Annotated in this window: 86 protein-coding genes (2 of these 86 cut by a window edge); 23 read left to right on the top strand and 63 right to left on the bottom strand. The window is 67.3% G+C overall.

Annotated features, from left to right (window positions below):
* A protein-coding gene (locus K7711_RS40490; protein WP_222977133.1) for a zinc-binding dehydrogenase crosses the window boundary here: on the bottom strand, positions 1 to 454 show its start. Its footprint begins 617 nt before the window's first position; 454 of the gene's 1,071 nt are visible here — the first part of the coding sequence; the start codon lies at positions 452 to 454; its stop codon lies beyond the left edge, outside the window.
* 45 nt (positions 455 to 499) lie between these two features.
* Entirely contained in the window at positions 500 to 2,002 is a 1,503-nt protein-coding gene (locus K7711_RS40485) for an MFS transporter (RefSeq protein WP_222977131.1), read from the bottom strand.
* 195 nt (positions 2,003 to 2,197) lie between these two features.
* Between K7711_RS40485 and K7711_RS40480 the strand changes: the two genes are divergently transcribed.
* Positions 2,198 to 2,920, top strand: a complete 723-nt coding sequence (locus tag K7711_RS40480; RefSeq protein ID WP_222977124.1) for a GntR family transcriptional regulator — start codon at positions 2,198 to 2,200, stop codon at positions 2,918 to 2,920.
* 32 nt (positions 2,921 to 2,952) lie between these two features.
* On the opposite strand, the gene K7711_RS48690 is transcribed toward K7711_RS40480, so the two are convergent.
* From K7711_RS48690 to K7711_RS40465, 3 genes are all read right to left on the bottom strand, one after another.
* Positions 2,953 to 3,582, bottom strand: a complete 630-nt coding sequence (locus tag K7711_RS48690) for a TetR/AcrR family transcriptional regulator (RefSeq protein WP_222977122.1) — start codon at positions 3,580 to 3,582, stop codon at positions 2,953 to 2,955.
* A 58-nt stretch (positions 3,583 to 3,640) separates the two neighbouring features.
* The gene (locus K7711_RS40470) at positions 3,641 to 5,029 is read right to left on the bottom strand and encodes a lipase family protein (RefSeq protein ID WP_308015173.1); all 1,389 of its coding nucleotides are present in this window, start codon (positions 5,027 to 5,029) and stop codon (positions 3,641 to 3,643) included.
* A gap of 224 nt (positions 5,030 to 5,253) precedes the next feature.
* Entirely contained in the window at positions 5,254 to 5,970 is a 717-nt protein-coding gene (locus tag K7711_RS40465; protein ID WP_222977120.1) for a GNAT family N-acetyltransferase, read from the bottom strand.
* A gap of 133 nt (positions 5,971 to 6,103) precedes the next feature.
* Between K7711_RS40465 and K7711_RS40460 the strand changes: the two genes are divergently transcribed.
* The 3 genes from K7711_RS40460 to K7711_RS40450 all read left to right on the top strand — a co-directional run bounded on the left by K7711_RS40460 (position 6,104) and on the right by K7711_RS40450 (position 9,589).
* Positions 6,104 to 7,309: an LLM class flavin-dependent oxidoreductase gene (locus K7711_RS40460; RefSeq protein WP_222977118.1), complete on the top strand. Its 1,206-nt coding sequence runs from the start codon at positions 6,104 to 6,106 to the stop codon at positions 7,307 to 7,309.
* Positions 7,310 to 7,324: 15 nt separating this feature from the next.
* Positions 7,325 to 8,692 carry an NtaA/DmoA family FMN-dependent monooxygenase gene (locus K7711_RS40455; RefSeq protein WP_222977116.1) on the top strand — a complete coding sequence of 456 codons (1,368 nt, stop codon included), beginning with the start codon at positions 7,325 to 7,327 and terminating at the stop codon, positions 8,690 to 8,692.
* 90 nt (positions 8,693 to 8,782) lie between these two features.
* Positions 8,783 to 9,589 (top strand): hypothetical protein, encoded by an 807-nt coding sequence (locus K7711_RS40450; RefSeq protein WP_222977114.1) that lies wholly within the window; start codon positions 8,783 to 8,785, stop codon positions 9,587 to 9,589.
* A 43-nt stretch (positions 9,590 to 9,632) separates the two neighbouring features.
* Here K7711_RS40450 and K7711_RS40445 read toward each other — a convergent pair whose 3' ends face one another.
* Positions 9,633 to 10,295 carry a hypothetical protein gene (locus K7711_RS40445; protein ID WP_222977112.1) on the bottom strand — a complete coding sequence of 221 codons (663 nt, stop codon included), beginning with the start codon at positions 10,293 to 10,295 and terminating at the stop codon, positions 9,633 to 9,635.
* Positions 10,296 to 10,363: 68 nt separating this feature from the next.
* Positions 10,364 to 11,545, bottom strand: coding sequence for an ROK family transcriptional regulator (locus K7711_RS40440; protein ID WP_308015172.1), 1,182 nt, complete (start codon positions 11,543 to 11,545; stop codon positions 10,364 to 10,366).
* A 232-nt stretch (positions 11,546 to 11,777) separates the two neighbouring features.
* Between K7711_RS40440 and edd the strand changes: the two genes are divergently transcribed.
* From edd to K7711_RS40420, 4 genes are all read left to right on the top strand, one after another.
* On the top strand, positions 11,778 to 13,616 hold the full coding sequence (edd, locus tag K7711_RS40435) for a phosphogluconate dehydratase (protein WP_222977110.1): 1,839 nt from the start codon (positions 11,778 to 11,780) through the stop codon (positions 13,614 to 13,616).
* Between the two features lie 95 nt (positions 13,617 to 13,711).
* The gene (gene glk, locus K7711_RS40430; protein WP_222977108.1) at positions 13,712 to 14,707 is read left to right on the top strand and encodes a glucokinase; all 996 of its coding nucleotides are present in this window, start codon (positions 13,712 to 13,714) and stop codon (positions 14,705 to 14,707) included.
* A complete protein-coding gene (gene eda / locus K7711_RS40425) occupies positions 14,704 to 15,318 on the top strand; it encodes a bifunctional 4-hydroxy-2-oxoglutarate aldolase/2-dehydro-3-deoxy-phosphogluconate aldolase (protein ID WP_222977106.1) in 615 nt (204 codons plus the stop codon). Before glk ends, eda begins: the two co-directional genes overlap by 4 nt.
* 108 nt (positions 15,319 to 15,426) lie before the next feature.
* Positions 15,427 to 17,232 carry a sensor histidine kinase gene (locus K7711_RS40420; protein WP_308015171.1) on the top strand — a complete coding sequence of 602 codons (1,806 nt, stop codon included), beginning with the start codon at positions 15,427 to 15,429 and terminating at the stop codon, positions 17,230 to 17,232.
* Here the strand turns inward: K7711_RS40420 and K7711_RS40415 are convergent.
* Positions 17,229 to 18,188, bottom strand: coding sequence for an acyl-ACP desaturase (locus K7711_RS40415; protein ID WP_222977104.1), 960 nt, complete (start codon positions 18,186 to 18,188; stop codon positions 17,229 to 17,231). The two genes, K7711_RS40420 and K7711_RS40415, sit on opposite strands and share 4 nt — an antisense overlap.
* Before the next feature lie 181 nt (positions 18,189 to 18,369).
* Positions 18,370 to 18,900 (bottom strand): hypothetical protein, encoded by a 531-nt coding sequence (locus K7711_RS40410; RefSeq protein ID WP_222977102.1) that lies wholly within the window; start codon positions 18,898 to 18,900, stop codon positions 18,370 to 18,372.
* 266 nt (positions 18,901 to 19,166) lie between these two features.
* Here K7711_RS40410 and K7711_RS40405 point away from each other — a divergent pair, with 266 nt between their 5' ends.
* Positions 19,167 to 22,058, top strand: a complete 2,892-nt coding sequence (locus tag K7711_RS40405) for an ATP-binding protein (protein ID WP_222977100.1) — start codon at positions 19,167 to 19,169, stop codon at positions 22,056 to 22,058.
* Here the strand turns inward: K7711_RS40405 and K7711_RS40400 are convergent.
* The 9 genes from K7711_RS40400 to K7711_RS40360 form a co-directional block, all read right to left on the bottom strand.
* A complete protein-coding gene (locus tag K7711_RS40400; RefSeq protein WP_222977098.1) occupies positions 22,022 to 22,387 on the bottom strand; it encodes a WhiB family transcriptional regulator in 366 nt (121 codons plus the stop codon). The genes K7711_RS40405 and K7711_RS40400 overlap by 37 nt on opposite strands.
* 108 nt (positions 22,388 to 22,495) lie before the next feature.
* The gene (locus K7711_RS40395; protein WP_222977096.1) at positions 22,496 to 22,963 is read right to left on the bottom strand and encodes a winged helix DNA-binding protein; all 468 of its coding nucleotides are present in this window, start codon (positions 22,961 to 22,963) and stop codon (positions 22,496 to 22,498) included.
* Positions 22,964 to 23,032: 69 nt separating this feature from the next.
* Positions 23,033 to 24,172, bottom strand: a complete 1,140-nt coding sequence (locus tag K7711_RS40390) for a GAF domain-containing protein (protein ID WP_235748530.1) — start codon at positions 24,170 to 24,172, stop codon at positions 23,033 to 23,035.
* Between the two features lie 259 nt (positions 24,173 to 24,431).
* Positions 24,432 to 25,085: a hypothetical protein gene (locus tag K7711_RS40385; protein ID WP_222977088.1), complete on the bottom strand. Its 654-nt coding sequence runs from the start codon at positions 25,083 to 25,085 to the stop codon at positions 24,432 to 24,434.
* 219 nt (positions 25,086 to 25,304) lie between these two features.
* Positions 25,305 to 26,036, bottom strand: a complete 732-nt coding sequence (locus tag K7711_RS40380) for a MerR family transcriptional regulator (protein ID WP_222977086.1) — start codon at positions 26,034 to 26,036, stop codon at positions 25,305 to 25,307.
* Positions 26,037 to 26,103: 67 nt separating this feature from the next.
* The gene (locus K7711_RS40375; protein WP_222977084.1) at positions 26,104 to 28,530 is read right to left on the bottom strand and encodes a serine/threonine-protein kinase; all 2,427 of its coding nucleotides are present in this window, start codon (positions 28,528 to 28,530) and stop codon (positions 26,104 to 26,106) included.
* Positions 28,531 to 28,655: 125 nt separating this feature from the next.
* Positions 28,656 to 30,194 carry an amino acid permease gene (locus K7711_RS40370; RefSeq protein WP_222977069.1) on the bottom strand — a complete coding sequence of 513 codons (1,539 nt, stop codon included), beginning with the start codon at positions 30,192 to 30,194 and terminating at the stop codon, positions 28,656 to 28,658.
* 138 nt (positions 30,195 to 30,332) lie between these two features.
* The gene (locus K7711_RS40365; protein WP_222977066.1) at positions 30,333 to 31,778 is read right to left on the bottom strand and encodes an MFS transporter; all 1,446 of its coding nucleotides are present in this window, start codon (positions 31,776 to 31,778) and stop codon (positions 30,333 to 30,335) included.
* A 138-nt stretch (positions 31,779 to 31,916) separates the two neighbouring features.
* Positions 31,917 to 32,381 (bottom strand): hypothetical protein, encoded by a 465-nt coding sequence (locus K7711_RS40360; RefSeq protein WP_222977064.1) that lies wholly within the window; start codon positions 32,379 to 32,381, stop codon positions 31,917 to 31,919.
* Positions 32,382 to 32,640: 259 nt separating this feature from the next.
* Between K7711_RS40360 and K7711_RS40355 the strand changes: the two genes are divergently transcribed.
* The gene (locus tag K7711_RS40355; RefSeq protein ID WP_308015170.1) at positions 32,641 to 33,303 is read left to right on the top strand and encodes a MerR family transcriptional regulator; all 663 of its coding nucleotides are present in this window, start codon (positions 32,641 to 32,643) and stop codon (positions 33,301 to 33,303) included.
* A 7-nt stretch (positions 33,304 to 33,310) separates the two neighbouring features.
* Here the strand turns inward: K7711_RS40355 and K7711_RS40350 are convergent, their stop codons facing one another.
* Positions 33,311 to 35,032, bottom strand: a complete 1,722-nt coding sequence (locus tag K7711_RS40350) for a helix-turn-helix transcriptional regulator (RefSeq protein WP_222977062.1) — start codon at positions 35,030 to 35,032, stop codon at positions 33,311 to 33,313.
* Positions 35,033 to 35,538: 506 nt separating this feature from the next.
* Here K7711_RS40350 and K7711_RS40345 point away from each other — a divergent pair.
* The 4 genes from K7711_RS40345 (at position 35,539) to K7711_RS40330 (ending at position 40,067) form a co-directional block, all read left to right on the top strand.
* Positions 35,539 to 36,084, top strand: a complete 546-nt coding sequence (locus K7711_RS40345) for a TerD family protein (protein ID WP_222977055.1) — start codon at positions 35,539 to 35,541, stop codon at positions 36,082 to 36,084.
* 468 nt (positions 36,085 to 36,552) lie between these two features.
* Entirely contained in the window at positions 36,553 to 36,870 is a 318-nt protein-coding gene (locus tag K7711_RS40340; RefSeq protein ID WP_222977053.1) for an aggregation-promoting factor C-terminal-like domain-containing protein, read from the top strand.
* A 73-nt stretch (positions 36,871 to 36,943) separates the two neighbouring features.
* Positions 36,944 to 38,557, top strand: coding sequence for a DUF885 domain-containing protein (locus tag K7711_RS40335; protein ID WP_222977051.1), 1,614 nt, complete (start codon positions 36,944 to 36,946; stop codon positions 38,555 to 38,557).
* A 253-nt stretch (positions 38,558 to 38,810) separates the two neighbouring features.
* A complete protein-coding gene (locus tag K7711_RS40330; RefSeq protein ID WP_222977049.1) occupies positions 38,811 to 40,067 on the top strand; it encodes a DUF475 domain-containing protein in 1,257 nt (418 codons plus the stop codon).
* On the opposite strand, the gene K7711_RS40325 is transcribed toward K7711_RS40330, so the two are convergent.
* Complete coding sequence (locus K7711_RS40325; RefSeq protein WP_222977047.1) at positions 40,048 to 40,560, bottom strand: mycothiol transferase; 513 nt, start codon at positions 40,558 to 40,560, stop codon at positions 40,048 to 40,050. The genes K7711_RS40330 and K7711_RS40325 overlap by 20 nt on opposite strands.
* A gap of 243 nt (positions 40,561 to 40,803) precedes the next feature.
* Between K7711_RS40325 and K7711_RS40320 the strand changes: the two genes are divergently transcribed.
* The 4 genes from K7711_RS40320 to K7711_RS40305 all read left to right on the top strand — a co-directional run bounded on the left by K7711_RS40320 (position 40,804) and on the right by K7711_RS40305 (position 43,351).
* Positions 40,804 to 41,154 (top strand): DoxX family protein, encoded by a 351-nt coding sequence (locus tag K7711_RS40320; protein WP_222977045.1) that lies wholly within the window; start codon positions 40,804 to 40,806, stop codon positions 41,152 to 41,154.
* 35 nt (positions 41,155 to 41,189) lie between these two features.
* Complete coding sequence (gene lipB, locus K7711_RS40315) at positions 41,190 to 41,828, top strand: lipoyl(octanoyl) transferase LipB (protein WP_235748529.1); 639 nt, start codon at positions 41,190 to 41,192, stop codon at positions 41,826 to 41,828.
* 93 nt (positions 41,829 to 41,921) lie between these two features.
* On the top strand, positions 41,922 to 42,284 hold the full coding sequence (locus K7711_RS40310; RefSeq protein ID WP_235748556.1) for a DUF1707 SHOCT-like domain-containing protein: 363 nt from the start codon (positions 41,922 to 41,924) through the stop codon (positions 42,282 to 42,284).
* A 20-nt stretch (positions 42,285 to 42,304) separates the two neighbouring features.
* A complete protein-coding gene (locus K7711_RS40305) occupies positions 42,305 to 43,351 on the top strand; it encodes an SPFH domain-containing protein (RefSeq protein WP_222977041.1) in 1,047 nt (348 codons plus the stop codon).
* A 110-nt stretch (positions 43,352 to 43,461) separates the two neighbouring features.
* On the opposite strand, the gene K7711_RS40300 is transcribed toward K7711_RS40305, so the two are convergent.
* The 17 genes from K7711_RS40300 to K7711_RS40220 form a co-directional block, all read right to left on the bottom strand.
* Entirely contained in the window at positions 43,462 to 48,375 is a 4,914-nt protein-coding gene (locus tag K7711_RS40300) for an NAD-glutamate dehydrogenase (protein ID WP_222977039.1), read from the bottom strand.
* A 141-nt stretch (positions 48,376 to 48,516) separates the two neighbouring features.
* Positions 48,517 to 49,242: a hypothetical protein gene (locus K7711_RS40295; RefSeq protein WP_222977031.1), complete on the bottom strand. Its 726-nt coding sequence runs from the start codon at positions 49,240 to 49,242 to the stop codon at positions 48,517 to 48,519.
* Complete coding sequence (locus tag K7711_RS40290; protein ID WP_222977030.1) at positions 49,239 to 50,330, bottom strand: discoidin domain-containing protein; 1,092 nt, start codon at positions 50,328 to 50,330, stop codon at positions 49,239 to 49,241. Before K7711_RS40290 ends, K7711_RS40295 begins: the two co-directional genes overlap by 4 nt.
* Before the next feature lie 77 nt (positions 50,331 to 50,407).
* On the bottom strand, positions 50,408 to 50,776 hold the full coding sequence (locus K7711_RS40285) for a helix-turn-helix domain-containing protein (protein ID WP_235748528.1): 369 nt from the start codon (positions 50,774 to 50,776) through the stop codon (positions 50,408 to 50,410).
* 16 nt (positions 50,777 to 50,792) lie between these two features.
* A complete protein-coding gene (gene eccE / locus K7711_RS40280; protein WP_308015169.1) occupies positions 50,793 to 52,490 on the bottom strand; it encodes a type VII secretion protein EccE in 1,698 nt (565 codons plus the stop codon).
* Positions 52,487 to 53,842 carry a type VII secretion-associated serine protease mycosin gene (gene mycP, locus K7711_RS40275; RefSeq protein ID WP_222977028.1) on the bottom strand — a complete coding sequence of 452 codons (1,356 nt, stop codon included), beginning with the start codon at positions 53,840 to 53,842 and terminating at the stop codon, positions 52,487 to 52,489. The genes eccE and mycP overlap by 4 nt, the downstream gene beginning before the upstream one ends.
* Positions 53,842 to 55,374: a type VII secretion integral membrane protein EccD gene (gene eccD, locus K7711_RS40270; RefSeq protein WP_222977026.1), complete on the bottom strand. Its 1,533-nt coding sequence runs from the start codon at positions 55,372 to 55,374 to the stop codon at positions 53,842 to 53,844. Before eccD ends, mycP begins: the two co-directional genes overlap by 1 nt.
* Positions 55,371 to 56,873, bottom strand: a complete 1,503-nt coding sequence (locus tag K7711_RS48110) for a MinD/ParA family ATP-binding protein (RefSeq protein ID WP_235748527.1) — start codon at positions 56,871 to 56,873, stop codon at positions 55,371 to 55,373. The genes eccD and K7711_RS48110 overlap by 4 nt, the downstream gene beginning before the upstream one ends.
* Before the next feature lie 36 nt (positions 56,874 to 56,909).
* Positions 56,910 to 57,800: an ESX secretion-associated protein EspG gene (locus K7711_RS40260; RefSeq protein WP_222977012.1), complete on the bottom strand. Its 891-nt coding sequence runs from the start codon at positions 57,798 to 57,800 to the stop codon at positions 56,910 to 56,912.
* 28 nt (positions 57,801 to 57,828) lie between these two features.
* Positions 57,829 to 58,143 (bottom strand): WXG100 family type VII secretion target, encoded by a 315-nt coding sequence (locus tag K7711_RS40255; RefSeq protein WP_222977010.1) that lies wholly within the window; start codon positions 58,141 to 58,143, stop codon positions 57,829 to 57,831.
* Between the two features lie 51 nt (positions 58,144 to 58,194).
* The gene (locus tag K7711_RS40250) at positions 58,195 to 58,569 is read right to left on the bottom strand and encodes a hypothetical protein (RefSeq protein WP_222977001.1); all 375 of its coding nucleotides are present in this window, start codon (positions 58,567 to 58,569) and stop codon (positions 58,195 to 58,197) included.
* Between the two features lie 89 nt (positions 58,570 to 58,658).
* Entirely contained in the window at positions 58,659 to 59,909 is a 1,251-nt protein-coding gene (locus tag K7711_RS40245) for a PPE domain-containing protein (protein ID WP_222976999.1), read from the bottom strand.
* 35 nt (positions 59,910 to 59,944) lie between these two features.
* The gene (locus K7711_RS40240; RefSeq protein WP_222976996.1) at positions 59,945 to 60,259 is read right to left on the bottom strand and encodes a PE domain-containing protein; all 315 of its coding nucleotides are present in this window, start codon (positions 60,257 to 60,259) and stop codon (positions 59,945 to 59,947) included.
* 105 nt (positions 60,260 to 60,364) lie between these two features.
* Positions 60,365 to 64,372, bottom strand: coding sequence for a type VII secretion protein EccCa (gene eccCa, locus K7711_RS40235; RefSeq protein WP_222976994.1), 4,008 nt, complete (start codon positions 64,370 to 64,372; stop codon positions 60,365 to 60,367).
* A gap of 4 nt (positions 64,373 to 64,376) precedes the next feature.
* Positions 64,377 to 65,930, bottom strand: coding sequence for a type VII secretion protein EccB (gene eccB / locus K7711_RS40230; RefSeq protein WP_222976992.1), 1,554 nt, complete (start codon positions 65,928 to 65,930; stop codon positions 64,377 to 64,379).
* A gap of 4 nt (positions 65,931 to 65,934) precedes the next feature.
* Entirely contained in the window at positions 65,935 to 67,695 is a 1,761-nt protein-coding gene (eccA, locus tag K7711_RS40225) for a type VII secretion AAA-ATPase EccA (RefSeq protein ID WP_222976990.1), read from the bottom strand.
* 393 nt (positions 67,696 to 68,088) lie between these two features.
* Complete coding sequence (locus tag K7711_RS40220) at positions 68,089 to 69,036, bottom strand: C40 family peptidase (protein ID WP_222976988.1); 948 nt, start codon at positions 69,034 to 69,036, stop codon at positions 68,089 to 68,091.
* Between the two features lie 202 nt (positions 69,037 to 69,238).
* On the opposite strand from K7711_RS40220, the gene K7711_RS40215 reads away from it, so the two are divergent.
* On the top strand, positions 69,239 to 70,462 hold the full coding sequence (locus K7711_RS40215; RefSeq protein ID WP_222976986.1) for a RodZ family helix-turn-helix domain-containing protein: 1,224 nt from the start codon (positions 69,239 to 69,241) through the stop codon (positions 70,460 to 70,462).
* 43 nt (positions 70,463 to 70,505) lie between these two features.
* On the opposite strand, the gene K7711_RS40210 is transcribed toward K7711_RS40215, so the two are convergent.
* Together K7711_RS40210 and K7711_RS40205 are read right to left on the bottom strand one after the other, a co-directional pair.
* The gene (locus K7711_RS40210; RefSeq protein ID WP_222976984.1) at positions 70,506 to 72,494 is read right to left on the bottom strand and encodes a hypothetical protein; all 1,989 of its coding nucleotides are present in this window, start codon (positions 72,492 to 72,494) and stop codon (positions 70,506 to 70,508) included.
* Positions 72,495 to 72,595: 101 nt separating this feature from the next.
* A complete protein-coding gene (locus K7711_RS40205; protein WP_268929680.1) occupies positions 72,596 to 74,494 on the bottom strand; it encodes a type VII secretion target in 1,899 nt (632 codons plus the stop codon).
* Positions 74,495 to 74,629: 135 nt separating this feature from the next.
* On the opposite strand from K7711_RS40205, the gene K7711_RS40200 reads away from it, so the two are divergent.
* The 4 genes from K7711_RS40200 to K7711_RS49140 all read left to right on the top strand — a co-directional run bounded on the left by K7711_RS40200 (position 74,630) and on the right by K7711_RS49140 (position 88,536).
* Positions 74,630 to 76,018 (top strand): hypothetical protein, encoded by a 1,389-nt coding sequence (locus K7711_RS40200; RefSeq protein ID WP_222976980.1) that lies wholly within the window; start codon positions 74,630 to 74,632, stop codon positions 76,016 to 76,018.
* Positions 76,019 to 76,048: 30 nt separating this feature from the next.
* Positions 76,049 to 76,459 carry a YbaB/EbfC family nucleoid-associated protein gene (locus K7711_RS40195; protein WP_222976978.1) on the top strand — a complete coding sequence of 137 codons (411 nt, stop codon included), beginning with the start codon at positions 76,049 to 76,051 and terminating at the stop codon, positions 76,457 to 76,459.
* Between the two features lie 120 nt (positions 76,460 to 76,579).
* Positions 76,580 to 78,220, top strand: coding sequence for a hypothetical protein (locus tag K7711_RS40190; RefSeq protein WP_222976970.1), 1,641 nt, complete (start codon positions 76,580 to 76,582; stop codon positions 78,218 to 78,220).
* The gene (locus K7711_RS49140) at positions 78,217 to 88,536 is read left to right on the top strand and encodes a zeta toxin family protein (protein WP_222976968.1); all 10,320 of its coding nucleotides are present in this window, start codon (positions 78,217 to 78,219) and stop codon (positions 88,534 to 88,536) included. The genes K7711_RS40190 and K7711_RS49140 overlap by 4 nt, the downstream gene beginning before the upstream one ends.
* Before the next feature lie 14 nt (positions 88,537 to 88,550).
* On the opposite strand, the gene K7711_RS40180 is transcribed toward K7711_RS49140, so the two are convergent.
* From K7711_RS40180 to K7711_RS40065, 24 genes are all read right to left on the bottom strand, one after another.
* Positions 88,551 to 89,624, bottom strand: a complete 1,074-nt coding sequence (locus tag K7711_RS40180) for a transglycosylase SLT domain-containing protein (protein WP_308015168.1) — start codon at positions 89,622 to 89,624, stop codon at positions 88,551 to 88,553.
* A 146-nt stretch (positions 89,625 to 89,770) separates the two neighbouring features.
* Entirely contained in the window at positions 89,771 to 92,302 is a 2,532-nt protein-coding gene (locus K7711_RS40175) for a hypothetical protein (protein WP_222976963.1), read from the bottom strand.
* Positions 92,303 to 92,315: 13 nt separating this feature from the next.
* Positions 92,316 to 92,618, bottom strand: coding sequence for a hypothetical protein (locus tag K7711_RS40170; RefSeq protein WP_222976961.1), 303 nt, complete (start codon positions 92,616 to 92,618; stop codon positions 92,316 to 92,318).
* Between the two features lie 25 nt (positions 92,619 to 92,643).
* On the bottom strand, positions 92,644 to 93,003 hold the full coding sequence (locus tag K7711_RS40165; protein WP_222976959.1) for a hypothetical protein: 360 nt from the start codon (positions 93,001 to 93,003) through the stop codon (positions 92,644 to 92,646).
* Between the two features lie 9 nt (positions 93,004 to 93,012).
* A complete protein-coding gene (locus tag K7711_RS40160) occupies positions 93,013 to 93,732 on the bottom strand; it encodes a hypothetical protein (protein ID WP_222976957.1) in 720 nt (239 codons plus the stop codon).
* A complete protein-coding gene (locus K7711_RS40155) occupies positions 93,729 to 94,079 on the bottom strand; it encodes a YbaB/EbfC family nucleoid-associated protein (RefSeq protein ID WP_222976955.1) in 351 nt (116 codons plus the stop codon). The genes K7711_RS40160 and K7711_RS40155 overlap by 4 nt, the downstream gene beginning before the upstream one ends.
* Positions 94,076 to 95,530 carry a PPE domain-containing protein gene (locus K7711_RS40150; protein WP_222976953.1) on the bottom strand — a complete coding sequence of 485 codons (1,455 nt, stop codon included), beginning with the start codon at positions 95,528 to 95,530 and terminating at the stop codon, positions 94,076 to 94,078. The genes K7711_RS40155 and K7711_RS40150 overlap by 4 nt, the downstream gene beginning before the upstream one ends.
* 29 nt (positions 95,531 to 95,559) lie before the next feature.
* Positions 95,560 to 97,272: a hypothetical protein gene (locus K7711_RS40145; protein ID WP_222976951.1), complete on the bottom strand. Its 1,713-nt coding sequence runs from the start codon at positions 97,270 to 97,272 to the stop codon at positions 95,560 to 95,562.
* A complete protein-coding gene (locus K7711_RS40140) occupies positions 97,269 to 97,859 on the bottom strand; it encodes a hypothetical protein (protein ID WP_222976949.1) in 591 nt (196 codons plus the stop codon). Before K7711_RS40140 ends, K7711_RS40145 begins: the two co-directional genes overlap by 4 nt.
* Before the next feature lie 306 nt (positions 97,860 to 98,165).
* Complete coding sequence (locus K7711_RS40135) at positions 98,166 to 99,254, bottom strand: C40 family peptidase (RefSeq protein WP_222976947.1); 1,089 nt, start codon at positions 99,252 to 99,254, stop codon at positions 98,166 to 98,168.
* A 443-nt stretch (positions 99,255 to 99,697) separates the two neighbouring features.
* The gene (locus tag K7711_RS40130; protein WP_222976945.1) at positions 99,698 to 100,663 is read right to left on the bottom strand and encodes an NlpC/P60 family protein; all 966 of its coding nucleotides are present in this window, start codon (positions 100,661 to 100,663) and stop codon (positions 99,698 to 99,700) included.
* Between the two features lie 5 nt (positions 100,664 to 100,668).
* Positions 100,669 to 103,380 (bottom strand): hypothetical protein, encoded by a 2,712-nt coding sequence (locus K7711_RS40125; RefSeq protein WP_222976943.1) that lies wholly within the window; start codon positions 103,378 to 103,380, stop codon positions 100,669 to 100,671.
* Entirely contained in the window at positions 103,377 to 105,911 is a 2,535-nt protein-coding gene (locus tag K7711_RS40120) for an ATP-binding protein (RefSeq protein WP_222976941.1), read from the bottom strand. Before K7711_RS40120 ends, K7711_RS40125 begins: the two co-directional genes overlap by 4 nt.
* Positions 105,911 to 106,411 (bottom strand): hypothetical protein, encoded by a 501-nt coding sequence (locus K7711_RS40115; RefSeq protein WP_222976938.1) that lies wholly within the window; start codon positions 106,409 to 106,411, stop codon positions 105,911 to 105,913. Before K7711_RS40115 ends, K7711_RS40120 begins: the two co-directional genes overlap by 1 nt.
* Positions 106,408 to 106,671: a hypothetical protein gene (locus K7711_RS40110; RefSeq protein ID WP_222976936.1), complete on the bottom strand. Its 264-nt coding sequence runs from the start codon at positions 106,669 to 106,671 to the stop codon at positions 106,408 to 106,410. The genes K7711_RS40115 and K7711_RS40110 overlap by 4 nt, the downstream gene beginning before the upstream one ends.
* Positions 106,672 to 106,689: 18 nt before the next feature.
* Positions 106,690 to 107,736 carry a conjugal transfer protein gene (locus tag K7711_RS40105; RefSeq protein ID WP_222976934.1) on the bottom strand — a complete coding sequence of 349 codons (1,047 nt, stop codon included), beginning with the start codon at positions 107,734 to 107,736 and terminating at the stop codon, positions 106,690 to 106,692.
* 125 nt (positions 107,737 to 107,861) lie between these two features.
* The gene (locus K7711_RS40100) at positions 107,862 to 108,980 is read right to left on the bottom strand and encodes a GAF domain-containing protein (RefSeq protein ID WP_222976932.1); all 1,119 of its coding nucleotides are present in this window, start codon (positions 108,978 to 108,980) and stop codon (positions 107,862 to 107,864) included.
* A gap of 246 nt (positions 108,981 to 109,226) precedes the next feature.
* On the bottom strand, positions 109,227 to 110,126 hold the full coding sequence (locus tag K7711_RS40095; protein WP_222976930.1) for an ROK family protein: 900 nt from the start codon (positions 110,124 to 110,126) through the stop codon (positions 109,227 to 109,229).
* Positions 110,127 to 110,173: 47 nt separating this feature from the next.
* Positions 110,174 to 110,380, bottom strand: coding sequence for a hypothetical protein (locus K7711_RS40090; protein ID WP_222976928.1), 207 nt, complete (start codon positions 110,378 to 110,380; stop codon positions 110,174 to 110,176).
* 479 nt (positions 110,381 to 110,859) lie between these two features.
* Positions 110,860 to 112,653, bottom strand: a complete 1,794-nt coding sequence (locus K7711_RS40085; RefSeq protein WP_222976925.1) for a sugar-binding protein — start codon at positions 112,651 to 112,653, stop codon at positions 110,860 to 110,862.
* A gap of 110 nt (positions 112,654 to 112,763) precedes the next feature.
* Positions 112,764 to 113,330: an SRPBCC family protein gene (locus K7711_RS40080; RefSeq protein ID WP_222976917.1), complete on the bottom strand. Its 567-nt coding sequence runs from the start codon at positions 113,328 to 113,330 to the stop codon at positions 112,764 to 112,766.
* A complete protein-coding gene (locus K7711_RS40075; RefSeq protein WP_083896482.1) occupies positions 113,330 to 113,644 on the bottom strand; it encodes an ArsR/SmtB family transcription factor in 315 nt (104 codons plus the stop codon). Before K7711_RS40075 ends, K7711_RS40080 begins: the two co-directional genes overlap by 1 nt.
* A 125-nt stretch (positions 113,645 to 113,769) precedes the next feature.
* Entirely contained in the window at positions 113,770 to 114,780 is a 1,011-nt protein-coding gene (locus K7711_RS40070) for a fatty acid desaturase family protein (RefSeq protein ID WP_308015167.1), read from the bottom strand.
* A gap of 474 nt (positions 114,781 to 115,254) precedes the next feature.
* Positions 115,255 to 115,343: the 3' end of an AraC family transcriptional regulator gene (locus K7711_RS40065; RefSeq protein WP_222976915.1), read on the bottom strand. The gene runs 742 nt beyond the window's last position; only the last 89 of its 831 coding nucleotides appear in the window; the start codon falls outside the window, past its right edge; the stop codon is at positions 115,255 to 115,257.

The raw sequence follows: 115,343 nt of genomic DNA, 5'->3' as shown, positions 1-115,343 counted from the left end.
CCGGCACCACGGTGGTGCCCGGCGCGAGCAGACAGTGCGTCGCGAATCCCCCGTTCAGCGGCCATTGCGCGGTGAGCTCCGCATGCCCGTACTTCCGCAGCCGCACACACTTCTGCTCCCGTCCCGCACGGCACTGCTCGCACACACCACACGACGCGGTCACCGACCAGGTCACCCGATCCCCGAGTCCGATCTCCGTTCCGTCGAAATAGGTCGGCCGCGCACCCGTGCCCAGCCCCACGACCCGCCCCACCTGCTCATGCCCGAGGATGCTGGGTGCTGGCGAATTCCGGTGTCCCAGAACGGTATGCAGATCGCTGCCGCAGATCGTCGCCATATCGATCTCGGCCAGCATCCACCCGTCGGCGGGGATCGCGGACGTCACGCCGTCGATCACGGTGAACGGCTCGCCCACCGCGTCCCATCGTGCGTACCGAACAGAAACCTCGCTCATTCCGGACTCCCTACGGTCGGTTCACCCATCGGACCTCGGCCACACTCATGCCGGACTCGCCACGGCCGGTGGTTCGGTGACCGGCGCGCTGTCCGGCACTTCGGGTTCGTCCAGTGCGACATCGCGCGGTTCGGCCACTACCAGTGTGGTCAGGATGCCGAGCAGGAAGCACACGCCCGCGATGAGTGTGGTCGGGCGCAGGCCGAGGTGAGCGAGCACGACCGGCGTGACCAGGGCGCCGACGAACGCGCCGATCTTCGCCGTACCCGCGGAGATCCCGTACGCGGTGCTGCGGACCGGGGTCGGATAGCTCTCGGCGGCCAGCAGAACCGTGGTGTAGTTGGGGCCGAAGGCGATGCCGAACAACGACAATCCGAAGACCAGGGCGAACGGCGTCACCGTCGTGGTCAGGCCCGGGATGATCGTGATCAGCAGCATCGACAGCGCACTGAGCGAGAACCCGGCGATCTGCAGCGGCCGGCGTCCCATCCGGTCCAGCACGGCCAGGCCGATCAGCGCGGCGGTCAAACTGAATCCGATCACGAGCAGGGCATTGATCCCGATATTGGCCAGTGTGCTGGTGTGCGGGGCGATGCTGTGGATCAGTAGCGGCTGACTCACCGAGTTGCCGTACACCGCGACATTGAACAGGAACCAGCTGCCCGCGGTGCCCAGCAGCGTCAGCTGGAACCGGCGCGAGCGCAGCGCCTGCCCGAACCGCGTGTGTGAACGGGTGCGGTCGGTGGCCTGGGCGCGGACCGCACGTCCGGAGAAGGCCGCCAGGTCGGTGGCCGCTCGATCGACGTCGCCGGTCATCGCCAACGTCCAGCGCGGCGATTCGGGCATGTGCCGCCGATTCCACAGCACCAGCAGCGACGGCACCGCGCCCAGCCCCAGGATCAACCGCCAGGACAGCCCCGGTGAGGCGCCGGCCCAGACCACGACGAACGCGACCAGATACGCGGCGACCTGCCCGAGTACGTAGAACAGGAAGGTGAATCCGACCAGCCGCCCGCGATTGCGGCGGTTGGCGAATTCGGCCATCAGCACGCCCGAGGCCGGATAGTCGCCGCCGATGCCGATGCCCAGGACGAACCGGGCGATCAACAGGCACAGGAAGTTCGGGGCGAAGGCCGAGCCGAGTGCGCCGAGGATCATCAGCAGCGCCTCGAGCCCGTAGACGCGACGTCGGCCGAGCAGATCACCCAGCCGCCCGAAGACGAACGCGCCGATCGCCACCGCGAGCAGGGTCGAACTGGTGACCTCGGCGACCTGCCCGGCGTCGAGATGGAACTCCGGTTTGACCAGCAGCATGACCGTCCCGATGACGTTCAGGTCGTAGGAGTCGGTGAAGAATCCCATCCCCGCGGTGACCGCGGCCTTCAGGTGGAATCGGCTGACCGGCGCATTGTCCAGCTGATCGCGGACGCCCACCGCCGCGGTCATCGCCGCACCCGCACGGTCCGGGCGAGTTCGTCCCGCATCGTCGTACCTGTGTTCATCGCTGCCCTGCTCGGACAGTTCGGCCTGATCATGCCGACTCCTCACCTACTGCGACACCGCGTCCGATCACGCGAGTTCGATTGACCACGGTGCGACAAACCGGTGAACCCGATCGGGCAGCAGGGTGGCGTCATGACGAACACTCCCGGCCTTTTCCCGGCAGTTGTCCGGACAAGATGTGCTCGGGTCGTGCACTGTCGCCCGATCCGGCGGCGGCCCGGCGTACTAGAGTCCGCTGACGTGGACGAGTTCAAGTACCACGAGATCGCTCGGCAGCTCGCGCAGGAGATTCGCGCGATGCCGGACGGTCACCGCGTGCCCAGCGAACACGAGATCGCTCAGCGATTCGGCGTCGCCCGCTCGACCGCCCGCGGCGCGCTCCAGGAACTGTCCGCCCGCAACGTCATCCGCCGGGTGCGTGGCGCCGGCAGTTTCGCCAGTCACCGCATCGACTATCGCATCGACGCCGACCGCGCTCCCTCCTGGAGTGCCACGGTCCGCGAGGCGGGCGCGGTCCCGCGCAGTGTGGTGCGCTCGTGCACCGTCGAGGTCCCCGATGACGAGCAGGCCGCGAAACTCCGGCTCGACCCCGGCGAACAGTGTCATCGCCTGGTGCGGCTGTCCTACGTCGACGACCGCCCGGCCGCCTGGGGCGTGGAATGGATTCCCGCTCGACTGGTCCCGGACCTGGCCGCCGCCATGCGCGTCAACGATTCCCTGCACGAGGTCCTGATCAACTTCGGCCTCACCCCGCAACGCGCCTGGGTCCGGGCCACCGCCGAGATCTTCGCCCCCGAAGTGGCCACTCACCTCGACGCCCCCACCTCCAGCCTGGGGTGGTACGTGGAAAGCCTCAACACCGACACCGCAACCGACCGCCCGGTGTCCCTGACCCACCGTTGGTTGCGCGCGGACACCGTCCGGGTGATCTTCGAAAGCGCCGTCCATCCCCACCGGCCCTGAGGACGAGCACCGCGTTCGGCGTCGATCGCGGATCAGTCTGTTGCGATCAGCGACAATGCAATGGGCACAAGGAGATCCACGAGTTCTTCGATGGGTGGGCGGGGGTCGGTCATCAGCCATTCGTGGGCCAGGCCGTTCACTGCGCCGATCAGGACGCTTGCGCCCAGGTCGCCGGGGCCGCGGAGGCGGGCGGTGGGGCCGACCATGGGAGCTACCGACAGGTCCAGGAGGCGGGCCCAGGAGCGGCGGCGGGTGCGGCGGTGTTGTTCCATTCGTTCGCTGACGCCGACGACCTGGATGTAGGCCAGGTTGGCGCGGTGCGGGTCGGAGTTCATGGATTTCAGGTAGGCGCCGAGCACCGCGGCTACCGCGGTGCGGGCGTCGGCGGTGGGATCCAGGGTGGTCAGGGCCTTGGTGACGGCTGTGGCGGCCTCGTCCTGGACCCGGTCGTAGGCCGCGACGAGCAGGTCCTCGCGGGTCTCGAACTCCTCGTAGAACTGACGCTTGGACAGGGCCGCGGCCGCGCAGACGTCGGCCAGGGAGCAGTCCGCGTAGCCGCGCTCGGCGAAGATGCGGGTCGCGGCGACGATGAAGCGCAGCCGACGTTCGGCCTTGCGCTCGGAGACTGCGCGGCCGCCGTACTGTCTCTGCGCGATCGTCACGTCCACCACTGTATCGAGGACGGGACACCGGGTTCCGCTCCGGCGAATCACCCGGTGCTCACTTCACCCCGATCGGCTTGCCGAAGAAGGACGCGAAGGTCTCGCCGAACGTCTGGGCCAGCAGTTGCTGTCCGGCGGGGTCCAGAGCCAGCCAGCCGACGTCGTTGGTGTGGCAACCCGGTTGCGCCGCAACGCCGTCGAGCCGATCGCGCATCCACAGCAGGGCCGGGGCCACGCCGGAGATTTCGGTCGCCACGTGTTCGGCGAAATGTTCGCGGGTGTACAGCACGCGGGCCTGCGGATGCGCGCAGTAGGTGTCGACCAGGGTGTTGACCTGGCCGACGGGGATGATCTCGTCGGGATTGCCCTGCCAGATGTACATCGGCATATCGGGGACCGTCTTGCCCATCCGGGTCTGGTTCACGACATCCCGCACCGCGGGCTGCCGCATCGGATCACCCGGAACACGAAGCATCCCTTTGATGTTCAGAAAGGGAAAAGCCGAGACGTACTGCACGCACAGATTGCTCTGCACCGTCGTGATCGCCCGGCCGACCGGATCCATATTCTCGTCCAGGAAGGCCGCGAAATCCGGGTACTCGCGCGAAAGTCCCTGTACCGCAGCGAGTACCAGCCCCGCAGTGGCCTGACCGTTGGCCACGTCCAGAGTGACGCCCAGATCGGCGGGCACCCCGCCCTCGGCCGCACCGACGATGTTCAGCTCCGGGGCGTAGCTCTCGTGCAGTTCGGCGGCGTGACCGGTCGCGATCGCACCGCCGGAGTAGCCGTACAGCCCGATCCGGGCATCGCGGGTCAGCCGCATCGGTTCGAAATTGCGCGTCGCGCGGATCCCGTCGAGCGTGATCCGACCGGCCAGCGGTCCCGCGGCATACGCCTGATTCGGACCCTGATGATCCGGAATGACCACACCCCAGCCCTGCTGCAGCGCACCCTGCGCGATCACGAATTCCGCCGGTGCGACGACCTGCCCGACGAACGGGCTGATCGACCACTGCTGCACCGCATACGAGGGCGAACAGTATTGCGCGAGCGAGTCCTCGGCGATCTGCACGGACAGCAGCTTGTCCGGTGTGGATCCTCGCGGTTTCAATACCGTCGCGACGGCCGCGATGGGCCGATCACGACTGTCCTTCGAGCGGTACGAGACCTGCCAGGCGTCCACGTTGACCGGGATCGCGCCGAAGTTGGCCACGTTCACCTGCCGCGCCGCGATGATCTGTCCGGGCGCAGCGCCCGCCACCGCCGCGGCCGACGGGTGGTAGAACACCGGATCCAATTCGGGTGGAACCGGAATCGGCGCCACCGGGCGCACCGGCACGGCATCGGCCTGCGGCCCGGCCGCTGCCGGCCCCATCCCGAATGTCGAGGCCACCACCAGCGCCGCTGCCGAGGCCACCGCCCGACGCCACCACTTCGACTCGATCAAGGCACGTCCTCTCCATTGCGGCCGGTCCACCGAATCCGATTCCATCGCCCGCGCCGTCGGCACATTGTGGAACTGATCGGTCTCAGACGAATCAGAGGTTAACCGAGGGTGATCTGAAGCACAACCCTCGACTCGACGACCGGACGCGGCACACCACGCGCGGCCGCCGCCGAATCACCGGCAGCCGAGCCGATTTCGGCGCAACGCGCTGGACAGGGCCAGGATCAGGGCGCACCCGGAGCCTGGACGACGGTCAGCGCCGAACGTTGACGCAGAGTGAAACCGAGGGTGCGGTAGAGGTCGATCGCGGTGGTGTTGTGCGCGACGGCGTGCAGGAACGGGAGTTCACCACGGGCGCGGATACCGGCGCCGACCGCGCGGATCAGCCGGGTGGCGATGCCGCGGCCGCGGAATTCGGCGTCGGTGCATACCGCGCTGATCTCGGTCCAGCCGGGCGGATGCATGCGCTCACCGGCCATGGCCACCAACCTGCCGTCGATCCGCAGGCCCAGGTAGGCGCCCATCTCGATGGTCCGTCGCGCATACGGTCCCGGCCGGGTTCGGGCGATCAGCTCGAGAATCTCCGGCACGTCCGCCGCGGTGAGCACTTCGAGCTCGGGATCGGGCGCGACATCCAGTGCGGTGCCGTCCATCTGCACCGAACCGATCTCGTCGAGCACCGTCCACCCCGCCGGGGGCGTATGGCCGCGACCGCGCAGTCCGGTCGAACCGCCCGGCCCCAGCACAGTCGCCAGATCGACCCAGTCCTGCTCGTCCAGTGCCGGAGGATGGCCGATGAACGGGGCGACCTGCGGGTCGTAGCGTCCGATCCGGCCCGCCCAACTGGCGAACCGACGGTGCGCACCGAGCAGCGAGGTCCGCACCGGATCGTCGAGAGGGTGCAGCGAGGTCTGCGATCCCACGGTGGTATCGATCGTCACGAAACGTTCAATTCTCCTCGCCCACAGTATATTTCCCTTGGCTCGAGCTGATTTCAATCGTTGACGCCGCACCCGCCGGACAGCATCGTGACCATGGTCGCCTATTCGCCGCACGGACAGGAACACCGAGACGATGGCACCGAATCCATTGCATCTGGGCGTCGCGCTGGACGGGGCGGGCTGGCATCCCGCCGCGTGGCGCGAACCCGATTCCCGGCCGGACGAGCTGTTCACTCCCGGCTACTGGACCGATCTGGTCGGCACCGCGCAACGGGGCCTGCTCGATTTCGTGAGCATCGAGGACAGCCTCGCCCCGCCCGGCACGCGCGACACTCCGGCCGATGCGGTCGAGGTGGTGCGCGCCCGGATCGACGCGCATCTGATCGCCGCGCGGGTAGCGCCGATCACCCGGCACATCGGATTGATACCGGTGGTCACGACCACACATACCGAACCGTTCCACGTCTCCAAAGCCCTTGCCACACTGGACTTCACCTCCGGTGGACGAGCCGGTTGGCAGGTACGGGTGTCCGGAACCGCCTCGGAGGCTGCGCATTTCGGACGTCGGACCGTGTACGAACCCACCCCCGCCGAACTCGTCGAAGCGGTCGCCGCGGGAGCGCCTGCGAGCGCGGTGCGCGAGTTGTTCGACGAGGCCGCCGATGCGGTAGAGGTGGTCCGGCGCCTCTGGGACAGCTGGGAGGACGACGCGGAGATCCGCGATGTGGCGACCCGACGGTTCATCGACCGGGACAAGCTGCACTACATCGACTTCCGCGGCCGGTTCTTCGCGGTGCGCGGCCCTTCCATCACCCCGCGCCCGCCGCAGGGCCAGCCCGTGGTGACCGCTCTGGCCCATGCCCCGCTGATCTATGAATTCGCCGCTCGCACAGCAGATCTGGTCTTCATCACTCCGGGTCGAGCGAAGGGTCCGGAGCCGATTCTCGAACAGGTTGCCGCCGCGCAGACCGAGCGCACCGGCGAGCCGCTGCGGGTCCATGCCGACCTCGTCGTATTCCTCGACACCGACGCCGAGAGCGGGGCCGCTCGATTGGCCCGCCTGAACGAGACGGCCGGGTCCGAATTCGCCTCCGACGCGGCGATTTTCACCGGCAGCGCCGAGGAACTCGCCGATCTGCTCGCCGACTGGCATGCGCGGGGGCTGGACGGATTCCGGTTGCGCCCCGGCGTCGCGGTCACCGATCTGACCGCGATCGCGGATCGACTGGTCCCGATCCTGCAGCGCCGCAAGCTGTTCCGCACCGCCTACCCGGACGGTTCGCTGCGCGGACTGCTCGGATTGCCCACCACCGTCCCCAACCGTTACGCGAACACCTGACCCAGCGAGGCCGATATGAGTTCTCCCCGTAAGCAGGTCATCCTGGGCGCCTACCTCGGCGGCGTCAATCATCACACCGCCTGGTGGGATCCCCGGGCGGGCAGCCAGGTCGATTTCAGCAGTTTCGAGCACACCGCGCGCACCGCCGAACGTGGACGATTCGATTTCTTCTTCCTCGCCGAGGGCCTGATCCTGCGCGAGCGCGCGGGCCGCATCTTCGATTCCGACATCATCGGCCGCCCGGACACCTTCACCGTGCTGGCCTCGCTGGCCGCGGTCACCGAGCACCTCGGGCTGGCCGGGACGATCAACACCACTTTCAACGAACCCTACGAGCTGGCAAGGCAATTCGCGAGCCTGGATCATCTGTCCGGCGGCCGCGCCGCATGGAATGTGGTGACCTCGTTCGACGCCTTCACCGGCCAGAATTTCCGGCGCGGCGGATTCCTCGATCCCGCCGACCGCTACACCCGCGCCGAGGAGACGCTGAATGCGGTTCGCGCCCTGTGGGATTCGTGGGATGCGCAGGACATCGTCGCCGATCGGGACTCGGGGCGCTTCCTGGCCCGCCCCGATGCCGGTGAATTCGCCTTCCACGGCAGCCAATTCGACATCTCCGGCCGGTTCACCGTGCCACGCAGCCCACAGGGCAGGCCGGTGGTCCTGCAGGCCGGTGTCTCACCGCAGGGCCGGGCCTTCGCCGCGGCCAATGCCGACGCCATCTTCTCCCCCTACGGCAAACTGCCCGAGGCCGCGGAGTTCTACCGGGACATCAAATCTCGCGCGGCCGCGGCGGGACGCGCCGCCGACGACATCAAGATCCTGCCCTCGGCGAGCTTCGTCCTGGGCGACACCCAGGCCGAGGCGATCGAGAAATACCACGCCGTGCGCAACGACCAGGTCACCGGGCAGACCGCGCTGATCCTGCTGGAACAGATCTGGAATCGCGACCTGTCCGAATACGACCCCGAGGGCCCGGTACCGGCCATCGATCCCGATCCCGACGCACCGCCGATCATCCGGGGCCGCGCCTTCGTGCACCAGGACCGTTTCGCCACGGCCGAACGCCTGCGCCAGGTCGCCGAGGCGAAGAAGCTCACCCTGCGCGAGGTCGTCATCGACCAGTTCGAACGCGGCCCCCTGGTCGGCACTCCGGCCCGAATCGCCGAGCAGATAGCCGATTTCGTCGACAACGACGGTTCGGACGGGTTCATCCTCGGCTCCCATCTGGTCCCCTGGGGCCTGGACGAATTCGTCGATCAGGTGGTGCCACTACTCCAGGACCGCGGCGGGCTGCGCACCGAATACACCGGCACCACGTTGCGCGACAACCTGGGCCTACCCGACGTGCGATCGGCGACAACCGTGCCGGGGCAACGCTGAGCACAGTCGGACAACGCATCTGGCGGACAAGCGGATCCACGATCGGAAAAATGACTCGTCCCGCAGTGTTCTCCGGCATACCCTGACGTCATGGAGAGGGACGAACGGCTGGCTCGGCTTCGCGCCTACTCTGCACTGGTGGTGACACGGGGGGATCCCGAGGCGGCCCTGGGCCTGTCGCAGGAACCGGCGGTCACCACCGACTGGGCTCGAATCTTCCAGTGGAAGACCGAATCCGGCAAACACGGCGTGGTCATCGATGTGCAGGACGTGCAGTCCGCATGGCCGATCAGCGTGGTGCCACCCGACGACGCAGATCTCGACAGGTTCGTCGCCGAGTACCGGCAGCTTTACGAGCGGTCCTTCGATCCCACGACGAGTCCGCGAGTGCCGAGCCGGGCGCTGGAACTCCTCGCTCAGGTATTGGGTTCTCGCACAACCGCATTCCTCGTCGGCATATTCACAATCGTCGCGATCAGCGGGGTGATGCACAGTATCTGGTCGCACGTCCCGACCTGGATGAATGTCGTGGCCGGGGTGGCGGCGGCACTGGTGGCGAACTTCGCCGTGGCGGGGCTCGATGTGATGGCGGATCGACACCTGGGACGTGTGCTGCGCCAGGAGCTGGTCCGAGGGCACTTCGCACACCTGCCGAAACCCCTGGAGCGCAGGTACATACAGTGCGCCGAGATGTTCGGCGTCGACGACGAGGTCACGCAGTTCTGGGCGGACCAGTTGGTCCACGTACGGACAGTGCTGGCCCGCAACAAGTTCGACGACCTGAACGGCAAGCTCGCCGACACGATCGTGCAATTCGTCGAGGCTCAATTCGAAACGCCGAGCGACCCGGCGTCTTCCAGCACCATCGCGGATCAGCGCCGACACGAACAGCCCTGAGCGGTCGAATGTCGGCCGCGGACCGCGTTGCGCCGATCACGGCTCAGGGGCCGACGGTGCAGCCCGAACGCATGGCGGGGATGTAGGGACGCAGGCTCAGGGCGATATCGGTGCAGGCGGCGAGGGCCATATCGCGTTCGACGCGGTCGAGCGGATGGGGTGCGGCCAGGCGAGTGCCCAGGATGGGCACGGGTAGCCGCACGCCGGTGCGGTCCCACCACAGGTAGGTGTCACCCATGGGGTCGGCGAGGCGATGCGAGGACCAGCCCTCGACGGTGCGGATGACGTCGAGGCGACCGAATTCCCCGCCCGAGCGGTCCAGCAGGACGAGCCGGAACAGTTCCGGTGTGCACGACTCCTCCGGATCGGGCACGACGTGGAACAGCGTGCCGCCGGTGGCCGCGACGGCGGTGACGGTGTCCCCGCGCAGGATCGTGCCGACGGCCGCACCGTCGCCCCGCCGCAGCGCGATACTCACCTCGTCCAGCGGTTCGGCACGCACCACCGATCCGTCGGCATATCGGATCCGGAATCCGAAGTCGTTGCGCCCCGCGAGAATTGCCGACCTCGCCCCGCGAGCCTCACCCCGCGCGGCAACCGCGACGGGGACTCCGGGCCCACCCCGGAATGCCAGCGTCGCTCCCCCCGGCGTGTCGCACGCCACCCGCCCCTCGATCATCGTCGATCCGTTTCGCAGGGCCTGCATGCGTCCGATGGTAGAACTGTGACGAAGATCTCATGGGATATCGGACAAGCGCGTCCCAATTACCGAATTCAGGCATCCAACAGGGCGTTGACGGCAGCGGGCGAAAGCACCTGCTCCAGGATCATCGCGGCACAGGCTGCGACTCCCGTGGGCGCGTCGGGCGCACCCGGTTCCACCCGCAGCGCGCGGGTGGCCAACGCCGAGGAACGCTGGTAGATCAGCTCGCGCATACCGGCCGCCAGCGGTTCGTAGGCGTGCGACAGATCGCCGCGCACGATGATCAGCGCCGGATTGAGCAGATTCACCGCCGCGGACAGGACCTCGCCGATCCGGCGGCCGGCCTCGCGCACCACCCGCAGCGCGTCGGGATCTCCGGCGTGCACCAGGTCCACCAGCTCGGGCAGACCCGACACCGACTTCCCCTGCGCGGCGAGCTGTTCCAGCAGCGCCCAGCCACCGGCCACGGTCTCCAGGCAGTGCATATCGCCGCAGCGACAGGCCCGCTCCGGTGCTCCGGCGACCTTGATGTGCCCGATCTCCCCCGCACCGCCCCAGGCTCCGCGCTGCAACCGCCCACCGGCGATGATGCCCGCGCCGATCCCCGTGGACGCCTTGAGCAGCAACAGATCGCAGACCTCGGGATGGCGGGCGTGCTCGGCCAGAGCCAGCGCGTTGACATCGCTGTCCACCCGGACCGGCGCACCGAATCGCGCGGTGAAGTATTCCGCGACGGCCACCTCGCCGAGCGCCGGACCGGTGCCGACGCTGTGCCCGGTGGCCACATCGACCGCACTGGGCACACTCACCCCGACGCCGTGCACCGCCCGGCGCGCCCCGGATGCCTCCGCGACCTGCTCGAGCAGCGCCTCCATCCGATCGGCCGCGCTGACCAGCAGCGATTCGGTGACTCCGCTTGCGGGAACCGAGAATTCGGCTTCGGCGAGCACCCGACCGGCAAGATCGCAGACGGCGACCTGGGCACGGCTGGCGCCGGTCGAGGCCGCCAGCACCAGACCGGATTCGGGGTTGAACATCAGCCGCGTCGGCGGACGGCCGCCGGTGGAACCGCCGTCGGCACGCTCGACGACCAGGCCGCGTTCGAGCAGTTGCTCCACCCGCAGCGTCACCGCCGTGCGGGACAGTCCGGTCAACCGGCGGATGTCCGCGCGGGTGACCACCTCGTTACTGCGGATCAGGCCCAGCACATCGCCCGCCGAAACGCCGGGCGTCGCCATCGGTCGACCGGTCACCGCACCTCCTCACCGAATCCGTCGGGCACGACCGGGGGTTACGCGGTTTCGCTCCACCGCCGCCTCCGGCCCTGCGACCCGGGCATGCCGGGCTTGTCGGGCACCACAGTATCCGTCCAGCTCGAGCGCATACAGCAGATTGTTTTGTTCTTGTAAAACCAAAGTTTGCTTGCAAAAGAACTTAAGTATGTCTAGCGTTCTGTGTGGCCGATCACATATGAAGGAGTCCGCGATGCCGGTCCACCTCGACTCGCCCACCCACCCCGTTCTGGCCGCCGTCACCGCCCGCATCACCGAGCGCAGCGCGAGCACCCGACATGCCTACCTGGCTCGCATCCGGGCCGCCGCCTCCCGCGGACCGGCTCGAATGTCGTTGGCGTGCAGCAATATCGCGCACGGCGTCGCGGCCTGCGCACCGGCGGACAAACTCGCGCTGCACGGTGCGACGCAGCCCAATATCGCCATCGTCACCGCCTACAACGACATGCTCTCGGCGCATCAGCCGTACCGGGACTATCCGGACGTGCTGCGCGAGGCCGTGACCGGCGCCCGCGGCGTCGCGCAGGTGGCCGGTGGCGTTCCGGCCATGTGCGACGGCATCACCCAGGGCCGGGCGGGCATGGAGTTGTCGCTGTTCAGCCGGGACGTCATCGCGATGTCCACCGCGATCGCGCTGTCCCACGACATGTTCGACGGCGCACTGCTGCTGGGCGTCTGCGACAAGATCGTGCCGGGCCTGGTGATCGGGGCGCTGTCCTTCGGACATCTGCCGATGCTGTTCGTGCCCGCCGGACCGATGCCCTCGGGCCTGCCCAATGCCGACAAGAGCCGGGTCCGGCAGCGGTACGCCGAGGGCACCGCCACCCGCGCCGACCTGCTCGCCGCCGAATCGGCCAGCTATCACGGTCCCGGTACCTGCACCTTCTACGGCACGGCGAATTCCAATCAGCTGCTGATGGAGGTGATGGGGCTGCATCTGCCGGGCGCGAGCTTCGTCGCGCCGAATACCCCGCTGCGCCGTGCGCTGACCATCGCGGCGGGGCGGCGCGTCGTGGAACTCACCGCGTTGCGCGGCGGAGCGGCCCCGATCGGCGAGGTGATCGACGAGCACGCCATCGTCAACGGCATCGTCGCGCTGCTGGCCACCGGCGGATCCACCAATCACACGATGCATCTGGTGGCGATGGCCGCCGCGGCCGGAATCGACGTGCGCTGGGACGATTTCGCGGATCTGTCGGCCGTGGTGCCCACCCTGACCCGCATCTATCCCAACGGTGTCGCCGACGTCAACGCCTTCCAGCAGGCGGGCGGCATGCCGCTGCTGATCGGTGAGCTGCTCGGCGCCGGACTGTTGCACGACGACGTCACCACCGTCGCCGGACACGGCCTCAGCACGCACTACCGCGAGGTCCCGATCCTCGAGGCGGACGGCGAACTCGCTTGGCACCGTGGACCTTCCGACAGCGGCGACAAATCCGTGCTGCGCTCTGCAGCGGACCCGTTCGCGCCCGACGGGGGTCTGCGCATGCTCGACGGATCGCTCGGCCGCGCGGTGATCAAGGTTTCGGCCGTCTCGCCCGAACATCGCGTGGTTCGCGCTCCGGCAAGGGTTTTCGATGATCAGGAGGAATTCCTCAGCGCATTTCGGGACGGGCAGCTGAACCGGGACATGGTCGCGGTCGTGCGTTTCCAGGGGCCGCGCGCCAACGGCATGCCCGAATTGCACAAGCTCACACCGGCTCTGGGGGTCCTGCAGGATCGCGGACATGCGGTCGCACTCGTCACCGACGGCCGGATGTCGGGCGCGTCGGGCAAGGTGCCCACGGCGATGCACCTGACGCCCGAGGCCGCGGCGGGCGGGCCGATCGCTCGCATCCTGGACGGTGACGTCATCGAATTGGACGGCGAGACAGGCAGACTCGACATCCTGGTGGATCCGGCCGAACTCTCCGCCAGAGCGCCCGCGCAGGCTGCGGCCACGCCGATCGGCACCGGTCGCGAACTGTTCGACTGCTTCCGCACCGCCGTCGGCCCGGCCGATCGAGGCGCGAGCGTCTTCGGAGCGGCATGAGGATCGCCGCGCCCACGGCCCCGCAGCCGGACGCACAGGATGGCCGCGCAATGCCCTCTCCGCCACTGTCCCGGCAGGCATCGCGAGGCGCGAGCATGGCCCACCCGCCTGCACCCGACGCACCGTGGCTGGTCGCCGATATCGGTGGCACCCACGCAAGGTTCGGTTTGATCGGCGAACTCGGCGGCGAACCGTACGAGGTTCGCATCCTGCGTTGCGCTGATTATCCGGATCTCGTTGCGGCGGTGCAGGATTACCTCGATCGCCTGACATCCGGAACACGCCCGTCGATGGCCTGCGCCGCCGTGGCCGGGCCGGTGCGCGGCGACCGGTTCCGGCTCACCAACGCGCACTGGGATTTCTCCATTTCCGAGAGCCGTATGCGGCTCGGACTGGCCCGGCTCGAACTGATCAACGATTTCACCGCGCTGGCGCTGGCCGTACCGGATCTGCCGGATTCGGCCTTCGTACGGATCGGCAGCGGCGTGCGGTGGGCCGCTGAGCCGATGGCGGTGATCGGACCGGGCACCGGACTGGGCGTGAGCGGGCTGATGCGCGTACAGCAGCGCTGGATCGCGATCCCGGGTGAGGGCGGACATGCGGGGCTGCCGGTGGAGACCGAGCAGGAGATGCAGGTCGTCCGGGTGCTGCGCGAACAGCATCCGATCGTGGACGCCGAGACCGCCCTGTCCGGGCCCGGACTCGGGCGGCTGTACCGGGCGCTGTGTGTCGTGCACGGAGTGACGCCCGCCGCCCGGCAGCCCGAGCAGGTGTGCACGGCAGGTCGGCGCGGTACCGACGACCTTGCCCGCGAAGCACTGTCGATGTTCTGCGGGATGCTCGGTACGTTCGCCGGGAACATCGCGCTGACCCTCGGCGCACGCGGCGGGGTACTGCTCGGCGGCGGCATCCTGCCCGGCATCGTGGATTTCCTCGCCGACAGCGACTTCCGCGCCCGGTTCATCGGAAACCGGTCGATCGCAGGCTATCTCGATCCCGTGGCCACCGAACTCATCGTGGCCGCCACACCCGCGCTGCGCGGCGCCGCCGTGGCGCTCGAACAGCACCGACTGATTCCGGAGCCCGCATGAACATCCTCGATATCGCACCGGTCGTCCCCGTCGTCGTCCTGGACGACCCGGATCGCGCCGTCCCGCTGGCCCGCGCGCTGCTCGACGGCGGCGTCGGCATCATCGAGATCACCCTGCGCACGAATGCCGCGCTGCCCGCCATCGAGGCCATCGCGGCCGAGGTGCCCGAGATGGTCGTCGGGGCGGGCACCCTGGTCACTCCCCTGCAGGTGGAGGCCGCCGCGGCGGCCGGTGCGGGCTTCCTGGTGAGCCCCGGGACCACCCCGCACCTGCTGGACGCCCTGGCCGATACCGGCCTGCCGTATCTGCCCGGCGTGGCGACGATCTCGGAGATCCTCACCGTGCTGGACCGCGGCATCACCGAGATGAAGTTCTTCCCCGCCGAATCCTCCGGCGGCACAGCGGCTCTGCGCGCCTTCGCCGGCCCGCTGCCGCAGATCCGCTTCTGCCCGACCGGCGGCATCACCCCCGCCACCGTGCGCGACTACCTGTCCCTGCCCAATGTCGGCTGCGTCGGCGGATCCTGGCTCACCCCCGCCGCCGCCCTGGCCGCAGCCGACTGGCCGAGCATCAAGGAAGCGGCCGCAGCAGCCGCGGCGCTGCGGGAGTGAGCGCGGGGCGGCCCGGGGCAGCGAAGTCCAGGGGCCCTGCGGCCGTCCTGGGTGCGTCACGGCCGACCGGCGCACGGTGACTCCGGTGCTGGTGGGACAATCCGTGCGGTGATCACCGCCGCCCCTTCCGGCCGACCGGTCGGTCCGCGTCCCTGGTCGTTGCGGGCGCGGCTGCTGGCCGGGCAATTGCTGCTGCTCGTGACGGTGGTGATCGGCATCGGCGTGGCGACCGAACTGGCATTGCAGCAGTTCCTGGTGGACCAGTTGGACGGTCAGTTGGCGGGTGCGCAGAACCGCGCCCAGATGGCCGTCAGCGGACCGCCGCCCTTCTTCGGGCCGCCCCCGTCCGACGCGGATTCCGGGCCGCAGCCGCCGGGTCCGGGTTCGGTGACCCCAAGGTCCGGGCCGGGGCCGCACGGCACACACGTCACGCATCCGGGCCCGCATGCGACACCACCGGGCTCCGGGGCACAACCGCCCGCTCTCGCGCAATCGCCCTCGACAGCCCGAACATCCACTGCCACACCGCAACACACCGGCGCGCAGCCGCCGACGGCAGCGCAGCCACCGGCGTCCGCCCTCGCACAGGGGCCGGCCGCGACGACCACTGGTACCCCGCAGGCTTCCGGGACAGCGACGCCGACCAGCAGTCCCGGGCCCGAGTTCCTGTCCCGGCCCGGCGTTCCGCCCGATGAGATCGGCGCGATCATCGAGGGCCGCACGATCACCGCGGTCGGCAAACTCGGCTCGGACGGCAATCGCACCGCGCTGAGCGACACCGCCGAACGTCAACTCGCCGCGGTGTCAGCCGACGGCCGTTCGCGAACCATGAGCCTGGACGGTCTGGGGCGATATCGGGTGGTGGCAGAGCCCGGACCCGACGACGGGCAGACAGTTCTGACGGGGCTGTCCATGGCGCCGGTCGACGCGACGCTGCTGCGGGTGCTGATGGTCCTGGGGATCGTCGCCGCGATCGTGCTGCTGATCGCGATCACGGTGGGTATCACGCTGATTCGCCGCGCGCTGGCCCCGCTGGACCGGGTCGCCGCGACCGCCTACCGGGTCGCGGATCTGCCGCTGGATCACGGCGAAGTCGAACTGCCCGTTCGGGTTCCGGCCGACGACGCCGATCCGCGAACCGAGGTCGGGCGCTTGGGCGCGGCGGTGAATCGCATGCTGGACAACATCACCGGCGCACTCTCGGCGCGCTACGCCAGCGAGACGCGCGTGCGTCGATTCGTCGCCGACGCCAGTCACGAACTGCGCACCCCGCTGGCCGCCATCCGCGGCTATACCGAACTGGCACAACGCAACAGCGATGCGGTGCCCCCGGCGGTCGCGGACGCGATGGGCCGGGTGGACGCCGCCGCCATCCGGATGTCGGGTCTGGTGGAGGATCTGCTGCTGCTGGCGCGACTGGATTCGGGCCGCCCGCTCGAGCACGAACCGGTCGATCTGACCCGGATCACCGCCGACGCGGTCACCGACGCCCATATCGCCGGAGCCGATCACCAGTGGGAGATGAACCTGCCCGACGAACCGATCGAGATCACCGGCGACGCCGCGCGCCTGCACCAGGTGCTGGCCAATCTGCTCACCAACGCCCGCGTGCACACCGGCCCCGGCACCGTGGTCACCACCGCACTGGAATCCGACGGCGCGGGCGGTGTGCGGTGGCAGGTGCGCGACACCGGCCCCGGTATACCAGCCGAACTGGTGCCGGAGATCTTCGAGCGCTTCGCCCGCGGTGACTCCTCGCGCTCGCGCCACACGGGCAGCACCGGACTGGGCCTGGCCATCGCCAGCGCCGTCGTGCGGGCGCACGGCGGCGACATCACGGTGACCAGCGAGCCCGGCGACACGGTGTTCACCGTGCATCTGCCGCAGGCGGGCGACCCGCCGGAGAGTTCCTAGGTGGTGGCCCGCTCCCGGGTCGCGCGGGCGGCCTCGCGGGCCAGCAGCCGGTCGCGCTGCTCCTCGAACTTGGTCGCGTCGCGATCCAGTTTCTCCAGGAAGACGGCCAGTTCGTCCCGGGCGCGTTCCCCGCGCGGCCCGAAGTCGTCACGGCCGAACACATTCCAGATCTTCAGCACCGGCTGCACGACCTCCTCGAGGTGCTGGCGCAGATCGTAGATGCCGTGCTTGGCCATGATCACGCCGTGGCGGCGGAAGTTGGGCATGCCGTATCCGGGCATCACGAAGTTGGTCACGATCCGGGTGATCGCCTCGATCTGCTGATCGGGCACCAGATCCAGCCCGGCCGCGCAGAGGTTGCGGTAGAAGATCATGTGCAGGTTCTCGTCCGTGGCGATGCGCTGCAACATCCGGTCCGCGATCGGTTCGTCGCAGGCCCGACCGGTGTTGCGGTGCGAGACGCGGGTCGCCAACTCCTGGAACGTCACGTAGGCGACGTTCTCCAGGAATCCGCCCCAGTCGTCCGGGGACTGCGCGCCGTTGGTCATGTGGATCATCCGATCCCGTTCCAGCGCAACAGGATCCACCGACCGGGTGACCACCAGATAGTCCCGGATCACGATGCCGTGCCGGTTCTCCTCCGCCGTCCAGCGCCCGACCCAGGTGCCCCACGCGCCGTCCATCGAGAAGTTCTCGGCGATCTCGCGGTGGTAGGAGGGCAGGTTGTCCTCGGTGAGCAGATTGGTGATCATCGCCGCCTTGGCGACCTCACCGAGTGCCGATTGCGACGGGTCCCAGTCGAATCCGCCCATCGCCGCGAAGTTGCGCCCCGCGTCCCAGGGCACGTAGTCGTGCGGATGCCATTCCTTGGCGATCGACAGGTGCCTGTTGAGATTCTGCTCGGCGACGGGCTCCAATTCGGAGAGAATTTCCAGCTGCGTCAGATCCCGGGCCATATGCGGAGCCTTTCCGTCGTCATGTCTTGATGTCGTGCACCTGCCGATGTCACCGACGAACCGTACCGGTGACCGGTCCAGTAGACGATGATGCGTTATCAGTGCACTGTGCCCTACCTGTGGCAAGGCTGTGAAGACGGCAGGCTCCGCAGGTCTCGACGGCGCGGCTCTCGAGGGCGCGTCAGGTCAGCACGCCGTCCTGGCACAGGCTCGAGGAACGCCAGCTCGCCGACGGCGGCCGCACACCGGAGTCGAAGTTCCACCAGGAGATCGGCCCGACCGATCGCCAGAACACGAACAGGCCGCTGTTGTCGGTGACCGCGGTGTAGATGTCCGCGCTGCCCTCGATCAGCTGATTGCCGACGCAGTAGTCGTTGTAGGAGGTGCCGGGCTGCCAGGCGCCGGGACTGAAGCTTCCGGCCGGATTACCCGTCGCGCCCGGGTTGGACACCGTGCTGTGATGCCCCGACGCGCCGTCCTTGTTCCAGTGCGAAACACCGAAGGCGTCCATGTGACAGCTGAAGGCGAAACCTCCCGCGTACACCACCTGACCCTGCCGGTAGTTGTTTCCCGCCCACAGGCACGGCTGCCCCGTGGCGTCCGCGTGCGCCGCCGGGACCTCCGCCGCGCCGAGCCCGGTCGCGGTGATCGCGGCCAGGGCGTACAGGGCCGCCCGGAACCGCCGTGACACAGGTCCGTTGATTCTGCTCATTACCGCTTCTTTCGTGTGCGGGTCGCTACCTCGAGCGTCGATCTCGTGACCGGCGCGCCCGAGGCTCATCACGAGGAATAATGTACCGTTAGTCAACGGCACATTACTTGCGGAATTCTCACGGACGGGAAGGGTTGCGGAGCCGAGGCGACACGCCGACTCGGACAAATGCGACACACCGATCGCGAAAAGTGAGCAGTGCCCGAATGTTCGGCGAGGGGCCGCCGGTGAGTAGTATCGAGCGCCTGGCAGGAGCTGGAGTTGGTATGTCGGACGTTTCCCATGGCGGCGGCGAGGACGGCGCGCACGATCGTCGCCTGGTCGGCCGCGAACGCGAGCTGATCGTCGTCGCCGAGCGGCTCGCACGAACCGTCGCCGGACACGGCGGCGTCGTGATCATCGACGGTGCGCCCGGGGTCGGCAAGACCTCACTGCTCGAGCGGATCGTCGACTCGGCGGACCGGGTGCACATGCGGGTATTGGCCTGCGCCGCCAGCGAACTCGAGATGCACACGCCGTTCGCGGCGACGCGGACCTGGTCGACCGCCGACTGGTTCACCGACGCGATCCCGGCGGAGCTGATCGACCGCTCGCGGTCGCTGCTGCGTGGCGACGCCACGGCCGCGGGCGATGCGGTCGGCTGGGCGAACTCCGTGATCGACACCTTCGCCGAGATCGTCGAAACGCTCTGTGCCACAGGTCCGGTCGCGGTCGTCGTGGACGATGCGCACTGGGCGGATCCGGCCACGCTGCGCACGATCGAACGGCTCGCGGAGCTGATCGACGAGTTGCCCCTGCTGATCGTGCTCGCGCTGCGCCCGCTCCCGCGCGAGGGCGTGGTGAGCGAGGTCATCGAGCGGGTGACCGGGGCGGGCGCGGCCCAGGTGCGACTCGAGCCACTGGACGATCCGGCCGGCGCGGAACTCGCCGCGGCCATACTCGGCGCGCCGGTCGGCCCCGGGCTGGTCCGCGCGCTCACCTGGGCGGCCGGAAATCCCTTGTTCATCACCGAATTGGTGGCCGGGCTGCGGCAGGCCGGACAGCTCACGATCACCGCCGACGGGGCGGCGGAACTCGCCACCGGGGCGCCCGGTGCAGGCGCCGACCCACACCTTCCGGTCTCGCTGACCGAGGCGATCCTGCGCCGCCTGGACTATCTGCCGACGAATGCGCAGCGGGTGCTCTCGCTCGCGGCCGCCCTGGGCGCGGGCGTCGAGGCGGGCGAGCTGGCCAGCGTGCTGGGAGCCGGGGCCGCGGAGATCGAGGAGATCGTCGCCCTGGCAACCGATGTCGGGGTGCTGATCTCCGGACGCACGGGCCTGATCTTCCGGCACGATCTGATCCGCCGGGTGTTCGCCGACCAGGTGCCCGGGACCACCCGGGCCAGTCTGCAGTGGCATGCCGCGCAGACCCTGATCGGCACGGGCGGACCGATCGAACGCATTGCCGGATATCTGATTTCGGCCGGAGTCCAGCTGGATTCGGCGAGCATCGACTGGTTGCTCACCTCGGCGAACCGGCTGATGATCCGCGCACCCGAGAGCGCCGTGCGACTGCTGAGCACGACCATCACCTCGGATCCGCAGGCCCCCGCCGCGAATCGGCTGCGAATGCTCCTCGTGCGCGCCCTGCTGTGGAGCGGGCGCGCGGCCGAGGCCGAGCGCGTGGCGCGCGAAGCTCTGGAAGGACTGCCCGACCCCGGGCAGCGGCAGCGCGGGGATTTCCTGTGGCTGCTCTCCCAGGCATGTCTTGCCCAGGGCAAAGTCGCTGCCGCACACGAGGTTTCGACCACGGCCGTGCGCGAGGGCGCGCCCCCGGTCCGCGAGGCGCGGCATCAGGGCGTCCTGGCCGTGGTCTCCCATCTGCTGGATCGGCTCGACGACGCGGAACGGGCCGCCGATCGCGCCCGCACCCTCGGTTTCGAACTCGCCGATCCGGTCTCGATCGGCATGGCGCAGTTCGCGCTCGGACTGGTCCGGTACTACCAGGGCCGCCTCGAGGAATGTATCGAGCTGGGCGACAACCTGATTCGGCAGTACGAGGCCCTGAGTCAGGGCCGCAGCACCTTCGCGCACTTCAATCCGTACCTGGTCAGCGGCCAGTGCCTGATGGAACTGGACCAGCCCGAGCGGGCCGAGGAGGTCCTCACCGCCACGGTCGATTACGAGGAGCGCAGCGGCGGCGCGATGCAGACCGCGAACCTGCTGGCAGTGGGCAAACTGCATTTCACCAGCGGCCGCTGGGACGACGCTCTGGCCGCACTGGCCCGATGCCACGACACCGCGGACGTGTTCGGCTACGCGCGCGTCGCGCCGAGCCTGATCGCCCTGATCGGCGTCTACCGGGGAACCTTCACCGACACACCGGATTCCATCCCGCCGCTGATCGACGACATCGCCGGCCGCACGGGTCTGCACGTGCGCGCCTGGGCTCGGGCGGTGGCCCTCGAACGCGACCGGCGGCCCGGCGAGGCGCTGGATCTGCTGCTGGCCACGTGCGCGCGGGTCGAGTCGCCGTGGACCGAGATCACGCTCTACCACATCTATCCGGAGATGGCCCGGCTCGCGGCGGTCACCGAACGTCCGGCGGATCTGGAGGCGATCGCGCGCGCCGCGCAGCAGTCCGACGAGCGGATCGCGACCAGCTCCCGGCATGCCACCGCGCTGCTGTGTACCGGTCTGGCACAACAGGATCCGGGCCTGCTCGCCGAGTCGGCCGAACTGTTCACCGCGGCCGGGCGACCGTTCTACACCGCGCACGCGCAGGAGAACCTGGCCGCGGTGTACGCGCGGGCGGGCCGCACGGATGCCGCGCGCTCGGCCTCGGACGCGGCCGTCGAGGTGTACGCCGGGATGGATGCGCAATGGGCGGTCGCGCGCGCGGAGGCCCGACTGCGCAGTCTGGGGCTGCGGCACGGCCGCCGCGGCCCGCGCAACCGCCCGAAATCCGGTTGGGCCGCACTGACTCCCACCGAACGGCGGGTCGCCGATTTCGTCACCGAGGGTTTGTCGAATTCCCAGATCGCCGCGCAGATGCTGCTGTCCCGGCGAACCGTGCAGACGCACGTCTCGAGCATTCTGGCCAAACTCGACTTCACCTCCCGGGTACAGATCGCCGTCAGTCATGCCAATGGCACTCGGCCCCAGGAGGTTCGATAACCACTGTGCGGTGTCCGATGTTCGGTGCGTGATCGCGACGTCCGGGAATTCTCCAGAAACGTCCGGCGCTCCTCCTCGGTCATTCCGCCCCACACTCCGAACGGCTCACCGACCGCGAGTGCGTACTCCCGGCAGCGATCCAGTACCGGACAGCTGTGGCAGATGCGTTTGGCCAGGTAAGCGCGTTCGATGCGAGCCCGGCCGCGCTCACCGTCGGGATGGAAGAAAACCTCCGAATCCACTCCGCGACAATGTCCGTCGAGCTGCCATTCCCACGCCTCGGAGGTCGAGGGGTAGTAACGTGCGACGTCGGGGAATGCGGCGAGCATGGCCCGAATCTACCGAAATTCCCGGAAAGGCCGATCGCGATATCTTCCCGTGATCGGGAAATGCCTTCGCGGGCGGCGAGATTCGTGCACCGCGGCGATCGCCGGCAATCAGGTCCGCGCTCGCTGGGGAGAAATCCGCGGCTCGGGTGTGCGGTCACCGAGAATCTCGTCGGCCAGGACGCTCAGGCCCAACATGATTCGGTTCATCTGCGCATCGGTGAGCTCCGGGAATACCGCGCGCACGCCCTCCTCGATGGGCATCGAGGTGTCGGGCACCTGTTTGCGCGCCGCGCTGCCGGGGCGCACGGCGACCAGCGTGCGGCGACCGTCGCGGGGATCCTGAGAAACCTGGAAGATACCCTGTTCCCGCAGGCGCACAACGGTTTTCGAGACGAAGCTCTGCGCCAGACCGGTCCGTTCGGCGATATCGCCGATGGCCGAGTCCGGATGCCCGGTGACATCCTGCACGATCGCCACCATCCCGGCCGACATCTGCCGATCACCGGTGTACCCGGTCGAACTCGACGCGATCTCGCGCAGCACACGAACCAACCGGTGCAGTTCGGCGATATTCATACCACTCGATGATACATCTACGTTAATGCGCCTCTCACCAGCTGCAACAATCCATCACCACCGAGGAGATCACGGTTCACGCCAGGAGACTCGACCACGCACGGGCACAGGCTCCTCGGCCATCGCCGTGCGACACCGCGTCCGTTCCACCACCATGCGGGCGGGTTTGACCGATACGGACTCCTCCGGCACCGCGGAGCGCACGAATTCGGCGATCGCCAGATGCCGGGCCGAGTAACCGGGATAGGGATACAGCGACAGCGACGCGGGAGTGTAACCGCCGCAATGGTTCAGCACCCGCAGGGACACCGTCGCGGCCAGGCCCGAGCGCAGCCGTTCGGCCACCTCGGCCAGCTGCGCACGGTCGTCCGGATGGAACACTTCGACCGGGGAGGCCAGATTGTCCCAGCGCACCCAGGGCGCCGGATCGGTCAGCCAGTGCGAAATACTCGCGTGCTCCACCTGCAGCACGCCCAGATGCGTCCCGGCGCGACGATGCGCCTCGCGCAGGGCGACCCGCTCCAGCGTGGTCACCTGCGCACCGGGATCGACCGGGCCGGTGTCCTCGATCAGCAGCCACGCACCCTGGGTGCGCAGATCGTCGCGCGCTCGCATGGAGATCAGCCAGCGGGCCGAAATCCCCACTGTCACTTCGAATTGCAGGCTCGCACCCGGATTCGGATCGTAGAGCAGATCCAGCACCTCGGCGTGCCGGTCGAAACCGGTCCAGCGATGGAACAGCTCCGCGATCGACATCGTCGGCGCGTAATGCTCCGGCGACATCCCGGCCAGTTCGGTCACCCCGGCGGGCAACCGGACGGTCTGCGAGGCCATGTCCCAGATCCCGCCGACCGCGGGAGGCGGCAGCGGCGCTCGCGCATCGGCCGGTCCGATCCACAGCCGCACCGCGTGCACGTCACCCGCGGGCCCGAGGACCGGGCGGGCGAGCATCCGGTGCGGACCGGCATCGGTCACCACCCGCAGATCCACATCGACCGCATCGCGGGACGCGGTCGTGAGGGCCTCGCAGGCAGTTCTGGTGGACAGGCCGTAGGCCGAGGGCATCTTGGCCAGCAGCCGCTGCACGACGCGCTGCCAACCGGCGAACTCCCGCGGCTCTCCGCCGACCGACGCCGCCGACATGCCTTCGGGCGCCAACATCTCCACCGTCAGCCACGGGCTGGTGCGCGGTACTCCAAACGACCCCATGCCAAGCATGCAACCCCGCGGCGATCGCGGAAACATCCGCCAAGATACGTAGACGAACAACATTTCCGGGCGGAAGGTTCCGGCACCACGGCAACGGCCGAACAGGCAAGACATCAGTTTCGGGGGCGAGGGTGCCGCGCGCCGCACGGACCCGCCGCAACCAACTGTTGAAATCGAAACTATGTTGCCGACACCGTACCGTCAAACACCATCGGCACATCCACAGCCGATTCCCAGTTCCGGGAACCGTTCGCGTTCCTCAGCCGCACTGCGGGCGGGTGGCGTTGCAACCGCCGTGGCTGTTGTTGGGCGCCACGCTGTTCTGCGGATCCGGCTGCACCGGCGGAGCCATGATGTTCCAGAGCATCGCACCGTCCCGCAGCCACTGATTGAAGGCCGAGCCGGGCGCCGGAACCGGCAGGGACCGCTGCAGATCCGCCGCCGGGGCCGGAACCGAGTTCTGACTCCCGTCAGGATTCGACCGATGCGGCAGGGTGATGTTCGGGACCACGTTGCCCTGCTCACTGTGACGCGGGGCCGACTGCGCGGGACCGGTCGGATTGGAGAGCGAATTCGCGGGGGCCGACTGCGCGGGCGCGGAATGCTGCGAAGGGGACGAGAGCGAGGGAGACGAGAGCGATGGGGACGAGTGGGACGGCCCCGAGTAGGACGGTCCCGAGTGGACGCTGGGCGTCCCGCTGTTGTGTGATCCCGGCGAGCTCGTGCCGGAGTGCGACGTACCGGCCGGACTCGAGTGCCCGCCGCCACTGCTGTGGCCGCCGCCGCCCGATCCGGGAGCCGCACCTGCCAGGCCCGCCGAACCGATCGACACCGCGACCGCCACCGCGACGCAGGTCAGGAACCGCGAACCGAAGGGATTCCGCTGAACACCGTTGAGCTTCGAGACATTCATCTTGGTACCGTCCGTCGACGTCTTATAAGAAGGGCTGCCCGGCGACGTCGATCTCGCGAGCAGTGCTTATCACCCGTTTAATGTACCGCTAGACAACGGCACATTAAACTCGCAAGCTTTCCACTGCTGGGAACTTCGCGACGATATGAGATATGCGGGGCCACGCCCGCGCGGTGACGCCCTGCGCGGCGCGATCCGCCGGGCGCAGACGGGTCGGGCTCAGCCCTCGGCGAGCACTTCGGTCAGCTCGGTGTCGCCGTCCAGATATTTGGTGATGGACCGCTCGACCAGCTCCGTGGCGGTCTGCACGGCTACCGCGCGCGTCGCGGTGAGCTGATCGGCCAAGTGCGCCAGATCATCCGGGCCGCGCCCGGACTCCTGGTACTGCGACCAGGCGGTGCGCTGGAACAACTCCACCACCCGGCGCCCGATGCGGTCGCAGTCGGTGCGCATCTTCTCCAGGTCGGCGAGAATCTCCTCGGCCGGCAGCCCGATGCCGGTCAGCTGCTCGACCACCCGCACCAGCTTCGCATCGACCACCCGGTAGGTCGCCGCGTCCACCGGCTCGTACAACCCCAGGCCGACCACGCGGGCCAGACCGTGCGAGACGTTGCTGTACCGCTCGGCGAGTTCGGTGGCGGCGATCGTGTCATCGGACGACGGTTCGATCTCCGTCGACGCGTCCGGCTCGATGACGCCCAGGATGTCACCGAGATCGTCACCCCGATCCCATGCCTCGAGCAGCTCACGGATCCCGTTGAGCTTGATCCCGCGATCCAGCAACCGGCTGATGGTGGCCACCCGATTCAGATGTTCGGGCCCGTAGAACCCCGTTCTGCCACGGACCTCCGGGGAGGGCAGCACGCCGCGTTCGTGATACACGCGAAGACTGCGCACCGTCGTCCCCGCCGCCCGCGCGAGCTCATCGATCGTGTACTCCGCACTCGCCATACATAAAGGAAACCACACCGAAATACCCGTGGGTATCTTCGCGGGTGGGTATCGCCGCCGTCGGCGGTCACCACCAGCTGCGCGGACGCACCTGATTGGCCAGATCGATGAGCCGATACCGGTGCCAACGGTCGGGCGCGATCTGGGCCAGTGCGCGCAGACTCGATTCCAGTCCCTGCCGCAAACCGGTAGCGGTGACCGGGAATCCGAGGATGCTCTGCAGCCGCGCGGGCTGGGCGCCGGCGCGCAGCCACTCCACCGCCGCACCCACCACGATCACCTTCAACTGCAGGGTGCGCGGGTCGTCCGGCAGGGCCGTCAGGCGCGCGGCCGCGGTGTCGAGGTCACGCTCGGTGATCTCGGCGGTCGGCCGCGAGACCAGCAGCAGCGAGCCGGTCATCTGGGCGATGGCGTGATGCCGGGACGCGGCGGGCACCTCGTCCAGCACCGCGACCGCCTCGAGCAGCTCGCCGTCCGCGGCCAGCCGCCTGGCCAGCCCGAACGCGGCGCTGACCACGCCGTGATTGGTGCGCCACACCGTGCGGTAGTGCTCCATCGCGGCATCGTGCAGCCGATCGGGATCACCCGGTTCGTCCAGATGCTGCAGCATCAGCTCCGCGGCGGCGGCCAGCGCCAGCGGCGGGGCGATCTCACCGGGGACCATCGAGTGCACGGTGTCGAAATGCCGGTAACCCAGCTCGAAATCGCCGTCCAGCAGCGCGGCGACACCGAGATGCCATTCGATGCGCCAGTCGTCGGCGTGACGGGGAGCCAATTCGTCGAGCAACGCCCGAGCCTGGACCACATCACCCAGCTCGATATGGGCCTGCGCCGCGGCCAGCGCACCCTCGAGTTCGAAGGATTCCGGCTCGGCCACGACCCCGGCCGCGATCCGAGCGCTGGTGCGCCGCAACGCGTCCAGGACCTGATGCGGGTCACCGCGCAGCAGCGGCAGCAGCAGTTCGGCGCTGGGATCCTCGGTGTCGATCAGCGGCGCCGGAAGCGCCGCCACCACATCGGCCACATCCACCATGGGCATGCGCTGCGTGCCGTCGATCACGCGATCGGTCTGTCCGATGAGCGTGTCGATGCCGAAATCGCCCAGTATGGAGGCGAATTCGGCCGACGCCTGGGGATGTTCTCGGCCGCTGTCCACGGCCAGCACCATCCGCAGCACTCCGACCAGCTGGCAGTACATCGCATACGCCGAGGGGAAACGTCGGCGCGGATCGGGTTCGGTTGCCCGGCAGAGCAACCGGTGCAATCCCGGATACCGCCGCAGCAGCGGCTCCTGCTCCGGCGAGGGGATCACCGGGGCCAGGTTGCCGTCCCGCTCGACCGGCAGCTCGAGCATCAGCGCGGCCAGGGTCCGCCCGACCGAATACAGGTCCGCGGCCACGGTCGGCCCGGTCTCGGTGATCTCCGGCGCCTGGTATCCCGGTGTGCCGTAGATACTTCCGTAGGAATCGAGTGCGGCGACCGCGCCGAGGTCGATGAGTTTGACCTCGTCCTCGCTGACCATGATGTTGTCGGGTTTGAGATCGTTGTAGGCCAGGCCGAACGAATGCAGGTAGTCCAGCGCGGGCAGTACCTCCATCAAATATGCGATCGCCTCGGCCACCGGGATACGCTGTGGCGCAAGTACATCGAGCATCTTCTTGAGCGACCGCCCGCCGACGTACTCCATGACGATGTATCCGGCCGCGATATCGCGGCCGCCGGAGGCGTGCTTGACGAAGTTGTGGATCTTGACGATGCCCGGATAGGCCATCTCCGAGAGGAACTGCCGTTCGGCCAGCGCCACCACGTGCGCCTCGAAGTCGAGCGGATTCTGCAACCCCTTGAGCACCACCCAGCGGTCACTGACGTTGCGGTCCACGGCCAGATACACCCAGCCCAGGCCGCCGTGCGCGAGGCAGCCCTGGACCTCGTACTGCCCGGCGACCAATTCGCCCGGCCCCAGCGCGGGCCGGAAGTTGAACGGTGAGCCGCAGGCCGCACAGGTGCCGCTGATCTCCCCGGGGCCGTCGGTGGTCCGGCGGCCGACCGGCGCATCGCACTTCCAGCAGAATCGTTTGATCTCGTGTACTTCGGGATCGGTCAGCACCGCGGCACGCGGATCGAGTGGAGTCACCTTGGGCATCTCCACCAGCCCGCCACCCAACTTGCGCACACTGGGCCGGGACCGGGCGCTGCGGCCCGATCCACGACCGGTGTCGGCCTCGGGGTCCGATTCGACCGCGGCCGAATCGGATTCGGCCAGCAGTTCGAGTTCGAACTCGGCCTCGTCGCGCCGGCGCGCCACCGGACGGGCGCGCTGTGCCGAAAACCGCTCCGACAGGACCGGATTCGGGATCCGCCCCTCGGGCGGGACGGGGCCCCGAGTGGCCCACGGATGAGTCGTCGACCGACGCGGCATCTCGCTTCCGCGCATGCGCCGATTGGCCCACGGGTGCGGCAGCGGTTGGTCGGGCGCCTCGGAGTGCTCGGGCATGGGAACCTTTCGTACCCATAGGTGAGTCGGGCTCTCATTCTGGTCCGCCATCGCTATCGTCGTGGAGGAGTTGTTCCCTCCGGTGGGAATATGCTTGCCAGGCGTCGGCTCGGTCCCCGGGACGCTCAGGTCCGGTCGGACTCGACCACCACATCCACCGTCAGATCCTGCGAATCCGGTTCGGGCGCAGGCGGTTCGGGCAGGTGCGGCGACTGCGCGCTCACCGCGCGCCAGGTCGCCGCGACATCGGCGGCCCGTTTACGGGCCAGCAACCAGCCGGTGGTCAGCACCGGCAGCATGACCACCACGACCGCGATCACCGCGCCGCGTTGCACGACGTCGTCGCTGACCGCCATCAGCACGACCACGCTGAGCAGGAACACCAGCGTGAGCACCCCGGTCCACGGCGCACCCGGCAGCCGGAACGCCGGGCGCTGCGCCAGGCCCTTGCGGCTCCATTGCCACAGGCGCAGCTGGCAGGCCACGATCACAGACCACGCGGTGATGGTGCCCAGCGCCGACATGTTCAGCACGATCTCGAACGCCTTGTCCGGCACCACGGCGTTGAGACCGACGCCGATCAGCGCGATCGCGCCGGTGGCGAGAATGCCGACGTAGGGCACGCCCGAGCTGGACATCCGCGCGCCCAGGGCCGGTGCGCTGCCGTTCACCGACATCGAGCGCAGAATGCGGCCGGTCGAGTACAGCCCGGCGTTCAGGCTGGAGAAGCCCGCGGTCAGCACGACCAGGTTCATGATGCTGCCCGCGCCGTGCACGCCGAGCCGGGCGAAGAAGGTCACGAACGGACTCTGCCCGCCCACGAAATCGCCGAACGGCAGCAGCAGGCCCAGCAGCACCAGGGACCCGACGTAGAACAGTGCGATCCGCGCGATCACGGTATTGATCGCGCGCGGCATGACCTGCTCCGGACGTTCCGCCTCGCCCGCCGCGGTGCCGACCAATTCCACTGCGGCGTAGGCGAATACCACACCCGTGGTCACGGTGACCAGCGGCAGCACACCGACCGGGAACAGCCCGCCGTTCGCGGCCAGCAGACCGAATCCGGTCTGCTGCCCGCCGATGGTGAACCGGCCGCCGAGGATGATCGAGCCGACGACCAGGAAGGCGACCAGGGCGACGACCTTGATCAGCGCGACCCAGAATTCCAGTTCACCGAACCAGCGCACCGAGATCAGGTTGAACCCGACCACGATCACCAGGGCCACCAACGCGATCGCCCACTGCGGGATGACCTCGGTCACGCCCCAGTAGTGCACATAGGTGGCGATGGCGGTGATGTCGACGATGCCGGTCATGCACCAGTGGAAGAAGTACATCCAGCCGACGCCGAAAGCCAGTTTCTCCCCGTAGAACTCGCGCGCGTAGGACACGAACGATCCCGAGGACGGCCGGTGTGCGACCAGTTCACCGAGGGCCCGCAGCACGAAGAAGACGAAGACGCCGCATACCGCGTACACCAGGAACAGTCCGGGCCCGGCGTGTTCGAGCCGATCCGCCGATCCCAGGAACAATCCGGTGCCGATGGCGCCGCCGATGGCGATCATCTGCAGCTGCCTGGGCCGCAGCGATTTGCGATACCCGGTGTCCTCGTGATGTAGGCCTGCGGACGGAGCGGTCGACCTGGGCGGGTGAACGGCTGTCATGACACGGCCTTTCAGGTGACGAAAATCATATCGCCACCTAATGTACCGCCAAACATCGGCACATTAATCCCAACCCTGGGAACCCAGCGGGCCCGGCCGAAGCACTGACGCGCTCGACCGGGCCCGGGAATGCTCTGCTCAGACGCGCGTTCGACCGGACTCCCCGAGCTCGTCCGCATTCGCCTTGGACAGCGGATCGGCGATGTGTTCCAGGGACTTCCCCTCGGCGTCCACACCGAAGAACCAGGCGACCAGGCCGCCGAAGATCATCGCCGCCGCTCCGATGAGATAGCCGATCGCCAGCGGCAACCGATCCGGACTCGGATTGTCGGCCCCGCCCACCAGGAGGCTGAACAGATAGGGCGCCAGCACGCCGCCCGCACCCTGGGAGATGGCGAAGAAGAACGAGATGGCCTGGCCGCGCAGCTCCAGCGGGAAGATCTCGCTCACCGTGAGATAGGCCGAGGACGCACCGGCCGAGGCGAAGAAGAAGATGACGCACCAGAACGCGGTCTGTGTGGCGGCATTGAGGATCCCGGCGTGGAATGCCCACGCGGACAGGGCGAGTAGGACACCGGACACCACGTACGTCCCGCAGATCATCTTGCGGCGCCCGATGCTGTCGAACAGTGGTCCCAGCACGATCGGGCCGATCAGATTGCCGATCGCGAAGGGGAAGAAGTAGTACCCGGTGTGATCGTCGGGCACGTGATAGAAGTGGGTCAGGACCTGCGCCTCGGTGAAGAAGATGGCGTTGTAGAGGAATGCCTGGGTCACCATCATGGTGAATCCGAGGAAGGACCGGGACGGGTAGCGGCCGAAGAAGATTCGCGCCATCTGCAGATAGGACACCCGATCGCGCTCGACGATCTCCAGCGCTTGGCTCTCGTCCACCGGCGGCAGGTCCACTCCCCTGCTGCGCACGTGCTCCTCGATCTCGTCCACGGTGCGTTCGGCCTCCATGGCCCGGCCGTGGGTCAGCAGCCACCGCGGGCTCTCCGGGATCTGGCGACGCAGGAAGATGATGATGAATCCGAGTACCGGGCCGATGAAGAACCCGATGCGCCAACCCCATTCGACGGGCACGAAGTGCTCGTTGTACAGCAGCAGACTGGCCGCGGCGCCCAGAGCCGCACCGCCCCAGTAGGTTCCGTTGATCGCGATATCCACCCGGCCGCGGTATTTCGAGGGCATGATCTCGTCGATCGCGGAGTTGATGGCGGTGTACTCGCCGCCGATTCCCATGCCCGCGATGAACCGGAAGACGAACAGCGACATCGCGTTCCAGGAGAACCCGGCCAGCCCGCTGCCGATCAGATAGATCGCCAGGGTCAGGATGAACAGCTTCTTGCGGCCGAGTTTGTCGGTGATCCGGCCGAAGAACAGCGCGCCCACCACCTGTCCGGCCAGGTACCACGAGCCCATCGCACCGACCTCACCGTGGGTCAGGTGCAGGGTGTGCTGGTTCTGCAGCAACGAGCCCATGCTGGAGACGATCTGGATCTCCAGCCCGTCCAGGATCCAGGACACCCCGAGGCCGACGACGATGAGCCAGTGGAATCTGGCCCACGGCAACCGGTCCATTCGCGCCGGGACCAGACTTCGAATGATAGTGCTGGGTGTTGACACTGTGCTGTCACCTCGATGGGAACGGACGGATTCGGCTGCCGCGAGCGACGATCCGGTACTCCGGAGGCCGACTCGCGGTGCCAATGTAGTGGGTCAGCCGCAGGCGGTGCCGGTGGACTGCAAACCTCGGCCCAGCACGAGATGCCGCCGGGGCACGGCCGACGCACGCTCCGCGTTCCGGGGGCGCTCGCTGTGCCGGATGATCCGCAGCGGAGGCTTGTGATCGACGGCGGCGATCCGATGGCGATCCAGATTCTCCAGAACCCGCCCGTTGGCGTCGTAGGCCACGCCCGCCCAGATCATCGACCGCGGGCCCATACCCCGATCCGCCAGTGCGCGAGCCGATTCCGCGCACTGACTCAGCAGCGGACAGTCCTGGCAGATCTGGACGGCGGCACGCCAGGAGTCGGGCGTGCCGACGTCCAGATCCCAGTCGTTGGGGCCCTCCGCACAGGACGGTCGCCGCGCGCTCGCGGGCGGAAATGCGGAGGAGGACGCCGAATCACGTGTCGGCGTATGCGATCCCGCCATGGGTGCGGGTATTTCGAAAGTGGTCACAGCCGTCTCCGAGGATGCCGAGGGCACGCCGCGGGACGGCGTGTCCATGGAAGGGACGTCATCGGGGCCGATCAACGGTCCCCGGAACCGGCGAAACTCGCCGTACTCGAACGCTAACCCACATCGACTCGAACCGCAATAGATTGTGCCGTCAATTAACGGTACATTGACCTACGGTCTTCAGAGACATACCGTTGACCATGGCACCGTTGTATCGCGGTACATATCGAGATGAGTTGGGCTTCCAGGGGGTCTGGCTGTGCAGGCGGAATACACGATCGATGAGCTGGCGCGGGTGGCGGATACCACCGTGCGCAGTGTGCGGGTCTATCACGAGCGTGGTCTGCTGCCCTCTCCCGAGTTGCGTGGTCGCATCGGCTATTACGGCTCCGGACATCTGCACCGGCTGCAGACCATCAGCCGCCTGCTCAGCCGCGGGATGAAGCTCAACGGCATCCGCGAACTGCTCGAGGCATGGGATCGCGGTGACGGGCTCGCCGAGGTCCTGGGCGTGCCCGGACAACCTGTCGAGCGGGCCACGATCGCGGTCACCCGCCCGCAGCCGGTGACCGATCCGACCGCGAACGCCGGACCCGCACCGGACGACCGCAAGACGCTCGCGATCCGCCGTCCCGCTCCGCAGCCAGCCGATCCGGCCACCCGCCTCGTCGATGCCGGACTGAGTTCGGCCGAGGCGCTCGCACTGATCGAACGATTACGCGCGGACTGCGATCGGATCGCCGAACGCCATGTGGGAGAACTGTTCCACCGCCTCGCCGGGCAGAGCTCCGAACGTTCCGGTCGCCTCACCGATGATCGCGCCGGAGGGGATTCCCCTACCGAGACCGCCCGTCTCGCGGTGACGCGCGCACTCACCGAACTGCTGGATCACGCCTTCACCGGGCACCGGAACATCGCGTGAGCGCACCTCACCGACGCTGCGCGTACGCCACCGCCACCTGAACGCGCGAACGCAGGCCGAGTTTGGACAGGATGTTCGACACGTGCGTCTGCACGGTTCGCCGGGACAGGAACATCTTCTCGGCGATCTCGGCATTGGAGCATCCCTGCGCCACCTGCACCGCGACCTTCTCCTCGGTCACGGTCAGCGCATCCCATCCGGTCTTGGGCCGCCCGCGCGGACCCCGCGGACCCCGCACACCACGCCGCACACCCAGTTCGCGCAGCCGGGCCTGCACCCGCGCGGTCTCCGGTACCGCGCCGAGCTCCTCGTAACGTCGCACCGCGGTCTCCAGCGCGGTGCGGGCCTCCGCCGTGCGGCCGTTGCGGACCAGCATCTCCGCCAGGTTCTCCCCCGCCAGTGCGGCGAACCGGGGACGCTCCGAGCGCGCGAATTCCGCCACGGTCTCGGCGACCACGTCCACATCGCCGTCGGCGAGTCCGCGGAACAACCGGACCGTGGTCGGGTCACTGGGCGCCGACAGGCTCTCCACCAGCGATTCCGCGGCTGCGGCGGCCACCGTGCCCGAGATCAGTTCGGCCACCCGATCCACCGCGGCCATCGGCGGAGTCGCTGGTCTCGTCGTCTCGCCCGCGCCCGTGGCGGGCTCGGCGATCCGCATCAGGTGCAGCCCGGCCACCTCGACGTGCCGGCGCAACGTCGCCCGGATCGACGGGGACACCTGCTCGGCGAGGACCCGGCGAATCAGATCGTGCCGGAAGACCAACTCGTCACCGTCGTGCACCAGCACGCGCGCCTCGACCGCGGTGCGGATCTCGTTCCACACATCGATCAGCGAAATCCCCAGGATCTCCGCCAGTTTCACCGGATCGATACGCGGGGTCAGCGCGGCGGCCACCTCCAGGGTGTGCCGGGCCGATTCGGGCAGGAAGTCCAGCCGGCGCGCGATCGTCACCGCCAATGCGTCCGAGAGCCCGGCCCCGGGCTCGACCGAGGTCTGACTGTGCAGCAGATCGGTGAGGTACAGCGGATTTCCGGCGGCGCCCGCGATCAGGGCGTCCAGTTGCGGTCCGGGCGGCGTGCCGAGGGACTGTTCGACCAGCCGGGTGACGTCCGCATCGGCCAACGGCCCCAATGACATTCGCCGCGCACCCACCGCGTCGAACTCCGAGAGCAGGCGCGGCAGGCCCGGCCCCAGCGGGTAGGGACGCATGGCCACCACGACCAGCAGCGGCATCGTGTCCACCGCGACGCCGAGCCAGCGCAACACCGACAGACTCGCCGCGTCGGCCCAGTGGATGTCGTCCACCAGCACCGCCACCGGCCCGTCCGCGCACCACTGACTCAGCAGATCCGAGATGGCGGCGGTGGCGGCGAGCTCGGAGACCGGACGTCGCGGGTCGGCGTCCTCGAACAGCGACCCCAGTCGATACCCGTCCGTGCTACCGCTCCGATCGCCCAGTGCCACGCACGAACCGATGGCCGCACCGGGAATCGACTGGTCCGCCTCGGTCGCCGCACCGAGCAGAACCCGCATCCCCGCCGTCGCGGCCATGCCGACGGCGCTGTGCAGCAGCGAGGTCTTCCCGATTCCGGGTTCGCCCTCGATCAGCACGAAAGCGCCGCCCCGAGCGGTCACGACCCGGTCGACCAGCGCGGCGATCCGCTCGATCTCCGTGCGACGCCCCACGAAAGGGGCGGCCTGCTGCAGAGGTTCGATCGCTGTCATCCGGCGTACATCACTCCCACGGTACCTACTTCGAATGCGCCGGAAGGCCCGTCGAGCCGCCGGTTCACCCGCGAATTACATCACGATAGATTTATGTCGCGCTCTGCACTACCGAAATTGCCGCAGCAGAAACACCAGCCCAACAACGGACGGCGAGCGCCCGAAGCTATCATGCTCTCGCACCTGGGAATTCGCTACGGATAGCGTCGGGGGAGCATCCCGATCATCCGAGGTGACCAGCGGGTAGCCGGCGCGGATCGGCCGAACCGCAGCGGGTCTCGGCGCGGCGCCTCGCCGCCGGATCGGCCCGTCCGATGGCGTCACCGATCCGCGCACGCCCCATCGCCCCGTCTCTCGGAGTGACGATACTTACATCTCCAGGAATGCATTTCGCGACCACGCTCGATGCGAGACCTCGCCGCCGTGGCCGTGCCGGCGGCCGGCACCTACAGTGGGACAGCATCATTGGTTCGACTGCGGGGAGTTCCGCACGGAAGGGGCGGGTCGTGCCGATCCCGTTGCGCGCCACGGACGGCGCACCGCTGGACAATATCGCGATGGGACTGGGCTGGGATGCGCCGAAGTGGCGGCTGTTCGGCCCGCGACAGAGCGATATCGACCTGAACGCGGCCGCATTGCTGTTCAGCGGCGACCAGCTGGTGGAGGCGGTCTACCACGACCGGCTGAACTCCAGCGACGGCGCGGTGCGCCTGCACGGCGACAATCTCACCGGCGAAGGCCCCGGCGACGACGAGACGATCACCCTGGACCTGGACCGGCTGTCGAGCCGGATCAACGGCGTCGCACTGCTCGTAACCTGTTACACCGGACAGACATTCGACAAGATCCAGAACGGCTTCTGCCGCCTGCTGGACCGCCGGTCCGGCAGCCAGATCACCTGGCAGACGATGTTGCGCGGGCCGCACACCGGCATGATCATGGGCATCCTGCTGCGCACGCAGGACGGCTGGCAGTACACCGAGATCGCCCAGGGCATCACCGCGGACCATCCGCGCGAGGCCATGCCGCAACTCGCCCGCTACCTATCCTGACTCACACATCCACACCCGCGCCACACATCCCACGCGCGGTGCGCACGGAACACGCCGTATCTTCCCGAACGATCTCGTAACGGTGTGGATACGGTGCGACAACCTTGCCGCATATGTCCTGAACTCGTGCTTTGCTGAGCATGCTCCTTTCGTAACCCGCCCGTGTCAGCACAGCAGGTCGATGTGGAGGGCTCCGACATGTCGAAGCAGGGAACGTCTCGTCACAGCCGGATCATCACCGAACTGCTCTGCGCCGCAGCCGTTTCGATCGGTCTCGCGACACTCTGGCAAGCGCCTCCGGCGCGCGCGGAATGCCGTGCCCTGTGCGATGACACCGCGCCCCGGACGAGCCGGGCCTCCGGATCGGCGTCGGCTGGGTCCTCGGCGGCGGGATCCTCCGCAGCCGGATCCTCCGCAGCGGGGTCTTCCGGGGCCGGATCCTCGACCCTCGGACCGAATCTCACGGGTATGGGCCTGAGCCTGGTGATGCCGGTGATGGGTTTCGCACCGCGCACACTGGCCCGGATGATCGTGCCGGCCAACGAGTTTCCCTCCTTCGACAACGTCATCACCAACGAGAGTTCGTGGAACGTCTTCGCGATCAACCCGAAGTCGGGGGCATACGGCCTGGGACAGGCGCTGCCGCCGCAGAAGATGGCCCCGTTCGGCGCGGACTGGCAGGTCAATCCCGCGACCCAGATCCGTTGGGCCTACACCTACATGTGCGAGCGATACGGCAGCCCCGACGGCGCGTGGGCGTTCTGGCAGGCCCATCACTGGTACTGAATCACCGGCGCCGCAAGGCTGCCCGCACCGCGGCGCGCGCGCCATCGGCGGAGCGTGCCGGTAGCGTGACCGCATGACCGAGAGCTTCGTAACGCGGGCCGGGCGGATCATCGACGCGATACTCCGAGCCGATCCGGTGACCGCCCTGTACGTCGGGGACCACCGGGCCGACGACCGCCTGCCGGATCTGTCGCCGGAGGCGGTTCGGGCGCAGACGGCCCTGTTACGCGAGGCTTCGCACATCCTCGCCGAGGTGGACGCCGAGGATCTCGGCGCATCGGACCGGGTCGATCACGCGCTGCTGCAGCAGGAGGTGGACCGGCGGATCTTCACCCTCGGGGAATTGCGCGAACACGAGTGGAATCCCCTGGCGCACAATCCGGGACCGTTGTTGCACGGATTGCTGGCACGGCCCTTCGCACCGCCCGAACAGCGTCTGGAACTGCTCACCGCACGCCTGGCCGCCCTGCCCGACGCCCTGGCCACCGCCCGCGCCGTGCTGCGGGACTGCCCGAGAATCCACGTCGAGACCGCGATCGCGCAGTTCGCGGGGGTGTCCGCGCTGATCCGCGAACAGACCCCCGCCCTGGCCGAGCAGGTGCCGGGCGCGCGAATCACCGCGGCCGCCGACGCGGCCACGGCCGCCCTCACCGAATTCACCGGCTGGCTCACCGAACGGCTCGACCGCTGCGAGCGCGACCCGCGCCTGGGCCGCCGGCTCTGGGAGGCCACGCTGTGGCACACCCTGGACACCGAACTGAGCGCCGCGCAGGTACTCGATCGGGCACATCGGCACCTGGACCACGTCCTGGACGAGATCCGCAGCGCGGCAGGCGAACTCCTGGGCGTCGGGAATCCCACCGACGAGACCGTGCGCGCGGCGCTGGATCGCCTGGCCGCCGAGCATCCCACCGACGAGACCGTGCTGGCCACCGCGACCACCGCTCTCCAGGAGGCCCGAACCTTCACCGCCGCACAGGATCTGGTCACACTGATCGACGATCCGCTGGTCGTGCAGGAGATGCCGGAATTCGCTCGCGGGGTGGCCGTGGCCTACTGCGACTCCCCCGGTGCGCTCGAAACCGACGGCGCGCCCACATTTTTCGCCATCTCGCCGACCCCGCGGGACTGGACCGCCGAGCGGGCCGCCTCGTTCTATCGCGAATACAACGACCACATGATGCGCAATCTCACCGTGCACGAGGCGATGCCGGGCCACTATCTGCAACTGGCCCACGCCCGCCGGTTCCGCGGATCCACCGCCGCGCGCGGACTCTGCGCCAGCGGCACTTTCATCGAGGGGTGGGCCGTCTACGCCGAACAGTTGATGTCGGAGCGGGGATTCGGCGGCCTGCCGGTGCGGCTGCAACGACTCAAATCCCATCTGCGGATGACCATCAACGCCATCCTGGATCAGGGCGTGCACTGCGCGGACATGTCCGAGGACGAGGCGATGGATCTGATGCGGCGGCGTGGATTCCAGGAGGAGGGCGAGGCGGCGGGCAAATGGCGGCGCGCGCAGTTGAGCGCGGCTCAGCTGTCGACCTACTTCGTCGGCTACACGGAGGTCTCCGCGATCGCGGCGGCGCGTCCGGCGGGCGCCGGCGTGCGGGACTGGCACGACCGGATGCTCGCGCACGGATCGCCTGCGCCGCGTCATCTGGCGGAGCTGATCGCGCCCGCCTGAGGCCCTCGCGGCGTGAATTTCCTCTCCGGCCCGGCAGATCCGGACATTCCGGACGATCTTCGACACCCCCGCCAGGCAGGCGTTTCGCACCCGTTGCACCTGCGGAGATCAAATTCGGCAGGCACACCGATTGTCGTACCCGCGCAAGAACTGTCACAATCGTGGTCAGGGTAACGATCGCCGCACAGGTGCCGTGATCCATCGAATGAGCACGCCGCGGGCTCAGGCCAGGGCTGACGAAAGGCGCGTCGTCATGTTTTTGCGAGTGTTCGCTCCGTCGTTCATCGTCGCTATCGCAGCGCTCGTTACAGCGCTGATCTACGGTGGGCCGCAGGCTCTCGTGGCCGCGGCGGTGCTCGGCGTACTCGAGGTATCCCTCTCGTTCGACAACGCAGTGGTGAATGCCGGTGTGCTGCAACGGATGAGCGTGTTCTGGCAACGCATGTTCCTGACCGTCGGCGTGGTGATCGCGGTCTTCGGGATGCGATTGCTGTTCCCGCTCGTCGTGGTCGCGATCGGGGCGCACCTCGATCCGATCCAGGCGCTGAATCTGGCGCTGCACCCGCCCGCGGGCGGCGCGCACTACTTCCCCGACGGGACGCCCAGCTACGAAACCCTCTTGAACCAGGCCAATCCCAAGATCGCCACCTTCGGCGGGATGTTCCTGCTGATGCTGTTCCTCAACTTCGTCTGTACCAAGCGCGAGATCACCTGGCTGACCTGGGTCGAACGCCCACTGGCCCAGCTGGGCCGGTTCGCGATGTTCCCCGTGGTGTTCTCCCTGATCGTCCTGGTGGCGGTCGCGGGCGTGGTGGTGCCCGACGGCGAGGCGAGTGTGGTGATGGTCGCCGGTGTCCTGGGCATCGTGACCTATCTGCTGGTCGACGGCCTGGGCGCGCAGTTCGACACCGAACACACCGGTCCGTCCCGGGCCGTGGTCGCCACCGGGCGGGCGGCCTTCTTCGGCTTCCTGTACCTGGAGGTGCTGGACGCGTCGTTCTCCTTCGACGGCGTGATCGGCGCGTTCGCCATCACCGCGGACCCGATCATCATCGCGCTCGGGCTGGGGCTCATCGGCGCGATGTTCGTCCGCTCGATCACCGTCTACCTGGTGCGCAAAGGCAGCCTGGCGGATTACGTCTACCTCGAACACGGCGCCCACTGGGCCATCGGCGCGCTGGCGGTGATCCTGCTGTGGTCCACCGGACACGCCATCGACGAGGTCACCACGGGGCTGATCGGCGTCGCGATCATCTTCCTGGCGGTCCTGTGCAGCTGGGTGTACACGCGCAGGCATCGCGGGCAGACCAGCCAGGCGCAGGCGGCCGAACGCGAATCCGAGGAGGACGACCCAGCCCCGGAACCCACGGCCGTGGAGCAGGCGTACGACGGCGGTGACGCGGCATTGCGGCTGCACGGCCCCGAACTCCTGCAGAAGGTGCCGAACCCGTCCTCCGCCAACGGATTCGGCATCCCCCGCGAGGCGCTGCCTAACTCGTCCGCACAATGACCCCGCGCAGGTAGGCGGCCTGTCCGGCGTGTTGCAGATCGTCGGAGATCACGCTGACCAGCCGCACACCGAGAGTGACCGGCGGATCCCATCGGGTGTCCACCACCCGGGACAGATCCGCGTCGGTCAGCTCACGCACATAGCGCAACGTCTGCTCGTGGACCGCGTCGTAGTAGCCGGTGAGCAGTTCGGCCGATGCCTGAATCGCCGCCACATCCTCCGCGGAATCGCCGTATCCCGTCTCCCGCGGGTCGATGGGCAAGGCGAACCGGTCGAACCAGCTCTGCGCGGTCCAGACCTGCTCGAGCCCGGCCACATCGGCGACATGATCGTCCTGCACACGGGTCAGATGCCAGACGAGCCAGGCGATGGAATTGGCGCCCGGGTCGACCCGGAAACTCAGCGCCGCCGCCCCGAGCCCGTCCACCGCCTCGTGCACGACCTCCCGCACCCGCTCGTACCCATCGATCAGAACCTCAGCACTGGTTGTCACTGTGTCTTCTGCCTCCGCTTCGCTCCGGCGGGGCCGCGGCCCCCTTGGGGCCGATTCTTCCCTCCCTCCGCTCCCCCGCTTCGCTCCTGGCGCTCCACTCAGTCCAGAATCGACCCGGGCCGCGGCCCTGGAGCTGGTGTTCTCCGAGGTCGGCGGAACTCAGGTGCCCCTGTCACACTTGGGATTCCTGTCTCGTCTACCCGGCATACACGGTTCGAACCCCGTGGAAGGAGACGAATTCCAATGACCATCGCCTATTACGTCGTCGCTGTCATCACGGCTCTGTGGGTCGGGTTCTCCAGCTACTCGCTGTTCGCGCGGAAGGCGTTCGTGGTCGACTCGCTGGTGGACTACGGGGTGCCGCAATCCTGGTGGAACTGGCTCGCTCTCGCCAAGGGGGCGGGTGCGCTCGGCCTGATCGTCGGGATCTTCCTGCCCGCCCTCGGCATCGCCGCGGCCATCGGGCTGATCCTGTACTTCCTGGGCGCCGTGGCGACCACACTGCGGGCGCGCTCGTACAAGACCACCCCGTACCCGGTGCTGTACCTGCTCCCCGTCGCCGTCACGCTCATCCTGCAACTGGCCGCTGCGTGAGCACCCCCGACATGGGGGCGATTAAACTCGCCCCCATGAAGTCCAGGCCGTTGACGCTCGTTCAGGATGATCTCGTCGAGTACGACAAGGCCATGGCGCGGATGGCGGAGATGGTCGAGCAGCGGCAGCGGGACGAGCGGCCGGACACCCTGTGGCTGCTGAGCCATCCGCAGGTGTACACGGTCGGGCGGCGCACTCCGCACGACCATCTGCCCGATCCGGCACATCACATTCCGGTGGTGGAGACCACGCGCGGCGGGCAGTTGACCTATCACGGGCCCGGCCAGCTCGTCGGCTACCTGATCGTGAAGCTGGGCGCGGGCGAGGGGGTGGTGGACTACATCCGCGAGGTGGAGTTCCGTCTCATCGACGCGCTGGGCCGGCTCGGCGTCCAGGCCGAACGCCGCGACACCCCGCCCGGCGCGGAACTGCTGACCGGAGTGTGGACCAGTGCGACGGGCCGCAAGATCGTCTCCATCGGCATGCGCCAGAGCCGCGGCGTCACCAGCCACGGTTTCGCGGTCAACGTCGACGGCGACCTGGAGCCGTGGCAGTGGGCGGTGGCCTGCGGCCTGCCCGAGGTCGACATGACCTCGGTGCGCCGCGAATCCGGTGCGGGAACGATGGAGCTGGTCCGTTCCGTCGTCGCCGGCGCATTCGAAGCCGCACTCTAGAGGCACCGCCGCGGCGCGAGACTTCCCGCTGGTGGTAATTCGGACCGACGAGCCGCCCCGGTTCGCCGACTTATTCTGCTCTGTGTGGATGACATGCCGTACGCCCGACTCAGCACAGCTGATCGTGAGCGCGCACTGCATGAACTCGCCCATCATCTGAGCGTCGGTCGGCTGAGCCCGGTCGAGTTCGAGGAACTCACCACGCGCGCCACGGCCGCCACCAGCAAGGCCGAGCTGGCCGGCCTGCTCGCGAATCTGCCGGGCCAGGCGCCCAGACCCTCGACCGAACCGCCCGCCCGCCCGTTGGCTCCGGTCGCCGTGCTGTCGGTGATCGTGGTCCTGGGTGCGGTCGGGATGAGTGTGCTGTCGGGAAGTTGGTTGTGGCTGTTGCTGATTCCGGTCGTTCCGGCCGTAATCCTCGGTGTGCGAACTATTTTCGCGCGTCGTACAAGCTGATTCACTGAGGGAGTAGTGCCGTGGCGTGGTTCGACAGGGAGTTCATCGCCGTCCCCGAGGCCCGCAAGAGCCAGTTGGTCTACAAATGGCCGGATGTGAGTATCCGCCGCTACTCCCGGGCGGTGGTCAACGCCGACGAGATGGCGTTGTTCGTCAAATCCGGCCAGGTGGTCGCCACGATGGGCCCCGGACGGCACCGGGTCGACGCCGACGAGCTGCCGGTGCTGGGCGCGCTGGTCGACTCGGTCACCGGCGGCAACTTCTATCGCGCCGAGTTGTACTTCGTCTCCACTCGGGAGTTTCCGGGCGTCAAATTCGGTGGGCGACTGGCCGATATCGTCGACCCGGCCAGTGAGCAGGTGGTGACGTTGCGGGCCTTCGGCGAATTCGCGCTGTCGGTGCGCGAACCCGCGCAGCTGATCACCTCACTGTCCGGAACGACCGATCTCGCCGATCCCGCGGCGGTGCGGAACTGGTGTTCGGAACTACTCCTGAAATCCATGAAAGTGACCATCACACAGGGGATCTCCGGTCAGGAATGGCCGGTTCTGGGGCTGCCCGCGCACCTGCACGCCATCGAATCGGCGGTACTGCGCCAGACCAACACCACCCTCTACGAATACGGTCTGCGCATACCGCGAATGGGCAACTTCGACATCACCCTGGCGCCCGAGGACGCCGATCGGCTCAAACGCCTGGCCAAGGACAAGACCTACATCCGCCTCACCGGCGACTTCCAGCGTTACGCGGCAGGCGAATTGGCGTTGGACGCGGGCCACGGACTGGCTCAGGGCGCGGGCGGTGGCGGCGGATTCCTGGGTGCGGCCCTGGGCCTCAACGCGATTGCGCAGCACACCACCGCACCCCCGGCTCCCGCACCGGCCCAGTCCCCTGCCATGCCCATCTGCCCGACCTGCCAGACCCCCAACCCGGCGGGCGGGCGATTCTGCGCGAACTGCGGCGAGAACCTGAAATCCGCTGAGCCGCAACACTGTACGGCCTGCGGACACGAACTGGCCGCAGCAGCCAAATTCTGCAGCTCCTGCGGCGTGGCCACCGGGCGCTGACGCGCGCCTCCACTGCACTGCGGCCGACCGCACTATCGCTGCCGCCCAGGCCGTCCGGTGCACCGACCGGGCCGCTCCCCGAAGGAAGCGGCCCGGTCCCGGACTCGACGTCAGCCGATCATCGTCGAGCCTGCCTCACCGGTGCCGACCAGGCCACGGAACTGCCGGGCGGCGACCGACAGGGTCGCGAGATCCTTGCTGTCACTGGCGAAGATGTCCGTCAGGGCCGATCGAGCGCGGGACAGCCGCGGGCGGTTGGTGGACTCCCAGTAGGCGATCTTCTCCGTGGCGCTCTCGGCGGGCTCGGTGATGGTCAGGACGTCGATCGTGAGCGAGCGCAGTGAACCGTACAGATCGTCGCGCACGGCCAACCGGGCCAGTGTGCGCCAGCGGTCGCCGCGGTCCAGACCGGCGACCTCGGTGAGCAGGCGCTGGATCTCGAAACGGTCGTCCAGGGCGAAGTAGAGCGCCACGACCTCCTGCGCGTCACGCTGGGTGATATCGGCGATGTCGAGTACATCCAGCAGCGAGAACCGGTGGATCAGCAGGTACACCTCCTCGGCCAGGTCGCGCGGTGCGCCGCGATCGATCGGTCCGCGCGAGCGCCGCAACAGATCGGCCGCGAGCGGACCGGGCTGCCAGGCGGGCACCGACAGTGTCCGCACGCCCTCCCGATACCGCGCGATATCGGCGCCGATCGCGATCGGCTGCGGTCGATTGGCCAGCAGCCAGCGGCAGGCGCGATCGAGGGTGCGCTCGGTCTCCAGTTCCAGTTCGTCGCGGACCGCCGCCGGCATCGGCATGGTGCGGATGCGCTCCCACAGCGAATGCAGATCGAAGATCTCCACCGCCGCGGTGAACGCGCGCACCGCGTCCGCGGCGTCGGCTCCGGCCTCCTCGGCCAGCCGGAAGGCGAAAGTGATACCGCCGTAGTCGATCATCTCGTTGACCACCGTCGTGGCGATGATCTCCCGGCGCAGCGGATGCCTGCGGATCGCGGCGCCGAAGCGTTCGCTCAACGCCTCCGGGAAATAGCCGGGGAGCCGGGCGGCGAACGCCGCACTGTCCGGCAGATCACCGGCCAACAGCTCCTGCTTGATCGAGAGCTTCACGTGCGCAAGCAGATTCGCGATCTCCGGCGAGCTGAGCCCTTCGCCGAGCGCTGCCCGCTCGCTGAGTTCGGCATCCGAGGGCAATGCCTCGAGCGCCCGGTCCAGGCCGTGCCGGGCCTCGAGATCGGCGATCAGCCTGCGATGCACCTCCAGCATCGAGCGCGCATCGCCCCGGGCCAGGCCCATGCAGAAGTTCTGCGAGATATTGTCCCGCAGAACCAGTTCGGAGACCTCGTCGGTCATCGAGGCCAGCAACGGATTGCGGTCGGCCGCGGGCAGCTCCCCACTGGTCACCACGCCGTCCAGCAGGACCTTGATGTTGACCTCGTGGTCCGAGCAGTCCACGCCCGCGGAATTGTCCAGCGCGTCGGTGTTGCACTTACCGCCGTTGCGGCAGAATTCGATGCGTCCCAGCGAGGTCAGGCCCAGGTTGCCGCCCTCGCCGATCACCCTGGCCCGCAGGCGATTCGCATCGACGCGCACCGAATCGTTGGTCTTGTCACCCACATCGCCGTGGGATTCGGTCGACGCCTTCACATAGGTGCCGATTCCGCCGTTCCACAGCAGATCGACCTGGGCGAGCAGGATCGCCTTGATGACCTCCGCCGGCGGCAGCGCGGTCACCCCCGGGGCGAGATCGAGAGCGGCATGCACCTGCGGCGTGATCGGGATGGCCTTGGCCGACCGATCGTAGACGCCGCCGCCCGCGCTGATCAGCGCGGTGTCGTAATCGGCCCACGACGACCGCGGCAACGCGAACATCCGCGCCCGCTCGGCGAACGAACTCGACGCATCCGGATTCGGATCCAGGAAGATGTGCCGGTGATCGAAGGCTGCGACCAGTCGAATGTGCCGCGACAGCAGCATCCCGTTGCCGAACACGTCACCCGACATGTCTCCGACACCGACCGCGGTGAAATCCTGTGCCTGCGTATCGATGTCCAGCTCGGCGAAGTGCCGCTTCACACTCTCCCAGGCACCCTTGGCGGTGATCCCCATCGCCTTGTGGTCGTAGCCCACGGACCCGCCCGAGGCGAATGCGTCACCGAGCCAGAAGCCGTACGCCAGCGCGACCTCGTTGGCGATATCGGAGAAGCTCGCGGTGCCCTTGTCGGCGGCCACGACGAGATACGTGTCGTCGCCGTCGCGGCGTATCACCCGCTCGGGCGGCACCACCGCACGCGACACGCGATCCACGTTGTCGGTCACGTCCAGCAGGCCGGAGATGAATGTCCGGTAGCAGGCCACGCCCTCGGCCTGCATCGCCTGCCGATCCGCCGCCGCGTCACCGGTGGCCGCCGGGGGATGCTTGACCACGAATCCGCCCTTGGCGCCCACCGGCACGATCACGGAATTCTTGACCGCCTGCGCCTTGACCAGTCCCAGGATCTCGGTCCGGAAGTCCTCCAGGCGATCGGACCACCGAAGGCCCCCGCGCGCCACCGCACCGAACCGCAGGTGTACGCCCTCCACCCGCGGCGAGTACACGAAGATCTCGAATTGCGGCCTGGGCCTGGGCAGCTCGGCGATCGCATGCGGGTCCAGCTTGAACGACAGATGTCCCCGGGGCTCCCCGGCGTCGTCGCGACGGTAGTAGTTGGTGCGCAGAGTCGCCGTGATCAGTCCGAGGAACGCCCGCAGGATCCGGTCGGTGTCCAGGCTGACCACGGCATCGATGTCGGCTTGCAGCCGCCCGGATACCGCCGCCGCGCGCGCGGACGCCACCGCGGGGACGCCGTCGGGGTCGAAGTAGGCGTCGAACAACTCGGTGAACCACCGCGCAGCCGCGGGATGTGTGGACAGGACTCGGGTGATATTGCCCAGGGTGTAAGCGAAACCGGCCTGCTGCAGGTATTTCGCGTAGGCGCGCAGCACGGCGACCTGACGCCAGTGCAGTCCGGCCCGCAGGATGAGTTCGTTGAGGCCGTCCACCTCCGCGCGACCGAGCCACATCGCGGCGACCGCATCGGAGAAACGTTGCCGCACACCATTTTCCGGGTGCGTATCGAGCATCGAGGACCGGGCGAGTTCGGATTCCAGGTCCTGATCGACCGTGCCGCGCAACAGCACCGACGGCACGCGCAACCCGAAATCGTAGATCCATCGAGCGGCCTTGCCGGGCAGTTCGATCCGGTACGGCCGTTCGTCGACCACTTCCATGCCCAGGCTGTGCAGCAGCGGCAGCACCCGGCTCAACGAGACCTCGGCGCCGGCGACGAACAGCGTGAAACGCCAGTCTCCCGAAGGCGATTCGGGGTCGCGGTACAGATTCGACTCGACCCCGCCATCGGCCAGAGCCGCCAGTCGCCGCAGATCGGCGAGTGCCCGATCGGGTTGGTATTCCTGCTGGTAGCTCGTCGGGAACGCATCCGCATACCGCTGAGCGACGGCCGTGGTGATCGCCGGAGCGCTCGCGGCCGCGGCGACCAGGCGGTCGGACCAGGTGCGCGTGGTCTCGAACAGGAGTTCCTGGATCCGGTCGCGGTTGGCTTCGGAGAGGTCGACCGGATCGATCGCTTGGTCCCGGTGCACCGTGAAATACGCTACGGCCAAGTCCGATTCGGTGACGCGCGCCGAATAGGTGATCTGCGTGCTGGCGAATTCGGCCGCCAGCACATCCTGCATGGCCAGTCGGACCTCGGTGGAATACCGGTCTCGCGGCAGGTAGACAAGGCAGTAGACGGCCCTGCTGCGGTTGTCCGGGCGCAGGAACAGCCGCACCTGGCGGCGCAACCCCAGATTCATCACCGAGGACACGGTTTCGAACAGCCGCCGCGCCTCGGTGGAGAACAGCTCCACGCGGGGGAAGGTCTGCAGCACCTCGAGCATCGCCTGCCCCGAGAAGGAGTTCAGGTCCAGCCCGGCCCACTCGATGACCTGGTGGATCCGTTGCGAGATCACCGGGATGTCGAGGATGTCCTCATGCGATCCGGTCACGGTGAAGGTGCCGACGAACATGTGCTGACCCGGCATCGTCTCCGGCACCTCGGCGACCGGATTCTCCCGACCCGGGTCCGCAACACTGACGAAGCAGAGGTCCGCCGCGCCCGGCAGCACCGATTCGATGGAACCGTTGGCCAGCTGCAGCACCGGACCGCCGGCGGCCGGACCGACCGAACCGGTGCCGAGCACACCGAGGCCGTTGCGCAGAACCCCGAGCCCGGTTCCGGTCGCCTGGCCGAACTCGGCATCGGTCGCCGGATCGGTCCGGGCAACCGGGTAGTAGCCGTAGCCCATCACCGTGAAGTGACCGTCGGCCAGCCAGCGCAACAGCCGCGAGCTCTCGTCGATCTCGGTGTCGCCGGCCACGCGCACCATCCGATCCAGCCGGTCGGCCAGCGCGCGCATGGTGCTCACCATGCGGGTGGAGTCGTCGTTCACCCGCCGCAGTTCGTCCAGCAGCGGTGTGAGCACGCGCTCGACGCGATCGAGCAGTTCGGGGTCGACCGAGGGGTCCAGCTGTACGTGGATCCAGGACTCCGCGGCCACCCGGCCGCTCCCCCCGGGCCGTCCGAGCTGTCCGGCCGACTCGCGCGGCACCACCGCCTGCAGCCTGCCCACGGTGTCCCGGGCAACGTCGAATACGGGGTGAACGACCTCGGCGACCGCGACGCCCAGCTGGCGCAGCGCCGAGGTCACCGTATCGACCAGCAACGGCATGTCGTCGTTGACGACCTGGATCGCAGGCCCGAGCCCGCTGCCGTCGTCGGGCCGGTAGACACGGGTGATCACGAGGCCCGGCCTGCGCACCACCGCGAGTTCGAGATGAGTGCGGAAGATCCGCTCCGCGCGATCGGTGATCGTCGGTGCCGCGGCGCCGCGCTGAATCCAACGGAAGTACACCGCCTCCAGATCGGTCGGAGCGTCACGGAACCGCTTCAGTGGAATCGTCTGCTGGGTGATTGCCGCCATCGGACCGGGCCTTCCCTCGGTTACGAGACTCGTCGTCGCGGCTTATATGCCGCTATCTAACGGTACATAAAGTAGTGTGCCATAACACTTCGCGGATATATCCCCAGAAGTGGGAACGGGATTTGCGTAACCCGGGCCGCATCACCGAATCAGCCCGGCCCGCACCAGGAAGGTCCGAGCAGCGTCCCGGCCGGCGAAGGTGCCCGTTTCGATGTGCAACCCGGTACGGAGATCGGCGTACCACGCGGTGGTCGACGGGCCGATCGCGACGAAAACCGGGCCGTCGACCAGGACCGTGGGCTCGGCCGCACGCCAGCGGCGCACGGTGTCTGCCACCTGATCGGGGCTGTCGACCTGCACGGACAACGGCAGGGCTCGCCCGCTGGTGAGACCTCCCGACAGGAGTAGATCGGTGCCGGCGATGACACAGTTGCCGCCGGCGGATTGCGGGCACGATGCGGCCGACCGCACCGATTGGGGCAGCGTGTCCAGCGGGTCCATCGCGGGCATCGACGGCAGGCCACCCGAGCACGACCTGATGAGCACAGTGGCGAGAATCCCCATCAGCGCGAGCGCCACCGCGGCGACCTGCCAGGTCACCTTCGGCAGCAGCGTGCCGAGCAAGCGTTGCAGGCCGCTCGCGACCGTCGCCGCCTCCGCGGTTGCCCCGGTGTCGGCCACGGCTTTCGCGGTACCCACGACCGCATGCTCGACGGCCGAAGCATCCCGACCCGCTTCGGTCAGCATCGAATGCCCGGCCTCGGCCACCCGCGCGCCGGACAGCGGTGCACCGCAGTGCGCACAGCGCGAATCCGCACCGGCGTTGTGGTGCGAACAGTATTGGCAGACCAGGTGCGAAATACTCAATTTCCGGTGATCACAATCGAGGAGATGGCGGTGGTGTTGGTCGAGGGGTCACCCTTCGACTCCAGGATCGTCAGCGTGACCTTCGACGCTCGAACCGGCGGTGAGAGCTTCGTGACCACGAGGCTGCGCTCGTCGAGAGTCTGCTGGGTGTAGGTGGTCAGGTTGGAATCGTTGAATTGATACGAGACGCGGCTGACCGTGCGGTATTTGGTCCATTGATCCGCGCCGTCGGCGCCGACGCCGTCCCAGCCGGGATCGATGCCGATCGAGTCCACCTCGTAGGTCTTGCCGAGGTCGATGGTCAGGACCTGCCCGTCGACCTTGTAGGCCCGCACACACGACCAGGCTTTGCCCGTCTCACCGCCGAAGGCGTCCATCGCATCGGTACTGCCCGACGGGCAGTGCGCCTTCGCCGTCTTCACCGGGATCGGAGCGGACGCGGCCTCGGTCGCCGTCGGTTTCGCCGACGAGGTCGGCGGCGCCGCCGCCACCGGGGTGATGACCGCCAGCTGACTCTGTTTCTTGTCGTTACCGCCCGTGGTGATGAGCAGGATGACCAGCAACACCGCCAGCACCGCGGCCACGGTGAGCGCGACCTTGGGCTTGCGCAGCTGGACAATCAGATCCCGGCCGAGCCCCGCGGCCGAGGATCCCTGGGAAGCAGACGCCGATGTCGATGGGGTTCGACTGCTCTCGGTCGCGGTCGGCGTCGTTGGTCTTTCCGCCGCCTCCGGTGGCGCGCTCGACCTGTTCGCAGCCATCCGACCAAGGTCCGAGGCATATTCCAGATCCGGCGAACTGCCCGGAGATTCGCCGTTCAGCAGCGCCATGATCCGATCACTGGCCCTGGGCGCACCCCCGCTCCGGCGCGGACTCGGCGCCGTGACGTCGGGCTCGACCCCGCCGCCAACCGGACCAGCGGCACTCTCACCGGCAGTCGCCGGCGGCACACCGACTGCCGGACTCGCGGGCGACGAAGCGCCTGCTGCGGGGCCGGTGGAGTGCCCCAGCGCGGGGTCGGAGAGCAAAGCTTCCAGAACCGCGCCGCGGTGGCGAATGAAGATATCTCCCGGGTCCGAGTCGGACATTCTCGGATGGTATCCGCGCCGACCCGTCTCGCGGGCGGACCGCTATTCCCGCTGACGGGAATGACTCACCGGTGCGGTCAGCCTTCCTTACCTCCGGTGACGAAGAATTCGGGCGGGACATCGAACACCCGCGCCAGGGCGATAATCAGATCGAGCCGGGGAATCGCCTCGCCGTGCATAAGCCGGTACAGGCCGGACTGCGAAACCGGCACATCCGGATAGGCCAGCTCCAAATGCTGTGCCAGTGCGTACAGCGTCAACGACCTGGTCGTTCCGTCCTCGGTCGACACGACGGATTCGGCAATCAAATCCGACAATCGGCCGGAGAAAATTACCGCTGCGGCTTGCCGCGGAGTCAGCGCTTCGTCGCTGTCCTGATCCGGCAAATCTCCGCCGTCCACCTGAGAATCCATTACCACATTGATAGACATTACCGTCGCCTCCATTCACCGCACTCGAGAGTTATCGGGTTGCGGAACCGTTTGTGGATACCTCGAGCCCGGTGCCCGGTTCTGCTGCCGCGGATGCGGCGGGAGAAGCTTCGAAATACCGGGTCTCGCCGCGCGGTTCGATCAGTTCCACCCGCACGGTGCGCATCGGGATGCTGACATCGACCGAGGTCGCGCTGACCTGATCGATCGACAGGTCGGCCGACCGCCGACGCGGATCGCCGGGCTCACTGATGGTGACGGTCGTGTGCGCTGCCGAGACCCGCGGGGGCATCTGGTCGAACACAGCGATCGTCGCGGGCGAGACGGCGGGATCGGGGTCCGCGTCGCCGTCGGGCTCCGCCGCCAATCGTAGCGATGCGGGGTCCCCGACCACCGACACCAGCTGCGACCATCGCTGCGGACGAGCCGAATGCACCTCGACATCTGCCCCGACCACCATCGCCCGCAGCACGATCTGTTGTGCCACAGGCAGATCCGCATGTACGTCGATGGTGCGCCGCTGCGGGTTGTAACGCACCGGATCGAACAGTGGCAGCGCCAGGGTGTGCCGCGGCTGTCCGCTGATGGCGCCGAGAATCTGACCGTTGGGGCCGATGGCGATGGGCAGTTCGGCGAGCAACTCATCGGAGGCCAGGTCGTTGCGCGAATCGTCGCTCGGCACGTCACGGGTCGAGGTGCCGGTCGGGAGCGTCGCCAGGAGAGCATCGGACTGGCGACCGCCCAGCGGGCGCAGATAACCCGGCGGCGAGACAGTCAGCGCGGGCCCGATGTACCGCACCAGACCGCGCGATCCGAGAGCGCCACCGGCCAGACTCACCACCAGCGTCGTCCGGCCCCGGTTCCAGGTCCAGCAGTCGTCGAGACCGGCGCCGTCGAGCCTGGACCAGTCGATCAGGAAACTGGATACGAACCGGCCCGGCACCGAAGACTCCAGATGCCCCCATTTTTCGCGCAGGTCCGTCAACTCGACTCCCGCATGCAGCAATCTGGTCGCCTCGCGCATGGCGTCCGCCGGCAGAGCGTGGGCCGCGGTCCCGCGTTCGCGCAGTCGCGCGGCGATCCGGTGTGCGGCGGTGGCCAACGCCTTCGGCGCCGACACCTCGCAGGGCCCGCGCCGCATCAGCGCGTCGAGGTTGCGTTCCTGATCCAACCGGATCACCAGCCAGGTGTGCCGATTTCCCACCACCGGATGCGGACCGATCAACTGGTCGTACAGCATGCTGTAGCTGCTGGCCGACCTGACCCGCTGTGCGGTGGTCACGATATCGATATCGATCTCTATGCCGTACTGGTCCAGCATCGGCAGCAGCGCGTCGACCGGCACGGTGTCCTCGGTGTACAGGGAGTTCTCGCTGATCACTGTGGGCAGATCCAGATTGGGCGCCAGCTGGATCATGGCGACGAGCGTCGAGCCCGCATCGTGGATACCGCAGACACCAGCGGCGACCGTCACATCCTGCACCGACAGCAGATCGGCGCGGCTGTGGGCGCGGGCCGCGCGACCGGATCGGTACCCGGCCCAGTCGAGCAACCACCGGGCCGTGGTGCGCCCGTTCACCCGGACGACCACGGTCGCCAGCAGTGCGGTCACCACTGCGGGGCCGACCCACCAGGGAAGGCGGGACCACGCCCCGACCACCACGAAGCTGCTTCCGATCACCACCGTGGCGACCGGACCTCGTTCGAGACTGCCGATTCCGATACTCACCGCCGTCTCCCGACCACGGAGTTGGCATAACTCGCGCCCACACCCAGCAGGACCGCCACCAGCACGACGATCGACGCAGTCACGGCCGGCCGGTAGTCCCGGGGGCGCGCGGGCGCGGGCATGGTCAGCGCCGACCAGCGGAACAGCCCGGTGGGTGGCTTCGGCGGCGTGCGATAGCTCAGCGCGGCCAGCGGATCGATCACACCGGCCCCGACCGAATTGTCGATGCCGCGCGCCGGTGCGTGTGCCGAAGCCGTCAGCCGCGAGGCGATCTCGCCTGGCGTCTCGTTCGGAAACCGCGACCGCAGCAATGCCGCGACACCGCTGACATATGCCGCGGCGAAGGACGCACCGCCGACCGGCACCAGTTTGCCGGGTTCGCCGACACCGTTGATCAGGCCACCGCCGCCCGGGCCCAGGGACTCGATTCCGGTGCCGGGCGCGGCAACCGAAACCCACGGCCCGGTCAGGGAATCATCCATCGGCACACCGTTCGCGGTGGTGAATCCGACGGTCAGTACGTCGGGGGCGAACCAGCCCGGCGCCGATATCGTCTTGACGTCCCGCCAGTTCCGGGAGTCGACAGGCCGACCCGGATCGATGGCGGGGTTCTGTTCGCAGCCCGAACTACCGGTGTTTCCGGCCCCGGCCACGATGAGCGAGCCTCGAATGTGCACCGCGTAGGCGACCGCGGCCGAGAGCACCGACTGATCGACGCGGGCGTCGGCGGCCAGACAGATCGGGAGGGATACCGAAATGACCCCGGCTCCCAGATTCGCGGCGTGGGTGATGGCGCGGGCCAGGGTTCGGATGTCGAGGGCATCACGCACGTTCTGATCGGATGTCCCAGGCATATCGGTCTGGAACGCGCCCGAGTGGTACCTGATCGAGATGAGCCGGGCATCGGGCGCGACACCGGTGAAGCCGTCCCCGGAATCCGCTGCACCACCGATGATTCCGGCGATCAGCGTGCCGTGCGCATCACAGTCGGACAAGCCGTTCCCGCCCGCCACGACGTAGTCGCCGCCACCGGTCAGATTCCGCAGCCGCGGGCTCGGTGATACCCCGGTGTCCACGACCGCCACGGTCACCCCGGAACCACGGCTCAACGCCCGCGCACTTCGCAGGTTCAGCGCTTGTTCCGGCGGTGGCACCTGCGACAGGTCGCTGTCGCGCAGGACACCGGCCGCCACGCAGCCCTTGTCCTGTTTCATCGGGATCTCCGGTCCGGGCGGACCGTCGGCGGGCGTCGGCCCGACCACCACCTGCGGTGGGTCCAGTGCCGCGGCGGGCGCCGCACCACAGGCCAGCACCAGCGCGGTCAGGGCGACCGCGGGCAGAGCGAGCTTCATCAGATCGCCCGCATCGCCGTGTAGATGCCCATGATCCAGAAGGCCAGCACGGGAATGACCAGGACCATCGCATATTCGATCAGATCGATGATCCGACGGGTGACCGGCGACAACCGTTTGCCCGGAAGTTTCAGCGCTGCAACGCATCCCGCGCAGGCCGCGAGTGTGACCAGGACCGCGACCAGAAGCCGGGCCGGGGCGCTGCCGTACGTATCGACCAGCACCAGACCCACGCCCGCCACCGTGACGACCGCCGCGGTGAGCAGCGAAAGAGCCTGCGCCCGATCCGGATACCACCGGACCCGCAGCACGAGGATCCCGGCGACGGCCGCGCTCATGACGATCTCCCGGATACCTCCCGGGCTCGCTTCGGCCGACAGCACGCAAGCGACGGCCAGCACGATCGACATCGCGGCGATCAAACCGCGCAGGCTGGTGACCGCCAACCGGGCTCGGCTCTCGATGCCGGATTCGCTGTGCTGGTACCGGAGTTCGGGATCGTCGGCCGGATCGTGGTCCGGATCCAGTTCGCGGGCCGACTCGGCGTCGAAGATGTCGGCCAGGGTGGCCGGAGCGACCTCGTTTCCGGGATCCGGCAGGTCGGGCGGTCGGATGCGGGCGGCCACCACGGCCAGGCGCGGGGCCATGGTCAGCCCCACCAGCCCGGCGAAGACGGCGCCTCCGGCCATCTGCCCCACCGACACGTCGAGATAGGCCAGCGGCAACGCGAGAATGGTGACCATCACACCGATCACCGTCACCGCCATCAAGGTCGCGATGCCCTGGCGCGTGAGTCGCAACATGGTGGCGGCCGCGACCGCGGCGACGACCGACCCCGCCGCGACGTTGGCCGCGGCGAATCCGCCGACCTGCCCGTACGCCGACGGCACCAGCATCGCACCACCGGCGAACAGCAGCGGCAGCGCCGCCAGCGACAGTCCCAGGCACAACGCGGGCGCGGCGTTGCGCCGCCCCGCCAGCAGCGCCGCCGCCCAGCAGACCGCGCCCAACAGCAGCGCCGGTAGTCCGCACCACGCCAGGGAACCCGAGCGCGCCCAGGACAGCGACAGCATCGCCGCCGTCGCGACCGAACCGGCGCCCAGCGCGGCCAACCCGACGATCCTGGTGGTCGCGGCGTCGAATTCGGCGAATTCGCGTTCGTTGATCTGCGCCAGCGCATCGGTGATGTCCTCGACCACCGGCGTGAACATTTCGGCCGATTCGACGACCGACAACATCAGCACCGCGCCGTCGACGATGTCGTGATCGGCGAGGCTGCGCCAGCGCGGCATCGGCGGCTCACCGGGGCGGGCCAGGCTCCACTGCCCGGCCGGCGGGGTGAAATCGACCGTCTCGTCGTCGATCGAGCGTGCCAGCACCGCCAGCAGGTCATCGATATAGGTCTCGATCGTGAACTTGGTGGGCACCACCACGTCGACCTGGTACGTGGCCACCATGATCGCGATACGTGCCCTGGCGACCTCCGCCGACGGCTGCGCCGTGGTCGGCGCCGGGGCGTAGGCCGTGCTCATCGCCACCCTCCGCGATCACCCGAGGCAGCCGGATACCCGGGGAAGCCGTCGGCCAGCCCGGCCGCCAACTCCTCGAACGCCAGCGCGGTGTCGTCGTCGAGCAGCCGCAGATCGATTTCGCCGCCCTCCCCCAGATGGGCGTCGTAGGGCAGCACGCGCGTCGGCCGCTGAGCGGAGGCGAACAGCTTCTCGATGTGGTCGACCTCGACGGTCGGTCTAGCTGCCTGGTGGTGCGCGATCGCGATGATCGATTTGGCGATCAGATGATGCATGCCTTGTGAATTCAGCCAGTTGAGGGTCGCTACCGCGCCCTTCACCCCACCCACTGTCGCGGGGGTGACCACCACGATCGCGTCACTGGTGCGCAGCACCGTATTGGTGACCGAGTCCAGCACGCCCGTGCCGCAGTCGACGACCAGCAGGTTGTAGTGCCGGCGCAGTACCTCGACGGCCGAAGAGTACTCGCGTCCCGACAGCGCCTCGGTGGCTTCGGTGTTCCACGGCGACGCGATCACCGCCAGATCGGCCTCGTTGATCGAGGTGAACGAGTGCACCGCGGAAAAGGCGTCCAGATTCCCCGCCCGCGCCAGGTCACGCAGGGTCAGGCCGTACGGGTGCGGGCTGGTGCGAGTGGGCAGATCCCCGAAATCCGGATTCGCGTCGATGGCGACCACACGGTCCGGCCGCAGACTGGCGAACGTGGAGCCGAGCGCGGCGGTGACCGTGGTCCGGCCCACGCCTCCCTTCACACTGACCACCGCGATCTGATAGGTGGAGGTCAGCTGGCGACGGATGCGGCCGCGCCGATCCTCGGTGCGCTGCTCGGCCGGGGACAGCCCCAGATTGAAGCCGACCTTGTTCAACGCGCCGCGCATGCCGCTCTGCGACTTCAACTGGGCGCGGCGGGCGGCGGCGATGTCGGCCAGCAGGTCGGCCGAGGTCAGCGCGGCGGGCATCACCTCGACGCGGGCGCCGGTGTCGTGCCTGGTGCGATCGGGCACGCGGGTCGCGGGCAGAGGTGCGGCGGGCTGCCCTGTGGGCCTTGTGGTTTCGGCGGTGTCAGCGGATTGCCAAGAGGCGGCGGCATTGTCGGCGGCGGCGTCGAATTGCGGTGTGGCCGCAGCATAACTCGCGGGTGTGTCCGACGTTGTCGCGGCAGCCGGTTCCTGCCTCGACCAGGTCTGGTTGTATTCGGCGTCGACCGTCGCGGCAGGGAACGAGGGCGCGCTGGTCCCCTGCGCGGGGGTGGACGTCACCGAACCGGAGCCTTCGACACGCGCGCGCTGATCGGCGGTGCGCGGCGGGGTAGGTACCTCGGGCCGGCCGGCCGGGAGATGCGGTGCCACACCGGTCGACGCGGCGCCCGACATCGAGGCGCTCGCTCCCCCTCCGGCGCCCGGTTCCGCCTGCTCGGCGATCGGCGCGAAGAAGGCGTCGTATCCGCCCCGAGTCCGGACGGACTCGGTCGAATGACCGTTCGTACTCGGTGCTCCGTTCATTTCCCTCATCCTCTCGAAGAACCCAGCGGGAAGACCTCAGCCGGTTCTGCTGGTGTCGAACCAGCTACGGCCGGGCAATAACTCGACGAGAGCCCTGATTCCCGCTTGCAGGGCCGCGTCGTCACCTGGTGCGTAGTTCACCCAGACCTGCCCGTCCATCGCCACGCTCGGCGAGACGACGAACCGGCCGGACAGTGTGTCGAAGACGCTCATGCACGCCTCGGGCTCCGCGGTGCTGCCGTCGTGGTGCTCGAGCACCACCACTTCCGCTCGCCGCTGCACCTCGTCGAAGACCCTGCCGAGCACTCCGGCGGTGTGCGGTGTCGCACCCAGTTCCACCAGACCGCGACGTCGCTCGGATGGTTCGGACAGCACCTCGCCGAGTTGGTCGGACGGCGCGGTCACCGGCTCGAAACGCAGCGCCGTCCCGGGTCCGAGCGCGGCGGCCAGGGCAGCATTCACCGTGTCGAGTTGCCGGTCCGGCCGGAACACCGGCTGGATGACGACGTGATCATCGCAGCGGATCGCGAGTACGTGGGTTTCCCCGGCACGCACCAGTGAAAGACGCAGCATGTCCCCCGGCTCGCCGTCCGGCCCGATGTGCAGAATCCGGGCCACCAGCTCCACATCCGGCCGGTACAGGCACCGCAACCAGTGCTCGACCATGGGGTGCACGGTGCCGTCGTTGAGAATGCCCACCTCGGTGAGCTGCTCCGCGACAACCTCGTGCACCCTGTCCCGGTCCGCCAACCGAAAGATATTCGGCAGTAGCGCCAGGACCGGCGGATAGGAGTCGATACCGACCAGATGCTTCAACAGCAGGGCGGCATCGACGTTCAGGTCGACGGCGATCGGGTCCTCGTTCACTCCTTCGCTCGACGGGTGGCCCACGGCCGACTGCGGTGCAGCCGTTCCGTTATCGGACATCAGCATTCAGAATTCTCCGGCGACACCGTCAGATCTGGCCGAGTTGGAATGTCGCGCTGACGCCGTGATCGGTCTCGCGGATGTGTTCGACCGCCTGCTGCACCTTCTTGTTCAGATTCTGCAGACTGTTCTCGTAGTCGTTGATCAACTTCTGCAGATTCTGCAGCATCGTGTGAGCGGCATCGCCACCCTGACCTTTGAATCCATCCTGCAGCGCCGTCCACATCTTGCCGAGATCACCATTGGTGGTATTCATACCACCAACGATGCCCGACGTTTCGGCGGCGGCATGTTCGACCAGTCCGTAATTGGCACTGATCACACCGGTTTGCGCTCCGGACATATCTTTTCGATCCTTTCCAATCAGAATATCGGCACTATGATCGCGCAGCGATCAGAAATCGGTTTTCACCTTCGAGAACGACGTGTTGTCGGCGGTGAACTGACCACCGTCGTCGGCTCCCGCAGTGCCCTGACCGACCATATCGGCCGCATGCTGCGCGGCATCACTGAATTTGACGCCCGCCGTCCGCAGCGGCTCGATAATACCGTGCTCGAGATAATTGGCCAGTTTGTTGGCCGAGCTGATCGCGGACTGGATGGCAGCGTCCGTAGCAGCGCCGGTCTGCCCGCCCAGCGCCTGATTCCAGGTGCCCTGGTTCGCCTGCAGTTTACTGATGTGCCCCATCAGCTCACCGTGGCACGTCGCGGACTGCTTGACGCCGTTGATCAGATGGTCGGGTGTGGTGAGGGTAAGCGCCCCTGCCATTTCTTCATTCCTTTCGCGGATTTATTGTCAACCCCGGCTGAATCACCGCGGAAGCTTTTCTCGGTTCGGTGCAGGACATCGTCTGCCGGTTACTCGTTCGGACCGCTGTCGTCATCGGAGTATTCGATGACGCCAATGGTGGGAGCCGTCTCGAGCACGGGCACATCCTGCGGTTCGCCCGGCACGATCACCTTCGACACCGACTTTTCGTTCTCGTCGCGACGACGCCGCATCCGCGCCTCGGGCGCGCTCGCGCCGCGGGGTGCGACCGGCCGGCTCACCGGCGTCTCGGCCGCGTCGGCCGCGGTCGCTCCGAAGGCTCGCGCCCCTCCCGAACTCCAGTTGGCGGGCATGCGGTATCCGGTCGATGCCCCCGACAGCGATCCCAGCCCGCCACGCGTCATGCCGAGCGCGACCGTGCTGCCCACTCCGCCGTTCAGACCGGCGAGCGTGGGTGAGGACCGTGAAGTCCCGTACAGGCCCGAATGATTCGCCGGGCCGCCGTCATACCCGTTCGCGGCCGAATCGGTGCTGTACGCGCTCCCCGGGTCGACCTGGGACGTCGTGGACTGCGCGGTGTCGGCCGGGGACGACGGGGTGTTCGTGGGGTCCGTCGCCTCCGTGGTGCCGGTAGGCGTTTCCTGGGTGCCCACCGACGAATTGTCGACGGTGCCGCCGGAGGTGGACGAGGACCCGAGCGAAGTCGATGACAGGAGCGAGCGTGTGGCGAAATTCCCCGGGCCGGTGGAGGTCAGGTAGTCGACCGATGTCATGGTCGGCGTCACCGGACCGCCCACGCCGTTGACGACGGGCTGTCCGACCACGGGCGGTGGAAAGGCGGCCAGCGTCGGACCGAGCACGGCGCCGTAGTTGACCATGACGCCGACGGCGGCGCCGAGGATCGCGATGCTCTCGGTCTCCATCACCAACAACAGGGGTGCGGTCGGAATGCCGGACATGCCGGCTATCGCCAGTGCGGTCTGCCTGGCCTCGAATTCGATGAGCTCGGCCTGCACCACCAGCATCGCCTGACGTGCGACGTCGTACGCGAACTCGGCCTCGTTCAGCAGCAGGGAGGTCTGGTGGGCCACCTCGGCCTGCTGACGCAGCGTGGTCGCATTCGTCCGAAAGGCCGCCTGCGCGGTATCGGACGAGGGTCCGCGCCAGGTCTCGCCCATCTGGGTCATCGAGCCGTCGGTACCGGCCGCGGCCGCGTGCAACTGCGCCGCGATCGCCGCATACGCTTCGGCCGTGGCGCGAATCGATCCGGTTCCGGGCCCGATCAGCAACTGCCCGATAATCTCCTGCGCGGCAATCGCGAAGAAATCGAATGGCAGCATGACATCAGCTTTCGCACTAAGGGTTAATTACCGACTTATTCGGGAAATATCGACTGCGCGGCGACCGACGTGCCACCGAACAGATCGGTGACGACGTAGTCCACGGCGATGACCGGAAGTACCGCCGACGCCTCCGCGCCGCAACCGACCATCTCCAGCGCGCTGGGAAAGAAGGCCACCGCATGGGCAAAGGTCGCCGCCGGTATCAGTGCGCTCACCACATCGCAGCCCGGAGGCGCCGCGACGGAGATCGGCGCACCCGCCGCGATGGTTTGTACGGCGCTGGACTGAACGGCACCGAGTTGCCCACTGATGACCGGGAGATGTTCCGGAGTGACCTCGAGAGACATGGAATTCTCCTAACAACGGCTGTCGACTCGGGAAGAGTCGTACAGCAAGAACGCTAAGGCATTCCCAACCTTGGGGACATCTCGCAAAGTGCTCCGACCTGCGGTTTAACCCTCCTGCGGCGACCAGGCGGCCTGGACGAGATCCTTTCGCGACAGCAGCGGTTCGACCAGGATTCCGCGCCCCACGGGCTGCTTGCTCGGCTTCACATCGCCGATCAGCACACCGTCCAACCGCGACCCGTCCATGACCAGGCCCGAGCAGTTGAGGTTCTTCATCTGCCCCATCACGTTGTCGTACAACGCCATGTCGGCCTGCGCGATATTGCGTGCGGTGATCACGTGCAGCCCGGTGTCGCGGCCGTCGACGATGATGTCCTTCAACGGATCGAGCGGATTGAGCTGCCCGCGCTGCGCCACCATGTGGTAGTCGTCGATGACGACGAAGATCTCCGGACCGGTCCACCATGAGCGCTCCTTGAGCTGCTGGGTGGTGACATCGTCGGGTGGTCGGCGGGTGCGCATCTTCGCGGCGAACGGGGGCAACCCGTCGATCAGATCGCGCTCACTGGTCAGATAGCCGATCAACTGCTCCTCCGGAACCGCGTCCATATGCCGGCGGCGATAGTCGATCAGCAGCACTCGCGCCTGGTCCGGCGTGAACTGTCGCGTGATGGATTCCAGGAAGGCGCCCACTACGGTCGACTTTCCGGAGCTCGGCGAGCCGACCACGATGAAGTGGGGTGAGACGCCGAAATCGACGGTGGCGGGGCTCAGATCGGACTCCCGCAGACCGAACGGGACGACCAGGCGCTGCGCCAGAGTGGTCGGTGCCGGCCGGCCGGCCCGGATTTCGTCCAGGCCGATCGCCGTCGGCAGCAGCTTGACCTCCGGAGCCCTGCGCCCCTGGTACTGCTCGTTCAGATGACCGATCGCGGCGGTCAGCCCGGCCGCCGCGGATTCGGCATCGCCCACCCCATCGATACGCGGCAGGGCGGTCATCATGTGCAGCGCCTCGCTGGAGATGCACCGCCCGGGCCGATCCGGCGGAATGGCCGCGACGACCGCCCGATGCGTACCGAACACGGTGTCGGTCAGATCGCCGAGTCGCATTTCCAGCCGCGTCTGCAGCAGATCCTTGACCGCCGGGCGGATCGCCGCCCACCGCGAACTGCTGATCAGCAGGTGGATGCCATAGTTGAGGCCCTGCAGCGCGAGAAACTCCATGACGGGCTGGTATTCCTCGTAATACGGCCCGTTGGGCGAGAACCCGATGTCCCACCCATCGATGGCGAAGAAGACGTCACCGTGGATGTCGCCGCGCGCGGTGAGTTCGGCCGACTCGCGCGGTACGCTGCGCCGCCGCCGGAATTCCCGCATGGAGTCGATGCCGAGATCGGAGAACAATGTCTGCCGGCTCGCCAGGAGGTTGGTGATCAGCGCGAATGTCCGCCGGATCCGGTCACCTTCGCGGGCGGCGGCGACCACGCCGACATGGGGCAGGTTGCGCAGACCCGACAGACCACCGGCGAAATCGAGACAGTAGAACTGCACCTGTTCCGGAGTGTGCGTCAGCGCGGCGGACAGGATGAGAGTCTGCATCGCCGTCGACTTGCCCGACTGCGGGCCCCCCACGATGGCCGCATGTCCTCCCGCCGCGGACAGATCCACCGACCAGACGTCCTGACGCTGTTGCCGCGGACGGTCCATGACCGCCACCGGTATCCGCAGCGACCCCGTCGGCACTCCGGCGACGAGCCGTTCCAGCGTCGGGGGAACGCCCAGCGGGGGGAGCCACATCTTGTGCGCCGGTCGGCCGTTGCCGGCCAGCTGCTGCAACACCGTCTCCATGACCGTCACCGGCTCGACATCGGGAGTATCCGGAATGACCGGTTCGGGGCGGGCGACCGGCTCCGGCCGCGCATTCGCGATGTATGCGGCGGTGAATCGCTGCGGTGGCCGGTATCCGCCGCCGACCCGGCGGGCGCGCTGTGCGCTCGCCGCGGAGGCCTGGGCCGGAGCGGTGTAGGTATCGCCGACGTAGGCGGCCTGGAATCGCTGCAGATCACCCGAACCGGCACGCAGATAACCCGAGCCCGGTTTCTTGGGCAGGTGGTAGGCATCGGCGGTGCCGATCGCGTCGCGGGAATCGCTGGTCTGGTTGGTGCGCAAGGCAACCCGGTAGGACAGGTGGGCCTCGAGCTCCCCCATCCGGTTGGCGGGCACCTTCTGCGAGGACAGCAGCAGGTGGATGCGCAGGGACCGGCCGAGTCGACCGATGGCGACGAACAGTTTCGAGAAGGAGGGATGCTGCTCGAGCAGTTCGGCGAACTCGTCGAGGATGATCAGCAAGGTGGGCAGCGGCGCCAGCTGTGCGCCCTGTTCGCGGGCGCGCTCGTAGTCCGCGACGCTCGCGAAGTTGCCCGCGTCACGCAGAACCCGTTGTCGGCGGGCCATTTCGCCGTTGATCACGTCTTCCATGCGGGTGACGAGATCGGCCTCCTCCTCCATGTTGGTGACCACGGCGGTGACGTGGTGCAACCGGTCGAAGCCGAGGAATGTCGCGCCGCCCTTGAAGTCGACCAGCAGCAGGTTCAGGACATCCGGCGAATGTGTGGCCACCGCCGAAAGCACCAGTGTCCGAAGGAATTCCGATTTGCCCGAGCCGGTGGCGCCGATGCACATACCGTGCGGGCCCATGCCCTCCTCGGCCGATTCCTTGATGTCGAGGTACACGACCTGGCCCGTGGGATCGTGGCCGAAGGGGATGGTCAGGCGCGCCCGATCGCTGTCGCGGCGGCGGGGCCACTGTCGTTCGGTCCGGATGCTGCCGGGATCCGGGATGCCGACCAGGTCCTCCCACGAGGTGCCGCCGCTGGCCTGCTCGGCGGCCACCGCCTCCACCACCGTCGAGAGGCGATACGGGGAGATGCTGCGCGCGAGAGCGGTCATCCCGGTCACCGACATCGTGTCGGCCATACCGACTCGGCGCAGGCCCCGGGAAGTCACCTCGTGCAGGCGGTGCTCCTCGGTCACCTCGAACGCCAGCGCCCGCGGCAGACTCTGCTCCACCGCGCCCAGCCGGATCCAGGTGCATCCATCGATGCCCGAGATATCCCGCTCGGTGACCGGTCCAGCCACGTCGACGAGTAGCAGAAAGTGGGTGCGGTCCAGGGTGGGCTGCGTATTCGCCGAGAACGGTCCCCGGTTGAGTCCGGCCAGCACCTTCGAACGCAGCTCGGCCACGCTTCGGTAGACCATGCGACTCGACCCGATCGCGTCGGTGTCGGTGGGATGCTGGGTATGCGGCAGCCATTTCAGCCACGCCCACTCCGGCGCGTCGGGATTCGACAGTACGGCGGCGATCGCCACCTGATCGGGACCGTGCAGCACCGCGACCTCGGCGATGATGGCCCGCACCAGCCCGGCCGAGGCTTCCGCATCCCCGTCGAAGCCGACCTGCGGGGCCGACAGCAGGTTGATCGCGACGGGCATCCCGCCCACCGTCGAATACGCCTTCGCGAACCGGGTCACCTCGACCACGCCGACCGGATCCAGGTCGGAGGTGGGCGCGGCCTCCGGCACGATCACCCGCACCTGGTTGGCGATCCGGCCTCGGCCCACCCGCACCCGCAGGAACTGCGGGCTCGCGACCTGTACCTCCCACATCCGGGTGCCGCCGACCAGTCTCGCGACCTCGGCGGGACCGGGATGGGTGTGACGCAGGAACGTGTACAGCTCCGCTTCCGCCGCGTGCACCGTCTTGCGGTTGTCCGCGATCGACCGCAGATAGTCCTTGCGCTCCTCGTTGAGTCCGGCGGCACCCGCCGGGCCGTTGCCGCCGAGCGCGCCGCCCATCATCCCGAACGTCGACACCAACATCATCGCCGGGAACATCAGCATCGTCGGTGACATGCTCCCGCCGCTGCGGAACATCATCACCATCATCCCGCCCATCCCGGCCATCATCACGACGGGCATGATCATGCGCAGCCGCGACGGCGGTACCGGTCTGGGGAGTTCGGTCGGGGGCTGCAGCCGCAGTTCGGTGACCGCGGGCGCCTTGGGCCCGCGCACCGCACGGGCCGGCCGCACGAATCGACGAGTGGCGGTCATGGCGTCAGCTTCCTGCCTGGGTCGGGAGCCCGATGGCGGCCTTGTCGGCCGCGACGCCATCATGCTCGATACGCGCATCTCGTTGGGACAGAGCGGGACCCACCGCGAACAGCGACACGATGCTCCACGGCGCGGGCACCGGGGAGCGGAGCCCGAGCGAGGCCAGGGTCTGATCACTGTTACTGCCGGCCGGGACGTCGAGTCCGTAGCGAACTCCGCTGTCGGAGATCCAGAACAGGGCCTCGTGCAGTGGCGATCCCGGATCCGTTCCGGTCACTTGCACGAACCGCCCGACGGTCGCGTTCACGAACGCCGCGTCGGCGGTGCCGCCGTGCGAGACCGGTCCGGTCACCAGATCGACCGCTCGGCTTTGTTCGTCCGGCCGCAACGGCAACTGCCGACCGGTGATCAGCTCGGTCACCGCATTCGGATCGCCGTTGCCCCGCGACCAGTGGTAGCAGGTCACCGTGGACCGCGGATCCACGATTTCGACCGGCCGAGCCGGAAAAGTGTCGGTGCCCGGCCAGGCGCCCGGCCGGAGATTCGCCGCGACGACGTCGGGTCCGACGGACATCGTCGTCACGGTGCCGTGCGAGTCGGCATTGCGGATCATGGCCGCCAGCACCGCGCTGACCTGCACCAACCCGGACTGCGACGCCAGATAGTAGGACGCACCGCGGTCCGGTGTGGACATCGTCAGCACCGACCCGACCGGAATGGTCAGCCCCGAGGTGAGCGTGGCCACGGTACCGGCGCCGGGCACCTCGGGCACCCGCAGCGGCGGCACCTCGGCGATCGCGTCGATCAGGCCCGAGGACGCGGCGATCACCGGCGTGGTCGGATCGATCCCCAGGGCCAGGGTCACCGCCGAATCGGCGAGGTCGATCGCCGCGCGGACGACCCCCTTCTCCCCGTCGTTGTAGACCAGCCAGGTGGTGGCGCCGTTGCGCAGAACGCGGGCCTGACGGCTGCCGAGGGTGCGCGCGGTGTCACCGTCGACGGTGAGCGCACCGGCGATCGCGGTGGTTTCCATGGGAGACCATGCGGTGGAGGGCAACCCGGTGGACGGATCGATCGGCGCGGCGGCGCCGATCCGCGCGGTATCGCACACCGCCCAGGACGAATCCCGGTTGCCGTCGTCGACGATGGAGCCGGGCGCTCCCGGAATCCCCACCCACGGCCCCCGCGGATATTTCGTGATCTCGTCCTGCGACACCGGAGTCGGGTTCTCCGCCGCACCGGTGATCAAGCGGGCCGAGGTCAGATTCAGTGCGGGATACAGCCGCCCGCCGAGCCGGACGTACAGTGCGCCGGAATCCTTGTCGGAGACGATATTCGCATTGGCGACCTGCTTGGCCGGTTTGAAGAACGCCATGACCGCCGCGCCCGCGATGAGCACACACGCCAGCGCGATGCCGATCGACAACGCCGTGGAACGACCGCGTTGCGGGTCGTCGACCATGGAGGCGTCGCGGCGCACCAGCGCGTGCTCGATGCGATGCAGCAGGAACCGCCACCCCGATATCTGGTGTTTGGTCACCACCCGGAAGCGCGCCACCGCGTCAGCTCGTCGTGGTAGGCGCCAAACCCGCCAGTGCGGCGGTGATATCGGATGCGGCGACGGTCATCAACTCCTCGTCGCTCATCGCCGCGACGTTCACGTTGTCCTTGGTGAAGCGGTAGTCACGCTCGGCCTCGGCGGACTCGACCACATTGCGGACGAACCGGCCGTTACCCACCAGGTCGATCAGGCGCCGACCGTTCTTGGACTGTTCGGCCAGTTCGGTGCAGCGCTCGCGCAGCACCTCGCGCGCCTGCTCGGACAGCAGCGAATCCTTCTTGCGCGCAATCACATCGGCGATCTGCACCAGTTCGTCGGCGCCGTAGCTGGCGAACCGGATCCGCTTGGTGAACCGGGAGGCGAGCCCGTCGTTGGAGGACAGGAATCGGTCGATCTGGTCCTCGTACCCGGCGATGACCACGACCAGTTTGTCGCGGTCGTTCTCCATCCGGGCCAGCAGGGTGTCCACGGCCTCCTTGCCGAAGGCGTCACCGCCGGACAGGCCCTCCTGGATCAAGGTGTATGCCTCGTCGATGAACAGCACTCCGCCCAGCGCCGAGTCGATCAGCGCGTTGGTCTTGGGCGCGGTGTGGCCGAGGTGGGTGCCCACCATGTCGTTGCGGGAAACCTCGATCACCTCGGAGTTCTCCACGACGCCCAGGCCCGCGAAGATCTTCGCGATCACGCGGGCGATGGTGGTCTTACCGGTGCCGGGTGGACCCGAGAAGATCAGGTGCTGCGACTTGGATTCCACGGCCAGGCCGCGCTTGGCGCGGACCTGATCCATCAGGACGCCGGATTTGAGCCGGTCGACCTGCTCCTTCACCGAGTCCATGCCGATCTGGGCCTCCAGCATCTCGGAAGCCTCGGTCAGCAGGGATTCGCGTTCTTCGCGGGCCGCCGAGGCAGCGGCCTCGCGGGGATCCTCCCCCGAGGTCGGATCCCAGAGGTCCGTGCGTGATGCGAGCAGATCCGGCGTGGTGACCTCGAGCTTGTAGGTCTTGTCGCGAACCGCGCGCTGCCACTCCTCGCGTTCGGACCACAGGCCCGATCCCTGCAGTCCCTTGAGGATCTGGTCCGCGGTTTCGTGATCACCGTTGTGCCGGTGCAACATTCCGAGCAGGTAGTGCGCGTCCGCCCAGATGTAGGACAGGTTGCCCGAGGCGCTGTCCTCGACGATGCGCTGTGCCCGTGGCATCGCCTCGCCGAACCGTCCCAGGTGCGCGAGCGAGCGGGTGGCCATCAGTTCGGCCCCGATGTCCAGCAGCCCGTCCTCGAGAATCGGTTTGGCCTTGCGGGCGTTGATCACGTCGAGCCAGCGGTTCGTCCGGAAGTACAGCGACATCCGGACGAAGTCGGATACGTCGTCGCTGGGCACCTGATCGAGAATCGCGGTGGCCTCCTGCCACTCACCGCCCTCGGCGTAGGAGCACGCCTGCGCGATCGCGATCTGATCGCGGTCGGCCATCGCGACGCGCAATCCGTAGATCCCGATCTCGACCTGGCACCACAGCGCCCGATCGACCAGGCCCGCGCGCTGCTGATCCCGGTAGAGATTGTGGGCGGATCGGTAAGCCCCGTAGATCACCTCGGAGGTGACCTCGCCGGCCATGGCGCGGCCCAGCCAGGCATCGCACATGTCCGGATCCAGATCGGTGGCGGCTCGAAACGCCGCCAACGCATGCTGTTCGTTGCGTATCCCCCCGGCGACCAATCCCAACGATTGGACACCCGTGTAGAACGCGTCCTCGGCCGCAGACACCTGGATCTCCCTTTCGCCGCTCTCGCCTGCCCGAACCATAGACACTCCGAGCCGGGAGCCGACGCGCCGTAGTTCCCATTCATGGGAAGCTCCGTCGCGCAGGCGCCCCAGCCCGCAGTTCGACTTATTTATCGGCTCACTATTGATCGTGCCGTCGTTTAGCGGTATATTAGTTCACGGGTCGACAGTCCCTCATCCTGGAGGCCCGAACTCGGGACGGTGCCCGGTGGTCGCAACCCGGCCGCCGGGCACCACGCAGGGAGTTCCGCTCCTGCAACGAGTCGTCGTTCCCCTCATCCGACGACTCGCCCACCGCGGCGGTCGGTGACGTCCGGACAACTCACCGACCGCCGCAGCAGGCCACCGTCGTCTCGGATCGCACCGGCCTGCGGATCACATCACTCGCACGATGACGGCCCGACTCGGCATCGGCGACACTTTGACCGTCGAACCCGAATACGGCGCCTCGATGACCATGCCGTTACCGGCCGCCAACTGGACGTGTTCCGGTCCTCGTGCACTGAACGAACTCGCGGGAAACACCAGATCCCCCGGCCGCACATCGTGCGGTGACACCCGCACGCCGCTGTAGATCTGCTCGTAGGTGGTTCGAGGCAGTACGACCCTGCCGTCGGTGGCCTGGGCGATCGCGTACTGGGTCAGACCGGAGCAATCGAAGCCACCGCCGCTGGGCCCACCGGCGCCGCCACCGCCCCAGATGTACGGCGTACCGAGCCAACCACTGGCGGCGCTGACCGCCTTGCCGCCGGCGGTTCCGTCCGAGGGCACCGGGCGGCGCGGCCGATATATCGACCGACCGGACGAGCGCACCCGCGATCGGCGACGACGGCGGTTCGGCAAACTGGCACGACTCGAGACAGCCCGCGGAATCGCGGGCGGACCGATCTGTGCCGCGTGGCGGCGCGCGGCGGCGATATCCGCATCGACCTGCCTGGTGGCATCGGTGATGGTGGCGTGGGCGGCATCGAGCAGCGCCGACCCGCTGAAACGCATATCCCGGAACGCGGCGACCGCCTGGACGCGGGCCCGCAGATCGGCGATTTGATTTGTCAGCTGATTGCGGCCGTTGAGCGTGCCCTCACCCGAGGCGGACACGGTCTTGCCGACCGCCGAATCCTTCCCGGCATGCGTCTCGGCGACCGACAATTGCATGCTGTGGGTATCGGAATAATTGTTCACCACGGCACCGGCGTGACCGGTGAGACCGGGCACGATCGCCGCGATGGCGGCCGGAGAATTTCCCGCGGGTTGGCCGGTACCGTAAAGCTTCAGCAGCGAACGTAATACCCCGTCCACATTGTCTGTCAATTGTGGCGACATTCGACCGACTCCCCAGCGCTCATCCTCGACCGCCTCTCGAATCGGGACGCCATTCGCGAACCCACCGGTGTTTCCCCGCTTCTTCGTCCCGGGGTTGCGGACGACTATGCGGCAAGTCCGTCCGCGAAGCGAAACCACTCCGCTTCCCAATCCGGGGAAGGCCGGACAATGAGAGGGATCTGGAGGGAGGCGGTGCGACAGCATGGCCAACGGAGCAGAGGCAGACGCCGGAAGCGAAGCGGTCGCGCCATTCCTCGATGTGCAGCAGACGCTTGCCGATACGAGCGCCGCAAGCCTCGCCGCGCAGCAGCCGGTGGTGGATACGAGTGCCACCACCCTCGAACAGCCGGTCGCGGATACGAGTGCCACGACCCTCGACGCGCCAGAGCCGACTGCCGATACCAGCGCCACGAGCCAGTCGACCGCGTGCCCACCCACCGGTACCGTCCAGCACTATTGGACGGTACCGCCGCTGACCGTTCCCCCCGGCGCCTCTACCGCGTTGAAAGCCTTCATCCGGATGGCGCACGACGCGATTCAGACCGCTGTGGATCTGCTCGGCAGGAATATGCCGGAGCTACCGCCCTCGGTGGACGATCTGCTGCAACCCGTGGTGTACACCGACCTCGGAAAGGGCGAGGGCACGGCCGCCTATCAGCAAGCCCTGACCAAAGTGCAGACCGCCCAGACATCGCTGGCGGGGTTCGACCATCAGGTCGCGGAGACGACGCTCAGAGTCGCGGACGGGCACAGCGAGACCCTGAACGCCATCAAGGACATCGTCGAGAAACTCGATACGGCGCTCGGATCTGTTCCCGCGTCCTTGTTGAAGGGCCACGAACCCACCGTGATGAAGTACATCGGCAGTGGTGTGGAGGCGGTCTACAACAAGGTCGAGGCGGTCTACAACTACAACCAGAACCTCGCCGGCGGCTCCGGGAGCGGCTCGGGGAGCGGCAGTTCCTCGGGCAGCGGCTCCTCGAACGGCAGTTCCTCGGGAACCAGCTCGTCATCGGGCACCTCGTCGGGCAGTGACGGACTGGGAAGCCTGCTCTCGGCGATAGCGCCGATCGCCATGATGATCCCGATGGGTCTGATGACCCTGGCGCCGACGGTCATGCAGATGCTGCAGCAGAACGACCCGAACAAGAATCCGAACGGCCAGAACGGTCCTGATCAGCAGCATCCCGGCCAGCAGAATCCGGCCGCGCCCAACAACACCGCGCCCAACAACACCGCGCCCGGTCCCAACGCCCCCGCGGCCAACGGTGCGCCACAGAACATTCCCGCCGCACCGCAGCAGAACGGCCCCACCGCCGCACCACAGCAGAACACTCCCGCACCGGCGACCCCGGCGCCCGGCAATGCCAACCCGCCGACCCTGCAAACCGCGGCGCCGAGTCCGGGTCCCCAAAGCCAGGCGTAACCCGCTCGCGGACAACCGCATTCGCATCACCCACGGCTTCGGATCAGGCCGCGCTCTGCGGGTTCCTGCCTCCGGACGACGGATTCTGCGACCCGCCCGGTTCCATGGCCTGCACGGTCGGCGGTTCGGCAGCGGCAGCGGACTGATCGGAATCACCGGGGACGCCACCGGGATGGAAGTACCCCAGGAAGTCGCCGTACTGTCCCTTCCCGCCGGGCGGAAAGTTCGGGTCGCCGAGCGGGACGGGTTTGCCGTCGATGATGGCGTGCAGCCCGGCATCGTCCTTGACGATCAAAGCGCTGCGATGCTGCCACTGGACGACGTCGCCGGTACTCAGATTCGAACGGTCGACGGCGGTACCCGGCGAATGCCCACCGGTGCCGGTATACGCACCCCACGCATCGCTGCCGTTCGGATTCTGCGCCGCGTTGTGCAACGCCTGAGCCACCATCGACGGCACCTTGACCTGGCCGATGCCGTTCATCTTCAGATCCACCATGGCATTCGGGTCGGTCGCGGGAGGCGGGGTGTTCGCGGCAGCCGCGGACACCGTACTGGCGATCGGATCGGCCGCACTTTGCGAATTCGAATGCGCCACAGCCGGAATGGCCGCATCCAGGGCGCTCTGCGCACCGGCGGCGTGATTATTGCCGATGTTGTTCAGCATCTGCTGGGGATGCATGAACGAATTGAGCGAGGAACTCAGCGTCGGCAGCGTCGCCAGCATGGGAGCGATCGCGCTGACCAACGAGCTCAACACATTGTTCGAGCTGCTACCGGAATTACTGCTCGATTGGGTACTGGACTGATCTGTCTGGCCGGAATCCGAATTGATGTCGGCTCCGGTGTCATCTGTTGCGGTGTCGCCGGTCTGGGTCTCGTCGGAGGCGGTGTCGTCCGAGCTGCCGTCACTGAAATCATTCGGGTTGAAGATCTTGCTCAGCGGATCGGTATTTCCGCTGCCGCTGCCGCTGCCACTGCCACTTCCACTGCCGGTTCCGGTCCCATTGCCATTGCCGCTGCCGGTCCCGTCCCCCGTGCCGGTACCGTCACCTTTACCGGTGACCTGGTGCGAGCCGTCCTTCTGTTTCGGGGAATTCTTCTTGATGTGGTCATGCAGATCCTGCATGTGCTGGTTCACGGCATCGACCTTGCCCTGGACCTTGTCGATCAGGTCGTATATATCGCCGATGAGCTCGTTTTCCAGATTGCCCGGTATCTTGTTATCGGACGGATTGGCGCTGGTGCGCGGTCCGGTGGCAGTAGCCGAAGTTATCGCGATCGCGGCAGCCTTGAGTTTTTCTCGGACGCCGCTGACCTTGTTGCCGATGTAGGTCAGACCATCGGTCACATAGTCGGGCGCCTTCTCGGTTTTACCGTCGGTATCACCGTCCAGGCTGTTGAGCCATTTCTTGATCGAGCTGATATCGGTCATCTTGTCGGCATATTTGTCCAGCGCGACCGAATGATCGTCCGAATCTATCAGCTTGTCGTCGATCAACTTGTTCAGAATATCCGGCCGCTTCGACGGATCGTTCAATTGCAGCGGGCGGGCCAGCGTATTCACCGCCGTCTCCCCCATGGAGATCGTCGCTTTCAACGTATCCGATTCACCGAGCGGATAATACAGGGGATATTTGTACTCGGACTTCGGCGGGTTGTAGTAGGACTTCCCGGTCGGCTTGCCCTTCGCCGTCTCGACCAGCGATCCATCCTTCTGCAATTGGATGCCCGCATCGACGTCGCACAAGGGCGAGTTCAGGCCCTTGACGGTCCCGATCTGTTTTCCATCCTTGAAGACCACCGCCTGGCCGCTGGAGTTCACACCCAGGTGCGTGCCGTCGACATTGGTCCCGCCGGGGAGCGTGGTACTCCAGGTCTGCACGACACCGGTGTTGTCGTTGGAGAGAATCAGCTGACCGTTGGGCTCCCAGGTCAGGGTGTTGTCGCCACTTTTCAGCGACTGTCCGGGAGCCAGGTACTGGTTGGGACCGATCGTGTCCTTCCCGTCGACCGATGTCGGATCACCCATCGCTCCCGCAACTCCTTTCCGCCATCGACCTCACCATCGTCCTGTCCCGAAGCCGCGGAGCCTTCGCGGCGACCCGGATCGCGCAGGTCGCCGCATTCGCCTCACCCTTCCGAAGCGCCCGGTCGCACCACGGGCGGTGCGATGGTCGGCGGTGCGGTGGTGGGCGCCACGACGCCCGGCGGCGGACCGGCGGTGACCGGCGGGGCCACGACCTGACCGGGACTGGCCACCGGACGCCCGACCCGCTCGGATTCGGCCGCGGCCACCGCGGGCGGAACCTCCACGAACCGTGGATGCTTCACGATCTGGTCGTGCGCATACACCGCGTCCCGCAACTGCTGCTGCGTCGGCTCTCCGGCCAGCAGCGATACCAGTTCGTTGCACCGGCGCTCGAACACGATCGCCCGCAGCGCCGCGACCTCGTCGTCCACGCGCAGATCTCCGGGTTCGACGCGGCTGACGTCGACTCGGCGCGGCAGCATCGCGGCCGACAGCAGATCGTCGGCGTCCCGCAACTCGGACCACCACGACGCCGGGATCTCACGCCGCGCCTGCAGTGCGTCGAGAATTCGCTGGCGCACTCCTCTCGAACCCCTGGCGTCGGCGGGGAGCGCTGCGCCCGCACCCACCTTCTCCTGGGCGTCGAGCGCCAACTCCAGGCAGCGCTGGGCCAATTGCGAATCCGGCACGGCCGCAGCCTGTTCCAGCGCCTCCTTGGATCCGGCGAGGGCGAGCCGGTCGGCGGTGTCCGGGGTGAACACGCGTAGATCGACGTCGTAGGCCGGGCTGACCATATCCGCCATCGCGGCGTTGTCGAACCGTGTGCGCAAACCCGAGTCGATGGGTCCCGACGACGCCAGCGCCGTCAGCCCGGCACCGGCCTTCGCACCCCAGGCGAGGCCGAACTCCGCCAGTACCCGCGCCGGGTCCGAGATGCCCTCCCACGGCGACCCGAGGTCATCGGAATCGGCGGCCAGGAACTCGTCCCACATCCACGGCGTGGACACCTCGTGCGGCAGGAACAACCCGGCAGGGAACCAGCCGCGGCCCTCGTTGGAGGTGATGAAAACGCCTGCGCCGCTGGGACTCCGCATCACCGCGACCGCCCAGTGCAGGCCCAGCACCGACGAATCCACTGCGGCCAGCACCGCGCCGAGCAGCGCCTTCGCGACCACCAGATCGTTGTCGACCTGTTCGCCCACCACATACGCCGGCGCCGCATCGCGTTCCTTCGCCGCGGCAACGGCCGCCGCGAACGGCGTCAGCATGGCGGCCATTCCCGATGCGTCACCGTCACCGGACGACGGCGGCTGCGGCGCCCCGCGACCGTCGCCGGGCGCGAAGACGGACCCGCCCGCGAGCGGCGAGCCCGCCGCCGCGGTCGGCATGAGGTCTCCCGGCGTCGGGGAAACCGGTCCGGTGGGACCGGTGGGGCCGAACTGGCCACCGCCGCCGTCGACCGGAGCGCCTCCCAGGGTCGTCCCCGGCGAGGTGCCGACCCCGGTGGGCGAATCGGTGGAGGTCGGGCCACCCGTGCCGTTGACCGCCGGGGTCGTGTCGTGCGTCCCCCCGACCGGGGCATGGGTGCCCGGGGTAGCTCCCGGACCGGTGTACGGCGCGCTCGTCACGGGATCCGAACCGGGGCCGGGGTAGGTCCCGTGGCCGCTTCCGGCCGGAAGGTCCTGGCCGCCACCGGCATTGCGAATGTGGTTGACGCCGTCGTGTTCGGCGTTCTCGTAGGCGCGGGCAGCTTCCTCCAGTTGCTTCGCGGTCTCGTAGTGCTGCCCGGCCAAGTGGTTCCCGGCATTCTCCCGGGCCTGGTAGTAGTCCTTCAACGCGACGTGCACCGGGTGGGCGATGACGCCGTAACTCTGCGGGAAGTTCTCGAGCCATTCGGTGGGCTGTTTGGCCCACTCCCCGATCTGCGCACCGACCAGTCTGTGTTGCTCCGCCAACCAGAGCAACGTAGCCAAATCGACTTGGATGCTGTTTTCCGGCATGCTCGACAAGTCCTTCCCACCGCTATTGCGCTTATTGTCGATCGTCCCCATCTCTGGGAACAGCGCCTCGGTTCGAGCCACCTGCCGCACCGATAGCGTCGACGGCGGAACAATGCGCCCGGACAGGAGGACGGTGTGGCCGACGAGTCGCCCGGCCCGGCCACTGATGACGGTCTCGCCCGAGAACTGACCGTGCACGGCCCCACGGGCTGGGAGCGAGTGGACGCGGTATTCGCCATGACGGTCGCCGCCGAACTCGGCCACCTGGTGTATTCCATCGGCGACCGCGTCGAATCCATGGATCCGCCGGAGCAGATGCTCGCGCACGTTCGCAGGCTGCGAACAGCTGCCGCCGAATCGAGCGCGGGACCGTGGTGGCGGATGCTGGTGGTACTCACCAATTCCGGCGTGCTCCGAGTCGACTACGACTACGGCGAGGAACCGTTTCCGGCGGGGCAACTGTTCACCCCGGAGATATACCGTGCCGACCTGGCGGCATTTCCGCGCGCGGAAGTACCGGTCTGGCTGGCCGCATACATCGGACACGACGACCGACAGCGCCGCACTCCGAAACAGGCTGCGGCCCAGGCGCGCTCGGATCGCACCGACAATGTGTGGGCCACCCTCGCGGAGAACGAATTCCCGCCGTTTCCGCTGATGTGGGCGCGGTGGGCAACGCTCGCAGCGGCATTCACCGCCGTCGGCTCGGAGTGGGGCCCGCGGATGCTGCCGTGGACCGGCGTGTTCGAGGGCGTCGCACGCGGGGGCGCCACGCTCTATGCGCTCCCCGCCGGGCGGGCGGTGCTGTCGGGCGGGGTGTGGAACGCGCCCACCCTGGACGCGGCGTACAACGGCGGCGCACCGTTGCCGAATCTGTATGCGGGCGCACCGGATTGGGTCGCGGACCCGGTGCTGAACGCGCGTGCGGGCACCGGACTGCTGTCCTTCTGCTACTGGTGGGAGGCAGGGCGGTGGTACCGCGGGCAGTCACCTTCCGCTCAGCACTGCGCCACCGCCGTGCCCGGAATCTGGACTGCCGACACCGTGGCCGAGATCATCGCCGGTGTCGCCGCGGATGCCGGACACGGTGAAAGGCGCGCTGCGGCAAGCGCACTGGTGTCGGCGGCCGAGGCGGGCTCGGTGTCCCCCGAGGCGCTGATCGACGTATTCGGGACCGGCGGTGATATCGATGAGGCGCGGTATCAGCTGGCGCTGGCCGGACTGGTACCGCCCGCGCCGGATCCGTTACCAGCCGAGGCAGCGATCGCGCGGGTACGGGACTACATTACCGGCCGACAACTGAACACCGCCGGATATCCGTTGTCACAGTTGATCGCCAAGCGATTCAGCGTCGGCTGGATGGTGTACGTTCCGGCGCCCGAGGAGGAACTGGCGATCGGACGAGCGATCTTCTACCTCGCCGACGACGGTGTTCTGGAGCATTCGTCCTCGTCCATCGCCCCGGCGCGCTACATTGCCGGATTCGAGCAGCGATTCTCCGCTCGACAGGGCGAGATCGCCTGACACCGCGGACATACGAGGAAGGACATCCCGGTGGATCGTTGGGAACAGGAGGGTCTGCGCACGGCCAACCGCGGAATCCGCAACCAGGTCGAGGACGTTCTCGATGCCTACGAGGAGCAACGCGCGTTGCTGCCCGAGGTCCAGGCGAAGCTGGCCGCCGCACGGGCATCGGCGACATCGGCCGACGGCCTGGTCGAGGTGACCGTGGATACGGCGGGTGTGCTCACCGAGGTGCGATTCGAGCCGAAAGCCTTGCGCAGCAACCGCGAACAGCTCGGCCGCTCGGTGACCGAGGCGGGGCGCGAAGCCGCACGACGCGCGCAGGAACAGGCCCGAGCCATCCTGGCCCCGATCGCCGCTGCCGCCGACGGGATGCCGGATCTACCCGACCTGGTACCCGGCTCCCCCAGTCTGCGGGAGCCGCCTGGGCAGGCCGGCTGATACAGGATTCGCTCGGCGCAGTCTTCCCAATTCCGGGAACAGCGGCCATCGCGGTGCTGCTGGCCGGTAGCGGACAATCGTCTTCTCGATGTCGCAGGTGAGGTTCGAAGGGCGTCGCGTATGGGTGAGTCGTTACAGATCGACACCGATCTGGCGCATACGCTCGCGAGCGAACTGGCCGCCATCGCCGAGGACGCACAGCAGGATCTGACCCGGTTACACGACACCCTGGACCGCGAGGGTGATTGCTGGGGGAACGACGAACCCGGCCGAACATTCGGCGACAGCTACACGCCGGTTGCGAAGAAGGGCTTGACCGGGCTCCAGCACCTGGTCGACAACCTTCGTTCGGTGAGCAAGGGCATCACCGAAGCCACCGATACGATCCACAACCAGGACCAGGACGGCGGACAACAGCTTCGCACCTTGGGGCAGAACAGTTTCGGCCCGACCCCGGAAGCCGGGCCGTCGTACGACCAGCCGGTACAGCAGCAGCCCGCGGCCGCTGCGCTCACCTCGAACCCCGCGAACGAATCCGTACCGAACTCGGACGAAGTCGCCGGATCGTCCACCCCCGCGAGGTCGTCGGCGGGTCCGGCTCGATTGCCCGGCACGGCCGGGCTTCCGGTCTCCGCGCCGGATTACAGCCCGAGTACCACCGCCGAGCCGCAACCGAACCCCGTCGATCCCGGTGGCGACTCCCCGGAGCTCGCCACACCGGCGGCCGACTCTCCCGCACCCGGCAACCCCGCGCCACGGACAGCCGGACAACCTGCGCCACAAGCAGTCTCGGGCGCACCGCCCGCGGCGACACCGCAAGCCGGGGGTCGTTCGACGGGCTTCGGCAAGTCCGCGGAGACCCCCTGGTCCGGCACTGCCGCCGAGGGATCCCCCACGCGCAACGCCTCGGGAACGCCGTGGTCGCCGTCGGCGCCCGCCAGTTCCTCTCCGGGACGGGTCTTTCCGCCGCGACACGCCCCCGGGCCGACTCCGAGGAAGGCGGACCGCGACCGAGATCGCAAGCCGGGCAAGCCGAAGCGCGTGACGGTTGCGGGCGCCCCCGCCGACGCGGCGGCCCTGGCGACCGCTCGAGCGCTTGCCGACCGGCACGATCTGCGCCTCGCCGGGTTCGACACGGTTCCCCTCACCGACAAGACGATGCGCGACATGGCGGCAGCCCTCGACGCCATCCTCGGGAAGTATCCGTTCCTCGAGCTCGCCGGTATCGAGATCACCGATCTCGGCGAGAACACGGTCTCTCGCGTGGTGCGCGACAAGGCCCGCACCGAGCGGGACGAGGCGCGGGCCGGGCCCTGGATCCTGCTCGATCGAAAAGCGCTGACCGAACCTCGAATACTTGCCGAAAACATCCGCACCACAACACATTCGGGCGAGCCGATGCCGGAATTCGAACAGCGGCCGATGTATTCGACGATCGTCGCCGACCTCGGCAGGGTGCTGGAGGCGGCCGCGGGCGCCGAACCGCGGCGGCTGGCGCAACGGTCGCTGATCGCCGAATATCAGCGAATCAGCGGTGGATGGAACGGAAACGAGACGCTGTCCGGCGTCCTGGGCAGCTATCGCCGCTGGCGGTCGCAACTGAGCAGTCGCGCGTTCGACGACGACCGCTTCCAACCGCGAGCCGCGCTGGTCTCGGCCTTCGCCGAGGTCGAACTGCGCGGTGCGAACGCCGGTGAACCGGCGAGGGTCCTGCACCGCCTGGTGGTCGAGCATGCGCGAGAGCGGTCGAACACGCGGTGAGCGTGCATATTCCGCAGGGCTTCCCCACCTGGCTGGTGGATCTGGTGGCCGGGCACCTGCCGCTGGCCGATACCGACGCCATGCGGCGTACCGCCGATGCCTGGGTGGCGCAGGCACACCGCCTGGCCGAAACCGTACAGCGGCTCGAGACGGTGCTGGCCGGTCATGCGGCCACCGCCATCCGGGGCGACACCGGAGATGCGATACGCAAGCAGTTGCAAACCCAGCTCGAGGACACGAAGGCGCAGATCACCAACTGCGACAACCGGGCTCGGCAATTGTACGAGGCCGCGAACTCGCTCGAGTTCGAGCAGTACGTGGTACTCGGCACCGCGGCCGCACTGCTGGTGCAGATCACGATCGACCTGGCGATGATGAACGCCGCCAAGACCGTCGCCGATCGGCTCGCGGCCGAGGCGACCATGAAATTCGCCTGGCGGAATCTGCTGAAATGGCTGGCGCAGCAGGCGAGACGGTTCGCCGTGGAGCACCCGTTCCTGGCGCTCGTCGCGCGCGGCGCCGCCGTGGGCATCGTGATCAGCGGCGGGGTCAATCTGGGTGCGCAGGCCGTGCAGATCGCCCAGGGGCACCGTAAGTCGATCGACGTGAAGTCCGCCGCGGTGGCGATGGCCGCGGGTGGCGCCGGTGGTGCGGCGGGCGCCATGGTGGGGCGGTTCGTCGTGCCGCTGGTGAGTGCGATCGGCGCCCAGTCCGCGTCGAAGGCGGTGCAGGTCCTCTGGCACATCGTGGGCACGATCGTCGCCGGTGGCCTGGGTGGCGCCGCGGGCGGCATCGCCGGTGGAACCACCGCGACGGTGTTGAGCGGCGGGAAGATCCAGGGCAGGAATCTGGCCGATATGGCGATCGCCGGGATCGGCGCGGGGGTCGCCGGCGCCGTCGGCGCCGGAGTGCGAGCCGGGGTGGGGGCAGCCTCGGCGAAGCCGTCGGTGATCGGCACCGCCGCCGCGAAACCACCGGTGGGCGGTACCGCCTCGGCCGAACCATCGGTGGTCGATCCCACAGCCGGTGCGGGGCGACCCGGGCTCCCGGCGTCCGACGGTGCCCCCCCGACCGGGAAAACCGCGGTGACCCCGCCTCGAGACGGCCAGATGGCCCGACCGGAGGGCCTGACTCCGGAGGCGATGGGCATCTCTCCGGAATGGGCGGCCATGGGGCACGAGATCGAGGCAGAGGTCCTGGGGCATGCCCCCGCAGAAGGCGGCGACGGTCTCCCACCGGAATTGATGTCCTGGGGCCGCGAGGCCGAGGCCAGAGTTCTCGGTGAGGGTGAATCCGGTGAAGGGCCGAACGGCGGCGGAACGGGGTCCGATGGGAAACAGCCCGGCTCCCCACCGGGTTCGGCACGCGCGCCGACGCCGACCTCGTCGCCGCCGTGGCGAGGGGGCGGATCCCCGGCGGGACACGACGGCGGCTGGGCGATCCCCGGAGGTGGACACCCACTGCAGCACGCGGTCGCGGCCCCCGAAACCGCTCGGCCGCCCGCGCTGACCAATTCCGCTGTCGGACACAGTAATCCGGCGGGCTCGGCCGTCGGACACCCGACTGCCGAGCCCGCACGGGCCCTCGATGGACAGGCCCCCACCGGGCAACGAGACGTCCCGGCGGTGGGACCGGTCCACCCGGCACAGCATTCCGTCGACAACGGCAGCGCCCCACCCGGCCACGCGCCGGACGGCGGATTCGACCAGCGCCCGGGAGAGACGACCGCACCCGAGGCCCCGGCGGCGCACGCTGCGGATTCGGGCGACCCGCGGGGTGCGACAGCCGCACCGGAACAGACTGTCTCACAGGATCATTCACCCCCCGTCAACGGTGGTCCGAGCGAGCCGGGGATCACGCCCGCAGACGGCGAGGGCGGCGGATCATTCGTGCCGATGGACGACAACGGCTCGGCTCCGCGTCTTCAGTGCGCCCCCTATGCGGCGGAGACCGCGCAGGCCCTGACCGGGCATCGGATGAGTGATCTGTCCGCGCTCGCGCAGCGCGCCACCACCGCGGGGGTCGGCGGCCACGATCTCGCGAACACGATGCGTGCCGGATGGCGGCCGGGTGGCGTCGAGTCGCCGAAGGCGTTCGTGGACGAGGTGCGGCGCAACGGCGGGACCGGCGTCATGGGTGTGCAGTTCGACGACGCCGGCGCCCATGCGGTCGTGGTGACGCGAAATGCCGAGGGTCACATCGAGATCCACGAGCGGGTCGGCGATGTGGCCCGCAAGATATCCGGTGATCAGGTCGTCGAGACGCTCCTCGACGAGCACGGGCAACCCGTCCTGGAAATGACCACGAAGGTCGACGACGCGGTCGGACACTGGCTCGACGAACTGGACGCTGCCAGTACCCACGTGATCCGATTCGAAGCAGCCGCGGACGGCAGCCAGGTACCCGAAGTCCCGCTGGATCCGGACTCCGGACTGAAATCGCAGGCACGTCCCGGCATCGATATGCCGGAATCCGATATGGGACATCGCACGCCGGGCGGTGCGGCCACCCTCGAACGTCCCCCGACCGACGACACGGACTCCCTGCTCGACCTCGACTTCGACAACGAATTCCGCGGTCTCGCCGCCCAGTTCGACAGTGAATCTCCTGTGGCACAGGAAAATTCGATTACGGAGACGCCGCCCGCATCGGCTCGCACGGACACCCCCGTCGACAACCCCGCACCGCCCGAGACCCCGTCCTCGACCACCACCGCCGAGACGACAACGCCGCCAGGGCACCCCGCACCCGACACACCCGAACCTGTCGCACAACAGAACTCGGCGACGACCTATCCGGACGTCACGCCATCGGCGCACCACACCGACGAGGCCAGCGCAGCCCCGTCCGTCACCCCGAAGCCCACGGCCGATGCCGAAATTCCTGCCGTACAACAGAATTCGCCGGCACCGACCGCAAGTTCCGACACCGCCGCGCCCCATCCGGACTTCAGCGCCGGAATGCGAGGCGCGGTCGACGCGGCCGGTCTCACGGCCGATCAGCCCAGCAGCGACGAGGTTCCCGATGCACCGCCGGTGGAATTCACGATCCCCGAGGGCGACGAGATCATCACCCGGGTGCCCGGATATATCCCGAACCCTGCGATCGAGGGCGCACCGGAACTCCCGATGCCCAAGGACGCACCCACGGAAATCACCTTCGACCAAGGGGACTATGTGGTGGTCCCCGGCGTCTCGGGCGCGCCGGAACCGGAATCGGCACGCGAGACGATTCCCACTGTGCCGCACCTGCCCTGGACCTCGGAGGATCGGCCGACCGAGCTTCCGGGTCTCCAGATTCCGGGAACCCTGCCCGGTCCCGGACAGGGCCCCGAGCAGACCCGGGACGCGAACACCCGACCGGCCGAATTCACCCCTCCCACGCGCTACGATTCGGCGCCGCCCACCCATCTGCCCGCTCTCCCCGAGAAACCTCCCGCGGAGCAGCTCATTCCCGACCACATCACCACGCCGAGGGACCCGAATGCCCGTGACGCACCCCAGGATCCGGCCCCGCCACGGCTGAATCCCGACGACCCTGATCCCGGCCGGATCTCCGACCCGAGCGCGATACCCGGGCCGGAGCGGATCTCGCCCTGGCAGCTGGCGCCACCACCGCCCGGACCGGTGGTGCCGATCCGCCCGGTCCCCTGGGCATCAGCAGCGCCCGAGGGCGGTAAGCGTCGCAAGAAGCAGCCGCCGCAGGCCCCCGCCCAGCCCCGGGCTTCGGCGTCCCCGCCGCCGGAATCCTCGTCGGGCACCTCGCCGTCGAACGACCTCGACAGCGCGAGGAGAGATCCGGCGGCGGAGACCGCCATCGAGCCGGTTCGTGAGGTCCTGGCCGACTGGCCCGACGCGGAACAGTCCGATACGGCCGTCGCGATCGCCCGGCAATTGGTGCGCCAGACCGGAACCCGGCAGCCCGTCGCGGCGAGAATCCAGGGCGAACCGGGCAATCGGTGGCTCACCGTCGAAGTCACCGATCCGCACACGGGCCTTCCGGTCCGTCCCGGGGAGAACGAAACCGGCTGGCCGGCTGTCGAATTGATGGATGAGCAGGCCGGGACGTGGGGCTTCACGATACGTCCCGAGGCCGGAAGAACCGTGTGGTTCAGATTCTTCGAGAGCGTCGGCCCCGAGGATCCGTCACTGGATACATCCGTACCCGACCTGGAGACGACCATCTCCGCACGCCTGGTGGAGCCCGTGGTCGGCGTGGTCCGGGACATGATCACCGAACTCGCGGAGCGCAACGGCTGGCCGGATGACCAGATCGAGAGTGTGAACTTCGCGATCTCGGAGTTTCTCCAGAACGCCGGTCGCCATGCCCGGGGCGGACCGGCTCGGCTTCGGCTGCGCAGGACGGGCGATGTGCTCGTCGCCGGAGTCAGCGACACCAGCCGCGACCTACCCACGCGGCCGCCGGAAGCCAATTTCGAGGCCGCCGCCCAGGTGGCCGCGGCCGCAGGCGATCTCGAGGGCGATGAACTCGGGTTCGGCCTGCACGGCCGTGGTCTGGCGACGGTCGAGGCACTGGTCACCGAATGGGGGGTGAGCTTGGCACGGGTCGGCGGTAAGGAGGTGTGGGTCGCGGTCGACCTGCCCGCGTCCGTCCCGACCGCGTCGACGAACACCCGATCCCCCGGCGTCACACCGTGGAGCGCCACCGCCGGTCCGGGGAACGCGGCGGCGAAGCCCAGCTCGAAGCCGACACCGGAAATGGTCAAGATCGCGGTCGACAAGCGGCGCGAACGAGAACGGCTCGCGGCACTGAACGCGGTCACCGACCTGCCGGACGGTGTGGGCTGGCGTCAGCTGCGCATGCCCCACGACGTCGAGTTGGGAAAATTCTTCTACCAGCTCCCGCAGAGCCGGGAAGCGGCGATCGGAGTGTTGAACCGGCTGCACGAGGTATTGACCGGACTACATCCCGACGCCACCCCGGAGCAGATCGACGACGCCTTCTACGCGTACGGGAATCAGATGGAGGGCGGCATGGTGCCGCGGTCCGTATCGCTGGATGAGTTGCGGGCCAACGGAAATACGCGCGAACTGATGGCGGCGATCCTCAACGCCCTGCGCCGCAACCTGGAAACCGATCATGCTGCGGGCACGACCCTGGACGAGGGGATCGCCAATCTGCTGAACCAGCCGGACGCGGTCTGGGAGGCAACGGCACGCAGATTACATCTCGACGTTGCCGCGCTGGGAAGGCTACGGGCGAACATCCTGGAGCACATCCGGACCCACCAGCCCGGCAGGCCGATCACCGAACACGATGTTCGAGCGGTCGAGCACGCGGTCGTACCGGGGCCGGAGGCGGCCGACTCTCTTACCCAATACAACCAGAGAGATGATGCCGCGACGTTCCGTGAGAAATCCCCCGCGGACGGCGGCCTCAAGCCCTACGGCGAGATGCTGCGCAAACATCTGACGGTCGACGACTTCACGAGAATCGGCAAGCCGCTGTCGCCTCAGGAGTTGGCTGCCATCAACGAGCTACGCAAACTACGCAAGGATCGACTGACCAACGAGGAACTAGAGAATCTGCCACGCGACAGTAGTCGGGGCAACGTCGACGTGGCAGCGCTGGAGGCAGAACTACAAGCCCAGGACCCGACCGTGCGCTATGTCCTGCCGCTGTATAAGTACGACGAGCACAACCGAGATCGACGAGTGCGAGATGCAGCGGGAAACGCCGAGGTGAGCGGCGTGTTGGTGTTCCACGACGAGGGATTGATCAATGCCGCGACAGCATTGCAACTCGATCCTGACCGCTACGCGGTGGAGCTGCCCTGGCGGCCGGGAACAGCGTTGTTCCGGTTCAACCGGGACGATCCCTGGTTCCTGGAAACAGCGGTCGAGCAAGGTTTTCCGCTGACGGGGGCAGTTTCCGGCACCTCCGCCCGGTTCATGGCTCGCTTCGACTGGATCGCCCCGACGGGTGTGTCCAGGGCTGCCTTCGCCGGCGCGGTAATCGGCTTCGTTATGCCGGAGCACCATTCGCTCCCCGAGACTCTGCACGGTCTGCGGATGGTCGACGTGCCGATCATCGACAATTCCGCGTTCGCGACACCGGCAAAGATGTATTCGGCCACGTACGCGTACGCCGAGCAACTCGGCTATCCGCGCGGTGCGTGGCGGCCCAAGGTTTCCCCCGCCTCCACAACGCGCGGCGCCGATGCCGCGCCCGCGGATCCGCGGCTGGAACAACCCCGGGAAGGGTCCGTCGGGAGACGTGGACCGCAGCCGGGAACCACCCCGGATGGAACGAAAGCGGTTCCGTCGCAAGGAGTATCCGGCCACACGACACCGGCCCCCGCACAACACCCGGCCCCCGTCGTCGACACGGCAGGCGTCCAGGAAAACCAGTGTGCGGTGGTGATGCTCCAGGATCTGAAGGCCGCCGGTGTGCCCGTCCGCGAAGCGGAACCCGCCGAGATCGGTCCGGCGGGCATGCCGCTGGTCGGCCGCAACGGCCTCGAAGACCGGATGCCGCACCAGGAAGACGGCAGGCCCAACGCATTCCAGGAAATCCCGCTCGATCCGGACGCCGATCACTCCGTCGACGAAATCATCGACTGGGTCGACAAACAGCTGCACCCCGAGGATCCCGACGCGCAACCACACGCGCAACAGGTGGCGGTGGTCGTCGAATTCGCCCCCGAAGATCAGGTCACGGTGACCCTGCCCGACGGCAGTCGACGAAAGGTCGGCGCACACGGATTCCTGATCAAAGCCGATACCGGTCATACGATCCCGCGCGGCGACCCACGACGAGTGGTCCGAGCATTCGTCCTCGCATTCGACCACGACAACCTGTCGGCCGAACTCCCCGATGCGGTCCCCCGCGGCCACGTCTCGCCCCGGCTGCACGTCGGCCGCCCCGCCGACAGCCCGGCCGCAGTGCCACCGCCGATTCCGGTGGCATCGCCCGTGGATCTGGACAACCTGCGGGCCATACGGGATGCGGTTGCGGCGCAATGCGCGAGGACCGCGGCCGACCCGATCCATGCTGCGGTGACCCTCCCCGAGCTGGAACAACCCTTCACCGTGCTGAACGAACTGCTGGCAGTGCAGACGGGCACGCACCCGCCGGTCGCCCCGGCGCGGTTCGAGTTGCTGTTGGATTTCGCGCACTTGGTGGACTACGCCTTGGTACATCCGGCCGAGGACGCCCTGCGAGATGCGGACGGTCGACTCAGCGGCATCGAGAAACAGCTGAAAGCCGCTCCGACCGGTACACCTGTGCAGGCCGCCGCTACCGGTCTGCTCGACGGGATCGACCACACTCGGTTGTATCGGGTGTGGGAGGCCGCCACCCAGAAAATGGTGCAGGCCGGGCTCGACGCAGACGCAATGAGCCGAAACGACGCGGACCAGCCCACAGCCGCCGACGACCGCTACTGGAAGCTGACCGAAGTGGTCGGACGTCTGGAGGACTTCCTGACGTATGTCCAGATGCCCGAAACAAAGGTCACCCACGAGCGGCTGGCTCTGTTGCAGACTCACTTCACGACAACTGCGGCATGGTTGCTATACAACGCCGTCGCAATGGGCGAGATGGACCCGGCAGCAGCCGCGGTCGTCACTACTTTCCGCACAGTCGGACCCGCATTCCACGACTTGGCCGCAGCATCGGCCGCCACGCGGGAAGCACCGCCGGTGGCGGGCACCATCGTGCGCGCCCAGACCGCGAAAGAGGATTCCCGTTGGGCCAGCGGACTGGTGAGCACGGCGATAGCAGTACCGCACAGCTCCGACGACAGTGCCCCGGACACCGATGCCCTTGCCGCCGAGCGGTATGAACTGTCCGAGACCGAGTTGCAGCACACCTTCGACGAGTCGGTGGCCGATGCCGTTCTCGGGAAGAAGGTTCCGGGTAGACGCGGTGTGAGAGTCGTTGACGGCCAGGAATTTCAGGTCGGCTTGGCGCATCCGGTAGTGCGGGTGCTCGGCGGTCAGCCCGGCGCGGGCAAGTCGACTGTATTGCCGTTGATCCTCTCGGAATTCGCGCAGCGCGGCGGCGTGGTCTACATCGGCACGATCGACACCTTCCTGCACTTCCATCCGCGCTACGCCGAATTGATGGCCCTCGACGACACTGCCACCGGCCTGCTCATGGACGCTGCGTGGCGGTGGCAGCAAATGGCCATCGACCGCGCGATCGCCCTGGGGTGCAACGTCCTGCTCGAGCAGACGCTGACCAACGGACAAGGGGTCGGCGCGACTCTCGCACGCTTCACCGGCGCTTCCTACACCGCGGAGTTGGACGTCATCGCGGTGCAGCCGCACGTCTCCAAACACCGAACCGTCCTGCGTTATGTGGAAGGTCGACTCTCCGGAAATCGGAAGGTCCTGACCCCGGCACAGGCGCACGACGACGCCGTCCCGGGGTCGGCCGCGACCGTCGGGCAACTCGAATCGGACGACTCGGCGGTACGGATCGCCGCGGTGCGCGTGCTCGGCGTCGACGGCGAGGTCTATTTCCGCAATCACCGCACCGCGAGCGGTGCGTGGGCCGCGGAACCCGAAGCCGCCACCGAGTTGGCGAGTCGACGCGACAGCGCGCTCGCCCCCGTCGAGCAGGGCCGCATCGCACGACGGGCTCGCGCGGCCTATGCCGAGATCCTCGCCCGAATCGCGGCCGATCCGAGCGATACGTCCTGGCAGGACCTGCGTCTGCTGGCCGCCGGGCCCGCGATGGCATTCCCTTGGCTCGCACACGATTTCGATGGACAGGTCGACGTGGCGCCAGCCGAGAACCACACGACGGCCACGGAGGCGGCCGGCCCGGCGATTACGGGACAATTCCCCTTCAGCGGCACCGTCGACGCGATGAAGCCCGCATTGGCCGAATTGTCGGGCGGGTCACCGCTGCTACGCGAAATCGGCGCGGGCGAAATCCGCGGAGTGGAGATCACCCAGTCCGGCGAGCGAAGCGCCGCGACATATCTGGCTCTCGCTGACGAGAGCGCGACGTCCGGTGAACAACTGCTGGCCGTCATGCCCGCACCGAGCGCCGACCTCGACGCGCTGGGCCCCGCCTTGCGCCGAGTACTGGCCTCGATGCTCGGCCGATACCCCGGCACCGACGACATCGTCGAGTCGGCCGCGCTGATATTCACCCGCACCCAGCCACCGCCCCACACGTATGTGAAGTGGGAGGCATACGTCAGCGACGATACGGCCCCGGCATTGCTGCGAATCACCATCCATAGCGGGCGTGACGCACCGATGATCGAACACGAGTTCGCTCTGAACAGCGCAGACTCCTCACGCATCCGTCGCCCGAGCCACAACACGCCCCCATGGGCGCCGAGACCTGCGGAACCGACCGGAACGCCGCCGCTCGCCTGGGAGGGAGTGGACCCGCTCCGTGTCGCCGAGGAGCTGAAGGAGAAATGGGCTATGGAGGCGGTCACCGGTTTCGATCGAGAGGGCGCCGATCCCGAAGCGCTGCGCGAGATCGCCCGGGGCATCGATGACCTCTACACCAGGTATCCCGGTATCGCGATCCGGAGACTGCATATCCTCGATCCCGACCAGATGCCCGATCCGACAGCCAACGCGAAAACGTCCAAGCACGTGGACCGAGCGGACAAGCCATTCAGTGTCGTCAAGTACAACGGCAGCCGCGTCGACTCGCCGCGAGAATTTCAGGAACGAGTCGAATGGCATGTCGCCACAGGATACAAACCTCGCGGTGCGCAGCTGCGCGTGCACCACAGCACCATCATGCACGAAGGGGGCCACGCCCTCGAAAATGTCGCACCCTATTCACATATGGTGATGCCGAAGCTGCTCGAAACCTATATCACCCATCACATGCCGAGCGAGCCCGATGCGAGCTCCTCATCAATTCTCGCCTGGCTGGGCGAAGGACCCGATGCCTTGTCGGGGTACGCCATGTCCGCAACCGACGGCTCGGTGAATACGGGTGAGGCCGGACCCGAGGCATTCCGGGCCGGTGAGGACCACGCACTGGATCCGCACAGTCCCATGGGCACGCTGTATCCACTGGCGTCCGGCCGGACTCCCGTGGAGTACGAGCCCCCGGAACTCGTGCGAGATATAGTCCGCCACTACGAGAGCCGACCGCCGCGGGGCGTGTCGTACAAGAGGTTCATCGTCCGAGTCGGGCCGAATTCACTGTCTGCCATCGCAGAGTGGTCCGAATCGTCCAAGGTATGGCGATTCGCCCCGGCGAACGGTGTCTTTCCGGTACACGACGTGCTGTCCCGCGGCTTCCCGGAGCTACGAGCCGACACCACCGCGGAACTCGCCGCCCGGACCGCGCGGAGGCTGGGCGTCTGATCGACGTCTCGGAATCAGTAGCCCATCGCGGGCCGGCCGGCATCAGCCTGCTGGACATTACTGGTGAGGTTCGCGCCGTCTCGCGACACGTGATATCGATTCATCACGTAATTCATACTGGATGCGATGTTGGCGGTCGGGTCGGTGATGGAATTGGATGTCCCGGCGACGTGATAGGCCTCGAATGTGCTGGGAATGGTCTGAGTGAGCCCCTGGGAGGGATGCCCGGCGGCCGCATTCGAGTCGGTGAGATTGATCGATCCGACATCGCCGCCCGACTCGCGCTCGATCAATGTCAGATAGCCTTTGGTCCAATTCGCACGCGCGGTCGGATCCGTGATGCCGAGGGCATCCAACGCCTTGCCGATGTATTCCTCGAGCTGCGACTTGTCAAGGCGCTGGTGCGGGACCCTACCGCCCGAACTACTCACCGGCTGAGTGTATTTGCTGTTGTAGCCGCCCGACCCGTCGACAGGTACGTAACTGCCGGATCCGCCGCCCCCGCCGGTGTAGGAGGAAGGAACGTACGGCGTCTGGGAGCCGCCGATCTTATCGGCCTGCGACTGGACCTGATCGGCGGCGAGCTGGACAGCGTCGTGGACGGAGATCACCGCGGTCAGCACGGCCTTGGTCAGCGGCGCCTCTCGGGCAGCGGAAAGGTACTTGCTCCCCTTGGGGGGTTCCCAGTCGTGGGCGGAATCCAATGTCCCGGTGAGCTGTTCGATCGCCTTGGTGATATCCGACCAGGTGTCCGACGAGATATCGCCGGTCTCACGTGCGGAGGTGTTCACGCCGGAGTCCTGCTTGTGGATATCGGACTTTATCTTGTCGAGATCGCTCATTTTGGTCGAATAATTGTCGACCATCTTGGCCTTGCCATCCTTGACCTGTGCGATTTGCTTGTCGTTCAACAGCTTCACGAGGTCCGGCGCTTCTCCACCCCGTCCGGAACCCAGCAGGTCGATCGAGGTCTGGATAGCCTCTTGCGCGGTGTCGATGAGATCCCTCAGCCCCGGCGAAGCCGCAGGCGGGCAGTGACTGTCCAAGTCGACAGTTCGGTCATCCTTTTTGGTAGCGGTTGAGCTCACTGGGCAGCACCGCATTCTCGCTCGTCGTTCTCCGTCACATTCGAGTATCTACTATTCCCACAGTCGGGAGCGCGACGATAACGGAGTCGTATACAGTCGCCCCAGCCCATCAATGCGTTGAGATCCGATGTGCGGCAAACGAATCGCTATCTTTCCGGGCCCGCGGTGATGGTCGGCCGACGCCGGACGACAGCCTCCTGCGCGGTGGCGGGAATCGAGGCGAATCGGGGGTGGTCGAGCAACTGTCCGTGCGCGTAGACCACATCGCGCAGGAGTTGACGGCTCGGTTCCGCCGCCGACAACAACACCAGTTCATCGCAGCGACGCTCGAAGAGCATCGCGCACAGTGCCGACGCGGACTGCCCATCCACCGATTCGGATCGCAACTCCCCCAAGGGAACTCGTGAAACATCCGCCCGCAGCGACAGCATCGAGGCGGTCGTCAGATCGTCGGCATCGCGTAGTTCGGCCCACCATTCGTCCGGCACGGCCCGGCCTTGCCGACTCGCCTGCAGTATGCGTTCGCGTAGGGCCGCGGTCCCCAGCGACGAGGCGGCGCCCGAACCTGACCTCGCGACACGCAGATGCGCGTCGACCGCGAGCTCGAGACAGCGACCGGCGATTCCCTCGGTCGGCACCGCGCTCACCCGTTCCAGTAGATGCGGTGCACCCACCAGCTCCAATCGGTCGGCCAAACCCGGTGCCGGACAAGAGAAATCCATGGTCGGCGCCGCGGACACCGAGCCTTGCACGGGTACGCCGGACAGTTGACGATGCAACTCGCCGTCGATCGGCTGCGACGAGACCAGTGCGGACAGCCGGGCGCCGGTCTTAGCGCCCCAGGCCAGGGCGAACTCCGCCAGCACACGGGCCGGATCGGAGATCCCCTCCCAGGCAGAACCGTCCGCGGCGGACCACACCCACGGTGTCGACACCTCACGCGGGAGGAACACTCCCGCGGGCAGCCATCCGCGTCCCTCCGTAGTGGTCACGAACGCGGCGACCCCACCGGGGTGCCGCATCAACGAGACCGCGCAGTCCAGCCCCATGGTGACGGACTCGGTCACCGTCAGCAGGCTGGACAGCAGGGATCGGGCCAACACCAGATCACCGTCGACCCGCTCGCCCAGGATGAAGGTCGGCGCGGCCGCGGCGAGCATCGCGGCGCCCACCGCGTCCCGCACGATGTGGTTGCTGCCCTGGTCGTCGGTGGAATCGCCGGTGTCCTTGTCGGTTTCGGAATCGGCGGCGGCCTGGGAGCCGTGACGAGCCGGGGCCTGCCCCTTGGCCTGCGCTGCCGTGACACCCGAGGGGGCGGCGCCCTGCACCGGACCGCCCGACGCGGCTCCCGGCGTGGTGGCGACCGGTGGCGGTCCGCTCGGCGTCGCCGAAATCCTAGGAGCCCCAGCAGCTCTGGTGCTCGCCGAACCCTGGGTATCCGGTGTGCCCGCACTCGCATGCCCCGCTGTCGTGGGCGAGGCGGCCACAGACGTCGATGAGACGACCGTCGACGACCCCAACGACGCCTGCGACACCGCGCCGATGACACCGAGCCCCATCGGACCCGCCGCAACGACGGACGTTTCGTCCGGGCTTGTCTCGGTTCCCTCGTGCGGCCCGGACGAAACAGCATCCGATCGCGTGGTCCCCACCGGTGCCGCGTCGTCGGTGTGGTAGCCGCCGGGATCGCCGGGCGACTCCGAAACAGACTCCGGCGCGGCAGTATTCGTGTACGTGTCCCCCGAGTCCGCAATCGGCGGGGCATCCGATCCGCCGAACGACTGCCCGGTCCCGGCCGACACCGGCGGCGGCGCGAACGACTCTGCCGGGACACCGCCATCTCCGTAGGCGGGCGCCGACGTCGCCGGCGGCGCCTCGGTCGGGTTCGCCTGCGCCGGACCGTCCGCCGTGACATCGGGCTGCTGCCCTGCCTGCCCCGGCAGGATCGACACGGGTGCCTGCAGCCCGAACCGCCCCAGGAACCTCTGCAGTTCCTGCAGCGCCGGGACCGACGAGGGAAGTCCGTTCGGTGGTATCCGGAACCTGTCGGTCCCGTTGTCGAATCTGTGCCCTGCTCCCGAACCGCGAGGTCCGGCTCCGGTGTCCGAACCGCCGCTGTACCGGGGGTGCGCGGTGGCCCAGGGATCCCGCTGCCCCAGCAGTCCGGCCAATACTTGCAGCTCCGGTAGTCCCTGCGGGCCCACGGAATTCAGTGCGCCCGCCATCACCCTGGCGACCTCGTCCCGGGCGTTGCGGATGATCGCGGAAATCCGCTCGCGTTCGGTCTCGGGATCGGCCTTCTCATCGCCGGACGACTCGGCGATCACCTCACGAATATCGCCGGTGGCCTGCTCGACGATGTCGTGGATCCGATGACGGGTGCGGTAGACGATATCGGAGATGTCGCGGAAGGTGTCGGCCGCGGCCACCAGGGCATCGACGAAGCGGTCCAGGGTGTTCTTCTGGGCCAGCATGTGGTCCTTCACCGGCTGCAGCCCCACACTGCTGGGCACCGCGTCGTCGAAGGCACGCCGCGCCCGCTCGGCTTCGGCCGGATCCAGCGCGGCAGCCCCGTTACGCGCCGCCATCTCCAAGTTTCCCCAGTCACCCGGCGAGATCGCCGGCCAGTTCTCACCGACGATCGCGTTCCAGTACGGGCTGTCGTGCTCCGCATCCATCCGAAGACCGGCCCTAGCCGTCCACCTGCGCGCCCCCCGAAGCATCCGCGGCGGCGATGTTGTTGCTGTGGCGGACGGTGTGCCGGTGCCCGACATCACTGCCGCCGTTCGCGGAACCGGTTGCGTTCTCGAACCATTCGCGAATCTCGGCCGGTACCGCGAGCAACCGCCGGTCCAGCGGCGACAGACCACTGCCGCTGACCGTGAAATCGGCGGCGATCGCGGAGACCTGCCGGGTGAACGAGGTGAACGCGTGATGGTGCCGACCGGAGGTGGCGATGGCCTCGCCGGGATCGATATCGAGATCGTCGGACATACCGTGTCCTGTCTGGGGTCGCGGATCAGGATGTAGCGCCGAATTCGGCGTTTTCCATTGCGCGGTAGGTGGATTCGGTGGGCAGGTCGAACGAGTCGATGGTGTAGGGGCGGGTGCCGTTGAACTCCATCTCCGCCCGCAGGCCGACCCGCGACTTCTGGTGCGCTAGCCGGGCGAGCCGGACGATCTCCGAGCAGAGCCAGGTATCCCCGTTGTCGCGGGCGTCGTCGGTGATGTGCAGGCCGACGATCTCACCGTCCCGACCGCAGGCGACGCCGACGCTGTGGTCGGGGTTGAACACCTCATAGGTCATGGTCCGCCAGTTCGGCGCCGCATCGCCGACGTCGTCGGCGACGAGTTCGTCTGCTGCAGGGATGTCCGTCATTGGCTGCTCCTAAATGTGTACGGCGGGATGGGATTCCGCCCCGAACCCGGGACCCGGCGATACGCCCGGGGCAGGGCCCGTCAATTGCTCGTCGAGAGCAGCCCAGGCATCGTCGTCGATGGTCATGACCTGACGCAACTCCCAGAATCGAGCTCCCAGATACATCTCGCCGGTCCCGCCCGGGGCGATGTCGAGATGATCTGGCCCGTCGGTCCGTGCGTTGAGAGTGATGGTCGTGACCGGCGGGTTCCGATCATCGATCTGGATGATCGTCGATCCACTGCCCGGGATGAAACTCTGCCGAAAGCGCGGACCGGCCTTGATCGCCACCGCGGCGCTGTTGGTCGTCAGCGAAATCTCCGGATTCAGAAGCAATTGCATCGCCCAGGAACGAGCCGCGGTCTCGGGCTTGTCACCGTTGATCGACATCGCCAGCGACGAAGCCAGATCCACGACCAGAACCGCCTCGGCCGTGGTCACCCCGACGATCACCAGACGCTTCGGTGTGCCGACCGGATACGGCAGATCCTCCGCGGCCAGGGTCATCACGTCCGAACCCTCCTCGGCGCCGGTCGCGGGATGCGCGGAGATCATTCCGGTCGCGACCTCGACGGTGTAGGCGGCGATCGGGCCCGAACGGCTGTCAGCCACCCCGGCCAGCCGGATCAGACCTTCCTCGTGCAACCACCGGATGGTGTCCGGAACGGTGACGGCGTCCGGCTCCGTCACGAGACGAACTCCGCCGCACCGGATTCCGCGTCCGAGTCCTCGGTGGTGGCCCACGGATCCCGGTCCATCAACTGCTCGTACTGCCGGGCGGCATCCGCGGTACTGTCCCGGATCGCCGTCATGATCTCGGTGATCAGCTCGTCGGACTCGAACCGATCGACCGTGCCCGGAGCCAGATACAGCGATGTCAGCCGACCCATCGCATCGACCTCGGGAATGACCGCGCCACTCGGCGACGGACGACGCGCCCGGATGGCATCGATCCGATCGCGCAGATCGGCGATCTTGTGCCGGAGCTCACGGGCGGCGTCCAAGGCCGCCTGTACCTCGGGATGGATATTGTTCATGCGGTGCCTCCGGATTGACTCGGGGTCTGGGCGTTCGACGGCGTCGGGGGTGTGACCGTCGGTGCGATCGTCGGTTTCTCGCCGATCACCTGCTCGGTGTGCGGGGTGTCGTCGACGTACATCAGCCGATCGGGATGCCACGCCACCACACGGTTGCGGTCCTGACTCCCGCCCGTCTGCCCCATCCCGGGGGACATCGGCATGTACGGCATATACGGCGAACCACCGGCTGCGGCCCGGCCCGCGGCGGCCGAGGACGCCTGCAGCGGCTCGATCACCGAAGCCCGGGGCAAGCCCAGCGAACTGCCGAGGCTCGCCGCGGAGGTCGCCATCGGCATCGACGCCACCTCGAAGGATTTGCTCCCCGCGTCCACCGCGTTCGCCGCGTCGGTCAGGTCGCCGATCGGCACCCCGCCGCCACCGAGACTGTCATATGCGCCGGAACCGTAATCACCGGCGTAGCCGGCGAGATCATCCAGGGAATTCTGGCTGTTGTCCTGGTTCAGCCCCGACATGCCGTTGGACATCATCGAGCTCATCATCGTCGGCAAGATGGATGCCAGCGTGCTCATCATCTGGCTGGAGTCGCTCGAGTTGCTGCTCGAATTGTTCTGCGCGGTCTTGGAATCGACGGTTGTGGTGTATCCGGTGATCGCGTCGGCGGATCGCGCGTTCTGCTCCTGCGTCTTCGCCAGCGCATCCGCCACACCGGCCTCGTCCTTGGATCGCATCGCGGCCAGCAACTCCTTGCGGGCGGCGATGATCTCTTCCGGGGTCGGATGTTTGGCCATCGCGGTGTCGAAAGCCGAAGTGTAGGTTTCGATTCCGTCGGCCAGCTGGCCCAGCGTGCTGCCCAGCTGATCGAGCCAGCTGCGATGCTCGTTCAGCTGGGCCGCCGCCTCGGTTCCGACCGGGGTCCAGTTCTGCAACGTCTGCGCGGCCTGATCCACACCCGCCAACGCCGTCTGATGCGAGGTGCCGAGATAGTTGCGGATATTCCCCGCGAACGCGTTGGCCGGACCGGTACCGGAGCCTGCTCGCAACTGCTGGGCGAAGGTCAGCGGATCGATCTCGACGCCGGGAACGGGCAGGTTGAACATCGGCGCCTGCCGAGGGGTCGGCGGTGTCGGCTCGGCAACCGGATTCGTGAGGACATCGCGGCCGTTGCCCCCGACCGTTCGCGCACCCGTGTCATCGGCCTCGGTGTAATCCGCGGCCGCGGAGCCGGTTTTGTGGGCATGCTGATGCACCAGGTGCAGTACCCCCTGCGTCCCGTTGAACAGGTTGGCGGCCTGCGTATTCGCGCCCGGGACGAACCCGCCGGAGATGTGATCACTGCCCGCGGGCAGCACCCAGCCCGTCGGCAGCCCCTGCCCGGTGGTCTGCGCCAGATCGGCGAGCATCGAAGCCACCGTGGCGAGTTCCGCCGGGTCGACATTCAACGGCTCCACATCTGCCTCCTCTCACCTTCGCCATACGATCAGCTGCCCGGCGCGGTGGCGGCGTGCTGCATCGCCTGCCCACCGGACGGGTCGCCGACCATCGGAACCGCATGCGCCCCGTCCCCGGCGTTCGTTGCGGTCGCCTCGATACCGTGCGGGTGGGCGAATCCGGCGAAGGTGCCGAAATCGCCTCCCTTGCCCGATATCTCGGGCGAAAACGGTTTCTGCTGACCGTCGATGATCACCTCGAGGCTGCCGTCCTGGCCGGAACCGGCGTCGGGCCCGGAAGCGCCCCCGGATCCGGAGGCGCCGCTCAGGGCAGCACCGGCGTTCTGCGCGGAACCCCACACGATCACGATCGCCGTGTGGTTGTCGTCCCAGGTGGCGACGTCACCGGTCATCAACTGGCTCGGATCGACGCGATCACCGATCTGCTTGGGATCGGTCCACTTCGCCGGGGTCTTGTCGCCCTGCGAATAGGCGGCCTGCGCGTCGGTACCGGCCTGGTTGCCGAACGCCGCATCCAGTGCGTTCGCGACCACGGAGGACACCTTCTGCACGCGACCGTCCGGGAAGGTGTAGTCCACGAGACCGTCGGCTCCCGGTACGCGGCCCGGAGGCGCTGCGGGCGGAGCGGTGGTGCCCGGACCGTTCGGCGCGGTTTGCGGCGGAGTCTGGGCGGGAGCCGCCGGGGCGGCCTGCGCCGGTGCGGTCGACGCGGGTCCGGCCGGAGGCTGCTGCTGCTGGTAGCCGGGCGGGTAGGGCTGATTCAGCTGGTTGTTCGGGTTCTGATCGGAGAGGTTCCGCATCATCGCCTGCTGCTGCATCATCTCCATCATCGGACCGAGCATGCTCGACATATCGGACGTCGGCGAGGTCGCCGCTGCGGGCGTGGTCTGCGAGCCGGTGTCGTTCGACGATCCGCCGGAGTTCCCCACTCCGGTCGGGTTGGTCGCAGTGGAGGACGCCGGATCGGTGGAGCCGCTCGCGCCGCCGAGGTCCGACCCGAGATTGGGGGGATTCCAGTCGGTAGTGCTGGCAGAGCCGCTGGCGCCGGTGCCGGGATTGGTGGGGTTGGTGGGGTTGAGCCCCGGGGGGTTGTAGCTGCCGCTCGCGCCCGGCCCGCTCGCCCCCGACAAGCCTTTGTATTTATCCAGAAGATTCTGGTATTTGGTATTCAGCGCATCATATTTATCGTTCAGATCTTGAAGATCCTTGGTTTGATCCTTTATCTTCCCCGCAGGAAGGCCCAGCGAATCGGTCAGCGCGTTGAGATCGGTTTCCATCTGTTTCAGGCCGGTGGCCGTATAGTTCAGTATATGCGTGTTCTCATCGTGATCATCCCCCGGAAGGGTCGACGCGCAAGCACTGAGACCGGTGATATCATCACCGAGCACAGCCTGGTACTTCACCAGATCATCCGCCGTGACTTTCACGTTCTCAGTTATCGTCGACATCGTGTTCTGCACGGTCTCGTACGCTTTCTTGAGCTGCACAGCCACCACGTTATAATTACCGCCGGCCTCGCTGGAGAGGTCCACCTGCTCCACTTGCGGCACAACCACCGAAGTCGGCAGCGGCGTCTTGGTGCCGTCCCCGAATTTTGCCCACATCCGGGTGATACTTCTGACATAATCGTCATCCAAATATGACGTTATATGATCCGCGATGGATAAACTCTTCAGGTCACCATACTGCTTCCACAGCGGAGAATCTCCGTCGGGAATCTTCAGTGCCGGCATATCGGTCATGCATCCACCGTGTCGCCGCTATCCAGCTTGATCTTCACCTTCCCCGTGGTGGGGTATTGCGCCAAACCGTATTTGTCGTAGTTCAGCGTATCCTGCGTGTCGTTACTACCGAAGACCACTTTTGTGGCGGAGGGGGAGCCTGCCAAGCGCGTAGGGACCTGACCGAGCGTCGGATCGGGCGATGAGCCCCCATCCGGGGTGAGGGCGCTGCCCGCCAAACCGCCCGCAGCACGTCCAGCGGCACGTCCCAGCGATCTGCCGAGCCCTTTGCCGCCGCTACGCATCGCGTATTTACCGATTTTGCCGAGATTGTTGCCGACAAATTTCCCCACCACTTTTCCGCCTGCGGTACCCAGCAGTTTCTCGGTCAGCGGAGCAGCCATCTTCCCGGCAACGGTGCCGAGAATCTTTCCACCCGGAATCGCGGCCATCGCGCCATCGATCGCGGCGGCCTTTATCCCCTCGGTGACACTGCCGGTTTCGATACCTGTCCAGATTCCGCCGACTGCTGCCCCCACAAGCGGACCGGCGACCGGAATAGCGGATGCCACGGCAACCGTGAGATCTTTCCAACTGAAGCCGAACAAAGCTCATCACCTACTCGATGCGGGGTTGACGTGCGCAAGCACGGCCGAGGCGGTCGACTCGCCGAGGGGCGCGACACCATCGGTGACAGCGCGGTCGATGTCCGCGTGAGTCGCGTGTTCCACCACCACGATCCACCTCTCGGTTGAGCACCTTGTCACCGGATGAGGCGCTGCATGCACCAGTTGAGCGTGCATGCAAATTCCTCTCGACTTCATCATTCTCACCGATTCCCAACACTGGGAACCGCCGCTGCGGGACCGGTGTCCGGCCGCACGCCGGCGCCGGGCAGGACCTCGAACAAGGCATCAGGACCAGCGGCTGGCTGCGAAGCTGCTGGGCAGGTTCACCACTCGGACGGTCGCGCCCGTGTGCGGCGCCTCCACACATTGCCCGTTACCGATGTACATCATGACGTGCCCGGGGCTGCCGCCGTTGAATTCGGCCGCCGGGAAGATCAGATCGCCGGGCCGGATATCAGCCGGATTCACCTTGGGCAGCTGCTGATATTGTTGCGCGGCCGTGCGGGGAATCTGCGCGCCGGCAGCGGCGGCGGCATGCTGTGTCAGGCCGGAGCAATCGAATGAATAGGGCCCCTCGGCGCCGTACTCATAGGGCAGCCCCTGCTCCGACAGCGCGACCGAAACCGCCTTCTGCGCAGCATCCGTCGTCCCCGTGGCGGAGCTCGCCGAAAAATTCGCGGAAGGGTAATTCACGCCGACCAGATTGTAGAGGTACTGGTCGGTGAGCCGATTGATTTCGGCGGCGACGGTGTTGGCGATATCGCTACTGCCGCCGACGATCTGCATCGCACCGGTCAGGGCCGCGATGAGGATCTGGTGGACCTTTATCTCCCCGGCCCTGGTATAGGCACTGGCCCCTAGTTGAGCCAATTGGGTATTGGTGTAATTGATGAGTTTGGCAACGGCGTTCTGGTCGACAGCATGGTTACCGGCCAGGGTCCGGATGTAATTGGCGAGTTCGTTGTCGAGGTTGTTGTACGCGGAACCGGCGTTGTGTTGATACAGCTGCCTGGCCTTGAGCGAGGCCATTCCCGATCCGGAACCGCTGGCGGTACCGACATTGTTCTGCAAATTCTTGGTCCCGGGAGTGCTGGTGGCGCCGTTGCCGTAGACATCGTTGAGCTGGTTCAGCGCCTGCTGAGCATCCTGGGCGTCGGAGGTCGACGCCGCCTCGCCGCTGCCGGTAGCCCCCGTACCGTTCGTCGTGCCGCTGCCACCGGATCCGCCGAGTCCGCTCAGGGCAGAGGCGATCATGGGCAGCATGGTCGCGGCCATCATCGCCATCGGTTCCAGCTGCGTGAGCGGGTCCGAACTGTCGGAAGGATTGCTGTTGTCCCGAGTGGCCGGACGGGACTGCGCCCACTGTGCGGGCATACCACCGGCCGCTGTGGGCTGTGTCGCACTGGGATTGGCCAGCGCGGGGAGATGCGCCGCGGTTCCCGCACCCGCGGCGGGAGTACCGGGTGGCGCCGTACTCGTTCCGGTGGCAGATGCGCCCGGCGGGGCCGTGCTCTGCCCCGCAGTCACCGTATTCGTCCCCGGACCAGCGCTCACGCCGTTCTGTCCCGGCGCCGCGGTGGGCGTGCTCGAACTCGCATTCCCCGGTGGGTTCAGGTCCGGATTGCCCTGCTGCACTTGACCATTCCCCCCCGGCGGCACCACCCCCGGCGACTGCTGACCAGCCGAGACAGCGGGCCGCGCCCGCTGCTGCCCCGGCTTGGTCCACGGCGTCACGGCGGTCGCGGACGGATCACCCGGGGTCGCGCCGTCCGCGGTCCCGGCATCGGCGACTCCTGGCGGGGATGTCTCGGCGCTTGTCACGATCCTCCCTTCAGTACCCGCTTCACTCGGACATCGGACGCGGTCGGAATCGCCTCCTCGACAACCTGCCCGGAACCGGGATCACTGGTCACCATTCGCGTCGCGTCCACCGCGATCCCGACCCGGGTGGGGGCGTAGTCGTGGTAGTTCCAGAACACCAGGTCGCCCGGTGACACCGCCGACCGATCGACCCGCTGCCCGCAACGGCTCTGTGCGGCAATGGTATTCGGCAGTGCGACCTGCAACGAGGCAGCATTCGTCAGCTGATTGCACGCTCCCTGAGCCGAGTTGCTCGACGGTGCGGTGACGCCGGGCGGCAAGGGCTGGACCGTGGCTCCCACCCCGGCGGCGCCCACCGCGCAACTACCGGTACCGGACGCGCCGGACGCCAGATAGATCAACGACTGGGCAGACTGGGCGAACGCCTCGGCGCTCCCGGATCCCGCCCCGGGCGGGCGCTGCGCCGCAACCAACGCCAGCTGCCGCGCGCACGCGGCCGCCGGACCGGAATTCACGGTCGACAGCGGCGGCAACTGATACGGCGCCGACGGCATGGCGCTCACACAGGCTCGCTGCCAATCGGAGACATCCGACTCGTCCGGTGCGACAGTCACTTCCGCGTAAGGATTGGTGGTCGGCACCACCGATGACGGCAGCGTCTCGTCGGTGGCACCGGCGCTGCCCGCAGTCGTGGGCGCGAGAGTTTCGGTAGCGGAGGGGTCGGGGCCTATCGCACTGTCACATTGGTAATAGAAATCCGATGACGAAGCCGACGCCGCGCTCCCTGCCATCAACACCAACCACATCAACGGAATAATAAGAGCCGCAAGCAATATCAAAATAACCGCGACGATCACCACCGAGTTCGGGAGCATGAACGCCAGCATCAGGATCTGCATGAGCATCGGACGGCGGCCGAGGCCGATGCTCATGATGCGGCCGAGCAGAAGGTTGCGAAGCATGGCAATCAGGTCCGGATCGGACCGATCGCGCCTTCCAGAGGATTCTTCACCGCCGTGGTCCAGTTCGCTGTTGCCGCGGGCGTAGGTGTACTCGATCCGGCAGGGTACACCGAATTCGCTCCGGTTCGCTTACCGCCGGTCTGCGCCTCCTCGGTACTCTGCAGAGCATCCATCGAGTTTCTCACCTCTCTGAGATTTTCCGAACTCATATCCCCCATGAAATCACGGACTTTCATCAGTAGATCCGTCGATTCGTCTCCCGCGAGTTTTCCTTCCATGCGCTTCGCGGTCATCGTTCGATGCATGCGAACCTGCGCGAGTCGCGCAGCTTCGGCGGCAGAATCGCCGACTATCGGTGTTGCGATACTTTGAGGTAGGGGCAGCGCATCCAATTCCTGGATGGCATCGATGAGGGCTCCGTTCTGCAACGCACCGTTTCCATCGAACTTCATTTCCGGCATGCTGTGGTCACCTTGCGCCCACCGTTGCAATGCTTGAACTCTGGCCGGATCATGTCTCGCATGGTACTCGTCGAGATATGCCTGTTCATCATGTTGGAGATTGACATTCGGAGGGGCCGCCCTGGCATAGGTCAATGCAAACTGCTCCATGTGCGATACAGCGGCGGCTGCCTCATCGATGTACGGCCTCGCATTTACACCGGGAGACAAAGTGGCAAGCCTGTGTGTCGTCTCCTGGACATATTTGACAGAAGCCGCCAAGGAACCGAGATTCTTATCTTTGATGACATTCTGATCGGCAAGTTCTTCGATACGGTCGAGAGCAGAAACTCCAGGCCTGTAGAACCTCGCTTTATGTCCCGCCACATCCATGGCCCCGCCCATACTATGGGACGCCACCTTTTTACTTCTCAAATAATGAATGCTGGCCGCCATGCCCCGCCACGAGTTGAGACCGGCGGGCCTGCCGCTGCCCACAGCATTTTCGATTCGGCCATCCGGGCGGCGTACCGGGTGACCGACGTAATACGCACGATCCTTGGCAGCCGCCTTGGCACCCTCGATCTGCTCGCGCTTGTCGACAATGCCCGCCCGCTGCGACGGCAGCCAATCCCGGCTACCTGTATGTCTCCAGTTGTTCCGCTGCGCCCGCATCTCCGCTCGCGCACCCGGTGAAAACGGGTGACGTGTCCGAACCCACAGCCATTCGGTCAGCGGCGAAGTGCCGATCACGCCCAACGCGCTCATCCCCTGCATTGCAGCGGTTGTCATCAGCAAGCCATGCGCCGCGGTGCCCGGAACTCCACCGCCGCCACCTCCTCCGCCACCGCCGCCTCCCCATGTCTGGCCATAGCCCAACACGCCGGTCTGCACTGCCGTCGCGACTCTGCTCGTGATCGCCTCACCTCCCCGCGTGACACTCGCGCTGATCCGCTTGTACTGAAAGACCATGATGATCATCACCGTGCCACCGAGAACGATGACCACCATGACCTGCCCTTTGGCCTGTTCGAACAGATCTCCCAGGAACAGGAGGTAGACGGCGACGAATACAATTTCGACAATCATTCGCCATGCGGCAAGGAAACCGTGTACGACATTGGCAATCGTGAAGGTCTGTGACGCTCCGTAGATATACCCACCCGCAGCGAACCCTAAAAGGGCCAGAAATCCATGATAGATCGTGTCCAGAGCAGCCCAGATGATCTTGATGGACAAATATGCCGCGAACATCAGCAGGATGCCTCCGAACACCAACAGCAAGAGTCCGGCTCCGACCTGCCCCCAGTTCGGATGGTTGGTCGCCGAATAAGCAGCGGTGTCGCCGCAGCTCTTCAATCCACTCTTGACCTTGCCCTCGTCTCCTGCGGCTATTCCCGCCGACCATGCCTCCTTGCAGGCCGGTTGATCGTCGACCACATGCCCGAAATTCCATACCTGCAGCGGTTTTCTGACCAGATTATCCGTCAGAATACCTTGCATGGAATTCACCAGAGTCGTCGAATCTCGACTGTTCTCGCCATTCAGTCCGGCAGCTACCGCGACACCGACATCACGCCCCTGCGCCAGCAACCCGTCCGAGGACAGAATTTCGCCCAGCGGGTCCGCCAGAAAAACCGGGCTCAATACCGCCACCACAACCATGGTGACAACCTGAATGGTGGCTTTGGAGTGCAATCCACGCACTACGAAGTAGGCAACGAACCCAGCACCGATCGTGACCGAAACTACAAAGACGAGCGGCGTTGCAATCTGCCCGGTGAAGGTTTTCGCGGTAGCGTGCAACGGGGCGGCGATGATGTTCATCCAGCCGAAACTCAGCGTGGAATCAATCCCCCAGATCGCGAGCTGATCGATGGACAGCCACCCCATTGCTATCAGGCTCAGCAGGGACCCTAATATCGTATTGCCCGGATTGAAGATGCTTCCATGATCGATTATTATCGTATAATTCGACAGTGGGACACCCGACGAGTCGTGAGTACCCAATCCGCTCGTTGCACTGTTCACCGATGACACGGTGCTCGGATCGACCAATGCGGAAGCGATCCCGCCCACCAATCCGGGAAATACGAACAGGGCGAGCAGGATACCGATGATCCAAGCGGTCCAACGCCGCCGCCGAGTTGCCCTTATCCAGCCGCGGCACTGGCGGTACACCGCGCGCGGCTGCCAGCGATCCGGATTCCAGAATTCCGTATCCCATGCCGACTGGGACCACCAACGGTCGCGCAGTCGCAGATTATGGATACTCATCGGACAACCTGTCTTTCCGGTAAGGCCGGGCGGCCGCCCCCAGAAACCGTCGAAGGCGTACTGGTGATCGCGCGGGCCCGGTCGACACGGGCCGGGCCGAGAATCTTGCCGCGACCGATCCGGTTCAGCGCATCGCGCATGAACATCTCGCCACGGCGTTCCTCCGGTACCTGCCGCCCCGGACCGACCGGCGGCGAGGTCTCCTCCCGCAACATCGGCAGCAGGAACGGTGCCTGCTCCAAGTCGACGCCGAGCCATTCCAGACTGTTGCGGGCAAGGGTTTCATCGCGCTGTCGAAAGACGAACCGGTTGGGGATGAGATTGTGTGCCGCGCCCTGGAAGTCGGTGGCCGGATCGTGGGAGGCCAGTCCGATCGCGGCCAGATGCTTACGACCGTCACGACTGAAATCCGAGGTCACGGACGATCCGACCTGTGTCTGGGTGAAGTGGTGCGCTTCGTCGCCCACCAGGAGCCCGAAGACCCCGTTGTCGGTGAGGAATGCCTCGCGGGCGGCCACGCCCACCAGCTCGTACAGTGCCGTCCCGAGCCGCTTGGTCAGCGGCAACCGGTTGTACAGGTGCGGTGTGACGAGTTCCTCGGCCGTCGGCAGGGCGAGGTTATGGCTACGCACCACCGTGGCTGCGGCGTCCAGACGAAGCGGCGGCAACTTCGGATCGAACAAGACCGGCATCCGGTTCGCCACCGTGCCCAGGCGGGCGGCCAGATCCGCGTACTCGTCCATACTTCCGGGTTGATCGCGCAACCGGCCGACGGTCTGGAACAGGTCGAGCAGACTCCGAATGCGGTGCTCGGCAATACTTCTGGGCGTCAGCAGATTGCTGAGGGCGGCGCCGGTGCCAGAGGTCGGCGAGAGGTCCAGCAGCGGCAGGATCGAGTCCAGGGTCCGTTCGCCGGCGACACGGGGCTCGAACATCCGCAGCGGATCCAGCGACACTGTCGGATTCGCCAGATCGATGATGACCGCGTCGTCGATCGCCGCCGCGAAATGCTCCCATTCGCCGACCTGGCTACGATCGATCGCCAGGAATTGACCACCCAGATCGTGGACCAGCACCGCCATGAGCTTCAAGAAATAGGACTTGCCCGAACCGAGTTCACCGGTCACCGCGAACGACGCGGACAGATCGTGCAGCGCGGCTTCCATGATGCCGAAATGAATCGGCTCGAAATGCCCGGACAGCAGGTTGACACCAATTACCGGACCACTGTCGTCACCTACCTGAGAGGTGTTGAACGGCACGAACCCGGCCCACATATCCGAGGGGAGGATATGCGCGAAATCGTCGAACGCCCGGCGCCGCGGACTTCCGGGAATCAGCATCGACCACAGGTCGACCTGCGCGCCGACGGGTGCGGTCATCTCGATCTGGAAGCGCTTGTACCGGCGTTTGAGGCTGTTCACCGCGTCCATCGTGATCTCGCGGGTCGGCCCGCCGACCGCGATGACGGTGGTGAACGACACCTCCGATTCGCCGCCGTTCACCTCGAAGTGCTGGTTGTACTCGCCGAGCATCTGCACTTTGGAGGCCAGGGTGTTCTGCGCGAAGGAGATCTCTTGGTCACGCTGATCCATTTGCTCGCCCAGCCGCCGCAGGCTCAATTCGTTTCCCTTGAGCACCTGGTCGGCCGGCTTGGTCGAAATCCGCATTCCCCAATCGACGGTTACATCCGGCAGACCGTCGAGCACGTTGAGAAACTCACTCCCGCCGGGAAACATCATGCCCGCGTAGGGAAACGAATGTGGGGTCAACATCGATTGATAGGCCGGCAGGAAGTCGAAGTCCGGTTGCACTACCTTGACTATGGGCACGAACGACGGCCGTAGCCGCCGGGAGCTATCGGTGTGGGCCCCCTCATCGAGTGCAGCGGACCGGAACACCGCCGCGGTCGCGTCGTCGAGAATCTCGGCGCGGGTGGGTGCGAACGGATCGCCGGATGCGCCGCGATTCAGGTAATGCTCCCACAACCACTGGAACAGTGCGGCCGGCACCGGAACCGGATCAAAATCCCCGCCGATCCGCGACAGGATCTCATTCGCCTTCTCCGAGTACTGGTCCAGTTCGGCACGGGATACTGCGGTGGCATCGATCGTGGTGGTGCTACCGCGCCACATGCGAGACAAAGCAGAGACGCCCGTGGTCGAGGTCGTCCCTACCGGGATCGTCAGCAGGAAAATACGCGTCTGCGGCGTGATCGCGCGGACGCGCTCGAAGGAGGCGACGACCTCATCCGCATAGTCCTCGCAGTTGTCGAGATCCACGCCCTCGATCATCTTGGTCAGAACATCGACCGTGTTGAGCCGTGCCTGAATTCCCAACAACAGCGAGCCGTTCGGAAGGCTGGTGACCAGCGAGTGATGCGCCATCTTCACATCGAATTTGTCAGAGGTCTTCCGCAAGCCGTAGCCGAGCGGGTTGATGAAATAGGTCGCGGTCACCAGGCCGGAATGGGTGAACTGCAAATTCCCGCGAATGGCCGCAGTAGGCTGCAGATCGCGTTCGAAAGCCATCAGTCGAGTCCTCCGGATTCCACCACCACGGAACTGTCCCCCATGCTGGACAGCGCGAGCGGCCATCGCGCCGCGGTCGGGCGCTCGGGCAACGCACCGGGGCTGCCGTCGGGCAGGATGACAACCACAGATTCTTCGACGAACGTCAACGTATCCGCCGATTCGTCATCAATCGGCACACCCGACGCCGACACCGGCTTTCGCACGACAATCAACCGTCCCACCCACAACACCCTCGACGTCATTCGAACCCCCGTATACGGCACCAGTCCGAGCCCGAACACGGTCAGAACCGTCACCACCAGCCCGATCACGAAGGTGACCGCCGGATTCATCGGCAGCACCATCGCACACACCGCACTGAGCGCCAAAAGCCCTGCTCCACCGGCGATCTGCGGCAGGGTATAGGGGCCGAACGGCAATTTCTGCCCGTTCTGCGCCTTGCCGATCATGGTGGGGACGCGCTTGATCGGCGTGAACACCTTGACCGGGGTGGTCACTGATAGCTCCCGATCGGGTGGTCGGGAACGATGGTGTTCGAGTCGACGCGCGCATAGTTCACCAGTGTCGGCAGCAGCCAGAACAACACCGCCGCCAGAATCGCCGAGCCCGCGACGGTGATGATCCGCGACGGCGAGAGCTTGGATTTCGCTGCCTCGGACAAGAGAATGCCCATGCCGATGATCGCGATCAGAATGATTCCGCCCCACCGGACCCATTGCAGGACGTAGACCAAGATGACACTCAGTTGACTACCCATGAGACTGTCCTTTCCGGATCAGTTCTGTTTCGCCGGTGGAACCTGCACCGCGCTGGAGGGAGAGGTGGTTGCCACACTCGACGGGGTGCTCTGCACCTGCGGCCCCTGGGTGGCGTCGCCGACCACTACGGTCAGCGGATTCCGCAGCGGCGGAAGCGGATCGATGCGCTGCACCTGCCACTGCCCCGCGCTGAAGATCATCGTCAGGGGGTAGGCCAGCGTCGGTGACGCGCCATCGGTTGCCTTCGGATTGACCGTGGCCAGCACCCGGGCGGTCCCGCCGCCGGTGCCACAACCCGTGGTGTCGGTGGAGACCGTGGCCGTCTCGACCGAGACGAACGGCGCCGGGGCCGGAGCGACCATTCCCGAATTCGGCACCGTGTAGCGGGACAGGTCACCGGATCCGGTCAGGTACGCGGTCAGGAATCCGGAGACGACCTGCCCGAACGGGGTGTCCGGACTACACGAATTCTGGTTCGCCAGAGCCAGGTCCGAACCTCGCCCGGGCGCGTCGACGGCGGCGGGCAAACTCAGTGCGCGCACCCGCCCGGCGGCGACCGATACCGCGACGCGGTAGTACTGCCGTCCCGGCCCTGCGGTAGCCGACGCGTTGCTGGCACTTGTGGTCGTACCGCTGCTCGACGCCGTGCTGGCAGCCGCCGAGCTGCTGGTACCTACCGCGGTTCCGGCACCCTTGCCCACCTTGGCCGAGATCGTCACCGACCACACTTCGAGCTGCGGATTCGACACCTCGCGCTCGGCGAACACGACGGCCGGGTCGGACACCTGACGCCCGGTGGAGGGCAGTGTGACCTGCTGGCCGGAACTGACGTATTCCGCGATCTTGTCCTGCTGATTGGCCGACGCGCTCAGATACGTCACCACGAAATCGCGGGCGAACGATTCCGCCAGCTGCGAACGCCCGACGATCTTCGTCGTCGTATCGTCCGAGGGACCGGGCGGCGGCGTCGAGAACCAACCGAGGATCGTGCGGCCGCCACCGAGGACAGCGAGAACGGCCAGGACAGCGACCAAGACGTTGTCACGGCGGCGGCGTGCGGCCATTCGGCGAAGTAATTCATCGCCTGAATCCGCCGATCTGCCAAGAACTGTCCGCACTCCCGGAATGGTAGATAGCCTGGCCCTTCCGGGCGGCCACATACTCCCAGCTCTGGGAAGATACGGAGACGTCAGGCGGAGCTGCGCTTCATGTAACCAGCGAGCCAATGCCGCAGTTGATCGTCGTATCCGATCGGGCCGGATAGAGGCGTATCCAGCGTGTGGCGATGCGGTTCCAGCACCGGAACGTCGTCTGCGACACGAAGCAACTGCGCGATTGCCAACTGCCGACTCGAATATCCCGGATAGGGGTACAGCAGCAACGAGGTCGGGGTGTAACCACCGACATAATTGAGCGCCCGCACCGTCACACTTGCGGTTTCACCGGCCCGAAGGCGGTCGTTGAGCTCGGCCAGGCGGGCTCGATCATCCGGATGGAAGACATCGATCGGCCGGAACAGATAGTCCCACCGAACCCAGGGGGCCGGATCGGTGAGCCAGTGCGAAATGCTGGTGTGCTCGAGTTGGACGACCGCGAGATGTGTTCCGGCTCGGCGATGAGCTTCCCGCAGCCCGATGCGTTCGAGGGCGGCCCAGGAGACGGGCGAGTCGTCCGACGACACGTCCTCGATCAGCCACCACGCACCTCGCGTGCGATGGTCGTCGCGCGCGCGAATGGTGATGCGCCAGCGGCCCGCACGTCCGGTCGCATTCGGCACCGTGGCCTCGAACTGCAGCTTGTCACCGGGCTTGGGATCATAGAGCAGGTCGAGCACCTCGGCGTGCCGATCGAACGCGGACATCCGGTGGAACAGCCCCGCGATCGACATCCGGGGCACGTACTCCTCGGCCGAGATGCCGGTCAGCTGCGTCATCCCGCTCGGTTGCTGCAGGGTTTGGGTGTTCAGGTCCCAGATGGCGCCCACCGCGGACCGCGATTCCGGAACCCGCGCGGTCGCCGGACCGATCCAGAGCCGAATCGCGTGCACATCACCGGCGGGCCCGAGCACCGGCCTGATCTTCAGTTCGTGCGGGCCCGACCGGGTCGGAACCCGCACGTCCACATCCTCGGCCTGCCCGCGCGCCTGTTGCATGGCGGTGGCAATGCGGGGCGTGGTGAAACTGTCGTAGACCGCCGGCATCTTGCCGAGTACCCGCTGCAGGACCCGTTGCCAGTCCACGAACCCTCGCGGGGTCTCCCCCGCCGACACCACCGACATCGCATCCGGTGTCAACGTTTCGATCGTCATCCATGGGATCACTGCGCCGTTTTGCATCGAACTCGCCCGTACCCGCCGTTCTTCGGTTTCGCGACCATCACCTGGCCACACCAACACCTGTACAACGTACCGTTATTCAACGGTACATTCAACAGGGCATCAGCGACGGCGTGTACAAGATCTGCTCGATGGCTGCGTACGGGCACACAACAGCCGAAGGGGTCGATACGAAGGTGCGCGGATCAGGTCCGCGCACCGAAACGGCCTACCCGGTACTTACTCCTCGGGCTGGTCCGCCGACATCGCGAGTACACCGGCGCCGGCAAGCACACCGAGCCCCTGGAGTTCGGAGGGCACGACCCGCAGGCCGGTCAGAAATCCGAGCCTGGCATGCGTCGCGACGGCAGAGACGAGCGGTTTCCACAGTGCGGGACCGGCCTGTGCCACCCGGCCACCCACCACGACCAGATCGATGTCGAGCAGCGGTGCGACCGAGGCGATAGCCCGGCCGAGCGCGGTACCGGCCCGACTCATCGCCGCGACCGCTATCTCGTCACCGACCTTGGCCGTTTCGGTCAGCGCGGCAAGCGAATTCCCGGTCCAGCCCTGGCTCCGCGCCCAGCGCAGCAGCGCGGCGCCACCGGCCACTGCCTCCAGACAGCCGCGACTCCCGCACTCACACGGATCATCGAAACCCGGAACCTGCACATGTCCGAGGTGTCCGGCGTTCCCGGTACGTCCGACGACGACGAAACCACCGACCATGACACCGGCGGTGATCCGATGCGACACCGATATCGCCAGTGCGTCCATCACGGACTGCGTCGCGCCGAAGGTACGCTCGGCCAGGCCCAGGCACACGCCGTCGATGGCGAGCCGGACCTTCGCGACGGGGAAGATCTTCTGCACCGCATCGACGATGCCGAAACCCGTTTGCCATTCGGCGATATCGGTCGGAGCGATCACCCCGGCGCCCATATCGATCGGCCCCGCCGAGGCGATGCCGACGGCGGTGACCTCCTCGTCCTTCGCGACATCGAGTAACAGGTCCCGGCAGGCATCCCAGGCCCCGCTCATCGGAACCGGAATCCGCTGAATGTCCGCATCGTCGGCATCCTGCGCCACCGGCCCTACCGCGAAGCCTTCAGGACCGATCTCCAACGCCAGCATCGTCATGAATTACCCACCGTCACACTATGATTCGCCGTCATGCCCGGATTCGGTCACTCGCCGGTCCCGGTCGGCCGCAGCCGATGCCCGAGCACAATACGCCGCCGCGGGGTGGGCGGTGCGGGCTCGGCGCACATCGGGCGCGCACCGTTGCGGATGATGCGCAGGGGTCGTTTGTGGTCGATCGGCACGACACGATGCCGATCCAGGTTCTCCACGACCTTGCCCGCACCGTCGTAGGCGACTCCGGCCCAGATCATCGACCGAGGACCGTTACCGCGGGCGATCAGGGAATCGGCCAGTTGCCGGCAATTCGCGTACAGGGGGCATTCGGAACAGATCTGGACAGCCGCTCGCCACGTGTCCGGGGTTCCAGCATCCATATCCCAGTCGTCGGGTCCGTCCGCGCACGGCGGCCGATATGCGGATCGGCCGCGATTTGCCGAAAACTGTTTGGGCACATGCGATTCGATAACAGTCCGACTGGTCTGCACGGTGGTCATAGCCGCCTCCGGGGATGCCTAGAGACGCACGCGAGAATGGTGCGTTTCATGGTTGATCGGGCATCAGGGCTGCTCAACAGTCCCCGGAATACAACAGCGCATTCACTGCTGTACACGGCACGTTAACCCACGATCGGGCGCTCGGCAAGGCTTTTATCGCTATGCAACGGCTCATTGATCGGGTGGTAACTTTATGTGTCGCTGATCAACGGCCCACCATTATACGGACCAGTTCGTCAGGACATTATCGACACTCCGGTACGCCGAGCCTGAACCAGCGCGTCCTGCGAATCGACGCTGCGCGCCGCCGCCCGCGGAATCACGGGCGCAATCCTGCTCGCCGGCCCCTCCGCCGCGGGCCGATAGTCCGCGAGTGTCGCGGTACCCCACACGTAGGGGTCGGCCTGCGGGCTGCCGAACGGCGACCACGCCAGGCGGGTCTGCCCGACCTTGTCGTCGGTGTCGGAGTTGTAGACCAGGATGTTCATCGCGAATCCCGCCGGATCGACCGGCGCCGGTAATTCCCGGAACGGGATCTTCACCTCGACCGTGTACCCCCGATACGGCTCGGTGACCACCGCGGCCACCTGAATTCCCGGCGCGGTCACCCGCGCCGGACCCTGATGATTGTCGCCGTCACGCTCGGCAGCCGGACCGCACCCACCGCTGGTATACGGCAGGATGCCTGCTTTGAGTGTGGTCGACGTGTCGTCGGAGTCACCGCGCGGATCGATGGTGATCTCGACCGAGTCGGTGCGCCAGTGCCGTTTCACGTCGTCGCAGGCCAACGTGGCGCCCTTCCGGTGATCGGTCACGTCGACCAGTACGTACAACTCGTCGCCGTACCTGGACACCTTCGCCGTCGCGGTGCAACGGTCGTCGCCCTGCCAGACCGCCAGCGGGAGTTCCGGCCCCGGGTACTCACCGGGGCCCTCGGTGCCGTTGAGCGTCGGGGCGACGGCAACGGCCGGGATCGTCGTCGCCGGGTTCGGCGGGTAGTCCGGCCGGACCCGGTTGGCCAGCCACGGCAATCCGACTCGGTCCGCCCACGTACAGAATTCGGCGTACAACGGCTCGAGCCCGGTCTGCCGATGCACGGCAACTTCGGTGAACCGACCGTCCTCGGCCAGCACGCTGAACCAATCGGAGTCGAGCTGTTGCGGATCCGAAGACACCTGCGCGGGCATCGCGGCGAAACCCTGCGTGCAGTACAACCGCGCCGCGTTGCGCTCGACCTGCGCCCAGGTGGTTCCGTGTTCGTCCGAGCGCGTGCCGGACCACACCCCGATGACCGGCAGCCCGGTGTCGGGATCGGTGCGTTGCTGCCCCGGCGGGTTCGGCCCTAGCAATGATCCGAAGCCGTAGTTCTGGGCAAGCAGACGGCTCGTGCGCCAGGACGTCAGTCCCTCGACGGTGATCTGCTCCGGGAACGCCCGCGGATCGGCTGCCAATCGGAATGCCTCGATCCCGAGACGCGCCGAAAACTGATGGCCGCCATGCTGATTGAACGGCCGGGGATCCATCACCACGATCGTGTGCGGCGTGATCTGGCGTACCAGCCGCACCAGGCGCGCCAAGGTGTCCTGCTCACCCCAGATGCTCGCGGTCAACGGCGCGGACAGGGTGTACCAGAAGTCCGGCTTGTCGAGGTAGTAGATGTTCTCGATCCCGACCATGCCGACCGCCCGGCGCTCCTCGGTCTCGCGGATCAGCCCCAGCTCCGGCCCCTCCTGCGGCCCGACGGCGTTGCCGCCGCCCTCACCGCGGGTGATGGTGACGACACTGGTACTCCAGCCGAGGGTTTCCCGCCACTGCCCGAACGTGGACAGGTTGAACGATTCGTCGTCCGGATGCGCCCCGATGAACAACACATCGGTGTGCGCCCGACCGCGGATCACGCCCGCCGCGCTCCGGTTGCCATCCTGGCCGAAGCTGTCCGAGGAGCCGTCCGCGACCAGCCACGCCGCGGTCAATGCCGAAGCCAGGACGACACGCCTGCTCAACTTGCCGCCGCCACCCGCCGTCGCCATCCACTCTCCAGCCGTCCCGCATTTTCACCACCGGTCGATTCGCCGACGAATCACAGCACATCGACCGCCGGGCCCCCAGTAGCGGCGATACTGATCCTCGGCGTCCGCGCTCAGTGCCCCGGGTCGCCGGACAGCGGCGGTTCGATCGGTTCCACGCCCAGTTCGGCCGAGTACGCGCGATTCAGTTCGGACCAGCCGTTGTTCATCGCATCCGCACCGACGATCGGGCCGATGGGGGTGCCCGCGAGCAGGAGTGCGGCGACGTCCAGGCACAGATGCCAGCCGGCGGCCATCATCGCGGCCTGGGCGCGGTCGGACAGATGATGGGTCAGGTGAAGCGTTGTGCCACCGGCGGTTTCGGTGATCTCCCAGCGCAATATCTCACCGCTCCAGGTGTATTCGAGCAGACGCGGCCGGTCGACCTGCGAAACCTCGCCCGGCAGTTCGAGTTTCGTCTCGCCGTCGATCATGATCAGCGTCACCGGACCGAGTGCTGCCAGCGATCGATCGGCGGTGTAGGGCGCCCATTCGGCCAGCTCCCCGGGATCGGTGAGGGCCGACCAGACCGCCTCCGGCGGATGCGGGAAATCGCGGGTGAACACCAGCGACCACTGCCCGCCGGAGTCTACGAGTTCGACCGGATGCAGGGGGCTGGGCCGATAGGATTGCGTGCTCATCAGGGCCGATCCTTTCTGTCGAGGTGACGCCCGAGGGCGTCGAGATGGTGATGCCACAGCCGCAGATACGGCGAGAGCCAGCCGTCCAGCTCCTCGAACGGGCCGGGAGCCAGACGGTAGACCCGCCGCTGCGCCGCCACCTCATACGTGACGAAACCCGCCTCGCGCAGCACCTTCAGATGTTTGGACACCGTCGGCTGGGACAACTCCAGCCGATCGACGAGCTCGCCGACGGTGGCCCGGCCGGTCCGCAGCTGATCGAGTATTCGCCGACGCTGCGGCTCGGCGACCACGGAGAACGGATCGGCTGCCACAGCGTCAATATACCTCATCAGGTATATACGCGAAAGGGAATATTAGCTCGATCGCGGTGCCTGCTACATCACTCGCGACGGCCTGGTACGCGGCAGCCTCCGCAGGGATGGACGTGCCAGGTCGATCACCGAGCGTGTTTACCGACCTCGTTCAGATGCCGCAACGCCTGCGAGTACGACTCCAGCAACCCGGTCTCGCAGTAGGGCACTCCGCGCTCGGCACAGAACCGGATCACCAGCGGCCGGACCAGACGCAGATTGGGCCGCGGCATCGACGGGAACAGGTGATGTTCGATCTGATAGTTCAGACCGCCCATCGCGACGTCGATCACCGGCCCACCGCGGACATTGCGGGAGGTCAGCACCTGACGACGCAGGAAGTCGATCGACTCGCCCTCCCCCAGCACCGCCATCCCCTTGTGATTCGGCGCGAAGGTACAGCCCATGAACAACCCGAACAGCCCCTGATTCACCGCGATGAACGCCAGCGCCTTGCCCGGCGGCAGCACCGCCGCGACCAGCGCGAGATAGCCGACGGCATGCGCGGCCAGCAACGACGCCTCCCAGCCCCGAGCCCGCATCGGCCACCGCAGCACGGCCTTGACGCTGGCGCCGTGCAGGCTCGCGCCCTCCAGCAACAACATCGGGAAGAACAACCACCCCTGGTAGCGGAAGATCAGTCGCCGCACGCCCCGCCCGATCGCGGCCCGAGCGCCGGAGTGCGCCAGCACACCCATGATGTCCGGATCGGCCCCCTCGGTGTTGGGGTGCGCGTGGTGCCGGTTGTGATTACTGGTCCACCAGCCGACGCTCACCCCGATACAGAGATTCCCGGCGATCAGACCGAAAAGGTGGTTCGCCCGCCGGGTGCGGAAGATCTGCCGATGTCCGGCATCGTGGCCCAGGAAGGCGAACTGGGTGAATGTCGCGGCCAGCACGGCGGCGGTGACCAGCTGCCACCACGAGTCACCCACGACGACGAAGACCACCCACCCGGCCACCAGCACCGTCATGGCGATCGCGGCGAGCCGGACGTAGTACCGCACCCGTCGCTCGAGCAGTCCGGCGGACCGCACCCGCCGCATCAGCGCCGCATAGTCACTGCCCCGCGCGCCGATCGAATCATACTGCGCCACAGCACTTTCGACCGAGATGTTCACTTCCGAGGCGGATCGCAGCGCAACTCCGCCCGCTGAATACTCCAGTACCACGCACGCCTGCCGTTCTGCTTCGATTCGGTTCTCCGGGATCCGTGCCACCACACCCGACGGCTCTGTCCGGCTGCTCGCGACCGGTCGTGGCCGACCGCCGGCGCTCGCGGCTCGCACACTCGGACAACAGGATCCCTCGACGACACATCCAGCAGGTGAACAAGCACACGGCTCGACACCGCATCTGTGTGAAAAGCCTAGTCCCGGACCGTGACGACCGATTCACCGGTGGTTACCGCGCCGCCCGAGTTCGCCGCAGTCAATCGACCATACGCGGGACCGCGCCCCATCGCGATCCCGGAGCCGGGAAGAGTGTAGCGGGCCCCGGCGAGAGTATCGGGGTAGGGACGAGCGGAAGTCCTCCGGCGGCGGCGTCCGAGTCCGGTGTCACGCCCGCGGTCACCGATCCGCGTGCGGAGTCGTGCCGGTCAGGCGGCGATAGAACTTGACGAAGTTGGTCGGCTCGGTGAATCCGAGTTCGGCGGCCA

Source organism: Nocardia coffeae (genome assembly GCF_019890715.1).
Lineage (GTDB): Bacteria > Actinomycetota > Actinomycetes > Mycobacteriales > Mycobacteriaceae > Nocardia > Nocardia jiangxiensis.
The sequence above is the reverse complement of the archived record's forward strand: the minus strand, read 5'-3'. Positions and strand labels throughout refer to the sequence as shown.

What these genes read in the sequence shown, in the direction of transcription:
- K7711_RS40460 (WP_222977118.1), top strand. Translation starts at nt 6,104, where the DNA reads ATGGCACCGAATCCATTGCATCTGGGCGTCGCGCTGGACGGGGCGGGC.
- K7711_RS40455 (WP_222977116.1), top strand. Translation starts at nt 7,325, where the DNA reads ATGAGTTCTCCCCGTAAGCAGGTCATCCTGGGCGCCTACCTCGGCGGC.
- K7711_RS40450 (WP_222977114.1), top strand. Translation starts at nt 8,783, where the DNA reads ATGGAGAGGGACGAACGGCTGGCTCGGCTTCGCGCCTACTCTGCACTG.
- K7711_RS40445 (WP_222977112.1), bottom strand. Translation starts at nt 10,295, where the DNA reads ATGCAGGCCCTGCGAAACGGATCGACGATGATCGAGGGGCGGGTGGCG.
- edd (WP_222977110.1), top strand. Translation starts at nt 11,778, where the DNA reads ATGCCGGTCCACCTCGACTCGCCCACCCACCCCGTTCTGGCCGCCGTC.
- glk (WP_222977108.1), top strand. Translation starts at nt 13,712, where the DNA reads ATGGCCCACCCGCCTGCACCCGACGCACCGTGGCTGGTCGCCGATATC.
- eda (WP_222977106.1), top strand. Translation starts at nt 14,704, where the DNA reads ATGAACATCCTCGATATCGCACCGGTCGTCCCCGTCGTCGTCCTGGAC.
- K7711_RS40415 (WP_222977104.1), bottom strand. Translation starts at nt 18,188, where the DNA reads ATGGCCCGGGATCTGACGCAGCTGGAAATTCTCTCCGAATTGGAGCCC.
- K7711_RS40410 (WP_222977102.1), bottom strand. Translation starts at nt 18,900, where the DNA reads ATGAGCAGAATCAACGGACCTGTGTCACGGCGGTTCCGGGCGGCCCTG.
- K7711_RS40405 (WP_222977100.1), top strand. Translation starts at nt 19,167, where the DNA reads ATGTCGGACGTTTCCCATGGCGGCGGCGAGGACGGCGCGCACGATCGT.
- K7711_RS40400 (WP_222977098.1), bottom strand. Translation starts at nt 22,387, where the DNA reads ATGCTCGCCGCATTCCCCGACGTCGCACGTTACTACCCCTCGACCTCC.
- K7711_RS40395 (WP_222977096.1), bottom strand. Translation starts at nt 22,963, where the DNA reads ATGAATATCGCCGAACTGCACCGGTTGGTTCGTGTGCTGCGCGAGATC.
- K7711_RS40390 (WP_235748530.1), bottom strand. Translation starts at nt 24,172, where the DNA reads ATGGGGTCGTTTGGAGTACCGCGCACCAGCCCGTGGCTGACGGTGGAG.
- K7711_RS40385 (WP_222977088.1), bottom strand. Translation starts at nt 25,085, where the DNA reads ATGAATGTCTCGAAGCTCAACGGTGTTCAGCGGAATCCCTTCGGTTCG.
- K7711_RS40380 (WP_222977086.1), bottom strand. Translation starts at nt 26,036, where the DNA reads ATGGCGAGTGCGGAGTACACGATCGATGAGCTCGCGCGGGCGGCGGGG.
- K7711_RS40375 (WP_222977084.1), bottom strand. Translation starts at nt 28,530, where the DNA reads ATGCCCGAGCACTCCGAGGCGCCCGACCAACCGCTGCCGCACCCGTGG.
- K7711_RS40370 (WP_222977069.1), bottom strand. Translation starts at nt 30,194, where the DNA reads ATGACAGCCGTTCACCCGCCCAGGTCGACCGCTCCGTCCGCAGGCCTA.
- K7711_RS40365 (WP_222977066.1), bottom strand. Translation starts at nt 31,778, where the DNA reads ATGGACCGGTTGCCGTGGGCCAGATTCCACTGGCTCATCGTCGTCGGC.
- K7711_RS40350 (WP_222977062.1), bottom strand. Translation starts at nt 35,032, where the DNA reads ATGACAGCGATCGAACCTCTGCAGCAGGCCGCCCCTTTCGTGGGGCGT.
- K7711_RS40340 (WP_222977053.1), top strand. Translation starts at nt 36,553, where the DNA reads ATGGGCCTGAGCCTGGTGATGCCGGTGATGGGTTTCGCACCGCGCACA.
- K7711_RS40335 (WP_222977051.1), top strand. Translation starts at nt 36,944, where the DNA reads ATGACCGAGAGCTTCGTAACGCGGGCCGGGCGGATCATCGACGCGATA.
- K7711_RS40330 (WP_222977049.1), top strand. Translation starts at nt 38,811, where the DNA reads ATGTTTTTGCGAGTGTTCGCTCCGTCGTTCATCGTCGCTATCGCAGCG.
- K7711_RS40320 (WP_222977045.1), top strand. Translation starts at nt 40,804, where the DNA reads ATGACCATCGCCTATTACGTCGTCGCTGTCATCACGGCTCTGTGGGTC.
- lipB (WP_235748529.1), top strand. Translation starts at nt 41,190, where the DNA reads ATGAAGTCCAGGCCGTTGACGCTCGTTCAGGATGATCTCGTCGAGTAC.
- K7711_RS40310 (WP_235748556.1), top strand. Translation starts at nt 41,922, where the DNA reads ATGCCGTACGCCCGACTCAGCACAGCTGATCGTGAGCGCGCACTGCAT.
- K7711_RS40300 (WP_222977039.1), bottom strand. Translation starts at nt 48,375, where the DNA reads ATGGCGGCAATCACCCAGCAGACGATTCCACTGAAGCGGTTCCGTGAC.
- K7711_RS40290 (WP_222977030.1), bottom strand. Translation starts at nt 50,330, where the DNA reads ATGTCCGACTCGGACCCGGGAGATATCTTCATTCGCCACCGCGGCGCG.
- K7711_RS40285 (WP_235748528.1), bottom strand. Translation starts at nt 50,776, where the DNA reads ATGGAGGCGACGGTAATGTCTATCAATGTGGTAATGGATTCTCAGGTG.
- mycP (WP_222977028.1), bottom strand. Translation starts at nt 53,842, where the DNA reads ATGAAGCTCGCTCTGCCCGCGGTCGCCCTGACCGCGCTGGTGCTGGCC.
- eccD (WP_222977026.1), bottom strand. Translation starts at nt 55,374, where the DNA reads ATGAGCACGGCCTACGCCCCGGCGCCGACCACGGCGCAGCCGTCGGCG.
- K7711_RS48110 (WP_235748527.1), bottom strand. Translation starts at nt 56,873, where the DNA reads ATGAACGGAGCACCGAGTACGAACGGTCATTCGACCGAGTCCGTCCGG.
- K7711_RS40260 (WP_222977012.1), bottom strand. Translation starts at nt 57,800, where the DNA reads ATGTCCGATAACGGAACGGCTGCACCGCAGTCGGCCGTGGGCCACCCG.
- K7711_RS40255 (WP_222977010.1), bottom strand. Translation starts at nt 58,143, where the DNA reads ATGTCCGGAGCGCAAACCGGTGTGATCAGTGCCAATTACGGACTGGTC.
- K7711_RS40250 (WP_222977001.1), bottom strand. Translation starts at nt 58,569, where the DNA reads ATGGCAGGGGCGCTTACCCTCACCACACCCGACCATCTGATCAACGGC.
- K7711_RS40245 (WP_222976999.1), bottom strand. Translation starts at nt 59,909, where the DNA reads ATGCTGCCATTCGATTTCTTCGCGATTGCCGCGCAGGAGATTATCGGG.
- K7711_RS40240 (WP_222976996.1), bottom strand. Translation starts at nt 60,259, where the DNA reads ATGTCTCTCGAGGTCACTCCGGAACATCTCCCGGTCATCAGTGGGCAA.
- eccCa (WP_222976994.1), bottom strand. Translation starts at nt 64,372, where the DNA reads ATGACCGCCACTCGTCGATTCGTGCGGCCGGCCCGTGCGGTGCGCGGG.
- K7711_RS40220 (WP_222976988.1), bottom strand. Translation starts at nt 69,036, where the DNA reads ATGTCGCCACAATTGACAGACAATGTGGACGGGGTATTACGTTCGCTG.
- K7711_RS40215 (WP_222976986.1), top strand. Translation starts at nt 69,239, where the DNA reads ATGGCCAACGGAGCAGAGGCAGACGCCGGAAGCGAAGCGGTCGCGCCA.
- K7711_RS40210 (WP_222976984.1), bottom strand. Translation starts at nt 72,494, where the DNA reads ATGGGTGATCCGACATCGGTCGACGGGAAGGACACGATCGGTCCCAAC.
- K7711_RS40205 (WP_268929680.1), bottom strand. Translation starts at nt 74,494, where the DNA reads ATGCCGGAAAACAGCATCCAAGTCGATTTGGCTACGTTGCTCTGGTTG.
- K7711_RS40190 (WP_222976970.1), top strand. Translation starts at nt 76,580, where the DNA reads ATGGGTGAGTCGTTACAGATCGACACCGATCTGGCGCATACGCTCGCG.
- K7711_RS40175 (WP_222976963.1), bottom strand. Translation starts at nt 92,302, where the DNA reads ATGGATGCGGAGCACGACAGCCCGTACTGGAACGCGATCGTCGGTGAG.
- K7711_RS40170 (WP_222976961.1), bottom strand. Translation starts at nt 92,618, where the DNA reads ATGTCCGACGATCTCGATATCGATCCCGGCGAGGCCATCGCCACCTCC.
- K7711_RS40165 (WP_222976959.1), bottom strand. Translation starts at nt 93,003, where the DNA reads ATGACGGACATCCCTGCAGCAGACGAACTCGTCGCCGACGACGTCGGC.
- K7711_RS40155 (WP_222976955.1), bottom strand. Translation starts at nt 94,079, where the DNA reads ATGAACAATATCCATCCCGAGGTACAGGCGGCCTTGGACGCCGCCCGT.
- K7711_RS40145 (WP_222976951.1), bottom strand. Translation starts at nt 97,272, where the DNA reads ATGACCGATATGCCGGCACTGAAGATTCCCGACGGAGATTCTCCGCTG.
- K7711_RS40135 (WP_222976947.1), bottom strand. Translation starts at nt 99,254, where the DNA reads ATGCCCGCACAGTGGGCGCAGTCCCGTCCGGCCACTCGGGACAACAGC.
- K7711_RS40130 (WP_222976945.1), bottom strand. Translation starts at nt 100,663, where the DNA reads ATGCTTCGCAACCTTCTGCTCGGCCGCATCATGAGCATCGGCCTCGGC.
- K7711_RS40125 (WP_222976943.1), bottom strand. Translation starts at nt 103,380, where the DNA reads ATGAGTATCCATAATCTGCGACTGCGCGACCGTTGGTGGTCCCAGTCG.
- K7711_RS40120 (WP_222976941.1), bottom strand. Translation starts at nt 105,911, where the DNA reads ATGGCTTTCGAACGCGATCTGCAGCCTACTGCGGCCATTCGCGGGAAT.
- K7711_RS40110 (WP_222976936.1), bottom strand. Translation starts at nt 106,671, where the DNA reads ATGGGTAGTCAACTGAGTGTCATCTTGGTCTACGTCCTGCAATGGGTC.
- K7711_RS40105 (WP_222976934.1), bottom strand. Translation starts at nt 107,736, where the DNA reads ATGGCCGCACGCCGCCGCCGTGACAACGTCTTGGTCGCTGTCCTGGCC.
- K7711_RS40100 (WP_222976932.1), bottom strand. Translation starts at nt 108,980, where the DNA reads ATGACGATCGAAACGTTGACACCGGATGCGATGTCGGTGGTGTCGGCG.
- K7711_RS40095 (WP_222976930.1), bottom strand. Translation starts at nt 110,126, where the DNA reads ATGACGATGCTGGCGTTGGAGATCGGTCCTGAAGGCTTCGCGGTAGGG.
- K7711_RS40090 (WP_222976928.1), bottom strand. Translation starts at nt 110,380, where the DNA reads ATGATCTGGGCCGGAGTCGCCTACGACGGTGCGGGCAAGGTCGTGGAG.
- K7711_RS40085 (WP_222976925.1), bottom strand. Translation starts at nt 112,653, where the DNA reads ATGGCGACGGCGGGTGGCGGCGGCAAGTTGAGCAGGCGTGTCGTCCTG.
- K7711_RS40080 (WP_222976917.1), bottom strand. Translation starts at nt 113,330, where the DNA reads ATGAGCACGCAATCCTATCGGCCCAGCCCCCTGCATCCGGTCGAACTC.